This window comes from Paraburkholderia nodosa (assembly GCF_001718195.1).
Classification (GTDB): domain Bacteria; phylum Pseudomonadota; class Gammaproteobacteria; order Burkholderiales; family Burkholderiaceae; genus Paraburkholderia; species Paraburkholderia nodosa_A.
The window spans coordinates 56,251-170,875 of the sequence record NZ_MCNV01000002.1 but is presented as its reverse complement, the minus strand read 5'-3'; the positions used below and the strand labels follow the sequence as shown (position 1 = coordinate 170,875).

Annotated in this window: 100 protein-coding genes and 4 pseudogenes (2 of these 104 running past the window's edge); 57 read left to right on the top strand and 47 right to left on the bottom strand. The window is 65.1% G+C overall.

Annotation, left to right across the window (positions count from 1 at the left end):
* The 3 genes from BFD71_RS04095 to BFD71_RS04085 all read left to right on the top strand — a co-directional run.
* A protein-coding gene (locus BFD71_RS04095) for a LysR family transcriptional regulator (protein WP_218108646.1) crosses the window boundary here: on the top strand, nt 1-640 show its 3' portion. It extends 362 nt beyond the left edge of the window; 640 of the gene's 1,002 nt are visible here — the last part of the coding sequence; its start codon lies beyond the left edge, outside the window; its stop codon occupies nt 638-640.
* Nucleotides 618-2,033 carry an aspartate ammonia-lyase gene (locus tag BFD71_RS04090; protein ID WP_069262021.1) on the top strand — a complete coding sequence of 472 codons (1,416 nt, stop codon included), beginning with the start codon at nt 618-620 and terminating at the stop codon, nt 2,031-2,033. Before BFD71_RS04095 ends, BFD71_RS04090 begins: the two co-directional genes overlap by 23 nt.
* Nucleotides 2,034-2,223: 190 nt before the next feature.
* A complete protein-coding gene (locus tag BFD71_RS04085) occupies nt 2,224-3,009 on the top strand; it encodes a DUF899 domain-containing protein (RefSeq protein WP_069262020.1) in 786 nt (261 codons plus the stop codon).
* Nucleotides 3,010-3,046: 37 nt separating this feature from the next.
* On the opposite strand, the gene BFD71_RS04080 is transcribed toward BFD71_RS04085, so the two are convergent.
* Nucleotides 3,047-6,361, bottom strand: coding sequence for an adenylate/guanylate cyclase domain-containing protein (locus tag BFD71_RS04080; RefSeq protein ID WP_069262019.1), 3,315 nt, complete (start codon nt 6,359-6,361; stop codon nt 3,047-3,049).
* A 187-nt stretch (nt 6,362-6,548) separates the two neighbouring features.
* Between BFD71_RS04080 and BFD71_RS04075 the strand changes: the two genes are divergently transcribed.
* The gene (locus tag BFD71_RS04075) at nt 6,549-8,777 is read left to right on the top strand and encodes a SulP family inorganic anion transporter (protein ID WP_069262018.1); all 2,229 of its coding nucleotides are present in this window, start codon (nt 6,549-6,551) and stop codon (nt 8,775-8,777) included.
* 17 nt (nt 8,778-8,794) lie between these two features.
* Here the strand turns inward: BFD71_RS04075 and BFD71_RS04070 are convergent, their stop codons facing one another.
* Nucleotides 8,795-10,156, bottom strand: coding sequence for an MFS transporter (locus BFD71_RS04070; protein WP_069262017.1), 1,362 nt, complete (start codon nt 10,154-10,156; stop codon nt 8,795-8,797).
* A gap of 484 nt (nt 10,157-10,640) precedes the next feature.
* Complete coding sequence (locus BFD71_RS04065) at nt 10,641-11,183, bottom strand: hypothetical protein (RefSeq protein WP_069262016.1); 543 nt, start codon at nt 11,181-11,183, stop codon at nt 10,641-10,643.
* A 327-nt stretch (nt 11,184-11,510) separates the two neighbouring features.
* On the opposite strand from BFD71_RS04065, the gene BFD71_RS04060 reads away from it, so the two are divergent.
* On the top strand, nt 11,511-12,542 hold the full coding sequence (locus tag BFD71_RS04060) for an alpha/beta fold hydrolase (RefSeq protein ID WP_069262015.1): 1,032 nt from the start codon (nt 11,511-11,513) through the stop codon (nt 12,540-12,542).
* Nucleotides 12,543-12,566: 24 nt separating this feature from the next.
* Here the strand turns inward: BFD71_RS04060 and BFD71_RS04055 are convergent, their stop codons facing one another.
* The gene (locus tag BFD71_RS04055; protein ID WP_028203473.1) at nt 12,567-12,755 is read right to left on the bottom strand and encodes a hypothetical protein; all 189 of its coding nucleotides are present in this window, start codon (nt 12,753-12,755) and stop codon (nt 12,567-12,569) included.
* 249 nt (nt 12,756-13,004) lie between these two features.
* On the opposite strand from BFD71_RS04055, the gene BFD71_RS04050 reads away from it, so the two are divergent.
* The 3 genes from BFD71_RS04050 to BFD71_RS41285 all read left to right on the top strand — a co-directional run bounded on the left by BFD71_RS04050 (nt 13,005) and on the right by BFD71_RS41285 (nt 14,341).
* On the top strand, nt 13,005-13,304 hold the full coding sequence (locus tag BFD71_RS04050; protein ID WP_069262014.1) for a hypothetical protein: 300 nt from the start codon (nt 13,005-13,007) through the stop codon (nt 13,302-13,304).
* A gap of 203 nt (nt 13,305-13,507) precedes the next feature.
* Nucleotides 13,508-14,137 carry a glycine zipper 2TM domain-containing protein gene (locus BFD71_RS04045; protein ID WP_141710563.1) on the top strand — a complete coding sequence of 210 codons (630 nt, stop codon included), beginning with the start codon at nt 13,508-13,510 and terminating at the stop codon, nt 14,135-14,137.
* Between the two features lie 36 nt (nt 14,138-14,173).
* Complete coding sequence (locus BFD71_RS41285; RefSeq protein WP_176732821.1) at nt 14,174-14,341, top strand: hypothetical protein; 168 nt, start codon at nt 14,174-14,176, stop codon at nt 14,339-14,341.
* Here the strand turns inward: BFD71_RS41285 and BFD71_RS04040 are convergent.
* Entirely contained in the window at nt 14,323-15,255 is a 933-nt protein-coding gene (locus BFD71_RS04040; RefSeq protein ID WP_069262012.1) for a hypothetical protein, read from the bottom strand. The two genes, BFD71_RS41285 and BFD71_RS04040, sit on opposite strands and share 19 nt — an antisense overlap.
* Before the next feature lie 162 nt (nt 15,256-15,417).
* On the opposite strand from BFD71_RS04040, the gene BFD71_RS04035 reads away from it, so the two are divergent.
* Nucleotides 15,418-16,323: a S1C family serine protease gene (locus BFD71_RS04035; RefSeq protein ID WP_069262397.1), complete on the top strand. Its 906-nt coding sequence runs from the start codon at nt 15,418-15,420 to the stop codon at nt 16,321-16,323.
* Between the two features lie 18 nt (nt 16,324-16,341).
* Nucleotides 16,342-17,010 (top strand): helix-turn-helix transcriptional regulator, encoded by a 669-nt coding sequence (locus BFD71_RS04030; protein ID WP_069262011.1) that lies wholly within the window; start codon nt 16,342-16,344, stop codon nt 17,008-17,010.
* 177 nt (nt 17,011-17,187) lie between these two features.
* Here BFD71_RS04030 and BFD71_RS04025 read toward each other — a convergent pair whose 3' ends face one another.
* Complete coding sequence (locus BFD71_RS04025; protein WP_069262010.1) at nt 17,188-17,433, bottom strand: hypothetical protein; 246 nt, start codon at nt 17,431-17,433, stop codon at nt 17,188-17,190.
* On the opposite strand from BFD71_RS04025, the gene BFD71_RS04020 reads away from it, so the two are divergent.
* Both BFD71_RS04020 and yfcF read left to right on the top strand, forming a co-directional pair.
* The gene (locus BFD71_RS04020) at nt 17,420-17,689 is read left to right on the top strand and encodes a hypothetical protein (RefSeq protein WP_069262009.1); all 270 of its coding nucleotides are present in this window, start codon (nt 17,420-17,422) and stop codon (nt 17,687-17,689) included. The genes BFD71_RS04025 and BFD71_RS04020 overlap by 14 nt on opposite strands.
* Before the next feature lie 92 nt (nt 17,690-17,781).
* Complete coding sequence (yfcF, locus tag BFD71_RS04015; RefSeq protein ID WP_083245041.1) at nt 17,782-18,414, top strand: glutathione transferase; 633 nt, start codon at nt 17,782-17,784, stop codon at nt 18,412-18,414.
* A 56-nt stretch (nt 18,415-18,470) separates the two neighbouring features.
* Here yfcF and BFD71_RS04010 read toward each other — a convergent pair whose 3' ends face one another.
* On the bottom strand, nt 18,471-19,397 hold the full coding sequence (locus BFD71_RS04010; protein ID WP_069262008.1) for a glutaminase: 927 nt from the start codon (nt 19,395-19,397) through the stop codon (nt 18,471-18,473).
* A gap of 107 nt (nt 19,398-19,504) precedes the next feature.
* Nucleotides 19,505-21,073, bottom strand: a complete 1,569-nt coding sequence (locus tag BFD71_RS04005) for a DHA2 family efflux MFS transporter permease subunit (RefSeq protein WP_069262007.1) — start codon at nt 21,071-21,073, stop codon at nt 19,505-19,507.
* Between the two features lie 276 nt (nt 21,074-21,349).
* Here BFD71_RS04005 and BFD71_RS04000 point away from each other — a divergent pair, with 276 nt between their 5' ends.
* From BFD71_RS04000 to BFD71_RS03990, 3 genes are all read left to right on the top strand, one after another.
* Nucleotides 21,350-22,000 carry an alpha/beta hydrolase gene (locus tag BFD71_RS04000; RefSeq protein ID WP_069262006.1) on the top strand — a complete coding sequence of 217 codons (651 nt, stop codon included), beginning with the start codon at nt 21,350-21,352 and terminating at the stop codon, nt 21,998-22,000.
* Between the two features lie 351 nt (nt 22,001-22,351).
* The gene (locus BFD71_RS03995) at nt 22,352-23,407 is read left to right on the top strand and encodes a rod shape-determining protein (protein ID WP_069262005.1); all 1,056 of its coding nucleotides are present in this window, start codon (nt 22,352-22,354) and stop codon (nt 23,405-23,407) included.
* Between the two features lie 236 nt (nt 23,408-23,643).
* Nucleotides 23,644-24,429: an alpha/beta fold hydrolase gene (locus BFD71_RS03990; RefSeq protein ID WP_069262395.1), complete on the top strand. Its 786-nt coding sequence runs from the start codon at nt 23,644-23,646 to the stop codon at nt 24,427-24,429.
* A gap of 98 nt (nt 24,430-24,527) precedes the next feature.
* On the opposite strand, the gene BFD71_RS03985 is transcribed toward BFD71_RS03990, so the two are convergent.
* The gene (locus tag BFD71_RS03985; RefSeq protein WP_028203504.1) at nt 24,528-24,929 is read right to left on the bottom strand and encodes a hypothetical protein; all 402 of its coding nucleotides are present in this window, start codon (nt 24,927-24,929) and stop codon (nt 24,528-24,530) included.
* Nucleotides 24,930-25,301: 372 nt separating this feature from the next.
* Between BFD71_RS03985 and gltA the strand changes: the two genes are divergently transcribed.
* Nucleotides 25,302-26,603: a citrate synthase gene (gltA, locus tag BFD71_RS03980; RefSeq protein ID WP_069262004.1), complete on the top strand. Its 1,302-nt coding sequence runs from the start codon at nt 25,302-25,304 to the stop codon at nt 26,601-26,603.
* 249 nt (nt 26,604-26,852) lie between these two features.
* Nucleotides 26,853-29,132, top strand: a complete 2,280-nt coding sequence (locus BFD71_RS03975; RefSeq protein WP_069262003.1) for an amylo-alpha-1,6-glucosidase — start codon at nt 26,853-26,855, stop codon at nt 29,130-29,132.
* A gap of 45 nt (nt 29,133-29,177) precedes the next feature.
* Here the strand turns inward: BFD71_RS03975 and BFD71_RS03970 are convergent, their stop codons facing one another.
* From BFD71_RS03970 to BFD71_RS03955, 4 genes are all read right to left on the bottom strand, one after another.
* Nucleotides 29,178-30,257, bottom strand: a complete 1,080-nt coding sequence (locus tag BFD71_RS03970) for an asparaginase (RefSeq protein ID WP_069262002.1) — start codon at nt 30,255-30,257, stop codon at nt 29,178-29,180.
* A gap of 72 nt (nt 30,258-30,329) precedes the next feature.
* Nucleotides 30,330-31,238, bottom strand: a complete 909-nt coding sequence (gene lhpI / locus BFD71_RS03965; protein WP_069262001.1) for a bifunctional Delta(1)-pyrroline-2-carboxylate/Delta(1)-piperideine-2-carboxylate reductase — start codon at nt 31,236-31,238, stop codon at nt 30,330-30,332.
* A 60-nt stretch (nt 31,239-31,298) separates the two neighbouring features.
* Nucleotides 31,299-32,540 (bottom strand): NAD(P)/FAD-dependent oxidoreductase, encoded by a 1,242-nt coding sequence (locus BFD71_RS03960; RefSeq protein WP_069262000.1) that lies wholly within the window; start codon nt 32,538-32,540, stop codon nt 31,299-31,301.
* Between the two features lie 102 nt (nt 32,541-32,642).
* On the bottom strand, nt 32,643-33,554 hold the full coding sequence (locus tag BFD71_RS03955; protein WP_069261999.1) for a LysR family transcriptional regulator: 912 nt from the start codon (nt 33,552-33,554) through the stop codon (nt 32,643-32,645).
* A gap of 155 nt (nt 33,555-33,709) precedes the next feature.
* Between BFD71_RS03955 and BFD71_RS03950 the strand changes: the two genes are divergently transcribed.
* The gene (locus BFD71_RS03950) at nt 33,710-34,735 is read left to right on the top strand and encodes a DUF1338 domain-containing protein (RefSeq protein WP_069261998.1); all 1,026 of its coding nucleotides are present in this window, start codon (nt 33,710-33,712) and stop codon (nt 34,733-34,735) included.
* 10 nt (nt 34,736-34,745) lie between these two features.
* Here BFD71_RS03950 and BFD71_RS03945 read toward each other — a convergent pair whose 3' ends face one another.
* Nucleotides 34,746-35,369 (bottom strand): helix-turn-helix domain-containing protein, encoded by a 624-nt coding sequence (locus tag BFD71_RS03945; RefSeq protein ID WP_069261997.1) that lies wholly within the window; start codon nt 35,367-35,369, stop codon nt 34,746-34,748.
* A gap of 484 nt (nt 35,370-35,853) precedes the next feature.
* On the opposite strand from BFD71_RS03945, the gene BFD71_RS03940 reads away from it, so the two are divergent.
* The 6 genes from BFD71_RS03940 to BFD71_RS03915 all read left to right on the top strand — a co-directional run bounded on the left by BFD71_RS03940 (nt 35,854) and on the right by BFD71_RS03915 (nt 43,104).
* Nucleotides 35,854-37,005: a branched-chain amino acid ABC transporter substrate-binding protein gene (locus BFD71_RS03940; protein WP_069261996.1), complete on the top strand. Its 1,152-nt coding sequence runs from the start codon at nt 35,854-35,856 to the stop codon at nt 37,003-37,005.
* A 251-nt stretch (nt 37,006-37,256) separates the two neighbouring features.
* A complete protein-coding gene (gene amaB, locus BFD71_RS03935) occupies nt 37,257-38,756 on the top strand; it encodes an L-piperidine-6-carboxylate dehydrogenase (protein WP_069261995.1) in 1,500 nt (499 codons plus the stop codon).
* 106 nt (nt 38,757-38,862) lie between these two features.
* Nucleotides 38,863-40,035, top strand: a complete 1,173-nt coding sequence (locus BFD71_RS03930; protein ID WP_069262394.1) for an NAD(P)/FAD-dependent oxidoreductase — start codon at nt 38,863-38,865, stop codon at nt 40,033-40,035.
* Between the two features lie 192 nt (nt 40,036-40,227).
* Nucleotides 40,228-41,448, top strand: coding sequence for an aminotransferase-like domain-containing protein (locus tag BFD71_RS03925; RefSeq protein ID WP_069262393.1), 1,221 nt, complete (start codon nt 40,228-40,230; stop codon nt 41,446-41,448).
* A gap of 281 nt (nt 41,449-41,729) precedes the next feature.
* Complete coding sequence (locus BFD71_RS03920) at nt 41,730-42,455, top strand: haloacid dehalogenase type II (RefSeq protein ID WP_069261994.1); 726 nt, start codon at nt 41,730-41,732, stop codon at nt 42,453-42,455.
* A gap of 10 nt (nt 42,456-42,465) precedes the next feature.
* Nucleotides 42,466-43,104 (top strand): NUDIX hydrolase, encoded by a 639-nt coding sequence (locus tag BFD71_RS03915; RefSeq protein ID WP_069261993.1) that lies wholly within the window; start codon nt 42,466-42,468, stop codon nt 43,102-43,104.
* A gap of 43 nt (nt 43,105-43,147) precedes the next feature.
* Here the strand turns inward: BFD71_RS03915 and BFD71_RS03910 are convergent, their stop codons facing one another.
* From BFD71_RS03910 to lhpH, 4 genes are all read right to left on the bottom strand, one after another.
* Nucleotides 43,148-43,561, bottom strand: coding sequence for an H-NS family nucleoid-associated regulatory protein (locus BFD71_RS03910; protein WP_370684246.1), 414 nt, complete (start codon nt 43,559-43,561; stop codon nt 43,148-43,150).
* A gap of 56 nt (nt 43,562-43,617) precedes the next feature.
* Complete coding sequence (locus tag BFD71_RS38850) at nt 43,618-43,869, bottom strand: hypothetical protein (RefSeq protein ID WP_083245087.1); 252 nt, start codon at nt 43,867-43,869, stop codon at nt 43,618-43,620.
* 38 nt (nt 43,870-43,907) lie between these two features.
* Nucleotides 43,908-44,213 (bottom strand): hypothetical protein, encoded by a 306-nt coding sequence (locus BFD71_RS03905; protein WP_069261991.1) that lies wholly within the window; start codon nt 44,211-44,213, stop codon nt 43,908-43,910.
* Nucleotides 44,214-44,406: 193 nt separating this feature from the next.
* Complete coding sequence (lhpH, locus tag BFD71_RS03900; protein WP_069261990.1) at nt 44,407-45,414, bottom strand: trans-3-hydroxy-L-proline dehydratase; 1,008 nt, start codon at nt 45,412-45,414, stop codon at nt 44,407-44,409.
* 262 nt (nt 45,415-45,676) lie between these two features.
* Here lhpH and BFD71_RS03895 point away from each other — a divergent pair.
* Nucleotides 45,677-45,883: pseudogene (locus BFD71_RS03895) on the top strand (GntR family transcriptional regulator); the annotation flags it as partial.
* Between the two features lie 123 nt (nt 45,884-46,006).
* Complete coding sequence (locus tag BFD71_RS03890; protein WP_069261988.1) at nt 46,007-47,782, top strand: phospholipase D-like domain-containing protein; 1,776 nt, start codon at nt 46,007-46,009, stop codon at nt 47,780-47,782.
* A gap of 69 nt (nt 47,783-47,851) precedes the next feature.
* Here BFD71_RS03890 and dinB read toward each other — a convergent pair whose 3' ends face one another.
* The gene (gene dinB, locus BFD71_RS03885; RefSeq protein WP_069261987.1) at nt 47,852-48,997 is read right to left on the bottom strand and encodes a DNA polymerase IV; all 1,146 of its coding nucleotides are present in this window, start codon (nt 48,995-48,997) and stop codon (nt 47,852-47,854) included.
* Between the two features lie 642 nt (nt 48,998-49,639).
* On the opposite strand from dinB, the gene BFD71_RS03880 reads away from it, so the two are divergent.
* Complete coding sequence (locus BFD71_RS03880; RefSeq protein WP_069261986.1) at nt 49,640-50,416, top strand: enoyl-CoA hydratase-related protein; 777 nt, start codon at nt 49,640-49,642, stop codon at nt 50,414-50,416.
* A 31-nt stretch (nt 50,417-50,447) separates the two neighbouring features.
* On the opposite strand, the gene BFD71_RS03875 is transcribed toward BFD71_RS03880, so the two are convergent.
* From BFD71_RS03875 to BFD71_RS03865, 4 genes and pseudogenes are all read right to left on the bottom strand, one after another.
* The gene (locus BFD71_RS03875) at nt 50,448-50,882 is read right to left on the bottom strand and encodes a MarR family winged helix-turn-helix transcriptional regulator (protein ID WP_069261985.1); all 435 of its coding nucleotides are present in this window, start codon (nt 50,880-50,882) and stop codon (nt 50,448-50,450) included.
* 98 nt (nt 50,883-50,980) lie between these two features.
* Nucleotides 50,981-51,103: pseudogene (locus BFD71_RS38845) on the bottom strand (AraC family transcriptional regulator); the annotation flags it as partial.
* A 268-nt stretch (nt 51,104-51,371) separates the two neighbouring features.
* A complete protein-coding gene (locus tag BFD71_RS03870) occupies nt 51,372-52,538 on the bottom strand; it encodes a porin (RefSeq protein WP_069261984.1) in 1,167 nt (388 codons plus the stop codon).
* Nucleotides 52,539-53,078: 540 nt separating this feature from the next.
* Nucleotides 53,079-55,691 carry an MMPL family transporter gene (locus BFD71_RS03865; protein ID WP_069261983.1) on the bottom strand — a complete coding sequence of 871 codons (2,613 nt, stop codon included), beginning with the start codon at nt 55,689-55,691 and terminating at the stop codon, nt 53,079-53,081.
* Nucleotides 55,692-56,131: 440 nt separating this feature from the next.
* Here BFD71_RS03865 and BFD71_RS03860 point away from each other — a divergent pair, with 440 nt between their 5' ends.
* Nucleotides 56,132-56,884, top strand: coding sequence for an H-NS family nucleoid-associated regulatory protein (locus BFD71_RS03860; RefSeq protein ID WP_069261982.1), 753 nt, complete (start codon nt 56,132-56,134; stop codon nt 56,882-56,884).
* A gap of 71 nt (nt 56,885-56,955) precedes the next feature.
* Nucleotides 56,956-57,600, top strand: a complete 645-nt coding sequence (locus tag BFD71_RS03855) for a DUF429 domain-containing protein (RefSeq protein WP_069261981.1) — start codon at nt 56,956-56,958, stop codon at nt 57,598-57,600.
* Between the two features lie 498 nt (nt 57,601-58,098).
* Here the strand turns inward: BFD71_RS03855 and BFD71_RS03850 are convergent, their stop codons facing one another.
* Entirely contained in the window at nt 58,099-58,884 is a 786-nt protein-coding gene (locus tag BFD71_RS03850; protein ID WP_069261980.1) for an IclR family transcriptional regulator, read from the bottom strand.
* 128 nt (nt 58,885-59,012) lie between these two features.
* Between BFD71_RS03850 and BFD71_RS03845 the strand changes: the two genes are divergently transcribed.
* From BFD71_RS03845 to BFD71_RS03820, 6 genes are all read left to right on the top strand, one after another.
* Entirely contained in the window at nt 59,013-60,356 is a 1,344-nt protein-coding gene (locus tag BFD71_RS03845) for an MFS transporter (RefSeq protein ID WP_370684245.1), read from the top strand.
* A gap of 4 nt (nt 60,357-60,360) precedes the next feature.
* On the top strand, nt 60,361-60,807 hold the full coding sequence (locus tag BFD71_RS03840) for a type II 3-dehydroquinate dehydratase (RefSeq protein WP_069261978.1): 447 nt from the start codon (nt 60,361-60,363) through the stop codon (nt 60,805-60,807).
* Nucleotides 60,808-60,951: 144 nt separating this feature from the next.
* Entirely contained in the window at nt 60,952-61,812 is an 861-nt protein-coding gene (locus BFD71_RS03835) for a MurR/RpiR family transcriptional regulator (protein ID WP_069261977.1), read from the top strand.
* Nucleotides 61,813-62,016: 204 nt separating this feature from the next.
* Nucleotides 62,017-63,081: a C45 family autoproteolytic acyltransferase/hydolase gene (locus BFD71_RS03830; protein ID WP_069261976.1), complete on the top strand. Its 1,065-nt coding sequence runs from the start codon at nt 62,017-62,019 to the stop codon at nt 63,079-63,081.
* 28 nt (nt 63,082-63,109) lie between these two features.
* Nucleotides 63,110-64,456, top strand: coding sequence for an aspartate aminotransferase family protein (locus BFD71_RS03825; RefSeq protein ID WP_069261975.1), 1,347 nt, complete (start codon nt 63,110-63,112; stop codon nt 64,454-64,456).
* A gap of 114 nt (nt 64,457-64,570) precedes the next feature.
* On the top strand, nt 64,571-65,137 hold the full coding sequence (locus BFD71_RS03820) for a carboxymuconolactone decarboxylase family protein (protein WP_069261974.1): 567 nt from the start codon (nt 64,571-64,573) through the stop codon (nt 65,135-65,137).
* A 180-nt stretch (nt 65,138-65,317) separates the two neighbouring features.
* On the opposite strand, the gene BFD71_RS40285 is transcribed toward BFD71_RS03820, so the two are convergent.
* Nucleotides 65,318-65,617, bottom strand: a complete 300-nt coding sequence (locus tag BFD71_RS40285; RefSeq protein WP_141710562.1) for a hypothetical protein — start codon at nt 65,615-65,617, stop codon at nt 65,318-65,320.
* Nucleotides 65,618-65,751: 134 nt separating this feature from the next.
* Here BFD71_RS40285 and BFD71_RS03815 point away from each other — a divergent pair, with 134 nt between their 5' ends.
* Complete coding sequence (locus tag BFD71_RS03815; protein WP_069261973.1) at nt 65,752-66,039, top strand: YodC family protein; 288 nt, start codon at nt 65,752-65,754, stop codon at nt 66,037-66,039.
* 89 nt (nt 66,040-66,128) lie between these two features.
* Here BFD71_RS03815 and BFD71_RS03810 read toward each other — a convergent pair whose 3' ends face one another.
* Nucleotides 66,129-66,761, bottom strand: coding sequence for a LysE family translocator (locus BFD71_RS03810; protein WP_069261972.1), 633 nt, complete (start codon nt 66,759-66,761; stop codon nt 66,129-66,131).
* A gap of 219 nt (nt 66,762-66,980) precedes the next feature.
* Entirely contained in the window at nt 66,981-67,301 is a 321-nt protein-coding gene (locus tag BFD71_RS03805) for a superinfection immunity protein (protein WP_069261971.1), read from the bottom strand.
* A 172-nt stretch (nt 67,302-67,473) separates the two neighbouring features.
* On the opposite strand from BFD71_RS03805, the gene BFD71_RS03800 reads away from it, so the two are divergent.
* The gene (locus tag BFD71_RS03800; RefSeq protein WP_069261970.1) at nt 67,474-68,934 is read left to right on the top strand and encodes a M20 family metallopeptidase; all 1,461 of its coding nucleotides are present in this window, start codon (nt 67,474-67,476) and stop codon (nt 68,932-68,934) included.
* A gap of 15 nt (nt 68,935-68,949) precedes the next feature.
* Here the strand turns inward: BFD71_RS03800 and BFD71_RS03795 are convergent, their stop codons facing one another.
* Nucleotides 68,950-69,435 (bottom strand): Cd(II)/Pb(II)-responsive transcriptional regulator, encoded by a 486-nt coding sequence (locus BFD71_RS03795; protein ID WP_069261969.1) that lies wholly within the window; start codon nt 69,433-69,435, stop codon nt 68,950-68,952.
* Nucleotides 69,436-69,472: 37 nt separating this feature from the next.
* On the bottom strand, nt 69,473-69,835 hold the full coding sequence (locus BFD71_RS42775; protein ID WP_370684243.1) for a hypothetical protein: 363 nt from the start codon (nt 69,833-69,835) through the stop codon (nt 69,473-69,475).
* Between the two features lie 93 nt (nt 69,836-69,928).
* Between BFD71_RS42775 and BFD71_RS03785 the strand changes: the two genes are divergently transcribed.
* Entirely contained in the window at nt 69,929-72,130 is a 2,202-nt protein-coding gene (locus tag BFD71_RS03785) for a heavy metal translocating P-type ATPase (RefSeq protein ID WP_370684242.1), read from the top strand.
* Between the two features lie 33 nt (nt 72,131-72,163).
* On the opposite strand, the gene BFD71_RS03780 is transcribed toward BFD71_RS03785, so the two are convergent.
* The gene (locus BFD71_RS03780) at nt 72,164-76,762 is read right to left on the bottom strand and encodes a DEAD/DEAH box helicase (protein ID WP_141710561.1); all 4,599 of its coding nucleotides are present in this window, start codon (nt 76,760-76,762) and stop codon (nt 72,164-72,166) included.
* 242 nt (nt 76,763-77,004) lie between these two features.
* On the opposite strand from BFD71_RS03780, the gene BFD71_RS03775 reads away from it, so the two are divergent.
* On the top strand, nt 77,005-78,057 hold the full coding sequence (locus tag BFD71_RS03775) for an aldo/keto reductase (RefSeq protein ID WP_069261967.1): 1,053 nt from the start codon (nt 77,005-77,007) through the stop codon (nt 78,055-78,057).
* 106 nt (nt 78,058-78,163) lie between these two features.
* Here the strand turns inward: BFD71_RS03775 and BFD71_RS03770 are convergent, their stop codons facing one another.
* On the bottom strand, nt 78,164-78,511 hold the full coding sequence (locus BFD71_RS03770) for a BON domain-containing protein (RefSeq protein WP_069261966.1): 348 nt from the start codon (nt 78,509-78,511) through the stop codon (nt 78,164-78,166).
* 336 nt (nt 78,512-78,847) lie between these two features.
* Here BFD71_RS03770 and BFD71_RS03765 point away from each other — a divergent pair, with 336 nt between their 5' ends.
* Complete coding sequence (locus BFD71_RS03765) at nt 78,848-80,380, top strand: RNA polymerase factor sigma-54 (RefSeq protein ID WP_069261965.1); 1,533 nt, start codon at nt 78,848-78,850, stop codon at nt 80,378-80,380.
* Between the two features lie 159 nt (nt 80,381-80,539).
* Here the strand turns inward: BFD71_RS03765 and BFD71_RS03760 are convergent, their stop codons facing one another.
* Both BFD71_RS03760 and BFD71_RS03755 read right to left on the bottom strand, forming a co-directional pair.
* The gene (locus BFD71_RS03760; protein ID WP_069261964.1) at nt 80,540-81,826 is read right to left on the bottom strand and encodes a cation:proton antiporter; all 1,287 of its coding nucleotides are present in this window, start codon (nt 81,824-81,826) and stop codon (nt 80,540-80,542) included.
* 177 nt (nt 81,827-82,003) lie between these two features.
* A complete protein-coding gene (locus BFD71_RS03755) occupies nt 82,004-82,831 on the bottom strand; it encodes a DUF72 domain-containing protein (protein ID WP_069262391.1) in 828 nt (275 codons plus the stop codon).
* Nucleotides 82,832-83,014: 183 nt separating this feature from the next.
* Between BFD71_RS03755 and BFD71_RS03750 the strand changes: the two genes are divergently transcribed.
* A complete protein-coding gene (locus tag BFD71_RS03750; RefSeq protein ID WP_083245038.1) occupies nt 83,015-83,419 on the top strand; it encodes a transposase in 405 nt (134 codons plus the stop codon).
* Nucleotides 83,420-83,468: 49 nt separating this feature from the next.
* Here BFD71_RS03750 and BFD71_RS03745 read toward each other — a convergent pair whose 3' ends face one another.
* Nucleotides 83,469-85,142 carry a bifunctional aminoglycoside phosphotransferase/ATP-binding protein gene (locus BFD71_RS03745; RefSeq protein WP_256094479.1) on the bottom strand — a complete coding sequence of 558 codons (1,674 nt, stop codon included), beginning with the start codon at nt 85,140-85,142 and terminating at the stop codon, nt 83,469-83,471.
* Between the two features lie 205 nt (nt 85,143-85,347).
* On the opposite strand from BFD71_RS03745, the gene BFD71_RS03740 reads away from it, so the two are divergent.
* Complete coding sequence (locus BFD71_RS03740) at nt 85,348-86,325, top strand: acetyltransferase (protein ID WP_069261961.1); 978 nt, start codon at nt 85,348-85,350, stop codon at nt 86,323-86,325.
* 16 nt (nt 86,326-86,341) lie between these two features.
* Here the strand turns inward: BFD71_RS03740 and BFD71_RS03735 are convergent, their stop codons facing one another.
* Nucleotides 86,342-88,777: a phosphoketolase family protein gene (locus BFD71_RS03735; RefSeq protein WP_069261960.1), complete on the bottom strand. Its 2,436-nt coding sequence runs from the start codon at nt 88,775-88,777 to the stop codon at nt 86,342-86,344.
* A gap of 327 nt (nt 88,778-89,104) precedes the next feature.
* Here BFD71_RS03735 and BFD71_RS03730 point away from each other — a divergent pair, with 327 nt between their 5' ends.
* The 8 genes from BFD71_RS03730 to BFD71_RS03700 all read left to right on the top strand — a co-directional run bounded on the left by BFD71_RS03730 (nt 89,105) and on the right by BFD71_RS03700 (nt 95,069).
* Nucleotides 89,105-90,091 (top strand): zinc-dependent alcohol dehydrogenase family protein, encoded by a 987-nt coding sequence (locus BFD71_RS03730; RefSeq protein ID WP_069261959.1) that lies wholly within the window; start codon nt 89,105-89,107, stop codon nt 90,089-90,091.
* Nucleotides 90,092-90,244: 153 nt separating this feature from the next.
* Nucleotides 90,245-90,706, top strand: coding sequence for a universal stress protein (locus BFD71_RS03725; RefSeq protein WP_069261958.1), 462 nt, complete (start codon nt 90,245-90,247; stop codon nt 90,704-90,706).
* Between the two features lie 389 nt (nt 90,707-91,095).
* Nucleotides 91,096-91,647, top strand: coding sequence for a hypothetical protein (locus tag BFD71_RS03720; RefSeq protein WP_069261957.1), 552 nt, complete (start codon nt 91,096-91,098; stop codon nt 91,645-91,647).
* Nucleotides 91,637-92,383 (top strand): beta-ketoacyl-ACP reductase, encoded by a 747-nt coding sequence (locus tag BFD71_RS03715; protein ID WP_069261956.1) that lies wholly within the window; start codon nt 91,637-91,639, stop codon nt 92,381-92,383. Before BFD71_RS03720 ends, BFD71_RS03715 begins: the two co-directional genes overlap by 11 nt.
* A 252-nt stretch (nt 92,384-92,635) precedes the next feature.
* Nucleotides 92,636-93,067, top strand: coding sequence for an Hsp20/alpha crystallin family protein (locus tag BFD71_RS03710; protein ID WP_069261955.1), 432 nt, complete (start codon nt 92,636-92,638; stop codon nt 93,065-93,067).
* 236 nt (nt 93,068-93,303) lie between these two features.
* Entirely contained in the window at nt 93,304-93,516 is a 213-nt protein-coding gene (locus tag BFD71_RS03705; protein ID WP_069261954.1) for a hypothetical protein, read from the top strand.
* 158 nt (nt 93,517-93,674) lie between these two features.
* The gene (locus tag BFD71_RS41280; protein WP_176732820.1) at nt 93,675-93,836 is read left to right on the top strand and encodes a hypothetical protein; all 162 of its coding nucleotides are present in this window, start codon (nt 93,675-93,677) and stop codon (nt 93,834-93,836) included.
* A 243-nt stretch (nt 93,837-94,079) separates the two neighbouring features.
* Entirely contained in the window at nt 94,080-95,069 is a 990-nt protein-coding gene (locus BFD71_RS03700) for a hypothetical protein (protein ID WP_069261953.1), read from the top strand.
* A gap of 68 nt (nt 95,070-95,137) precedes the next feature.
* Here the strand turns inward: BFD71_RS03700 and BFD71_RS38840 are convergent, their stop codons facing one another.
* Nucleotides 95,138-95,989, bottom strand: a complete 852-nt coding sequence (locus BFD71_RS38840; RefSeq protein WP_141710560.1) for an SH3 domain-containing protein — start codon at nt 95,987-95,989, stop codon at nt 95,138-95,140.
* 280 nt (nt 95,990-96,269) lie between these two features.
* On the opposite strand from BFD71_RS38840, the gene BFD71_RS03690 reads away from it, so the two are divergent.
* Nucleotides 96,270-97,592 (top strand): TIGR00366 family protein, encoded by a 1,323-nt coding sequence (locus BFD71_RS03690; protein ID WP_069262390.1) that lies wholly within the window; start codon nt 96,270-96,272, stop codon nt 97,590-97,592.
* 33 nt (nt 97,593-97,625) lie between these two features.
* Here the strand turns inward: BFD71_RS03690 and BFD71_RS41975 are convergent, their stop codons facing one another.
* Both BFD71_RS41975 and BFD71_RS41970 read right to left on the bottom strand, forming a co-directional pair.
* Entirely contained in the window at nt 97,626-97,994 is a 369-nt protein-coding gene (locus BFD71_RS41975) for a DUF488 domain-containing protein (RefSeq protein ID WP_256094507.1), read from the bottom strand.
* A 42-nt stretch (nt 97,995-98,036) separates the two neighbouring features.
* A pseudogene (locus tag BFD71_RS41970) lies at nt 98,037-98,654 on the bottom strand (uracil-DNA glycosylase family protein); the annotation flags it as partial.
* Between the two features lie 193 nt (nt 98,655-98,847).
* On the opposite strand from BFD71_RS41970, the gene BFD71_RS03680 reads away from it, so the two are divergent.
* The 4 genes and pseudogenes from BFD71_RS03680 to BFD71_RS38830 all read left to right on the top strand — a co-directional run.
* Nucleotides 98,848-99,906, top strand: coding sequence for a patatin-like phospholipase family protein (locus BFD71_RS03680; protein WP_176732819.1), 1,059 nt, complete (start codon nt 98,848-98,850; stop codon nt 99,904-99,906).
* Nucleotides 99,903-101,390: a GntP family permease gene (locus BFD71_RS03675; RefSeq protein WP_069261951.1), complete on the top strand. Its 1,488-nt coding sequence runs from the start codon at nt 99,903-99,905 to the stop codon at nt 101,388-101,390. Before BFD71_RS03680 ends, BFD71_RS03675 begins: the two co-directional genes overlap by 4 nt.
* A gap of 91 nt (nt 101,391-101,481) precedes the next feature.
* Complete coding sequence (gene hpnR, locus BFD71_RS03670; RefSeq protein ID WP_069261950.1) at nt 101,482-103,026, top strand: hopanoid C-3 methylase HpnR; 1,545 nt, start codon at nt 101,482-101,484, stop codon at nt 103,024-103,026.
* Nucleotides 103,027-103,087: 61 nt separating this feature from the next.
* A pseudogene (locus tag BFD71_RS38830) lies at nt 103,088-103,273 on the top strand (hypothetical protein); the annotation flags it as partial.
* Between the two features lie 78 nt (nt 103,274-103,351).
* On the opposite strand, the gene BFD71_RS03665 reads toward BFD71_RS38830, so the two are convergent.
* The 5 genes from BFD71_RS03665 to BFD71_RS03645 all read right to left on the bottom strand — a co-directional run bounded on the left by BFD71_RS03665 (nt 103,352) and on the right by BFD71_RS03645 (nt 107,821).
* A complete protein-coding gene (locus tag BFD71_RS03665) occupies nt 103,352-104,119 on the bottom strand; it encodes a DUF4410 domain-containing protein (protein ID WP_069261949.1) in 768 nt (255 codons plus the stop codon).
* Between the two features lie 189 nt (nt 104,120-104,308).
* Nucleotides 104,309-105,706 (bottom strand): ATP-binding protein, encoded by a 1,398-nt coding sequence (locus BFD71_RS03660; RefSeq protein ID WP_069261948.1) that lies wholly within the window; start codon nt 105,704-105,706, stop codon nt 104,309-104,311.
* Nucleotides 105,706-106,419, bottom strand: coding sequence for a response regulator (locus BFD71_RS03655; RefSeq protein ID WP_069261947.1), 714 nt, complete (start codon nt 106,417-106,419; stop codon nt 105,706-105,708). Before BFD71_RS03655 ends, BFD71_RS03660 begins: the two co-directional genes overlap by 1 nt.
* A gap of 16 nt (nt 106,420-106,435) precedes the next feature.
* Nucleotides 106,436-106,741 carry a hypothetical protein gene (locus BFD71_RS03650; protein WP_069262388.1) on the bottom strand — a complete coding sequence of 102 codons (306 nt, stop codon included), beginning with the start codon at nt 106,739-106,741 and terminating at the stop codon, nt 106,436-106,438.
* A 102-nt stretch (nt 106,742-106,843) separates the two neighbouring features.
* The gene (locus tag BFD71_RS03645) at nt 106,844-107,821 is read right to left on the bottom strand and encodes a hypothetical protein (RefSeq protein ID WP_069261946.1); all 978 of its coding nucleotides are present in this window, start codon (nt 107,819-107,821) and stop codon (nt 106,844-106,846) included.
* 332 nt (nt 107,822-108,153) lie between these two features.
* Between BFD71_RS03645 and BFD71_RS03640 the strand changes: the two genes are divergently transcribed.
* Nucleotides 108,154-109,095: a sterol desaturase family protein gene (locus BFD71_RS03640; protein WP_069261945.1), complete on the top strand. Its 942-nt coding sequence runs from the start codon at nt 108,154-108,156 to the stop codon at nt 109,093-109,095.
* A gap of 90 nt (nt 109,096-109,185) precedes the next feature.
* Entirely contained in the window at nt 109,186-109,896 is a 711-nt protein-coding gene (locus BFD71_RS03635) for an SDR family NAD(P)-dependent oxidoreductase (RefSeq protein WP_069261944.1), read from the top strand.
* Between the two features lie 76 nt (nt 109,897-109,972).
* Here the strand turns inward: BFD71_RS03635 and BFD71_RS41275 are convergent, their stop codons facing one another.
* The 4 genes from BFD71_RS41275 to BFD71_RS03615 form a co-directional block, all read right to left on the bottom strand.
* Nucleotides 109,973-110,329, bottom strand: coding sequence for a hypothetical protein (locus tag BFD71_RS41275; protein ID WP_069261943.1), 357 nt, complete (start codon nt 110,327-110,329; stop codon nt 109,973-109,975).
* A gap of 117 nt (nt 110,330-110,446) precedes the next feature.
* Entirely contained in the window at nt 110,447-111,949 is a 1,503-nt protein-coding gene (locus tag BFD71_RS03625) for a PepSY-associated TM helix domain-containing protein (RefSeq protein ID WP_069261942.1), read from the bottom strand.
* Between the two features lie 64 nt (nt 111,950-112,013).
* On the bottom strand, nt 112,014-114,410 hold the full coding sequence (locus BFD71_RS03620; protein WP_069261941.1) for a TonB-dependent receptor: 2,397 nt from the start codon (nt 114,408-114,410) through the stop codon (nt 112,014-112,016).
* Nucleotides 114,411-114,511: 101 nt separating this feature from the next.
* A protein-coding gene (locus tag BFD71_RS03615; protein WP_069261940.1) for a DUF2946 domain-containing protein crosses the window boundary here: on the bottom strand, nt 114,512-114,625 show its final stretch. The gene runs 258 nt beyond the window's last position; 114 of the gene's 372 nt are visible here — the last part of the coding sequence; its start codon lies beyond the right edge, outside the window; its stop codon occupies nt 114,512-114,514.

Below are 114,625 nucleotides of genomic sequence, written 5' to 3'. Positions count from 1 at the left end.
GAAGGTATCGCAACTGTCGATCCGTACGGGATTGAGCCCGCAGCAAGGCGAGGCGCTGCTGCGGCGCGACCTGGACCTCATCGTCACGAGCGACGCGTTGATCGACGCCAATGACGTAGTTCGCTTCCGGCTCCTCTCCGAGAAGTACTTTGTCATCACGCCGCGGGATTTCCGCAAGTCGGTCCGCACCGTGGAGGACATCCGGGCCCTGGCGGACGCATTGCCCATCGTGCGCTTTAACCGCAAATCGCAGGTCGGCATGCAGATCGAGCGCTATCTGCGTCGAATTGAAGTGCGTACGCCGACGAGGCTCGAGCTCGACAACGCCGACGCGCTGACATCGATGGTGGCCGAAGGCATCGGCTGGGCCGTGACCTCGCCGATGTGTCTGCTTCAGGGCGCGGCTTACGCGGATGGAGTGACTCGCCACGTTGTCGACAGACTCGGCCTCGAACGGTCGCTGTATCTGGTAGCGCGGCGCGACGAATACAGCGCGTTTTTCGAAGATGCATGCGACACGGCGTCCGAAGTGATCAAAACATCGTTCCTCCCGCGAGTGAAAAAGGCTCTCGGTCAGGAAATTGAACAACTGATTGATATTGGAAACAGGAACTCAAATGAACAGTCAAGCCAAAGCTGAAACGCGTACCGAACGCGATTACGTTGGTGAAGTCGAAATTCCGGTCGAGAAATTGTATGGCGTCAACTCGGTGAGGGGCGTCGACAATCTGACGGTTTCTCCTCTCAGCATTGCTCACTACCCGGCGTTCGCGGTGGCTTTCGCGCAGTGCAAATGGGCGGCCGCGCTCGCGAACCGGGACACCGATGTCACCACGCCGGAACAATGCGACGCAATCAGCCGCGCGTGTCAGGAAATCATCGAAGGCAAGTTTCGTGACTCACTGATCGTCGATCTGCTCGAGGGCTCGGGTGGAACGTCGACGAACATGAACTTCAACGAGGTGATCGCCAATCGGGCGCAGCAGCTTTTGGGTCACGCTCCGGGCTCGTACGACGTGATCCATCCCAACGATCATGTCAACCGCTCGCAGTCCACGAACGACGTGTATCCCGCTGCGCTGAAGATTGCGACCTACGCAATGCTCGGACCGCTCATTGCGGAAGTGGAAAAACTGGCTGCGCAGTTCGATCGGAAGGCTATCGAGTTTGCCGACGTCCTTCACCTCGGCCGTACCTGTCTGCAGGATGCGCAGCCGATGCGTCTCGGTCAGCTTTTCGGCGGTTACGCGTCGCTCACACGACGTCTCGCGGAAGAACTGATGGCGGTTCGCGACAAGCTGCGTACGCTGCCGCTCGGTGGTACGGCTATCGGTACGGGATTTGGTGCACCGGCCGGGTATCGAACTGCGGTCTACCGGCACCTCGCGGATATCGCAAGCGTCGACTATGTCGCGCCGGCAAACTCGTTCGACGCGATGCAGAACATGGACGTGTTCTCGCGCGTTTCGGGTGAGCTTCGCACCTGTGCGGCGTCCATTGCGAAAATTGCATCGGACCTGACGGTGCTCTCCTCCGGTCCCGTGGGCGGAATTGGGGAGTTGCGCTTGCCGGAGGCGCAGGCCGGCTCGTCGATCATGCCGGGCAAGGTGAATCCTGTGCTGCCGATGGCGATGATCCAGTTGAGCTTTGCCGTTATCGGCAATGATGTCGCAGTGGCTCAGGCGGTTCAGTATGGAGAACTGGAAATCAATCACTTCGAGCCCGTAGTGGCCTCCCGTGTGTTCGACAGCATCATGCTGCTGACCAACGGCATCGAGAGGTTCACGCAGAAGTGTATCGCCGGCATCACCGCCGACGGTGCATGCAATGAGCGACACCTGATGGACTCGATGGCTGTGGCCACAGCGCTCGTGCCGAAGCTTGGATATGCTCGTGTCAGCAAGCTGGCGCGACAGTCGGTTGCGCAAGGTCGGCCACTCGTTCAGATTCTCGACGAATCCGGGCTGCTTTCGCGCGACGATACCCTGTCGCTGATCGATACGGCCTCGTACCCGGTATTCGAGCCGAGGTAATCGACCCTGGATTGAGGCAACCTGGACCCGGCCCGGCGACCGCACTCAGCACGCCCTCGAAATACCGCCACACTTGTTACTCCCAACTTCCGATTCCCGGTAGCAAACTACTCACGTCACCCAATGAGCGACGCGTAGCGGACGCGATCGCGCCGCAGGAATTTGCCCTATTCAGGAGGTCGCAAAAGCCATGAGTTCATCAGCCGAAAACGGAAGGAAAGGCGGCCAGCCCGCCATGGCCACTCCACCGGTCGTCTCATCGCAAGCGTGGGAAGCAGCGCGCCAGCAGTTGTTAGTAAAGGAAAAGGCGCTGACCCGGGCTCGAGACGCCCTGGCCGCCGAGCGCCGGCGAATGCCCTGGATGGCGGTGGAGAAGGCCTACGCATTCGAAGGTCCCGCGGGCAAGCTCAGTCTGCTGGATCTGTTCGACGGCCGGCGTCAACTGATCGTCTACCGCGCTTTCTTCGAACCGGGCGTGTTCGGGTGGCCCGAGCATGCCTGCCGGGGCTGCTCGATGGTGGCGGATCAGGTCGCCCACGTCGCTCACCTGAACGCCCGCGACACGACGCTCGTCTTCGTCTCGCGTGCGCCTCAGGCCGACATCGCGCGACTGAAGGCGCACATGGGCTGGCAGATGCCATGGTTCACCATTACGGACAGCTTCGACGCCGACTTCGGTGTCGACGAGTGGCACGGCACGAACGTGTTCTACCGCGATGGCGAGCGCGTATTCCGTACGTACTTCATCAACAATCGCGGCGACGAACAGATGGGGGGCACCTGGAACTACCTCGACATGACGCCGCTGGGTCGCCAGGAGCTCTGGGAGGACTCGCCCGAGGGCTATCCCCAGACCCCAACCTACAAGTGGTGGAACTGGCACGACAGCTACGCCGCAGACGCGCCGCCCGACAAGAAGTGGGTCGAGGTATCGGATGCAGGCGAGGCTGCGTTCCGCAAAGAGCACAAGGAATGAACGCCCTGGGCGAAGCGTGTTCGGCCGGATGCATGCCTCAAGCAGCAAGCGCTGCATCGACGGCAGCCAGGTATTGCTGGAAGCCGGTCTGCAGCAGCACGGTGCGCACGCGCGCGAGCTCGCCTCGCGCGCCATCGTCGGCGGGTGCCTGCAGGACGCGCGCTAGCGCGCGTGCGCGTGCCGCGAACAGCTCGGCCCAGGGCAGCGGTTCGTGCCGCGTGTAGTCCTCCAATGCGCTCGCGTAGCGCAGCACGCCGGCCGGATCGCGGGCCGCCAGCATCGCCTCGATCGCGTCGCGGTAGAACCAGAGATGGTTGTGGCCGACCGTGCCGAGGCGCAGCAGGTCCGCGCCTTCTGCGAGCAGGCGCGTGCGCTCGTCATGCTCGTCGACCGCGCGGGCGAGGGCGCTCAGATTCTTCGGCGCGGAGAATTGCGTGCCGACCTCGCGCGAGATCGCAAGCGCCTCGCGCAGCGCATCGACGGCTTCGCCGCGGCGTCCATCGGCGAGCCAGACACGTCCCTGCATTTCCAGGTTCTGCGCTTCGAACCGGCGCGCGCCCAATTGCCGGATCACGCGCTTTTCCTGCTCCAGATGGACCTGCGTAGCCGGCATATCGCCTAGCTCGTAGCAGGCGAACACGCCGAGCGTCTCGCCCAGCAATTGCGCGCGCGGCTGCCCGATCAACGCGGCGGCGCGCACGGCGGCAACGGCGTCTTCGCGCGCCTGCCGCGGCTCGTTCAGGTAGATGCGGCTGAAGCCCTGCATCGACAGATTGGCGACTTCGATCCGGCCGCACCCGTGCTCGCGGCTCAACGCCACGCAATCGCTGAAATGGCGGTGCGCGGTCCGCATCCGCCCCTGCGCGTAGGCGGCATCGGCGAGGCCGCCGAGCGCGCGGGCCTCGGCCTCCGGCAGGCCGAGGCGCCGCGCATAGTCGAGCCCGCGTTCGTGTTCGGTGCTGCAGGCATCGATCTTGCCGAGCGGGAAGTAGATGTTGCCGCGCAGATAGTGAAGGCTCGCGAGTTCGGCCACCCGGTCATCGCGCTCCGCGATCCGCTGCGCAGCCTCGATCAGGTCCAGCGCTTCGTCGAGGCCTTCGCTCACACGCAGGCCTTCGGCGAGTCCTAGCTGGCAGCGGCACAGACTGGCGTCGTCGGGGGCGGCTGCGAGCGCCGCGCGCCAGGTCGCGATCGATCCCGCGATGTCGCCGAGGTCGCGCTGCAGTTCGCCCTTGCAGCAGCTCAGGCTGTGGCGGTCCGTCTCGCTCTGGGCAATCTCGAGGCCCCGCTCGGCGAGGCGCAGCGCGGCCTCGAGCAGGTGCGCCGTGCGCTGCGCGAGCGCGGCGGCCAGGTAGGCTTGCGGCGCGCGTTCGTCCTCGGCGCGGTCGAGATGCTGGGCGTGCAGCGTGGGGTCGCCGTGCGCGAACCAGTCGGCCGCGCAGCGGTGCAACTCGCGTCGGCGCGCACGCAGCAGCGTCGAATAGGCGCTCTCCTGGATCAGCGCGTGGGCGAACAGAAACTCTTCGCCCTCCGGCAGCACGAGCGCATTGGCGAGCAGGCCGTCGCAGACGTAGCCGGGGTCGTCGATGAGCCGTCGCAACAACGCGATGCCGAACCGCTGCCCGATCACGGCAGCCGCCTGGAACGCCAGACGGTCGCGCGGCGCGAGCCGGTCCATCCGCGCGAGCACGAGGCTGCGGATCGAACCTGGCACGGCGTTGCCGCTGCCTTCCTCGGCGTTGCGCAAGAGCTGCTCGAGGAACAGCGGGTTGCCGCCCGCGCGCTCGATGCAGGCGAGCGCGACCCGTTGCGTCGCGTCGATGAAGTTGCCTGCGAGGCTCAGTGCCTCGTCCTGGCGCAAGGGCCCGAGGTCGATCGTCGCGAACGGGATGTCGCGGCAGCGCGCGCGCCACGCCGCATCGATCGGGTCGCCTTCCACGCGCGAGGTCGTCACGAGCAGGCCCGGGCCGTTCGCGATGCCCGAGGCGAAGGCCGAGAGATAGTCGAGCATTTCGGGCTCGGCCCAATGGAGGTCTTCTACGACGATCAGCGTGGCGGCCCGCCTGCAGGCGTCGCCGGTCAGTCTCGCGGCGAGCGCCTGCTTGCCGCGCTTGCGCGCGCCGTGGTCCATGGCGTCGTAGACGGTTCGCCATTCGTCCGCGAGCGGCAGGTCGAGAAGGTCGTGGAGGAACGCATGCTGCCCGGCCTCGAGGCTGCCTTCAGCGGCGAACCGCGCGGCGGCGGCGCGCCGCGCGTCGCTCGATGCGCCGGCCGGCAGACCGAACAGACTGCCGGCGATCGTGTGCACGGGATCCTGCCCCTTGCCCACGCCGAAATCGAGCACGAGGCCCCGATGGATCTCGAAGCCCTGCGACTGCGCATGGCGGCGCATCTCGTCGACGAGACGCGTCTTGCCGATGCCCGCTTCGCCGCGCACATGGACGATGTGGCCGGCCCGCCTCGCGACGCACGCGCGGACGATACCGTGAAACTGCTCGAGCTCGGCCTCGCGTCCGACGAAAAGGCTCTGACCCGTCTTCGCCGATTCGCTCGCCGGGTCGCTCGAAATCGCGCGCAGCCGCCATGCGCGCACCGGCGTGTCGATGCCCTTGAAGCACTGCTCGCCGAGCGCGTCGCAGACGGCGGCGTCGCCGAGCGCGCGCGCCACGTCATCGGAGAGCCAGGTCTCGCCGGCCGCCGCCGCGACCTGCAGGCGCGCGGCCAGGTTCACCGGACTGCCGGTGACGGTGTAGTCGCGCGCGTCGACGCAGCCGAGCGCGCCGGCGACGACTTCGCCGCTCGCGATGCCGATATGGGCCTGCAACGTGCGTGCCGCCTGCAGGCTCAATGGCGTCAGCGCCTCATGGATCTCGAGCGCCGCGCGCGCGGCGCGCAGCGTGTCCGTCTCGTGCGCGCGCGGCGCGCCGAACAGTGCCATCACCGCGTCGCCGATATGCCTGTCCGTCGTCCCGCCCCAGGCGAGCACGATGCCGTCGACGAGCGCCGTGAAGCGGCCGATCAGCGCGCGCACCTCCTCGGGATCGAGCGTACGCGAAAGCGCGGTGAAGCCGCAGAGATCGGCAAACAGGACGGTGACCTGCCGGCGTTCGTCCGCGGGGATCTCCAGCGCGTGGGGGGCGACCGCCGTTTGCGCCACGGGCAAAGCCGCGGCTGGCGGGTTCGGCGCGGCGGCAGCGAGGATGCGCTTGCGGTGGCCGAGCGACTGCACGCCGAGTTCCCGCAGATCCGCGTCGGTCAGCTGCGCGAGCAGCGAGAGATCGATGTCGTTAGCCGCGAACGCTTGCGCGTACTGCTCGAGTCCCAGGGCGTGCAGCCATTGCTCAATATCCATGTTCGCCGCCTGGATGCGATGCCGGTTGCCTGATGCGAACCGCCCCGAGCCCGTCGGGGGATCGTGCCGGTGAATTTCCAGTGTAGGCGCGCGCCACGGGCCGCGTACGGCGTTTGACAGGCTTTCCGGCGCGGACGGATACTGGATCGCTCCCCATCGCGCCTCGCGCATTCCACCGGGAATTCACGTGAAGCCGGGCAAGACCGTTACTGTCGCCGACGTCCCGCCGCGCTCGCGCATCGCGGCGCTGCCCGGCGATCTGGCGGCCGGCGCGGTATCGGCGCTCGTCATGCTGTGCTACGCGATGAGCCTCGGCACGCTGATCTTCAGCGCCGATCTCGCCCGCTACGCCATGCTCGGCGTGCCCACCGCGCTCGTCAGCTGTGTCGTCACCGCGCTCGTGATCGCCTTGACGAGTTCGATGCGCCTGAACATCGGCGGCCCCGACAGCAATGCGGCGGCGTTTCTTGCGGGCGTGGCGGCAGGCGTCGCGAGCAGCGTGCGGGCGGATGGCGGTTCGCCGCAAACGCTGCTGCTCACTGTGCTGATCGCCATCGCGCTTTGCTCGCTCGTGACCGGCGTCGTGCTCTACGCAATCGGGTCGTCGAAGCGCAGCCGCTCGCTGCAGTTCCTGCCTTACCCGGTCCTCGGCGGTTTCCTCGCCGGCACGGGCTATCTGCTGCTCGCCGGCGCGTTTCGCGTCATGACGGGCGAGCCGCTGCAATGGCGCACGCTCGCGTTGCTGACGCATCTCCACTGGCTCGCATGGTTGCCCGCGCTCGTCGTCGGCGTGCTGGCCACGATCCTGATGCGCAACTGGAAGCACGTTGCCGCGCTGCCGCTCACGCTGGCCTTCGGCATTGTGCTCTTCTACGTTTTGCTGCGTGCCGCGGGCCTGTCGATCGACGACGCGCGCGCCATGGGCCTGCTGCTGCCGCGCGCTGCGCTGCGGCTCACCGGGCTACCGGAGCTGCACCTGCGCGCGCAGCTCGGGCAGGGCGGCATCGACTGGACGGCGATCGCCGCACACCTTCCGGAGAGCCTCGTGGTCACCTCGGTTTCGGCCGTCACGATCCTGATGAATTCGACGGCGATCGGCGCGGCGACGGGCGAGGAAGTCGACCTCAATCGCGAGCTGCGGGCCGCGGGCCTCGCCAATCTCGCGAGCGGTCTGTTGGGCGGCATGGTCGGTTATCAGTCGTTCAATCGCTCGATGCTCAACGCGCGCGTGGGCGCGACGAGCCGGCTGGCGGGCGTGTTCGCCTCGCTCGCATGCCTCGTCGTGCTGGCCGCGTCGCCCGGTTTTGTCGCGCTCTTTCCCGTGCCGGTGCTCGTCGGCCTCCAGCTTTTCATGGGGCTGCGCCTCATCGTGCAGTGGGTGGTCGGCGCCTGGGCGAAGCTCGCCTGGTACGAGTATCTGCTCGTGCCCGTCATTCTCTGCACGATCGCGGGCTGGGGCGTGCTCATCGGCGTGGGCGCGGGCGTGATTGCCGCGTGCGTGATGTTCACGCTGCTCTACGGCCGCGTGAGCTGCATTCGCATGGCGTTCGACCTGCGCACCCGGACCTCGAATGTCGAGCGCAACATCGAGGAGACCGAAGCGTTGCGCGGGCTCGGCGCGCAGGTGTGCGGCATGTGCCTGCAAGGGTTTCTCTTTTTCGGCACGGCCAATTCGATCCTCCAGCGCATACGGGAGCGCCTCGCCGCGCGCACTCCGGTGCGGGTTCGATTCGTTGTACTTGATTTCGCGGCGACCCAGGGCATCGACGCGTCGGTGTCGATCAGCTTCGTCAAGCTGCGGCAGCTCTGCGCGGCGACGGACGCGGACCTGATCCTGACCGCGCTGCCGTCGCGCTCGCGCGATCTGCTGACGAAAACCGGCACGCTCAATCTGCGTATTCGCGAATTCGACACGCTCGATGCGGGCCTGGAATGGGTCGAAGACCAGCTGCTCGCGTCGAGCGCGCTCGCGCCGAAACCCGGTGACGACCTCAATTCACTGCTCGCGCCGCATTTCACGGCCAGCGCGCTGAACACGCTCTCCACGCGGCTCGAAGTGCAGGATCTGCAGGCGGGCCAGGCGCTGTTTCTTCGCGGGGACCCGGGCGACGCGCTGTACCTCATCGAGCGCGGGCGGCTCGCCGTTTCGCTGCCGCTCGGCAACGGGCGGTCGGTGCGGGTGCGCGCCTGCCTGCCGGGCACGGTCATCGGGGAAATGGCCGTATACACGCAGCAGCCGCGCAGCGCGGACGTGTTCGCCGAGGCGCCGACGCGGGTGCGCAGGTTGTCGCTGGCGGCGCTCGTTGCGCTCGAGCGGGACGACCCCGTGGCCGCCCAGCAGTTTCATCGCTTTCTGGTGAAGGTCATTGCGTCGCGCCTTGCCTTGGCCACGGAGGCCCTGCGTGCGGCCTACTGAGCAGCGGAGGGTTCACGTCAGACTGAATTGTGCGGTGCGTCTTGCAGACCTCGCGCCGCAACGCGTTCCGGTACACCTTCATGCGGGGGATCGTCGAGCGAAATCCGCGACGTTTCCGGCAAGGACAACCCGCCAACCAGTGCCAGCAGCGAGACGGCGATGAGGTAGTAAGCGGGCGAGATGCTGTTACCCGTCGACTCGATCAGCCAGGTGGCGACAAGCGGCGCCGTGCCGCCAAAGATCGTGTAGGCCAGGTTGTAGGTGATCGCCGAAGCGGTGTAACGGGTGCGGGTCGGAAAGATTTCGGAGAGCAGTGCTGCCGTGACCACACCCGACAGGACCGCGCCGAGCGCAAGCATGCATGCGCCAGCAATCGCGGAACGAAAATCCCCTGAGCCTCCCAGTGAAAAAGAGGGGTACACCGCCGCGATCAGGATGGCGCATGCCGTGAAGACCGTTTTTCGTCTTCCCACGGCATCGGAGTAGAGGCCGGCGAGCGGGCAGATGGCCGCGGCGAAGACGAGTGCGAAGACCGTGACCAATAACGCGTTGGCCCGGCTCAGATGACCGACGACCTGCAGATACGTCGCGAAATAGGTCGTGAACGTATAGAAGGAGAGCGCAGTCACGGACACGAAGGCACCCAGGCGCACGATCGCGCCTGCCTGCGTCCTGAGCGTTTCGCGCAGCGGGGCATGAGCGAGGTCGTGATCGTGTTCGACTGCGGCAAACGATGGCGTTTCACCAAGGCGCGTGCGCAGATACAGTCCGACCAGACCGATAGGCGCCGCGGCGATGAACGGGATTCTCCAGCCCCAATTGCTCATCGCCTCTGGCGACAGCACGGCGTCCAGTCCCGACGCCACGACTGCGGCGCTCGCGAACGACAGGAACGTGGAGACCGGAAGAAAGCTCCCGTATCGCGCGCGCTGGTGCTTAGGCGCATGTTCCATCAGATACGCGCAGGCGCCGGCGTATTCGCCGCCGGCGGAAAAACCTTGCACGCAGCGCACGATTGCGAGCAGCAAGGGGGCGAGCATGCCGACCGATGCGTAGGTCGGCAGGAAGCCGATGACCGTTGTTGCCCCTGCCATGATCAAGATGGTCAGGGCGAGCGTTTTCTTGCGGCCCACCCGGTCTCCCACCACGCCGAAGAAGACCCCGCCGAGCGGTCTGAATGCAAAGGCGACGGCGAACACCGCGAAGGTCTTCATCAACGCGATCGCCGGGTCGCCATTCGGAAAGAACTGGCGAGTCAGCAGGGTCGCCAGAAATCCATAAACGGCAAAGTCGAACCATTCGACGAAATTGCCAACCGCAGCGGCAACGATCACCTTGCGAAGCGTCTTTGGGTCCACTTTGGGCTGATACGCTTTCATGATCTGGCCGTCCCTTGTGCGTTGAATAAAACGTGCGTATCACCCCGAATGGTGAAGCCATGGGAGGCGAGCGGTTTTAACGCTGAAGTCGCACGGTAATGATTTGCACAGTTAATGCGACCAGAAATGTCGCTCCTAGAACGAAGCCGACAGGGTGACGCGCTGGAAGCGACATCGGACTGGTGCTGTCGCGGGAGGGCAAGACAACGTCGTTTTTCGAATGGTTTGGTTCTTCGGCGGCGGAAAAGTCAGATTTCATTCACCAACCGGTCTCGCCATTGTCGCCGCATCAGTTCGGCGTGAATCTCACTTATCGCGAACTGGACGGGTACTCCGCGCGCCTTGAAAGGCGATCCTGTCGCCGAAGCGCGCGACGGCCTGTTCCAGCAGGGCTGCCATCGAGGGGTAGTCGTCGAGGTCGACGTCGGCCGCAACGCCAGCAGGATATTGCGAAAGCCAGGGCAAGTTTGACATTGGGATATGGCTATTCGACGGGAGCCGGCTGAACGTTGATTTCCAGCGGTTCGCCAGGCATTTGCGACGCGGGCGCGGCGTCTTCTTCGGGCGTCGGCTGGGCGGTCTGAACGGCGGGCGGCGGGACGCCCTTGCCAACAACGGGCGCGTCGGAAACCGGCACGGGCGCTCGGGGCTCCGCGCTATGGGCCGCGGTCATGCCCGTGCCGACGTTCGAGCCCGTGCTGTTGGCGCCCTTGAGAAGACCGTGCGAATCGAACAGAAACACGGCCGCCGACGAGTGTGTGTCGGCGCCGGCGACCAGCGAGCCGATGAAGGGGATATAGCTTTCCGGGTGCGGACGCGACGTCACGTATGTGTAGACGAGCAGCGTCGAGCCGTCGTCCAACGCGGTCTCGACCGACGCCGGGCCGAGCGCGACGATCACGTCCTGCAGCGTCGTCACACCGTGCCTGAAGTTCGCCATCTGTTCGGGCCTGACCTCGACGCCGGCCGTCACGCAGCCGGCGAGTAGTGCGCCGCACAGCAGGCCAGTGACCACTTCGCGCTTCATGTCGCCTCCCCCCTGAAAGGAATTCTAGGACGAAGAAGACTGGCCGGTTGACGTAAAGAGCGTCTGCGTTTCGCCGCCGTACGGCCCCCGGAGGTCGTCGACATGACCGGTGCGCTAATCGACGCCTGCACGTCGATTTCGTGCGGTGCGTCGACATGGACACGCCGGTTACCTGAGCGTCATTGCGTGGGGGGAGGGCCGCACGGCACGCGTCGATCCTTGATATCCGGCTCACGCTCAAAACGACTGATGTGGTTGAAGCATTGCGGTACTGCATTCACAATGACCGCCAGGCGCTTTCCCACCGCGTGAGACGAGGTCGACTCCATGATGAAAGGTTTCCAGGAGAAGTTCGCGTACGTCAACGGCATCCGCATGCACTACGTCGAAAGAGGCACGGGCCCGCTCGTGCTGCTTTGCCACGGCTGGCCGGAGTCCTGGTACGTGTGGCGCTGGCAGATCGATGCGCTGGCGGCTGCGGGCTATCGCGCGGTTGCGCCGGACCAGCGCGGATATGGGCTCACCGACGCCCCGGAAGCGATCGAAGCTTACGACATTCTGAACCTGGTCGGCGACCTCGTTGGCCTCGTCAAGGCGCTCGGTGAAGAGCAGGCGATTCTGATCGGACATGACTGGGGCGCCGCTGTCGCTGCTTACGCAGCGTTGCTGCGCCCCGACCTGTTTCCCGTTCTCGGCCTGCTGAGCGTGCCTTACATGCCTCGACGTCCGGTGCGCCCATCGGTGCGCTTTGCGCAGATCACGCAGGAGTGTCACTTCTATCAGGACTATTTTCAGTTGCCGGGACGCATCGAGCGTGAACTGGAAGAAGATGTCCGTCGCTCGATGCTTGGCATTCTCTACTCGGCGTCGGGAGACCCGGTGGTGAAAGGACAGCCGGCCAACTTCGCGATCTTTCCCAAATCGACTCGACTCGTGGACAACCTCACGTTGCCCGATGAGCTTCCGCGATGGTTGACCGAAGCGGATCTGCAATATTTCGTCGCTCAGTTCGAGCGCAGCGGGTTTCGCGGGCCAATCAACTGGTATCGGAATATCGACCGGAACTGGGCGCTCACCAGCTTTCTCGACGGCGCCCGGATCATGCAACCGACGCTCTTTCTCGCGGGAGAGCTGGACGGCGTCGTGAAAATGGCCGCGAAGGACTACGACGCGCTGGAGAGCAACGTTCCCAACCTATGGAAGAAGCATCTCATCGCGAAGGCGGGTCACTGGGTGCAACAAGAGCGTCCCGACGAGGTGAACGAATTCATCCTGAACTTCCTCGCCGGATCGGTTCACGCGCTGGCCGGCGGCGCAGCCGAAAGCCAGCCGAAAGCACCGGCTGGCAAGTTCCGGTAAGGCGAGGCGGAGCCGCCTTGCGCGTCAGTGTGTGGCAACGCTGACGGCGACGATTTCGTATCCGGGGTCGGCGTGCTCGGACGCCGCCTTTTCGGCTTCCTCGTATGAGACGAAGGACTTGGCCCCGCCAATCTCCGGCGCCATGCCGATATCGCCGTCCTCTGCGCAGCAGAGGTACTGCTCGCCAGTCTTTACCACGTAGACAGTCGTCATGATTCCCTCCATGGTTCGCGGGGGAACTTCCAGTCTAGCAGGTCGAAACCGCGCCCGAAGCCGGGTCGATTGCCTTTACGCTATCGGCTGGAACCTTCGATTCTATTCGCTTCACGGTGGACGGCAACCCTTCCGTTGTTTCGAACCCAACATCGGCCGTCGTCGCCGGCAGATTTGTTCCGGATGTGCAACGATAGACGTGCAACTCGCAGCTGTCTGTTGAGCTGGACAATCCAACGGGGAGGGTAGATGAGAGAGAACGCCGAGACGCTATTCGTCGCTTCCGAAGACATTGCAACCGCGTTGAACCTGCTGGAGAGCATAGAGGTCGAGGTTGGCTTCGACAGCGACGATCCGGAGAGTATCGAGCAGGCGATTCTCGCCGTCGAGGAGGCGATCGATACTCGCCTGAAGGGCCATCGCGGCGACGCACGGGTCGAATCCGCGATCCTTCGCGTCAAGTTCGATTTCCGCTGCGCGATCATCGAACAGGCCGCGTCCGAAGATGCGGGTGCCGACACCATCGGCAGCGTCCAAACCCTGCATTGAAACTTTCGGGGAATCCGGCGCCAGCTTGATTCCAACGGATGAATGGCACCGCGCTCGGCGCGCCGCCATTCATCCGGCAACGAACTTTACACGTTGTTACCCGCGCGCAGCGGACGTCCGGGCGGGCTTTGCTTATACTGCCGCGCAATCGCCACTCCTCCTCATGCTTGTCGTGCCCGCAGCGGCGGCAATGCGAACCCACCGTGACGTCCATGCTCTCTACCAAGTCCGCCCTCACCGCCGCGCTTGTCGCTGCAGCCAGTCTTTCGTTGTCCGCATGCGTTGCTCCGGGCTACTCGCAGTACGGCGCGCAGCAAGGCTACCAGGGCCAATATGCAGCACCGGCGGCGTCTGCGTACGGCCAGCCCGCTTACGCACAACCGGGCACCGTGCAGCAACCCGCCTACGCACCGCCGCCTGCGCCGCAACAGCCGTATGACTCGCAAAGCAACGGTCAGTACGGTGCGCAGTACAACCCGCAATACGGCAACCAATACGGTACGCAGTACGGCACGATCTCGAGCATCCGGCCGTTGAGCAACGCCACGGGTGCTTCGGGCATCGCCGGAACCGTGGTCGGCGCGCTGGTTGGCGGCGTGCTCGGCAATCAGGTCGGCGGTGGCCACGGCCGCGACGCGGCGACCGTCATCGGCGCGCTCGGGGGAGCCTATGCAGGCAACCGGATCGGCCAGCAGATGGGCCAGCCCGCAGGATTCCAGATCGACGTGCAGTTGAGCGACGGCTCGACCCGCGCGTTCAACGTGCCGACACCCGGCGACCTGCGCCCAGGCGATCGCGTACAGGTCAACGGCAGCCAGCTCGCGCGCTACTGATTCCGGCGGCTGTTTCATCCGACGTCACGGAGGCGTTTGCCGCCACGCAAGATCGACGAAGCGACGCAGCAAAACGCGGCGCTCGTGGAGCAGGCGTCGGCGGCCTTCGTCCAACGGGCGAGCGCAGCGGGAGTGTGGAAAATCTGCGCCGTAACGCCCGTGCGCCGCACGGGCTCATACGCGCACTACTGCGCGATCTGCTGACGCTGATATTCGTTGTGCTTCATTTGCATGTAGTCGGCGCGGCTGACCTCGTGCAATTGGCGCGGATACTGCTCGGTGGCATCGAACCACTTGGTGAGGCGTTTGTCGAGGCGGCCATTGGGCGGGCTGGAAAGCGCATCGAGATACGCTTCGATGGCGAGGTAATAGCGCATGGTGTTGCGTTCGACCAGACCGCGTACGCCGCCGATGTATCGCGTTTCGTTCGTCGACGGATCGCGGGTCGTGGAAAAGCCGACTTTGTCGCTGCCTATCGTTGCCAGATAGGCTTTCAGGGCAAGCCGGCCGGCCGTGCCGTAACCGTAGGCGTAAGTCAGATGAATAAAGGTCCGATCGTCGCCCACGGGTATGGCCTCCACCACGATCCGGTAGTCTTTCGTACTCAGCGGACCCGTGGCGGCGGAAAGCTCCACGCGAAAATAATCAGGGCTGCTCACTGCCTGGTTCCAGGCGAATTGCACGCGGTAGGATGAGGTAAGCGATTCCTCGGTTTTCTTGCCGATATTCACCGCGAGCACCGTACCGCTCGCGCCGGTCGAGGCATGGCAGTACTTGATGTTCAAGTGCAGGATCAGCACATCGCACCAGTTGGCCGGCCCTTGAGTCGGATGGTTGAGCGTGTCGCTGACCGTCGCGAAAGGGAAGTTGACCACACCGTAAATGTCCCCTTTGAGTGCCGAAGGCAACTCCTGCGATTCGAGGTATAGCGGGCGCTGGAACTGGTTTTGCGCGAGTTGCTGCGTGAGACTCTGGTACTTTTCGCGCAGGCTCGTCGCCCTGACGTCCGCTTGCGCGAAAGCGCCCTGGCCCAGCAAACAGAGCGCCGCGGTCATCGCGGCCATCCACCACAGGCGCGTGCACCGGACGCCCGATGTGAATCTGGCAAGCGTACTCATGGCCTTCCTCCCACGTTGACTCCGTGTGATCTGCATCGCTACGACTACCCATTTGGGTGGTGCGCGCCGCCCGTCGTTCTGTCATTGTGAACCCACGAATGGTGAACCCACACTGGCAGGAGACGTGAAATGGAAACGACATCTTCGGGCGCAAATCCTTTGATGGCTCTCTCGGACGGTCTGGCCGACATTGTCGCGCGAGTCGGGCAGAGCGTCGTGGCAATCCATGGCCGGCATCGCATGCCGTCGAGTGGCGTAATCTGGCGCCATGGCGTCGTCGTGACGGCTGCCCATACGATCCGGCGCGAGGAGGGGATCGAAATCACCTTGAGCGACGGTCGTACGGTTGCCGCGGTCCTCGCAGGCCAGGATCCGGGCACGGACCTCGCCGTGCTGAAGCTGGACGGCGTGGACCTGGGCCCGGTCGAGTCCGGCGATGCCGGCTCACTGAAGCCGGGTCATCTGGCGCTCGCCGTCGCGCGTGCCGACGAACTCGGCGTCAGCGCGGATTTTGGCGTGATCGGCAGCACGGGTGGTGCCTGGCGCACGTGGCGAGGCGGCCAGCTCGACGCATTCGTGCGGCTGGACGGCGGTCTGCGCCCGGGGTTCTCGGGCGCGGCGCTCGCCGATATGCGCGGTCAGGTCGTGGGCATCTGCACGTCGGGACTGATGCGCGGCGCCGGCATGGTGATTCCCGCGATGACGGTGGAGCGTGTCGCCGACGAACTGCTGGCCAAGGGACGTGTCTCGCGGGGCTACCTTGGCGTCGGCACACAGCAGGTCAGCCTGCCGAACGCATGGGCGGAGAAAATGAACCTGTCGTTCAATAGCGGATTGCTGATCAGCTCGCTTGCGCCGGGCGGTCCTGCGGAACAGGCAGGCGTGCTCATCGGCGATGTGCTGATCGAACTGGACGGCCAACCTTGCCGCGACATCGGTGACCTGCACGCCGCGCTGGGCTCGACGGGCATCGGGCAGCCGTTGCCAGTCACGTTGATCCGGGGCGGCGAGCGCCACGCGTGCACGGTCACCGTGGGCGAACGGCCCCAACGGCATGCATGCAGGTGAGGTCCGGGACACGGCGATATGTCGGATGGCACGATGGAACCCATGGGGCCGGTGCGGGTCGCGGTAATCGCGGCATCGCCGGAGGTGCGCGCGAGCCTCGAGGCGATCGTCGATGCGCAGCCGCCGCTCGCGTTCCTGGGTAGCGCCGCCGACGCCGAAGCGCTTGCCGCTTACCTCGCCGGTTCGGTGCCGGACGTCGTCGTGGCCGACATCGAGCCTCTGGCGAGCGACGCGCTCAGGACGCTGTTCGAACCTGGCCGCGTGCCGCCGGCGCGAGTCCTGTTGCTCGACGACCCGGACAGCGACGGCCTCCTCGACGACCTGCCTGCGGATGCGACGGCAATCCTGTCGCGCGACGTGACGCCCGCCGAGATCGTCGCGGCCATCGAAGCGGCGGCCGCCGGCCTGTGCGTGCTGTCGCCCGACATCCTCGCAAGGCTGCTCGCTGGACGAAAACCGTTGCGCCAGTCGGCAACCGGCGGACCGTTCGAAGCCTTGTCGCTACGGGAGATCGAAGTGCTGGCGATGCTCGCCGACGGACTCGGCAACAAGGAGATCGCCCGGCAACTCGACATCTCGGACAACACGGTGAAATCGCACCTCTCGTCCATCTTCGGCAAACTCGGCGCGACCAATCGCACCGAAGCGGTGATGCTCGGCATGCGGCACGGATACATCATGGTGTAAGCAGGCCACGACCGCCCCGCGATAAAAGCGGCACGGACAGCGCTCAAGAAACCGTCAAGCTTGCCGATAACACGCGGATAGGGCGTTATTCGGCAGCGCTGCGCAGCCCCTGACTTACGGCGAGAAAGATTCCATGCAGATTCAACCCATTACCGCGACGACGACCACGACGACCGCCTACGGCGGCGGCACGCAGGCTTCGACGAGCGGCGCAGGCAACGGCGCTTCCTCGGGCGCGGCATCGTCGAACTCGAATGACAGCAGCACGACGAGTTCCTCGACGAGCACACCCAGCAGCGGCACCACGTCGACTTCGACGCAGAGCACTTCGGCGTCTTCGAAGTCGGGCGGCGGCGGTGGAGGCGCAGCGGCATCCTCCAGCAGTTCGTCTTCGAGCGAAGTCGACGAATTGAACGCGCTCATCGCGTCGCTTCAGGCGCAACTCGCACAGGTGTCGTCGCAGACATCCAGCGCCGCGGCGCAAGGCTCGAACTCGGGCGAGGTCAGCCAGATCAAGGCGCAGATCCAGAATGCGCAGAGCGCGTTGAGCTCGGCGTCGCAATCGGACGCGAGCCAGGTCAGCCAGATCGCGTCGCAACTGGCGAGCGTGCAGACTTCGCTGGCGCAGCTGATGGTCGCGAGCGGCAAGACCACGGGGCTGGTCTCGGCGACGGCTTAAGCGGGGCAGGCTGAGTCGATCAGCCTGCCGGTGGCCGAGCGCAACGGCGGCTGGGCTTGCTACTATCGTCGGCGCCAACAACGGAGCCGACTGTGACCAACCCCGCTCTCCACCTCTACGCCGACGCCCAGTACGCCAGTCCCTACGCGATGTCCGTCTTCGTCGCGCTGCACGAAAAGGCGCTCGCGTTCGAGCTTTCGACGGTCGATCTCGCGAAGAGCGAAAACCAGCAGCCGGAATTCGCGGCGAAGTCGCTCACGCGGCGCGTGCCGACCCTGATCCACGACGGCTTCGCGCTCTCGGAGTCCTCGGCGATCACGGAGTATCTCGAAGAAACCTTCCCCGGCGTGGCGCTTTATCCGGCAGACCGGCAACAGCGCGCCCGCGCGCGCCAGGTTCAGGCGTGGCTGCGCAGCGATCTCATGCCGATCCGCCAGGAGCGCTCGACCGAGGTCGTGTTTTACGGCCCGACCACGGCGCCCCTTTCCGGCGCGGCGCAACTCGCGGCGGAGAAACTCTTCGCGATGGCCGACGCGCTGATCGCACAAGGCGAAAAGCATCTTTTCGGCGAGTGGTCGATCGCCGACGTGGACCTCGCGTTGATGCTGAACCGTCTGGTGCTGAACGGCGATCCGGTGCCGCATCGGCTGGCGCAATACGCCCTGGCTCAGTGGCAGAGGCCCTCCGTGCAGCGCTGGCTCACGCTCGAGCGGCCGCCGCTCTAAGGCTGTGTCGTCACGCAGGGCTTGCGGATGCTGACCGGATGACGTTTACCCCAGCCTCAGAAAATCGAGCGCCCGGTGCGCGTCGTCAACCACTCCAGCGCCAGCGAGCCGACCAGCGAATTCCCCGTCGCGTCGAGGCCCGGCGACCACACGCACACCGCGAATTCGCCGGGCAGCACCGCGATGATCCCGCCGCCCACACCGCTCTTCGCGGGCAAACCGACGCGGTACACGAAGTCGCCGGCCGCGTCGTAGGTGCCGCAGGTCAGCATCAGCGCGGAAAGGCGCTTGGCCGAACTTGCGTCGAGCACGGGTTCGCCGCTCGCGGGCGAGACGCCGCCGTTGGCCAGAAAGAGTGCCGCGCGCGCCAGTTCCACGCAGCTCATCGAGATCGCGCACTGGCGGCAATACGCGTCGATCACGGTATCGGCGGGCATCTCCAGGTTGCCGAAGCTTGCGATGAAATGCGCCATCGCGCGATTGCGTTCGGCGTGCGCGAGTTCCGACTGCGCGACGCGCAGGTCGTAGCCGATGCCGGGCTCGCCCGAGAGGCGCCGCATGAAATCGACGAGCGCGGTTTCCGCCTGCACGAAGCGGCGGCACAGCACGTCGGTCACGACGAGCGCGCCCGCGTTGATGAACGGGTTGCGCGGCTTGCCCGCCTCGAATTCGAGCTGCACGAGCGAGTTGAATGCCGTGCCCGAAGGCTCGCGGCCCACGCGCTGCCAGAGCACGTCGCCGAGCAGCTGGAACGCGAGCGTGCAGGCGAACAGCTTCGAAATGCTCTGGATGGAAAAGCGCACATCGGCGTCGCCGGTGCGGTACACCTGGCCGTCCACCGTGACGATGGCCATGCCGAAGTGATCGGCGCGCACCGTGGCGAGTTCGGGAATGTAGTCGGCAACGCGGCCCGTGCCGATATACGGCTGCAGGTCGCGATGGATGGCGTCGAGGATGGGCGTGTAGTCGAACGTGTGATTCATGGAGGGAGCCAGGCAATCGCGGCAGAGCGCCCGCCGCGGTCCCGCGATTGTAGCGGCTCGCGCTTACCGCCACGGCTTCATTGCGCGCCCTGACTCGACCTTTCGGGTCAATGCGCCCCTGCTGCGCCGCCGCCTGCGCCGCCCTTCGTCGACTTCGTGATCCAGATGAGCGGAATGATCACGAGAAAGATGATCGCCGAGATATGGAAAATGTCGTTCAGGCCCATCATGGCGGCCTGCGTGGTGAGCTGGAAGTCGAACAGCGCGCGTGCGGAGGGCTCGCTCATATTCAGCACCTTCTGGGTCTGGTCCATCGCCTGCACGAAAGTCGGGTTGTTGACCGAGGCTTGTTCCGTGAGTCGCGCGTGATGCAGGATCGTGCGGTTGTTCCAGGCGTTGGTCGCGATCGAGGTGCCCACTGCGCCGCAGAACACGCGCACGAAGTTCGAGAGGCCAGCCGCCGCCGGCACGCGGCTCGGCGGCTGGCCCGCGAGAATGATCGCGGTGAGCGGCACGAAGAAGAGCGCCATGGGGATGCCTTGCAGCAGCGTGGGCAGCACGAGATGGAAGGTATCGATTTCGATCACGTACTGCGAACGCATGTAGAACACCCCCGCGAACATCACGAACGCGATCGTCGCGATGATGCGCGCGTCGGAGCGCGGCAACAGGCGCCCCACGACCGGAGACAGGATCACCGCGAACACGCCGAGCGGCGCGGTCACGAGGCCTGCGTCCACCGAGCGATAGTTGAGGTACTCCTGCATCCATTGCGGCAGCAGCACCAGATTGCCGAAGAACACCGCGTACGCCACTGAAATCGCAATCGTGCCGCCGAGGAAGTTACGTTGTCCGAACAAACGCAAATCGACGATCGGGTGCTCCTCGGTCAGCTCCCACACGAGGAAAAACGCAAAACTGATGAGCGCGAGGATGCCGAGCGTCACGATCACCGGCGAGTTGAACCAGTCGAGGTCCTTGCCCTTGTCGAGCATGATCTGCAGCGAAGCAACCCAGGTGATGAGCAGACCGAGGCCCACGATGTCGATAGGCGGCTTGCGCGTGGGTGACTCGCGGTTGCGATAGATCGTCCACGTGACGAAGCCCGCGAAGAGGCCCACTGGAATGTTGATGTAAAAGATCCACGACCAGTTGTAGCTATCGGTGATCCAGCCGCCGAGCGCCGGTCCCGCGATCGGGCCGACGGTCGTGGTCATCGCCCAGAAGGCGAGCGCGGTGGACGATTTGTCTTTCGGCCAGGATCCGAGCAGCACGGCCTGGGAAAGCGGAATGAGCGGGCCGGCCACGGCGCCTTGCAGCACGCGCGCGACGAGCAGAAACGGCAGGGTCGGCGCGATGCCGCACAGCCACGACGCCAGCACGAACGAGAGGATCGAGGTGACGAACAGGCGCACCTGGCCGAAACGCTGCGTGAGCCAGCCGGTCAGCGGAATGGAAACGGCGTTGGCCGCCGCGAACACGGTGATGACCCATGTGCCTTCGTCGACGGAAACGCCCATGTCGCCGGAGATGGTCGGAATGGCGACGTTGGCGATCGACGTGTCGAGCACGTTCATGAAGGTCGCGAGCGAGACCGCGATAGTGCCGAGGACCAGACTGCCTCCCTGGAGCGGCGGCGGCGCGGGCGGCGCCGATGATGCGGCGGGCTGATTCAAGCGTGTTCTCCGCGTATTCGGTTTGCGGCACAGGATACCTGTAATCGCCTTTTGTCATCGCCAGCCGCGGAGCATCCCCATGCGGCGCAGGGTCATGGGGCTTGCGAATGGCTTTCGCGCGCGATCGGGCTGCCGTTGCGGCTTTATGTAACGCCGGGAAATGGAGTCTTTCGTACACGCGTAGCGCGGCGAGCGTATCCTTGCGCCTGCCGCGCGCCGCGCAAAATGCGTGCGCTGGACACACAATACGATCGTCAGTACAGGGGAGGTCCGACCATGAGCTGGGAAGCATTCGAAGGGGGCTGGCGTCTGGCGCCGGCCGATGGCGCCGCGCACGCGCTCGTCGTGCTGCTGCACGGGGTAGGCAGCAACGCACAGGACCTCACGCCGCTCGCCGACGTGTGGCGCGACGCGCTGCCGGGCGTCGCGTTCTCGTCGCTCGACGGCAGCGAGCCGTTCGACGGCGGCTTCGGCGGACGCCAGTGGTTCAGCCTGCGCGACATCAGCGAGACCAATCGCGAGGCGCGCGTCGTTGCCGCCTCGCAGGTGTTCGAGCGGCGGCTCGCCGCCGAACTCGCCCATTGGGGGCTCGGTCACGACGCGCTCGCGCTGGTGGGCTTCTCGCAAGGCTCGATCATGTCGCTGTACCACGTGGCCACACAGGCGGCGGGCGCGGCGGCCGTGGTCGCGTATGCGGGCCGGCTCGTTACGCCCGTGGTCGCGAAAAGCCGCACGGTGCTCACGCTCGTGCACGGCGAGGACGACGAAGTGATTCCGGCGAGCGAACTGGAGCGCGCCGCCGCCGCGTTCAGCGACGCGGGCTTCGCGGTCACCGCTTTCGCGCTGCCGGGCGTCGGCCACACGATCACGCCGCAGGGCGTCATGCTTGGGCGCGACGCCCTGGTGCGCGCGCTCGCGCGCGGCTAATCGCGAGACCGATCCGGTCGCTGGCGGGGACGAGGTCGGTCCCCGTTAATCAGCATGTATCGGCCGGCATCGGCGGGCCAAATCGGTACGAATTGGCAGTGGCATAAGCCCGTAGTGTCGTATTTCGGCCATATTTTCCGCATAACCTAGGCAGTTGTTTTTGGACCGGCTAAAGTTCGCGCCGGTCGCGGCCGTTAATACGGGGAGTCGCCGCGACCTTATGGGCCGCGTAGGCCCGTTCCGCCCGGCGCGCGGCTGGTTCGCGCTGCCTGGACGAGGCCGCCATCGGGAATGCCATCCGGCGGCGCGTCGTCTGCCGGGTCGCCAAAAAGAACCGAACTTCAGACCAATATGGCCCGAGCCAAGCCGCAATCCATTTTTTCCAAAAGGCTGTTCCGCCAGGACGTGGCGCTCGATCTCGGTACGGCCAACACGCTCATCTACACCGCCGACAAGGGCATCGTGCTGAACCAGCCCTCCGTGGTCTGCTTCGAACGGCGCGCGGGGGCGAGCGAGACGACGGTGGCCGCGGTGGGCCGCGAGGCGAAGGATCTGCTTGGCCGCGCCCCGGCCAATATGGAGACGGTTCGGCCGCTCTCGCACGGCGTGATCGCCAATTTCTCCGCTGCCGAACACATGATGCGCCGCTTCGTGGCGATGGCGCAGCCGCGCCGTCTGCTCGGCCGCCGTGCGGCATTCACGGTGTGCGTGCCGGCGGGCGCGACGCGCGTCGAGCGCCGCGCGATTCGCGAGGCGGCCTTCGCGGCAGGCGCGGCGAGCGTGAACCTGATCGGCGAGTCGCTGGCTTCGGCGCTCGGTGCGGGTTTGCCGGTGCACGCGGCGACGGGCTCGATGGTCGTCGATATCGGCGGCGGCACGACGGAAGTGGGCATCGTCGCGCTGGGCGGCGTGGCGTGCAGCGGTTCGGTGCGCGTGGGCGGCGACCAGTTCGACCGCGCCATCGTCGATCATGTGCGCACGCTTTATGGCGTCGTGCTGGGCGACCAGACCGCGGAACACGTGAAAAAGACGATTGGCTGCGCGCTCTACGGCGAGCCCATCGAGCGCATCCGCGCGACCGGACGCAGCATGGAAGACGGTCTGCCGCGCACGGTCGAGATCACGAGCCACGACGTGGTGGACGCGCTGGCCGCGCCGCTGCGCGTGGTGATCAACACGGTGCGGCAGGTGCTGGAGACGGCGCCCGCCGAACTCGTCACCGATATCGCCGATAGCGGCATCGTGCTCACGGGCGGCGGTTCGCTGCTCGGCAGGCTCGACCAGTGCCTGGCCGCCGAACTTGGCGTGACGGTGCGCGTGGCCGACGAGCCGCTCACCTGCGCGGTGCGCGGCGCGGGCGCGGCGGCCTCGCTCATGAGCGAGCACGCTTTCGAAATGGTCGAATAACGGCCCAAGCCGGCGCACGAGGCAAGGCCGCTTCGCGAGGGCGCCGGCTTGACCGCTGTTGGCGCCGCGGGCATGGGACAATACGCCACTTTGCCGGCGTGCGCCGCGATGGACTGCCCGTAGGCCGTTGTCCGTTGCAATGCGCCGCTGTCCCGTTGTCTCCACATCGTCCAGCCGTGAATCCAGCCGCCTTTCCGGCCCCCGGTACGTTCATCGAACTGCCCGGCGGCCTGCCCATGCCCTATGTCGAACGAGGCGCGGGCGAACTTCTTCTCTTCGTGCACGGCTCGCTTTGCGACTACCGCTACTGGCAGCCGCAGCTGGCCGGCCTCGCGCAGCAGTATCGCTGTGTCTCGGTGAGTCTCACGCACTACTGGCCCGCCGCGGAGGCGGCACGCGGCCTGCCGTTCAGCTGGCGGCAGCATGCGGATGAGCTTGCGGCGTTCGTCGATGCCCTGGGCGCCGGCCCGGCGCATGTGATCGGGCATTCGCGCGGCGGCCTCGTGTCGTTCCAGTTCGCGCGGCGCCATCCGCAGCACGTGCGCACGCTCACGCTCGCCGATCCTGGCGGGCCGGTCCAGCAGCCGGGCCAGACGCTCGCCACGCTGCCCGAGAACGTCAATGCGCTGCGCGCCCGCGCCGTGGCGCTGATCGAGTCGGGCCAGGTGGACGCGGGGCTGGAGTTGTTCGTCGATTCGGTGAGCCGGCCCGGCTTCTGGGCGAAGAGCACACATGGGTTTCGCCGCATGGCCACCGACAACGCGCACACGCTTGGGCCGCAGTTTCAGGATCCGCTGCCTGGGTATTCGCGCGAGCAAGCCGCCGAGGTGCAATGCCCCGTGCTGTTGATCGACGGCGAACTGAGCCCGGAAGTGTTTCATCGGGCCGTGGCCGCGCTCGACGCCTGGCTGCCCGATGCGCGCCGCGCGAGTGTGGCGGGCGCATCGCATGGGATGAATCTGGCGCGGCCCGCGGCGTTCAACGAGTTGATCGACCGCTTCGTGAGCGGCCACGGGCGCTGACGCGCGCTGATTCACGCGATGCGAAAAAGGGGCGGCCACGCGATGCGGCCGCCCCTTTTCGTTGCTGCGAGAAATACCGTAGCCCGAAGGACTCTCGCCTAGTCGCGACCGTGCGCGTGGGCGTCGAGCTTGTGCTCGGCCGCCTCGCCGACGAGGCCCGCGTAGTAGAGGTGCACGCCGATCGCGAGCGAATCGTTGCGGATTTCGTGAAAGGCCTTCCATGCCTTCACCGGATCCTTGAACACGAGATAGTGCGCTTCCTGCGAAACGAGGCGGGCGACCTGGTGCAGGCCGTGGCCGTTGAGCGCGTCCACGAGGTGATCGAGGCTGCGGTGCGTGCGCGCGTCGGTGCGCGGATACAGCATGTGCAGCACGGCCACGCGTTCGCTGGCGAGCGCGGCCGACAGTGCGACCACGATGTCCTGGTGATTGAGTGCCGTGACAACGGCGCCCTCTGCTTGTTCGTCTTCTGCGAACAGGGTGTCGACCGAGATGTTCATCTGTTGCTTCCTTACGTTTTGCTTTAAGCGCGTGTGGCGGTGAAAACGGCCGCCCGTGAGATCAGGCTGGATTACAAAATGCAAGTAATGGAAAACCCTTGCATGTCAAGCAGTATCGCAAAGATGGGGTGCGACATGTTGCGCTGCAAGAGCAAAATATTGTTGCAGGAATCGGCGTTAAGGAAGCCGCAAGCTTCGCAGTGTTGCGGCGTTGAAGAGGGATTGTTGCTGGCTGCGCTATCAATCGATGCTGCACCGCGCCGTAGAATGCGGCAAGCGGTCGCAGCGATGCCGGCCATTCCGGCGGCTGCGTCCTGTTGCGCGAGGTTATGCGCGAAGTATTGCGATGTGACAGCAATTCAAGGACACACAATGATCGATTCGAAGACACACGCCACGCTCACGATCCCCGGCCACGCTGAAGGCGTGCAGTTGCCGGTCTACAAGGGCACCCAGGGCCCGGACGTGATCGACATCCGCAAGCTGTACGGCCAGACCGGCATGTTCACGTATGACCCGGGCTTCATGTCCACGGCGTCGTGCAACTCGGCGATCACCTATATCGACGGCGACAAGGGCGAGCTGCTCTACCGCGGCTACCCGATCGACAACCTCGCGCAAAACGCCGACTTCCTCGAAAGCTGCTACCTCCTGCTCAAGGGCGAGCTGCCCACGCAGCAGCAGAAGGACGAATTCGTGGCCTCGGTGACGAACCACACGATGGTTCACGAGCAGATGCACTTCTTTTTCCGGGGGTTCCGCCGTGACGCACATCCGATGGCGATTCTGGTGGCGGCGGTCGGCGCGCTGTCCGCGTTCTATCACGACTCGCTCGACATCAACAACGCGGAGCATCGTGAGGTGTCGGCGATCCGTATGATCGCGAAGCTGCCGACGCTCGTCGCCATGGCGTACAAGTACTCGATCGGCCAGCCGTTCGTGTATCCGCAGAACGACCTGTCGTACAGCGCGAACTTCATGCGCATGATGTTCTCCGCGCCGAGCGAGGAGTACAAGGTCAACGATGTGCTCGTGCGCGCGCTCGACCGCATTCTCATCCTTCACGCCGACCACGAGCAGAACGCTTCGACGTCTACTGTGCGTCTGGCCGGTTCGTCGGGTGCGAATCCGTTCGCGTGTATCGCCGCGGGCATCGCTTGCCTGTGGGGCCCGGCGCACGGCGGTGCGAACGAAGCCGCGCTGAATATGCTCGAAGAAATCGGCTCGGTCGATAACATCCCGAAGTTCATCGAGCAGGTGAAGGACAAGAACTCGGGCGTGAAGCTGATGGGCTTCGGCCACCGCGTGTACAAGAACTACGACCCGCGTGCGAAGCTCATGCGCGAAACGTGCTACGAAGTGCTGAACGAACTCGGCCTGCACGACGATCCGCTCTTCAAGCTCGCCATGCAGCTCGAAAAGATCGCGCTGGAAGACGAATACTTCGTGTCGCGCAAGCTGTACCCGAACGTCGACTTCTACTCGGGCATCGTGCAGCGCGCGCTGGGCATCCCGACCTCGATGTTCACCTGCATCTTCGCGATGGCGCGCACGGTGGGCTGGATCGCGCAGTGGAACGAAATGATCGCCGACCCCGAGCAGAAAATCGGCCGTCCGCGTCAGCTGTTCATCGGCGAAACGCCGCGCGTCGCGAAGCCGATTTCGCAACGCTGATCCTCACGGCGCGCGCCGCTTCCGGCGCGCGAGCGCATTGCCTACACGGGCGCCCGCACGTTACGTCGTGCCGGCGCCCGCAATTTTTTCCGCGCACGTTCCTTGCTCCGCACTGCGATTTGCCACTCATTTCGCGCGTATCTTTCGGCCGTTCTTTGCGCATTCGCCCAACGCGTGCGCCGAAGCCACTACAATCAACCGCAAGCGAACCGTACCGTAACCCTTTGCATGGCACCCAGGAGGCACGCAATGCAGGATCCTGAAACACTCGGCGGCGTCACGCGCTCAAGCGGCGTGGATCATCCCGACCAGGACACGCGGGAAACCGACAGCGCGTTCATCGCGCCCGAAACGCCGGAGGTCGCGAGCGCCGACCAGCATGTGCTGAAGTCGGGCGGCACCTTCATCGTCAACGATCCGCTCGGCGACATCACCGGCATCGACGACGGCCTGTTCGTCAACGACACGCGTGTGCTCTCGTCGCTGCGCCTCACTTTCGGCGGACGCGTGCCCTCACTGCTCTCGGGCAGCGTGAGCAGCGACAACGCCGTGTTCACGGCCCACCTGACCAATCGTCCGCTGCCGCCGCTCGGCGGCAGTACCACGCCCGAAGGCGTGATTCACGTGCAGCGCGAGCGCGTGCTCTCCGGCACGATGATGACCGAGGCCATCGAGCTCACAAACTACGGCACGGAAGACGCCGTGGTGCCGCTTTCCATCTCGTTCGCGAGCGACTTCCGCGACATGTTCGAAGTACGCGGCCTGAAGCGCGAAAAACGCGGCACGCTCATGCCGCCGCGAGTCGAAGACGGCGAGGTCCGGCTCGAATACGTCGGCCTCGACAAGGTTGCGCGGCGCGTGCGTATCGAGTTCTCGCCCACGCCGAACAAACTCCTCGCCGATCGCGCCGACTTCACGGTCGATCTGCCCGCGCAGGCCTGCGTCTCGATCTATCTCACGGTGGCGATCGAAGTCGAGGCCATGCCCGGCGCCGCGCCCGGCACACAGAGCGCGGGCATCTTCCAGCCGCCGCATTGCCTCGCGGACTCGCAGGAGCAGCGCGTGGGCCGCGCCGCTCAGCGCGCCGCGCTGGTGGATTCGCATATCGTGATGCGCGAACGCCGCCGGGCGGCGGCGCACTTGCGTTCGAGCAATCCGCTCTTCAATGCGTGGATCAACCGCTCGATCGCCGACCTCGGTCTGCTCACCACCGACCTGCCGACCGGCCCGTATCCGTATGCGGGCATTCCATGGTTTTCCACGCCGTTCGGCCGCGACGCGGTCATCACCTCGCTGCAGACGCTGTGGCTCACGCCCGCGCTCGCGCAGGGCGTGCTGCGTTTTCTCGCGGAACATCAGGCGCGCGAGGATTCGGCGTTCCGCGACGCGGCGGTCGGCAAGATCATGCACGAAATGCGCAAGAGCGAGATGGCCGCCACAGGCGAAGTGCCGTTTGCGCTCTACTACGGCGGGGTGGACACCACGCCGCTCTTCGTCGTGCTGGCGGGCGCTTATGTCGAACGCACGGGCGACGTTTCGCTGATCGACGAGTTATGGCCGGCGCTGGAGCGTGCGGCGGCCTGGGTCGCAGGTGTATGCGACCGCAATAAACTCGGTCTGCTCGACTACCGGCGCGAATCGGAGGGCGGGCTCGCGAACCAGGGCTGGAAGGACAGCCATGACTCTGTATTCCACGCGGACGGCCGTTTCCCCGATGGCCCGATTGCGCTCGTCGAAGTGCAGGCATATGCGAGCGCTGCATTCGAAACGATGTCGCGCTTCGCCACGCATCGCGGCCAGATCGAAGACGCAGCGCGCTACGCCGCACGCGCCGCCAAAATCCGCCTCTGCGTAGAGGAGAAGTTCTGGATGCCGGAGTCGGACTTCTACGGCATTGCGCTCGATGGCCACGGCGATCTGTGCCGCGTGCTCGCGTCGAACGCCGGACATCTGCTCGCCTTCGGGCTGCCCGAGGAGGAGCGCGGCCGCGCCGTGGCGGAAGTGCTCGAATCGGCGCTGTTTCACACGGGCTGGGGCGTGCGTACGCTCGCGGCGGGCCAGGCGCGTTTCAATCCCATGGCGTACCACAATGGCTCGGTCTGGCCGCACGACAACGCGCTTTGCGCACGCGGTCTCGCGCGCTATGGCCGCAAGGCGGCAGCAGTGCGCCTCTTGCAGGCGCTGTTCGAGGCTGCGGTGACCTTCGACATGCGTCTGCCCGAACTGTTCTGCGGGTTCCCGCGCCGGCGCGGCGAGCCGCCCACCGCGTATCCGGTGGCCTGCCTGCCGCAAGCCTGGGCCGCGGGCTCGCCGTTCATGATGCTCGAAGCGTGTCTTGGCGTGACGATCGACGCGGCGCGCAACGAGGTGCGTGTCGAGCAGCCCATGCTGCCCGAAGGCATCGACTGGCTGGAAGTGGACGATCTGCGTGTGGGCAAGAATACGGTGACGCTCATGTTCCGCCGTGTGGACGGCAAGGTGGTGGCATCGGCCGATCGCAGCGACGTGAAAGTCGTGGCGTTGCTGTGAGTCTTGGCGCGGGCTTGCAAAGCCCGCGCCCTCATTTTGTGCTGGCTACGAAGCGACGCGCTCGAGTGAGAACTGCGGCGCGACGCAACCCGTCTCGACGCCCATCGTGTTGACGATGCGCGGGGCTTCGAATTTGCTTAGTTGTGCCAGCTGTTGTGGCGTGCCAATGCCCAGTTGTCTGAGCACTTCCACGACGGTGGCATGGAGCGCGGTCAAATCGCCGTCCTCGATCTTCACCGCGATACCCAATGCCGGGCCGCCCGTATGCGTTGCGGTCGCCGCGCTTGCGCGCACGCCAATCGCATAACTGCCCGCCGCGCCGAGTTTGCCGACGAGCGCGCCTTCGAACGCGCTCATGAGCGTCGTGCAGAAGCGGCCTTCGCCCGCCACGAGTTCCGGATACGACGTCATGGCGCGATAGATGTGGGCGAGCGCCTGCGAGCGCGCATCGGCCGCGGCCGAGCCCGGCAAGGCCGCGTGGTCCTGCGCATCGGCGAGCTTCACGAACAGGCGGGCGAGCCGGTCGAGCGGGAAGGCGGGCGTGGGCAGATTGCAGCCGTCGATGCCCCACTCGACGCCCGTCTCGGGAAGATCGCAAACCTCGGCCACGACCCGCTTCACGTGTTGCTGCAAGGGGTGTGAAGGCAGATGGTAATCGGCCAGCACCGCGCCGATGGCGCGGGCGCCGGCCAGCATGCCCGCGTGCTTGCCCGAGCAATTGCTGCACACCGCGCCCGGCGTGAAGTCGCGTTTGATCCACGCCTTGTAGACGGCGTCGGAGATCGGCACATGGCCGCCGCAGCGCAGGTCCGATTCCGAAGCAGACACCTTGGCGAGCATCGCGCGCGTCCGCTCGATATGGCGGTCCTCGCTGCTATGCGAGGCGCACATGAGCGCGAGATCGGCGTCGTCGAAGCCAAAGCGCTCGAGCGCGCCGGTTTCGACCACGGCGAGCGCCTGCGCGGGCTTGGCCGCCGAGCGCACGAGCGTCATGCGATGCGGGTCGCCGAGCGCGTAGAGCAGGCGGCCCTGAGCGTCGACCACGGCAATGTGGGCGATATGCGTGGTTTCGATGACATCGCCGCGCAGGACTTTCACGGCGGGTTGGGGAGCGCTCGTCGTCATGGTGCCGTTTGCCTTGGGTCTCGGATGGGATCGTGCTGCGCGGTCGATGCGATTCTAATCCGCGTGTTCGGGTCAGCGCATTTGCCGGGCCACGCGGCACGCGGCGAGATCCCAGGCGCCGCTGCCGACGGTCTTCAGCAGCACCGGACCGCCGTCATGTGCCGCGCCGTCCGTTACAGCGGAGCCGATCGTGCGCACGTTCGCCCAGTCGACGCCTGCCTGCAGCAGGTCGCCGGCTTCTTCGCGCGCGGCTGCGAAATCGTCGACGAACACGCAGCTCGCACGCACCGTCTCCTGGGCGATTTCCGCCGCGTCCGGCGTGAAGGCGCCCACGCCGATCACGAGCCGGTCCTTGCGTGCCGCTTCGTCGTACACGGGCGTCTTGCTCGTTGTCGCGGCGATGACGACGTCGACTTCTTTCGGAGCCGCACCGTGCGCGGGCGTCACGTCCACGCCAGCCTGCGCGAAGTGGGCGCGGAACGCCTGTTCGGACGCTTCGGTCCGGCCTTTCACGTAGAGCGTCGCCGACGGATACAGCTGGCCGATCGCCTGGGCATGAAATCGCGCCTGCTGTCCGGTGCCGATGACCAGGAATGCACGCGGCGCGCCCGGGTGAAAGAGGCGCACGCCCAGCATGGACAGCGCCGCGGTGCGGCGCCCGGTGACGGTCGGGCCGTCGAGGATGAACTCCGGCTGACCCGTCGCGCCGTTGCACACCGTCACCGCGCCGAAGATGGTCGGCATGCCGAGCGCCGTGTTGGCCGGGCACACGCTCACGAGCTTGTGGATGGCAATATCGTCGGCGCTGGCGGGCATCGAAAGCATGACGCCGTTGCCCTTGAGCGGCACGCCCGTGCGCACGGGCGCGTGAATGCGGCCCGCGTCGTGATCCTGCGCGGCCGTGGCGAGGGCGTCGAGCAACACGCCGAAGTCGAGCAGTCGCGCCGTGGCGGTTGCGTCGTAAATCGCGATGGGCTCCATCGAATCTTCTCTCCTGATGAATGATGCGTGGGTGTGGCGGCGTGAGTACTGCCGCCGGCCTCAAAAGCGGTCGATGCGAAACGGCGCGAGATCGACGGCGGGCGTCTCGCGCGCCATCAATTGTGCGACGAGTTCGCCGCTGAGCGGCCCGAGCGTGAGGCCCAGATGCTGATGGCCGGTCGCGACGAACACGTTCCGTGCGCCGCGCATCTCGCCGATCATCGGCAGATAGTCGGGCAGCGTGGGGCGCTCGCCGTACCAGCGGCTTGCGACCTGCGCCGCGCGTGCGCCGGGAAAGAGCGTCTGGAATTGCGTGGCGAGCATGTCGGCGCGGCGCCAGTCGGGTGCGCCGCGCGCGCCGAGTTCGACGGTGCCGGCAAGCCGGATGCCTTGCGCCATCGGGTTACAGGTGAAGCCGCGCTCGACGAAGCTCACGGGCACGCGCAGCGTGTCTTGCGAGGGCGCGCCGAGCTGCACGTGATAGCCGCGCTCGTTGGTCAGCGCAATCCTGGCGCCCAGTTGCTCTGCAAGTTCGGCGCTGCGCGAGCCGGCTGCGATCAGCACCTTGGCGGCTGGGTGCGTCGCGCCGCTCAGCGTGACGCCGATATGGCCATCGGGGAGGGCGCGCAACGCATCGACGGCTGCGCGCGTGAATCTCGCGCCCGCTGCGAGCGCCGCCTCGAAAATGCGCTCGACGACCTGCTGCGGATTCGTGACCGAGGCCATGCCGGGAAAGTAGCGGGCATGGCTGATATGCGGCGTGAGCGACGGTAGATAGTCGCGCCGTACCTGCTCCGCTGTGAGATTCACGTAGCGCACGCCGTGCCGGTCGAGCAGATCGAGTTGCGCGCGTTCCGTTGCGTGCGCAACGGGTTGCTCGAACACGTAGAGCGAGCCGATGTCGCGAAAGAGGTCGGCGGCGATGTGCTGATCGAGCAGACGACGCCAGGCCTGTGCCGCACCGGTCACGAGACTCGCGAGCGCACGCGTGTTGCGCCGAAAGCGCGGGCGCTGCGCCTGCGCGGCGAACTCCAGCACCCACGGCGCCATGCGCGGCAGGCTGCGTTTGTGCAGGCGCAGCGGGCTGTCGCGGCGCAGCAGCATGCGGGGCAGACCGGCCATCGTCTCGGGGCTCGCGAGCGGCGCGACGTGATCGACCGCGATCAGGCCCGCGTTGCCGAACGAGCAGCCCGAACCGGGCGGCGCGCTGTCGACGATATGCACGCGCATGCCACGCTGCGCCAGATTGAGCGCGGCGCAGACCCCGATGATGCCTGCACCGATGACGACGACATCTTCCATGTCAGTCTCGCGACGAAGAAGTGATTTGGTCCGATGCTAACTCAACTATTTCCTATAGGAAACTTTTTTCTGATCGTATATCACGCGTACTCGACCCGCCGATCAGCGTTGCTCTTGCGAAGCGTTGTAGGCGCTCGCCTGCTCGAGCAGCCACGCGCGGAACATCTCGAGTGGCTTGCCGTGGCTGAGTTCGGTGGGATAGACGAAGTAGTAGCCGCCATCGGCAATAGCAGGGGCTTCGAACGGAATGACGACGCCGAACCGCTCGAGCTGGCCTTCAACGAAGAACTTCGGCACGAGCGCCACGCCGAGGCCGGCGGCGGCCGCGGCGATCAGCATCGTGTGCAGTTCGTAGCGCACGCCGTGCATGGTGGCGTTGTCTTCCACGCCGAGGTCGGAGAACCACCGCGTCCAGGCGTCGGGGCGCGTGGTGGAGTGCAGCAGCGGGTAGGCGAGCAGTTCGTGCGCCTTCTTGACGGGGCGCGCAAGCAGTGACGGAGAACAGATGGGCACCACTTCCTCGCCGAACAGAAAGTCGGAGGACGTGCCGGGCCAGGTCGGCTTGCCGTAGTGGATCGCGGCTTCGAAATGCGACTCCTCGAACGAAAACGTCTCGGTGCGCACGCCCATGTTCACGCGCACGTCGGGCGTGCGATCGTAGAAGTCCTTGAGGCGCGGAAGCAGCCATTCGGACGCGAAGGTCGGCAGCACGGCGAGCTCCAGATAACCGCCGCCGCTGCCGTGCGCGATGATGGAGAGCGTGTCGCGATCGAGGTTTTCGAGCGCACGCCGCACCTGGGTGCTATAGAGCCGGCCCGCGCGCGTGAGCACGACCCGCTGTTTGGCGCGCACGAACAGGCGCACGCCGAGATTCGATTCGAGCGTGGCGATCTGGCGCGAGACCGCGCTTTCGGTGAGGAACAGCTCCTTGGCGGCGTGAGTGAAGCTCTCGTGCCGCGCCGCGGCTTCGAAGGCCGTCAGCGCGCCGATATTCGGGATCTTGAACTTGCGCATGGTGATTCCAGAAACTCATCAAGTGACAATTTAAACTCGCTTTACGCGGTGCGCAACCATTTGAATAATGCGTTTTACGTATAGCTGGCCGAAACCGATGGCCAGAGGCCCCTTTGATGACTGCCGCCAGGCGGTCGTTTCCTGTGAGATTGGTGATGCGCAATTCGAACGTAGAACGCTTGTTGTCCGCGCTGCTGGGCCGCGAGAAAACTGAAACCCTGTTTGCAACGCTGAACTTTCCGTCGATGCTCGGCGACTGGGAAAGCGGCACCGTCACGCGTGCCGAACTCGCCCAGGCGATGAACATGGCGCTGTTCGAAGACCTGCTGGAACGCTCTCCCAACGGCCGCACGTACACGAACGACACGGTGGCGCAGGGCGGTGCGGTGTACTTCGACCATGGCGCGTTGCGCACGGTGCGCTGGGCACAGAACGGCGCGCTGCCGCCCGGCGAAGCGGCGTTCACGCGCATTCTGCGGCCGCTCGGCTTTCGCCTGAATGGCCGCTATCCGCTGGACAAGCTCGGCATGACGGGGCGCGCCTACGCCCACGAAGACGCACCCGACGAGATCGCGCAGTTCTTCGTGAGCGAGCTGCACCCCGAGCGCTTTTCGGCGGCGTTCCAGCAAGCCGTGACGAACGTGGTGGGCGCATCGAAAGATCCGCTTACGCCGCTGGCCGTGGCGCAGCTCTCCGAACTGGAACGCGACGGCTCGCTGCCGCTCGACGCGGCGCTGCAACTGCTGCCCGTGATCGTCGGTGCATTCGCACGACAGCACGACGTGCCATCTATTTCGGACTACGAGACATTGCTGCAGGAATCGGCGGAAATGGCATGGATCGCGACGGAAGGCAACGCCTTCAATCACGCGACCGACCGCGTGGAAGACGTATTTCAGCTTTCGGACGACGAGAAGGCCAAGGGGCGCCCGATGAAGCCCAGCGTCGAGACTTCGCGCTCGGGCCGCGTGTTTCAGACGGCCTATCGAGCCGACACCGTGACGCGCGAGTTTCGCGCGGCGGACGGCCAACGTGTGACGCGCGAGGTGCCGGGCTCGTTCTACGAGTTCATCACGCGCAAGCGCACGTTCGATCAGGTCACGCGGCGCTGGCAGACCGATCTGCGCTTCGATGCGGGTAACGCCACGGGAATCTTCAAGATGACCGCGAACGCCGCGTAAGCATGAAGGATCAAACGCCCGGCGCGCCGTCCTGCGTGTCCGGGTGCGGTTCGTTGATGAGCCAGAGGACTTCGGCGTCCTCTTCGCTCGTGGAGACGGCCGCATGCCCCGTGCGGCTGTCGAAATAGAGACTGTCGCCGGTTTCGAGATGTGTCGGTGCGTAAAGCTCGGAGTAGAGACACACCGAGCCGCTCAATATGAAGAGAAATTCCTCGCCTTCATGCCGGCCCCATTCCGTGAACTCGTCGAGCGAGTGCGCCGTCACGCGAATGCGAAACGGGTGCATCGCCTTGTGGGCGAGTTCCGTCGCCAGCAACTCCATCTGATAACAGCCTGCTGAATGCTGTTGCCCATCGCCCTTGCGGGTGAGCGCGCGGCGTCCGCTCGCGCGCGGCCTGGGCGCAGAGCCGAACAGTTCGCCGAGGTCGATCTTCAGACCGTGAACGATCTTCTGCAGCACGTCGAACGTCGGCGACATGACGCCGTTTTCCACCTTCGAGAGCGTGGAGCGCGACACGCCGCACACGCGGCTGGCGGCCTCGAGCGTGTAATCGTGCTTCAGCCGGGCCGCCTTGACGCGCTTGCCCAGCTCCGCCGAAGCATTCTCGGCGGCCTTGAGGGACGGGGTTTCCATTCGGGAACTCGGGGTGTTCGCTGGTGGTTCGCTGATGGTTCGTATCGTACTCTATGTTTCCGATAATAACATTTGCGTATCGCGCGACGTTTGGCGCGCCATCCAGCAATTAACAAGCATGGCTAAGTAAATCGATCGCCCCGAAGTTGATGATTTCTGACGCAAACCCAGACGGCGCAAGGGCTGGCGTGTGCCCGATCCGGGCCCGCATGACATCCACGCAGAGGGGGCATATCGGCGTTATCGGGTATTTCCCAATGCCAGCGGGGCCGCGTCACGCCTTGCCGTATTCCCCGCGTGGACGGGCTTGATGAGAAAAGCGCATTACGTGGTGATTAGATTTCGTTTGATGCCGCCTGCACGGCTGCCGACAATCCGCTTACGTCCCGCCGCTCGGCATCGCGGGACGAATCCAGTGCGCCGAAGGTCCGCGCGACCATTCGAACGCATCACGTGCCGGCTCCAGATACCGAAGGAATATCGCATGTCTCCTCGTTTCCTCGCTTCTCGTCGTGGCTGCGCGATCGCAGCGTCGTTGATGTTGGTTGCCGGCGCGGTGAGCGCGCAGGAAATGGTCGTGAAGATCGGCGTGGCCAGCCCGCTTACGGGCGGCGGGGCAGCGTATGGCAAGGACATCGAGAACGGCGTGCGTCTGGCCGTGGACGAAGCCAACGCCGCGCATCCCACCATCGGCGGCAAGCCGGTCAAGTTCGTGATCGACTCGCAGGATGACCAGAGCGATCCGCGCATCGGCGTGCAGGTCGCGCAGCAACTCGTGGATGACAACGTGGCCGTCGTGATCGGCCACTTCAATTCGGGCACGACGCTGCCGGCCTCGAAGATCTATGCGAAGGCGGGCATTCCGATGATCACGCCGGCCGCCACCAACCCGGCCATCACGCAAAGCGGCGCGCCGACCATCTACCGCGTGATCGCCACCGACTCGCAAAACGCAGGCAACGCGGGCAACTATGCGGCGACAGTGACGAAGGCGAAACGCATTGCCATCATCGACGACCGCACGGCCTTCGGCCAGGGTGAAGCCGACGAGTTCGAGAAGGCCGTGAAGGCAAGCGGCGGCACGATCGTCGCGCGCGAGTTCACGAACGACAAGGCGGTGGATTTCAGCGCCCAGCTCACGAGCATCAAGCGCACGAATCCGGATCTCGTGTTCTTCGGCGGCCTCGACGCGCAGGCCGCCATGATCGTCAAGCGCATGCGCCAGCTTGGCCTGAAAGCGCAATTCCTCGCGGGCGGCGGCGTCATGGACGCGAACTTCATCAAGCTCGCCGGCGATTCCGCCGATGGCGCTTCGGTGTGGGAATACGGCCAGCCGCTCGGCACGCTGCCCAAGGGTAGGGGCTTCGAGGCGAAGTTCAAGCAGAAGTACGGCATCGACATGCTCGCCTACGCGCCGTTCGCCTACGACGCGGCGTGGGTCGCGATCACGGCGATGGAGAAGGCCGGCTCGGCGACGCCCGCGCAGTTCAACGCCGCGCTCAAGGCCACGAACTACGACGGCATTACGGGCAAGATCGCTTTCAACGCCCAGGGCGACCTGAAGAGCCCGAGTTCGACGCTGTATCAGGTCAAGAACGTGGCGTGGGTGCCGGTCACGACGCGAACCGCGGACTGAGATCACACGCCTCTGCTACCTTGAAGGGCGCCGGCACTGCCGGCGCCCAATGCATTGTTTCCAATAGGAAAACAAAGGTGTGCCCGCAGTGCGGGCACATGCCATTTTCATGGCGCAAAGCCGGGCGGAAGCGGTACACGCGGCATGGCGAAATTCCCGTCGATTTTCGTGTTGTCGCCGCAAAATTGCGCGTGTATAGTTTCCTAAAGTAGCAATGTTTCGTATCGGAAATTTTTTAAGGGATTCTACCTATGAAAGCCTCCTCCATCCTCTCGGATCTCGGTATCTCCCAGCTCGCGGAAGCGGGCGACATCGCCGTGCATTCGCCGATCAACGGCGAACTGATCGGCCGCGTCGCGAGCCAGTCGGCGGCCGACGTCGACGCTGTGCTCGCGAAGGCGCAGGAGGCGTTCAAGACCTGGCGCAATGTGCCCGCGCCGCGCCGCGGCGAACTCGTGCGCCTGCTGGGCAACAAGCTGCGCGAACAAAAGCGCGCGCTCGGCAGCCTCGTCTCGCTGGAAACCGGCAAGATCTTCCAGGAAGGCTTGGGCGAAGTGCAGGAAATGATCGACATCTGCGACTTTGCGGTCGGCCTCTCGCGTCAGCTTTACGGTCTGACCATTGCTTCGGAGCGTCCCGGCCACCGCATGGCCGAATCGTGGCATCCGATGGGCGTGTGTACCGTGATTTCCGCGTTCAATTTCCCGGTCGCCGTGTGGTCGTGGAACGCCGCGCTCGCGCTCGTGTGCGGCAACGCTGTGGTCTGGAAGCCTTCGGAAAAAACGCCGCTCACCGCGGTTGCCGTCAACAAGATCATGCAGGACGTGTTGAAGGAATTCGGCGATGCGCCCGAAGGCCTCACGAGCCTCGTGGTCGGCGGCCGTGAAGTGGGCGCGAAGCTCGTGGCGGACCCGCGCTCGAACATCGTCAGCGCAACGGGCAGCACCGAAATGGGCCGCACCGTCGGCGTCGAGGTCGCGCGCCGCTTCGGCCGCTCGCTGCTCGAACTGGGCGGCAACAACGCAGGCATTGTCTCCCCGACAGCGGATCTCGAACTCGCGCTGCGCGGCATCCTGTTCTCGGCGGTCGGCACGGCCGGCCAGCGCTGCACGTCGCTGCGCCGCCTCTTCGTGCACGAGAGCGTGTACGACAAGGCAGTCGAGCGCCTGAAAGCGCTCTACGGCAAGGTCGTGATCGGCAATCCGCTGGAGCAGGGCACGCTGATGGGGCCGCTCATCGACGAGCAGTCGTTCGCCCGCATGCAGTCGGCACTCGAGCAGGCGAAGCGCGAAGGCGGCAAGGTGTTCGGCGGCGAGCGTCACACGGTGGCGGGCAACGAGAAGGGCTTCTACGTTCGCCCGGCTATTGTCGAGATGCCGTCGCAAACGGAAGTTGTCCTGAAGGAAACCTTCGCACCGATTCTTTACGTCCTCAAGTACAGCGACTTCGGCGACGCCATCGATGCTAACAACGCCGCCCACCATGGCCTGTCGTCGTGCGTATTCACGACGGACCTGCGCGAGAGCGAGCGCTTCACGTCGGCCGCGGGCAGCGATTGCGGCATCGCGAACGTGAATATCGGCCCGAGCGGCGCGGAGATCGGCGGCGCGTTCGGCGGCGAAAAGGAAACGGGCGGCGGGCGCGAATCGGGATCCGACTCGTGGAAGGCTTACATGCGTCGTGCGACCAACACGGTCAACTATTCGTCGGCGCTGCCGCTCGCACAGGGCATCGATTTCAACGTCGAATAAGCGCGTTTGAGGTACGTGACCGGGTGCATCGTGCGCCCGGTCGATGGATCGATTCGCGCAAACCCAATCCATGCGCGCTGTAGTTTTCCGCTATCTGGAGCAAGTCGTGAGTTCTCAAGTCGTTATCGTTGGCGGCGGGGTAATCGGTAGTTCTATTGCTTACTTTCTGCGCGCAGCCGACCCAACGGTTTCCGTGACCGTGTTCGAGCGCGACCCGAGTTATGCGCGCTCGTCGTCGGCGCTTTCGGCCGCGTCGATCCGGCAGCAGTTTTCCACGCCGTTGTCGATCCAGATGTCGCTGTTCGGCATCGAGTTTCTGCGCGGCATTGGCGAGCGGCTCGAAGTGAACGGCAACCGCCCGTCGATCGATCTGCACGAGGGCGGTTATCTCTTCCTCGCCACCGAAGCCGGCGATGCGACGCTGCGCGAGAATCACGCGCTGCAAACGCGCCTTGGTGCCGACATCGAACTCATGTCGCGCGATGCGCTGCACGCGAAGTTTCCCTGGCTCAACGTCGAGGATCTCGCGAGCGGTGCGTATGGACGCAGCGGCGAGGGGTGGTTCGACGGCTACGGCCTCGTGCAGGCGCTGCGCAAGAAGGCGCAGTCGCTCGGCGCGCGCTATGTGCCGGCGGATGTGACCGGCGTCGTGCGCAGTGGCCGCAAGGTCACGCACGTGATCGCGAGCGACGGCGAACGCCATGCGTGCGACACGCTCGTGAACGCAGCCGGCGCGTGGGCGCGCAAGCTCGCGGAAATGATGGACATCGACATTCCGGTTTATGCGCGCCGCCGCAGCATTTTCAACGTGTCATCGCCGGCGCGGCTTACCACCTGCCCGTTGCTGATCGATCCGTCCGGCGTGTATTTCCGCCCCGAGGGCAACACGTACATCACGGGAACGTCGCCGAGCGCGGAGAACGACCCCAACGATCTGCCGCTCGACGAAGTCGATCACGCCATCTTCGACGACGTGATCTGGCCCACGCTTGCGCACCGCGTGCCGGGCTTCGAGGCGCTGCGTGTGGAGAACTGCTGGTCCGGTTATTACGAGTACAACGTGCTCGACCAGAACGCCATCATTGGTTACCACCCGGCTATCGACAATTGCGTGTTTGCCAATGGTTTCAGCGGGCACGGTCTTCAGCAGGGACCGGCAACCGGGCGCGGCGTGAGCGAGCTGATCCTCAACGGCCGGTATACGACGCTGGATCTGTCTTCGCTCGACTGGTCGCGCGTGCTGGAAAACCGGCCGATCGTCGAAAAGAACGTCGTGTGACGGTGGCGCAGGCAGGCCGCACAACGCACAAAGTAGCGCCCGCGATTTCAGCGGGCTTTTTTATTGCGCGACGGCTTGATGAGCAAACCGCATGACGTGGTGATTAGATTTCGTTTGATGTGCCCGTGAGGGCTGACCACAATCGAAGCTTGTCCGTTGCCGCGCTTAACCGCCATCGACTCCATGTCCGCCATGTACGAATTCACCGCACCCTTTCAGCATCCCGCTGGTTCGCCCATTCGCGAGCTTTTCAAGTACCTGGGAGAACCAGGCATGATTTCCTTCGCTGGGGGCTACCCGGCCAGCGACCTGTTCGATGCCGATGGACTGCAGGCGGCAGCGGCCCAGGCATGGCAGGCTTCCACGCGCTGTCTGCAATATGGCCCGACCGACGGTTTGCCCGAATTGAAGACGCAACTGCTCGCGCTGATGGCGCGCCGCGGTGTGACCTGCGCTCCTGAGGAGATGCTCGTCACCACGGGGTCACAGCAAGGCCTCGACCTCTTGTTGCGCGTGCTGCTCAATCCGGGCGACACGGCCTTGACCGAGCAGCCCGCCTATCCGGCCACGCTGCAGGCGCTCAGGCTCCAGCAGGCGCATGTCGTGACGGTGCCTGTCGACGGCGACGGTCTCGACGTGGACGTACTCGCCGCGCAGCTTGCTTCGGGCGCGATCGTCCGGCCCAAGTTGCTGTACACGGTGCCGACCTTCGCGAATCCCACCGGGGCCACGCTCACACGCGAGCGGCGCGTTGCGCTCCTGCGTCTCGCCGTTCAGTACCGCTTTGTGATCGTCGAAGACGATCCGTACGGCGATCTGCGTTTCGCTGGCAACGCGGTGCCGTCGATGCTGGCGCTGGCAAGCGAGGTGCAGGGAGCACGCGATTGGCTCGTGCACTTCTCGAGTCTTTCGAAAGTCGTCGCGCCTGGCTTGCGCGTAGGCTGGACTATTGCGCCCGCTGAAATCGCGCGGCGCTGCGTGATCGCCAAGCAGACCGTCGACCTGTGCAGTACGCCGTGGACTCAGGCTATCGCCGCGCACTACCTGGCGGCGGGCTCGCTCGAACGGCACCTTCCGCACATCACGCAGGCGTATCAACGCAAGTGCGAAGCGCTTTGCGATGGCTTGCGCGCGCAATTCGGCGACGAGATCGCGTTTCATCAGCCCGAAGGCGGCATGTTCGTGTGGGCGCGCATTCCGGGTGTGGCGATCGATGCGCTCTTGCCGAATGCGATTGCCAACAAGGTGATTTTCGTTCCCGGCAAGGCGTTCTTCGCTGACGAGCCCGACACCGCGTCGCTGCGCCTTTCGTTTGCGGCGCCGAACGTCGATGAGATTCGCGAAGGCGTGACGCGTTTGAAGCGGGCCACGCACGCCACGCGAACGGCGGACGTCACGTCGGCACCTGTCTGAATTTCGCGCGGTTCATGAGGCGCCGCGCGTGTCCCGTTACGCGAGCGCCTGTGCAAGCTCGACGAAGCGCTCCACGTAAGGGCAACCGCCTGGTTGACAGCCCAAAGGAAGCGGCCGACAGTGAGGTGCCGAGTTATTGACCAGCGGAACAAGGGAGATCATCGTCGCGGTTGCGCGTAAGGACACCGATCTGGCCGAGAAGCTTACGCGCGAACAGTCGATGCTTTCCAGAAACGCTTCCTCGAGGCAATCGCCGCCATGCACTTCCGAAAGGAGTAACCGTGGAATTGACCGACTTCGACACACTGACTTTCGACTGCTACGGCACGTTGATCGATTGGGAAAGCGGCATCTTCGCTGGCCTTAAGCCCCTGATCGAACGGGCCAGGGTGCCGCTGTCGAGAGACCAGGTTCTGGAGGCCCATGCGCGACACGAGTCGTCGCAGCAGAAGTACACGCCGGCCAAGCGATACCAGGAGCTGCTGCCCATCGTCTACAAGCGGCTGGCCGAGGAATGGGGACTGCCCTTCACGCACGAGGAGTGCATGGCGTACGGGCGGTCGGTGCGGAACTGGCCGGTATTCGAGGACACCGTAGCCGCGTTGCAGTACCTGAAGCAGCACTACAAGCTGGTCATACTCTCCAACGTCGACAACGAAACTTTCAGCTACAGCAATGCAAGGTTGCAAGTAGCGTTCGACGCCATTTTCACGGCGGAAGATATCGGTTCGTACAAGCCATCGCCGCGAAACTTCGAATACATGCTCGAGAAGCTGGGTGAGCGTGGCATCAAGAAGGAAAAGATCCTTCACACAGCCGAAAGTCTTTTCCACGACCACAAGCCAGCCAGTGAATTTGGTCCGGCGTCGTGCTGGATTTACCGCCGTCATTCGCAGCCGGGCTTTGGCGCGACCATGAATTCCGGATGGCTGCCGAACGTCGCTTTCCGCTTCAACAGCATGGCGGACTTTGCGAAGGCGCATCAGGAAGCCGCGGCGCAAAAGTGAGGCGCGATTGATGCCCACGCCCGCCGAACACGAATCGCTGAGAGCACGCCTCGCGCGGGCGCGCCGGCTACTGGCACTTGCGCAAACGGGGTTGCACTACGCCACGAGCCCATTCGACACGGAACGGTACACGGAAATCGCCAGCATCGCGCATCAGCAACTCGCGGAAATGGCGTCCATGCAAACGAGCGATCTCGCCGCGCTGTTTGCTCTCGAAACGGGATACGCGAATCCTAAACTCGATGTCAGATGCGCCGTATTCAACCAGTCCGGTCAAATCCTTCTCGTGCGAGAATCCGTGGACGGCTTGTGGTCTCTGCCCGGCGGTTGGGCCGACGTGGGCGTTTCGCCCGCCGAGAACGCGGCAAAAGAGGCACGTGAAGAAAGCGGCTACACGGTGAACGTCGTTCGCCTATTGGCCGTGTGGGACATGCTCAAGCACGGGCATCCGCCTTCTGTGTTTCACATCTGGAAACTGGTTTTCCTTGGGGAAATCGTGCGCGCGGGGGAAATAGCCGGAGCCGAAACCGACGCCGTTCAGTTCTTTGATATCGATAACCTGCCAGCCTTGTCCCAAGGCCGGATTCTGCCGGAACAAATTCGACGACTGGATGCACTGCGCAATAACAGTGACGTCGAATTCGACTGAAGTTTTGCTTTAACGCCGGGGCGGCGCTTAACCCGTCATGCTTTCAGGCGGCGCCGGAGTGCTCTGTTCTGACTTTTGCCAGGCGGCTGCCGGCAAATGGGTCCTGTCGCCAGTCCACGCTTGGGGCTTTCACTGATTGCTGTTCAGGTTCAGCCGCCTCGCCGACTGCAAAATGCTCGAGCGACTGCCCCGCGCTTGTCGCCTGCACCACCCACCGCGGGGCGTCGCCCTTGCCGTCCCACGTGTGGCCAGCCGCATCCCGGTAACGGGCGGCGCGCATTTGCGCGGCGTCTGCTGCCATTGACGCAGCAACATCTTCGGGTTCAATACCATATTCGGCCATCCGACGCCGCAGATAGGCCACGATGCTTTCGCGTTTTCGTTCGTCCATTTCTAGTTGTGCTTCGCTCTGAATGCAACTCTTGAGCAGAATATAGCGCAAGTCGCGTGCCGCCACGATATCACAGCTTGAATAGGCGTCCCCGGCGGCTGTCGCGAAAGGTCCGGCGGGAATCAGGTGTTGAGCTTCTGGGCGCGCTCGGCTTGATGTTCCGCGGCCCGTTCCTCCGCATGCTTTTTCGCAACGTGATGCCCCACGATGCAGCCGCCAACGGCGCCAGCAACGGCGTGGTGGCCCGCATAATGTCCGGCTACACCACCCACGACAGCGCCTTTGAGGCAGCCGGCGGCATGTGCGCTGCTGGCTGCCGCGAGGCCTAAAGTTGCCGCCGCGGCAAGCACCCTGATTCGATTATCGACGTTCATGATAAACACTTGTGTGAAATATTAGCTTTGGAACCGGCTCAATAGCCCCAGCGGCCATTATCGTGCCACTCGCGCTCACGCCATTGGTGTTCGCGACGCTCGTGCTCCCGCCATTCGTGTTCCCGCCACTGACGCGCGCGCCAGTCGTCGTCGCCGCGCCAGGCCACCGCGACCGGAGGAGGCGCATAGGCGGCAGGCGGCGGAGCAACGTACACGGGCTGAGCCGGAGCGTAGGCGGCGCCAGGCAGTGCGACGCCCACGGCCAGATCGACGTGCGCAAACGCTGCGCTCGAAGCAGCCAGTGCGGCCGCGCCCAGTACCACGCCGAGAATCGTCCTTTTCATTTCACTACTCCTTCGCACCTGTCGTGCGTTTCTGGTGAGCACGGTTCGGAGTGTAGGCGGCGAGCCCGGACACAGGTGCAACGGCCGTGCGATTTTCGTAACGGCGCGTTATTTCGCATGTTCCGATATGTAAAAAAAGCGCGGACGCTCATTCACAGCGTTCCGGGCTGCCAGGTACCAAGAGGAAGAGGGGCTAGCGGACAAGGAATCCGTAAGTCAGCGGATCGCGCTCGTCTACGATCCAGGTCGCGAAGCCGCACACGAACGCGTTGCCTTCGACTTCGGGAATCACTGCCTCGAAGTCGCCGACGGTCGTTTCGCCGAGCACGCGTCCCTTGAAAACCGTGCCGATAATGGACTCGTTCACGAGGGTCTCGTCTTTGCCGAGTTCGCCACGCAGGTACAACTGGGCGACGCGTCCACCCGTGCCGGAACCGGTCGGTGAGCGGTCCACTTCGCGGTCCGCGAACACGCAGCAGTTGGCTTGCGTCGAGCCTTCGTGCCGCGGTGCATTGGCGATGATGGTCCCGTAAATGTGGTTGATTTCGGGAATCTCGGGATGCTCGACAGGGTAGGCCTTGTTCGCGGCTTCCTTCACCTCTGCGCCGAAGCGGATGAGTTCCTCGACCGACGACTCGCGCACGGCGAGCTCATGTGGCTGGCCGTCAGTATAGAAATAAAACGCGCCGCCGAAAGCAATGTCGCCCTTCACCGTACCGAAGGACGGCGTCTCGACAGTCACATCGCGCTTCCAGATGAACGAGGGGACGTTCACGAATCGCACGTTGCCCGCGTGTTCGCCATCCCATTGAACGAAGGCTTCGATAAAGCCACAGGGAGCGTCGATGCCGACACGCGTTTCCGGAACACTGCGCTGCACCCAGCCAAGCTCGACCGCTGCGGTGGACAGCGCGATCACGCCGTGTCCGCAGTGGTCGCTATAGCCCTCGTTGTGAAGGAAGATGATGCCGAAGTCGGCGCTCGGACTGACCGGTTCGGTCAGATAGCCGCCGTACATATCGGCGTGACCGCGCGGCTCGAACATCAACGCGGTGCGGATTTCGTCGGCGTTTTCCTTGAGCCACGCACGACGCTTCACGATCGTGTCGCCGGGCAGGCGAGGCAATCCGCTGGTGACGATACGGAACGCTTCGCCGCCGGTATGCACTTCGACGGTCGTTATCGTGCGAGTAGTCTTCATGATGTTTTTACGCTATTGACTCACTGGCCGTACGGAACCGGCAGGCCGTCCATTTCTCGGGCGCAATGTGGAACCAATCTATACCACTTGTGGTGGATAGCACGAAATGTGTCAATGTGGACTTAAACTAGACCAAAAAGTCTCGTCAGGTCCGGAAAATTGGTTTCTTCGCATGAACATGCCGCCAAGGCCAGCAGGGAGTGGTCGCGAAAGTGGTATGTTTGAGAACAACTCAAGGCGCACCGAGAACTCACGATGACCGCTCGCGGAAGAAATTGCATCGACCATGGGCCAGTCGCTGTGCAAGCGACTCAAGGACGATGGGATTGACGACCCGGCTCGCATTCGGCTGTACGTTGCCGAGCATCGTCTGACTTACGAAGCCATTGTCTGCGGAGACGCCGATGCGGCGGCGTTCTATGTCGAGCAGCATATTCATCGGGTGCAGAGAGATATCACGCCGCAGTAAGTGACTTTATTGCGGCTCCCGGCAGCGTCATCGAAACGACATCCAGGCAACATGCTTCGTTCACCGTTTCAACAAACTGATGGTTGAAACTGGGGCCTTTGGCTAATACAGCAGAGGTGAACGATGTCGACGAAGGTCCGCAGCTATCTCTCCCCGACGCTGGTTTTACTCGCGCTCGACTGGCCGGACGGTGCGACACGTGCCGACTTCCTCGGTTTCGCTATTGAACGCGCCCCGGGCTTCACTAGCCCGGACGGTAAATCCCATGAGACGAGCAGCTGGCTCCCTAATCGAATCACGTTCAAGGGGCCCGTGCCGGACGGCAAACCCGATGCGCCTTCGAATATCGCGCCGATTCAAAAATTCATGTGGTGGGACGCGCGCATCGAGGAAGCCGACAGAGGCAAGCAATTCAGGTACACCATCTACCCGGTAGTCGGTACGCCGGACAATCTGAATCTGCTGAACGCAGAGGCGAGTTCGTGTGAGGTCACGTTACCGGCGCATATCGAAGACGGCGTGGGTACCTGGTTCAACCGCGCGGTGGTGAGCTCGCAGGCTTTCGCACGACAAGTGAAGGCGATGGGAATCGATCCGCATACCGCGCCGCCGGCCGCACAGGCGTTTGAACTTCGTACGTGGCTCGCCAACGATATGCAGCTCGTGTTCAAGGAAATATTCCAGGACGCGTCGCGCGCTGCAGCAGCCGTCTATCACCTGACCGACCCGCTTTGGGCGATCCCGGCGTTCAAGGAGTTCGGAACCGCTCACGGCAAAGCCAATGTCGCCGTCGTATACGACTCGCATCGGGTTCGCGAAAAAGGCAAAGCGCCCGCTGCATCGCCCAATCAACCCACGGTCGATGAACTGGGCAACGTCGTGACGTTCTGCCCGCGTGACAAGACGCACATCATGCACGACAAGCTCATCGTGACGGATAGGGGCGATCGGCAAGGCAACCCGGCATTCGTGGTTGCGGGTTCTGCGAATTTTACGACAGAGGGCATCACGGAGCAGGCCAACGTACTTCACCTGTTCGAATCGGCAGACCTCGCGAAACTGTACGACGACAGAACGAAAGCCATCGCCGGCAATCCGCCGATCAACCAGACCGCCGAACTCACGAATGGCTGGTCCGATTCCGTGACGGTGGGAAGCGCAGCCGTGCGCGTTTGCTTCTCTCCGGAAACGAAAACCAGACGTACCCAGATCGATACCATCGTCGAAGCGATAGGAAAGGCGCAGCACTCCGTTTTGTTCTGCCTCTTCATGCCGACAGACGAACCGCTTCGCGACGCCTGCTTTGCCGCCGGCGACAAGGGGCTCATGATGTTCGGCCTCGTCAACAATATCAGCGGAAAGTCCGCTGAGAATGCGCAAGAGGCGCAAAAAGCGGGAGAGGCAGTGAGTACGACTGCGCTGGCAAACCTCGCGCTCTATCATCGAAGCAGGGAAAACCGCGACGTCATCGATGCATCGCACTTTTCCCCGGCGACCGTGCCTGAAGGTTTCGAACCCGAGCTCCGCCTCTTTCCCGGCGAAGTCGCGCCCAGTTACGCGCCGGTCATCATCCACCATAAGTTCATCGTCATCGACGCCGAAGGAGACAATCCAATTGTCTACACGGGCTCAGCCAACATGAGCAACAACTCCGAGCATTTCAACGACGAGAATCTGCTCGAAATACAAGACAAGCGAATCGCCGCCATTTACCTAGCGGAATTCATGCGGTTGTACGAGCACTATCGTGCGCGCGCCGTTGGCATCGAGGAGCAGCAGCATAGAACCGTGCAACGGCTGTTGCTGCAGCCCGACCGCAAGTGGGCCGACAAGTATTACAAGGCGAATAGTCCGGAGGAGAAGGCGCGGATTGCGTTGGCATCGGAGCCGGCCAGTTGATGCATTCGCTTCTGTGTTTGCGAAGTCACCGCGCACGCCTCGCACGACGAGGCGGCTGCGCGTTGCCGGCTAAAAATCCAGCGTGAACTGAGGCGACTCGTTACTGGAAGCTTCTCCGGTGTGTTGGAGGTTGCCGGCCTTCACCCCTAGCAGCCTGATGGATTTAACGAGTTCGACTCTTTTCAGGCACTCAGTCGCCGCGCGCCGCAATGCTTTCGCGTCATCAATAGGCTCAGGAAGCGTGACGTCACGCGTGACAGTCTTGAAGTCATTAAAGCGCAGCTTGATGCCGATCTTCCTGGCCAGATAGCCTTTTCGCTGGAGGTCGAGCGCCACCTGTTCGCATAGGCGGGTAAACGCTGCGCCCAGTTCCTGTCGATGCCGCACCGCGTGCAGATCGCGCTCGAATGTGGTTTCGCGACTCATCGAGACGGGCTCGCTATACGTCACCACCGGCCTGTCATCTAGTCCGTGTGAAACTCTGCGAAGCCACGCCCCGTAGCTTCGTCCGAAGTTTTCGATGAGCCAGTGCTCGTCGCGCGCAGCGATCTCACCGATGGTCGTGATTCCAAAAGACGCAAGCTTGGCGGCCGCCTTGGGGCCGACGCCGTTGATCTTGTTTGCGGCCATTGGCCAAATCCTGGATTGCACGTCCTCAGGCGTCAGGATTGTGATTCCGTCCGGCTTTTGCATATCGGAGCACAGCTTGGCGAGCAGCTTGTTTGGCGCGATACCGACGGAGCATGTGAGATTGGTTGCTTCGAAGACGGCGGATTTCAACTTGCGCGCGATTGCCTCCGAATCGCCATTCGTGAGTGAAACGTCTGCGTAGACCTCGTCGATTCCAACGTCTTCCATGTTCGAACTGATTGACCGCACGGCATCCTTGAACAGTCGCGAGTACGTTCGATAGAGGTCGAAATTCACTGGAAGGAGAATCGCATCTGGCGCTAACCGGGCGGCTTTCATGGCGGGCATTCCGGAATGAACGCCGAGCGCGCGAGCCTCGTAGGTCGCGGTCGTCAGGACACCTCTGCCCACATAGTCGCGCAGGCGCGAGAATTCGCGAGTGCCGTCCGGCTTCGTTCGGGGCGTATCCGAGCGACGGCCAGCAACCACCATGGCTTGGCCTCGTAGCTCCGGATACTGCGAAAGTTCACACGACGCAAAGAATGCGTCCATGTCGATGTGGGCTATGCGCCGATCATCTGGCATGCCTTGGTACTCAAAAATAGCTCTCGATGGCTCCGCGCGACCGGCGCGCTACTCATCATCGGGTATGGCGGCAGGAGCAGCGGGACGACGGCACCGTGCGTCCTGTGGAAAATTGAATGGAACTGTACATTTATACAGTCACTTTGTCAGGATACTGGAGCTGATTCGGAGATATTTTTTTGAGTGCGAAGATGTTCGCAAACGGCTCTTCCGCGGACGCCGCCGCTCTGACTGTGGAATCCAGGAAAAAGCCCGCCAATGCGGCGGGCTGTTGCGAACAGGCTGGTGGAGCAGCCTGTCATGTTTCAGTCCTGGCGCGGGTGCAAACGCCGGTAGACGCTCCAGATCGCCACGGCGGCGATCACGACGACAGCGGTGAGAATAAGCATGTTCAGTCCTCCGGTTGCTTGTCTGTTTGGTAATGCTTCAATGCTACGGAGCTTGGGTGCGCGCGAGGAGTGGCGCGACGTCGCGAATGGAATACCTGGTCGAATTCTGGTCCGCTACGGATTCCGCCTTCAAACGTCTTCAGGAGCGAGGGTTCGCGAGCAGGCCCCGAATTACATGGCATCGACCGTCCGGTTTACTTTGCATGCGAACTACCTGCATACTTCGCATGCAAACTAAATTTCAGGAGAGCACATGAGCGCGGAGATTCACGTCGAACAAGCCGACGGCATTCTGACGATTACGCTGGCCCGACCGGACAAGAAGAATGCATTGACGAACGAGATGTATGGCGCACTGGCAGACATCATCGAGAATGCGGAGCACGACAGCGATGTCCGCGTATTGCTGCTGCAAGGGGACGGAGACATGTTCACCGCGGGCAACGATGTGGGCGAGTTCGCAGCCATTGCATCGGGGAAGGGGCCCAGTGAGCGACACGTGCATCGCTTTTTGCACGCCCTGGCGAAGTCGAGCGTGCCCATCATCGCGGCGGTTCAGGGCAAGGCGGTCGGTATTGGCACGACGCTTCTACTGCACTGCGACTACGTCCTGCTCGCGCCAGACGCAGAACTGATCACGCCGTTCGTCAATCTCGCGCTCGTCCCCGAGGCGGCGTCCAGCTACCTGCTTCCGCTGCGCGTCGGCCACGTGCGGGCGTTCGAGATGTTTGCGCTGGGCGAGCCGCTCGACGCGCAAACCGCTGTCGCGTGGGGTCTCGCCAACAAGGTCTGCGCAAAGGATCAACTACGCGACGACGCACGCAGGATGGCGGAAAGAATCGCCGCCAAGCCGGCCGGTTCACTGAGCGCCATGAAAAAGCTGATGCGCGAAGCCGAAACCCTGGTTGCGCAAATGGACAGCGAGAGCGCGAAGTTTCAGGAGCGGCTGACGAGCGCCGAGGCAAGAGAGGCATTCGCGGCCTTTGCCGAGAAGCGCAAGCCGGACTTCGCGAAGGTTGCCCGGCACTAGCCAGTGCCTTGCTGGCCGGCCACGGTCGAGGTTACGCGTCGCCGTCTTCGGCGAGCGGAAACCTGGTCTGCAGGCTGGTCAGCCACCGCGCTACGACGTCGATCTCCGCTTCCGTAAATCCTTCGGTCAATCGGGCGTTCAAGTCTTTCATGCGAAGCTTCGACTTTTGGCGCGCGGTACGTCCTGCTTGCGTCAACCACAGGCGCGACACCCGGCCATCGGTCTCGTCAGCCCGACGTTCGATCAACCCTGCCTTTTCTGTCCGGTCAGCGAGACCGCTCATGCCTGGTGCGCCCAGATCCAGCGCAGCAGCGGCTTCGCTCATGAGTGCGCCGTTGCGATCACCCAAAAAAAACAGCAGCCCGGCCTGGGCCGCTGTGACGCCGCCTCCGGCCGCGCGTGTTTGCGACCACCGTTGCAGCCGGCGCTGTCCGACGTTCAATAGATAGACGAGGCGATGTTTCATTTCCGCGCAGATAACATTGTGCGATTTAGTTCGCGTGCGAATTATATCATGCGGTGATCGACCCTTTCGAAAGGGCGCGAAGACGTTCAATGGCTTTCGGCCGTCGCGACAATCCCACTGGCCACGAACGGCTGATTGAGCACGGGTACACCCGCCTCTTGGACCCACGGCGTAGTGGTGAGGTCCGTGCATGCGGGAACGCCTTGCAGCAGGCCAACACGAAAGGGCGACCGCGGCGCGATACCTGGGCCGCCGGGGCCTGGAAGCCAGCGCCGATACCACGCTGTGGGTGAGCGGCGCGCAGCATGGACTGGCGACGGCGGCTATTGAACGGCGCGCGGGATGACGAAATGCGTCTGGCAGGGCCGATCATGAATGAAAAAACACCCCAAAGATTGGATCGACGTCCAACTCTTGGGGTGCAATTCACTAGCCAGGATTTCTTTGTCGGGGCAATGCGTACACGCCCCCGAGCTTCTGAACCTGCTATTAGAACCGGTGGTACATGCCAATGTTGGCTTGAACCTGGTTGCCGCCCGACGCCGTGTTGCCGAAGTCAGCAGCCGAAGCCTGAGCGCCCTGAGCATGAACGTAGGCACCCATGACGTATACCGACGTGAGCTTCGACAGCGCGTACGTAGCACCCAGCGAGGCCTGGTTGATCGAAGCCATCGTGCGGCCCTCAGCGGCTTGCGCAGGCGTGGCTGCCGAACCGTAGACGTACGTGTACCCAGCAGCCAGCGACAGCGCCGGGGTTGCCTGGTACTGCAGAAGGGCGCCCACTACGTTGAAGTGGATCGACGCCTGGCCGTCGTTGCCCTCGTATTGAGCGTTCGAGTACCGAAGGCCAGCCGTGTACCGGCCAAACTCGTATTGGCCAGCGATTTGAGCGATGCCCGCGCTCTTGAACGCGTTGCCACCGTAGTAGCCCGAGCTCGGATAGCCCAGCGCACCACCGAACGACGGTTGTGCCGTTGCGTTCTGCCAGCCGTTCTCACCCTGGTTTGCAGCATGGAAGTAGCCGCCAGCGACCGTCAGACCACCTTGAGCGTAGTCCGCAGCCACCGACCACGATTGACCCGAACCCATCGCACCGGCAACGCCGCCGAACGAGTACGCGCCTTCAGCCTGGAAGCCATGGAAAATCGGCGAAATGTACTTGACGGCGTTGTTCTGGTTCGTCGTATTGTCGTTGTTGTCCACGTCGCCCGGGGTCGAGAATGTCGACGCCGAAACGGCGTCGCCGGTCAGGCCCTGAACCATTTCCGTCACGGCGTCGATCTGGCGACCCATACGCAGGGTACCGTACTGGTCCGACGTGAGGCCTACATAGGCCTGGCGGTTGAACAGCGAACGCGAGGAACCGATGGGGCCCTGGCCGCCGATGCCACCGCTGGCAATGTTGAAACCGTTTTCGAGCTTGAAGACCGCCTTGAGGCCGCCGCCGAGGTCTTCCTGACCCTGGAGGCCCCACTTGTTCGAACCCGAGGCGCCGCCAACGAGGCCGACCAGCGAGTGGCCACCGACGTTCGAGGTGTAGCTGATACCTGCGTCCAGCATGCCGTACAGGGTGACCGACGACTGTGCCATTGCTGCCGAGGATGCGGCGAAAGCGGCAACAGCGGTAACCGTTGCCTTGATGGTGATGTTCTTCATCTGTAATTCAGTGTCCCTGAGTATCTTTTGGATTGGTTTATTCGTTACTGCGCGCCGGAGGATACGGCACGTCCTGCAAACTCACGAAACGAAAAAAAAAGACTGTCGCGAAAACGTAACAAAAGGCCCAATGCCTTGTGCGGCGGGCGATCGATGGACTTCGTGCCAGATCGGCAACAGCGGATGGTGGGCGCTTTCCGGAGGCGACAGGGTTCGACGTCCGGCCGAAACATTCTGTGACCCTATCTTGTACGAGAATCAGCGGTCCCTGGAGATCAAACATCGCGCAGTACGCTGACGAACGGAGTCTTCCTCCTGACAGTTTGACTGCTGCGTTCAGCGGCCGTAACGACGAGCGCATTCAGAGCGACTTCGTGAGTGGCATACGGAGGGGGTGCGTGGGACACCCACGCTGTTTATCAACGGCCATCTCTACGGCGGAGAGCACGACGCCCGAAGCTTGCTCGAAGCGTTGCAGGGTGCAGGGAAACGCTAGCGATCGTAACGATGCCAGGTTTCAAGTTCCGCACAGGCGCGGTATCAGTCTGCTGACGCCAGCGTTTTGAACTGTGCGGCGCGAGGCCGTCCCATCAGCACGGGCTGAAATACCACCGCGCCAATCAGTGTAGACACCAGCGACAACGCGAGCAGAGCACCCAGACTCGATGTCCCGGGATGATGTGAGAACCACAAGCTACCGAACGCTGCGCCCGTTGTCGCTGCGCTGAACACAACCGCATAAGTCAGGCTGGATTCCAGCAGCCGTGTTGCGCCACCTCGCCAGGCGATCACATAGTAGATCTTGAATGCGACGCCTACGCCAAGCATGAGGGGCAACGCGATGATGTTCGCGAAGTTCAACTGCAGATCGAGCGCTACAGACAATTCGAGTGTCAAAAGCGCGGAAACGAGCAACGGCACAACGGTTCGAAGGATGTCGTCGACCCGGCGCAGCGCGATCCACAAGATGACGACGATCGCTACCAGGGCGTATCCGCTCGCCTGAAGGAATGCCTTGATGACGAGGTTAGCCGAGTACAGGATCGAGATCGGACCGCCGATCGCATTCGGTTCCGCAGAACTCACTGCGTTGGCGAAGCTTCTCAACATCGCGTCATCATTGGGGTCGATACCGCTCGGGACGCGGGGAGAGATTTCCACGATTGCCTTGCCGTCGGCGGCGACCCAGTCTCTTACGATCCCGGGCGGTAAATTGGTGCGGGTGATCTCGGCAGGATCGAGAAGCGCAACCAATCGCGCGAGCGCGATCTTCAACGGTGCCGTCATCGCATGGTCGGCGCGATCGCGTGTCGTGCTCGGCGCGTCGGCCATACGGGTCAGCACGTGTGACAGTCGCGTCGCCTCGTCGGCGCCGGGCCCGGGGTGATCCTCTGCGGCAAGCGAGAGCTGGTTCGCCGCACGACGCAAGGCGTCGACGCGAACGGCGTCGCTTGCCGGCGGCGCGGGCGTCTGCGCCAGGACGGGGTTCAATACACGGGCAGCGTCTGCAATTGCGGCGAGTTTCTCTGCCTGGTCAGTCGGAATGAAAGTGGTGAGCGTGACCGTTCTGCCCACCTGCGGCAGCGTTGACATGCGGGCGGCGATCGCATCGGCTTCGCTCAAGGAATTCGCCATGACGCGCACATTGTTGATGCCAATTTCGGGCGAGTCTTTCAGTGCGAGCAGGGTTGCCATCGATTCCGTGCGTGGATCCTTGAGATGCAGTGGATTGAAATCGAAGCGCAGGTGCAGCAGCAAGGGCGACGCGCCGAGAATGGCAACGGCCGCCACGGCCAACATGGCTTTGCGATGCCTGTCGAGGAAGTCGTCGGTTCCGGCGAGCCGCTTGAAGCCCGGCGACACTTTTTCGTTTCCTGGCCGCAGCACGCTGATAAGCGCGGGCAAGAGCGCCACACTGGTGAAATAGGCGACGATCATTCCCACTCCGGCGATCTTGCCCAGTTCCGACACGCCGCGATAAGCAGTAGGAATAAACGAAAAGAAGCTAACGGCGACGGCAATCGCGGCGAGGGACAGGCGGCTGCCTAGCGTATTTGCCGTACTCATCAATGAGACGGGGATACGACTGTCCTTGTAGTGCTCTTCCCGATATCTCACGGTGAATTGCACACCGAAGTCGACGCCCAGGCCGACGAATAGCACCATGAACGCGACTGAGATCATGTTGAAGGCGTGCACCATCACCAGTCCCAAAGCTGCAGTGATGAGCAACCCGACGACGAGGCAGATAAAAACGGCCAGTACCAGTTTGGCGGACCGAAGCGCCACCCAGAGAATGCCGAGTACGACGAGAAGCGTTACGGCGCCGTTCAATGCCGCACCGTCCTGCACCGATGCGAATTCGTCATCGGCGAGCGGTTGCTCGCCGGTAAGGCGCACGCGTGCGCCAAATCTCGCATCGAGATGCAGCGAGGCCGCCGTGTCGCGTATCAATGCCGATGCGTTGCCGCCTGCCCTCAGCGATGCGTAATCGAGCACGGGCTGCAAGAGTACGAATGCGCGCGCAGGTGACGTCGCGTGGGAATCCATCAGCGACCGCCACGAAAAAGCGGTGGCCTGGTTCGCTAGCACGCGGTCCATGACGTCCGCGCTTTGATCGAGAAGCGGAGCCATCTGCTCCAGCTTGACCCGCCCGATTTGCAGCGGCAAAAGCAGGGTCGTCGTCAGCAAGTTGGCGAGACCGGTCAGACTGGGGTCATGCGAGAGCGCGTTGAGCAACGAGCGCGCTTGCGTCAACTGCGATGTCGTCGACTGCACGTCGCGCGACGACAGAAAAAGCAACCCATTGTGTTCGAAGAAGGGACCGGCACCCGGCTGCGTCACCGCAACGAACCGGTGCGTGTCCTTGCGCAATGCAGTGGCAAGCTCGCTGGCGGCGGTGTCGGCGAATTCCGGCGCACTCGATTCCACCACGACTAGAATGGAGCCCCCTCGTTGCGGAAAGGCGCGATCCAGCGACCTGGACAAGCTGTCCCACCGCTTGTCGACAGTCAGTAGCCGGTCCGTAGCCGTGTTGATCTTGAAGTGATGGGAGACGTAGTGACCGCTCAGCAGCGCGAGGACGAGCGATAGCGCAATCACGCTGATCCGGTGACGGATGGACCATGAAACAAGACGGGCAACCGACGACATGATGGCGAAGGTTCGGGCGCGACGGACATCCCAGTCTAGCGTAATTATCCGGAACGTGTCCGCACGTGGTCGAAGCGGTGCCGATCCGTCGATATCGCAATTGAACGGCTTGCGTACACGCACGAGTCGCGGCACGGATCAGCCGAATTGAATTAACGTTGACTGAGGAAATCGGGCTGGCGAACGCCCAGACGAGTTGCATTCGATGATGGCGGTTCCGCTCATCGTGCGTGAGTCTTGCGGCAGCGCAATCAGTCAGGCGTAGCCGCTGACATGGCTTTTACCCGCGTTTCCTGACTGGAAGTCAGACGACTTACCGATTTTGAAATAGAAAGTAATGTTTCTCAGTGCCTCGCGCAAACTAATTCGACACCAAATGTTGTATTCGTCGTTCGATGTGGCATAGTGGAAAAAACTAACTTATCAAAGGAAATCCACGAATGGCTACGCTCCAATCGATTCAGGCAAGAATCGCAAAGCTGCAGGCTCAGGCAGAATCGCTGGTAACGACGAAATCGTCGGCGGTACTCGAGAAGATTCGCGGCCTGATGGAAAGGCATGCCGTGACCGTTGCCGACATCGAGGCATTTGTCGGCAAGCGGCGCGGCCGCAAGCCGGGAAAGGCCGTTGCCGCGAAGCAGGGCTCGTCGGCAGCGAAATATCGCGATCCCAAAACTGGCGCGACCTGGACTGGCCATGGTCGTGCTCCCGCGTGGATTGCAAACGCCAAGGACCGAAGCAAGTTCCTGATTGCAGGCGCGGCGCCGAAACCGGCTGCTGCAGTGAAGGCGCCTAAGGCAGGTAACTACGTGCGCGGGCCGCAACCGCCGAAATATCGCGACCCGAAAACCGGTGCGACGTGGTCCGGTCGTGGCATCGCACCGGCATGGCTCGCTGGCGCGAAGGACCGGTCGAAGTTTTTGATTGAAAAGGCCGAGCCTGTAGTGAAGACAGCCAAGGCGCCGGCAGCGAGGAAGGCCGCCGCAAAAAAGAACGCTGCATCGAAAAAGGCTGCTGTCAAGAAGGTATCTTCGCCGGCACGCAAAGCTGCGCCGAAGAACGGCGCAGCGGCGAAATCGCCGGCCGTCCGCAAGGCCCGTGCGCCGAAGCTTGTGGTGAAATCAACGGCGCCCGTCGAAGTTGCCGCGCCTGCGGCGGGCACTGAAGCTGTGAGCACGGCCGCTGCGGCCTGAGTTGCGCACACCGGGCTCCGGAAGCCTGCTTCCGGCCCGGTTCAGCGCTTGTTACTCGTGGCGGGGACCGCTTGGACACACGGACGGTTGCTGGCATCGACGTGGGCGGTGACAAGAAGGGCTGCCATCTGGTCATTCTGGAGGGCAGTCGAGCTTTCCGGCCTGCCGATACCAAAACCCCGCAGGAGATGCTGCGAGCCTGCCTCGAGTACGGCGTGCAGGCCGTCGGGATCGATGCTCCATGCCAATGGGGTATCGAACGTAAAGGGCGGCGTGCGGAACGGGAACTTGCGCGGCAACGCATCTTTTCCTTCGCCACGCCAACCCGACAGCGGGCCGATGAGAATCCTGGGCGCTTCTACCGGTGGATGTTCAAGGGAGAAGCCATTTACAAAGTCTTTTCTTCCGACTATCCGCTACTGTCATCTCGCGATTTCCAGGGCGGGCGTGTTAGCTTCGAAACATTTCCCCATGCCGTGACTTGCGCTCTCCGCGGCAAGGAGGGGACGTCTGCGAAGGAGAAGCGCCGGCAGCGGCCCGAAGTACTGAAAAGCGCTATGATCGACGCCTCTGGCTTGAAATCGATTGACGACTTCGATGCCGCGCTGTGTGCGCTGACCGCGAGATACCTGGTCGAAGGGCGCACATATGCTTACGGCGACGTGAAAGGTGGTTACATTCATGTTCCGATTCCACTGGCCTTGAACACGTATTGACGCTGAAGCCGTGCCGCCGTGCGGGAACGCGTTGCAGTTGGCTTGCCGTGCGTTATGTGCCACTGCAGTTGTCACAAGGGCAATTACAGCTATGGACTCGAGCAGCGAATTTACTTATTTCGCGTACGGCTCCAACATGTCGGTACGACGCCTCGTCGCGAGGCTGCCGTCAGCGAGTGTTGTCACCACGGGGTTCGTGACTGGCTACAAACTCGTGTTCGACAAATTGAGCAAGAAGGACGGCTCGGGGAAATGCGATTGAGTGTCCGGGTTGAAACCGCGACTGGCGGAGTGTATGCACTGACCTACGTCGCTACGAAAAAGCAGCCAGGCCTTCAGCCCTACCTTCGTATAGGAATCCATGATGTCGTTGAACACCTGGCTTCCGCTCCTGATACTATTGCTCACTCCCTAAGCAAACTCACTCAGCGACACCCGATCATCCCCGGACGTGTTGCGTTTCAGTGCGATTTTAAATATTGACTGGATTCTGCACCCTCATCCCTTTCCGAGCGGCGGCCGACGTGAGAATCCCGCCATATTGCTCAACTGGGCCAGTTCATTGGCCGCCTCGCGTAGCAGTCCAGAGTACTCGTGAATCTTCCCGGTCGTTAGCCGTACCCGGGGACCGGCAACACTGATGACGCCGACGCAGCGCGAACCGTTCACCACGGGCGCCGCCACTGCCGACATACGCGGGGCAAACACCTCGTCGATCATCGCGTAGCCACGCACGCGCGCAGCATGCACGAAACCCAACAGCGCTTTTAGTGTCGTCGGCGCATTGGGTCCGAACTCATTCGGCTGTCCGAAGCCTTGCTTCAAGACCAGCGAGGCCGCCTGTTCATCGGTCATCGTCATGAGCCATGCATGTCCGGTCGACGTGCATGAAAGTCGTGCCGCCTGGCCCATGTCGGGATCGTAGCGGAAGCCGGTGCGCTGTCCGTCCGCCTTCCCGACCCAGATGATCGCTTCGCCATCCACCAGCGACAGTCGCGCGAGTTCGCCTGTCTGGGCAGCGACGCGTTCGATGATCGGCTGGGCGATGTCCGCGATGCCCGTGAGGCTCAGGAATTCGAGTCCGTTCGACGTCATGCGCATGGTAAGGATGTAGCGGCTGTGATCGACCCGCTGCCTGACATACCCGCTTTCGATGAGTTCGGCGAGCAGGCGGTGGCAGGTGCTGCGCGGCAGAGACAAGGCATCGGCAATAGCCGCGAGGCCTGCACCTTCGCCTTGCGACGCCAGCAGATCGAGAATTCTCAGGCCGTTTCTAAGCGACATTTTTCGCCAACTTCCATATTATGAAATGGAGTTCCGGTGCGGAACACCCCGCCTGTCCAGCGCAAACAATAGCACCTGTTCGTCGCCAGAAACGAACGCTTCGCCATATCGAGAATCCAGGAGACAACATGTCATTTTTTGCTGATTCGGACCTCGCCGGGGAAGGGCGGTCCGCGCAAGCTCACTTGATGGCGCGTCGGGCGGTAGCGGGGGCAACCGTCGGTACAGCGCTCGAATGGTTCGACTTTGCGCTGTATGGCGTCGTCGCGGCCACGATCTTTCCCAAGCTGTTTTTTCCGTCGCTCGACCCGACTGCTGCGCTGCTCGCGTCGCTGGCGAGCTTCTGGGCTGGATTGGCGGCCCGCCCGCTCGGCGCGGTGATCTGCGGGATGCTCGGTGACCGTTGGGGACGCCGCAAACTGATGCTGATCACCGTATCGGTGATGGGCGCGTCGTCGTTCCTGATGGGCTTGCTGCCCACTTACCACCAGGTTGGCATCCTCGCGCCGACACTGCTGGTGTCGCTGCGCATCATTCAAGGTTTCGCGCTTGGCGGCGAATCGACGGGCGCGCAATTGATGGCGGTGGAGCATGCCTCTGCCAACCGACGCGGCTGGTATTCAGGTCTGCTTGGCATTTGTTCGCCACTCAGCCAGATTCTCGCCAACTTTTCGCTCTTTACGCTGGCCGCGTTGCTTTCATCGGACGACTTCGATACCTGGGGCTGGCGAGTGCCGTTTCTCGCGAGCTTCGTTCTGGTGCTGCTCGGCATCTACATCCGCAGGAAGGTGAGCGAGACACCGGCGTTCGAGGTGCTCAAGAGGACTGGCGCATCCACACGCGCCGCCAATCCGCTCGGCACGGTCTTCAAAAAACACTGGCGCACCGCGCTGCGCCTGACGCTGTTCTTCTGCGGCCCGGCCGCGCTGTTTTATCTGATCGTGGTCTTCTCGCTCAGCTACCTGACGAAACACCTCGGCGTACCTAAGCAGACCGGTTTCATGCTGTTGATGGTGGCGAATGTCTGCGCCATCGTGGGCGCGCTGGCGGGCGGCTATCTGAGCGATCGGATCGGACGCAAACGTGCGCTGATGATCGGTTCGGCCTGCACGCTGATCTGCTGCCTGATTTACTTTCCAATCCTCAACCACAACTCGATCGCGATGACGATGGCAGTCATGGGCGCGTTCCTCGGCTTTACACAGTTCCAGAGCGGCATCCAGCCAGTCTGGTTCGCCGAGTCATTCCCGACCGAGGCGCGCTACACAGGGTCCGCACTGTCGTATTCGGGAGCCAACCTGCTCACCGGCGGCCCGATGCCTATCGTCGCCGTGGCGCTGCTCAATGCCTTTCACGGTTCCCCGTGGGCCATCGTAGCGGTCTGCGGCTCGCTGAATCTGATCTCCTTCCTGGCGATCGCAATGTCCCGGGAAACCAAGGACACGGTCCTCGAACGCTCTTCTACACACTGACACCATGACGCGCAAACTCTACATCCTCAATGGTTCCAACCTGAACATGCTGGGCGCGAGGGAGCCTCATCTTTATGGCAGCACTACGCTGAAGGACATCGAACAGAATTGCCTCACGCTGGCCGACGCGCTCAAGTTCGACTGCGTATTTCGTCAAACGAACAGCGAAAGCGAGTTGATCGACTGGATTCAGGAAGCATTCCTGCAGGACGCCGCGCTGATCATCAATCCGGCCGGCTTTTCATTCGGTCGGATTCCGGTGCTCGACGCAGTCAAGCTCATCCGCCGGCCAGTCGTGGAATTGCATATCACCAATATTCACCAACGCTCGGAAGAATATCGTCACTCGACGATTTCGGTGGCGGCCACCGCGGTAATTTGCGGGGCAGGAGCGAACGGATACTTGCTCGCGATCCGTGCGATTGACGATCTGTGGGGCAAACAGGCTTGAACCGACTCTTCGATGTATGAAGCACGCGGGCGCCTGGATGGAGCCCGCGTCCGTCGGCATGCGCGACATCGTCATCTGTCCCGACTTGCAACATCCGGCAACACCGGTGGTAACATTTGTTGTCACCCACTGCCAGAGCGACGCATGCCAGACAGTTTCGACCAGCTCGCCGCGCTGATCCGCGCGCGTTTCTCCGATTTGAGCCCGCAGTTCCAGACCGGCGCTGCCTTCCTGCTCGACCATCCCGACGAAGTGGCCGTTTCGTCGATGCGCAAAGTGGCCGAGCGCGCCCGCGTGCAGCCTGCTTCGCTCGTGCGGCTTTCCCAGCAACTGGGCTTTCCGGGCTGGAACGAGCTGCGGGACCTGTTCGTCGCGCGCGTGCGCACGCGGCCGGAGCCGCTTTCCTCGCGGGCCCGCTCGCTCGTGGCGGGCAATGCGAAGGACGGCCTCGCGCGCGACCTGCTCGTGGCACAACAGCACAATCTGGAGGCGAGCGCCGCGCACAATACCCGCTCGATGGTCGAGGCGGCGCGCGTGTTGCGTCGCGCGAAGCATGTGCACGTGGCGGGCTTTCGCTCGTGCTATGCAGTGGCGTTCGGGCTCGTCTACGGATACCGCCTGTTCCGGCCTTCGGTTTCCTTGCTGGGCGGCGAGGCGGGGACGCTGGAGATGCAGTTGCTCGGCATCGAGCGCGACAGCGCAACGATTGTTGTCAGCTTCGCACCGTATTCGGTCGAGGCGGTGCGCGTGGCCGAGGCCGCGCTCGCCAAAGGCAGCCGCCTGATCGCGATTACCGACAGCGCCGTCTCGCCCATTGCGCTGAACGCCGACAAGGCGCTGATCTTCACGCACGAAAGCCCATCGTTTTTCCCTTCGCTCGTCGCTGCGACGGCCCTGGCCGAGTCGCTCGTCGCCCATCTGCTGGCGCTCGAAGGCTCGGGCGCGATCGCGCAGCTCGAACAGGCCGAGCGTTCCTTGAACGCACGCGGCGCTTACGTGCCCTGAGCGCCACCCCCGGCATTTCCGCGCCATTTCGCGCCTGTTTTCCCGCAGCCGGATGTCGTTGTGAGCAGGCATCCGGCTTTGCTTTGCTCGTTTCCATCGCATTTGTTGTGATCGATTTTTAATTTGACAACATATGTTGCGGTGACGTATAAAGCGCACTATAGGAAGAGGTAGACCCATACCGGTAGCAAAAGCGAGAAACAGATGCAGGAACTCAAGACTATCCGCGTGGCCGGTTCGCCTGAGGCGATCGGCCGGCAGCTCGGCGCACACGTGAAGCCGATCTTTGCGGATTACATGGCGCAAAGCAGCGCCTGGCGGGCGGTGAGCCGCTGGCGCGGCAGTGCGTTTGCGCAGCAGTTGCGCGCCGCAGCCGCACAGTATTTTCCGACCTATGTCGCGGAAATCGACGCAATGGCGCAGGCGCTGGACTGGTCCGCGGAAGACCTGTTCCTCTGGAATTGCCGCGGTGAACTGATCCACCACGCACCGGACGGCTGCACGACGCTCGCGGTGCGCACGCCGGGTGTGGGCCTGATCGCGCACAACGAAGACGGTGACCCCTGGCTGCATGGCCACTGCAGCGTGGTCGAGGTCGAACCCGACGGAAAGCCCGGTTTCCTCAGCTTCTACTATCCGGGCTCGCTGCCGGGGCATACCTTCGCAGCTACGCGTGCGGGACTTGCGCAAGCGATCAACAACGTGCGCATCCGCGAGCCGCGCGTGGGTGTGCCGCGCATGATCCTGGCGCGCGCCGTGCTCGATTGCGCGACGCTGGAAGAAGCCATCGCGCTGCTGCGCGACACGCCGCGCGCGAGCGGCTTCCACCACACGATCGGCGGGACCGACGGGGCGGGCGAGGTGCGTGTGGTTAGCGTCGAAGCCACTGCGCAGCGCGCTTCGGCGCGCGAAGTGAGCGCGCCCTCGGGACACGCGAATCACCTCATTCACTCGGGCTGCGAGCGTGAGGCGCAGATCGTCACCGACTCGTCGCGCGATCGCCAGACCCGTCTCGCCGAGCTGTTGCCCGCGCTTGGCGCGCAGCCCGACGGCGCGGCTTTCGTGCAGGTGCTGCAGGATCGCGCGGGCGCCGGCCTGCCGATCTTCCGCGACGATCCGCACGACCCCGACGACGAGAACACGCTCGCCACCGCCTGCATGCGCGTCGAGCCGCGCGGCGTGGCGTTCGACGTCTGGCAGGGCGGCGAGCGCGTGCTTGGCCGCTTTATCGATTCGAACGCGCGCCATGCAGACGGCGCGAACCGCTAAATATTCACGGACTTCATCGAGGACACATATGACCAAGGTGTTTCACCGGATGCCGAAGCAAAGCTTGCCCGTCGCGGTGGCAGGCGAAGGCATCGAAATCATCGATTCCACCGGCAAGCGCTACATCGACGCAAGCGGCGGCGCCGCGGTTTCATGCCTCGGCCACAGCAACCAGCGCGTGATCGACGCGATCAAGCGTCAGGCGCAGCAACTGCCGTACGCGCACACCTCCTTCTTCACGACCGAGGTCTCGGAGCAACTCGCCGATCACCTCATCGCCGCGGCGCCCAAGGGGCTCGACCATGTGTACTTCGTGTCGGGCGGTTCGGAGGCGATCGAGGCCGCGCTCAAACTCGCGCGCCAGTACTTCGTGGAGAAGGGCGAGCTTGCGCGCCGCCACTTCATCGCGCGCCGGCAGAGCTATCACGGCAACACGCTCGGGGCGCTCGCGATCGGCGGCAATGCGTGGCGCCGCGAGCCGTTCCTGCCCATCCTGATCGAATCGCATCACGTGAGCCCTTGCTTTGCGTACCGAGAGCGCCACGAAGGCGAGACCGACGAGGCCTATGCGCAGCGCCTCGCCGATGAACTCGAGCAGAAGATTCTCGAACTCGGTTCCGAAACGGTTGCGGCCTTCGTCGCGGAAACCGTGGTGGGCGCAACGGCCGGCGCGGTGCCGCCCGTGCGCGACTACTTCCGCAAGATCCGCGCGGTGTGCGACCGCTACGGCGTGCTGCTGATCCTCGACGAGATCATGTCGGGTATGGGCCGCACCGGCCATCTGTTCGCCTGCGAAGAGGACGGCGTTGCGCCGGACCTGCTGACGATCGCGAAGGGCCTGGGCGCAGGCTACCAGCCGATCGGCGCGACGCTCGTGAGCCAGCGCATCTACGAGACGATCGTGGGCGGCAGCGGCTACTTCCAGCACGGCCACACGTATATCGGCCACGCCACGGCCTGCGCGGCGGCGCTCGAAGTGCAGCGCGTGATCGCCGAGGAGAAGTTGCTCGCCAACGTGCTCGCCCGCGGCGAACAATTGCGTGCGCGTCTGCGCGAGCGTTATGCGGACCATCCGTACGTGGGCGATGTGCGCGGCCGCGGCCTGTTCGTCGGTGTCGAGCTGGTGAAGGACCGCGCCACGAAGGCCACCTTCGACCCGGCGCTCAAGCTGCACGCGGCGATCAAGCGCGAGGCGTTCGCGCGCGGCCTGATGGTCTATCCGATGGGCGGCACCGTGGACGGCCGCAACGGCGATCATGTGCTGCTCGCGCCGCCTTTCATCTGCACGGAGCAGAACATCGACTCGATCGTCGAGCGGCTTGCCGCGGCCGTCGACGGTGCGCTCGACGTAACGGGCGTGGCGCGCCCGGCGTAAGCTTCGCTGTATGGAGTTGAAGTGCAACTAACTGTCCGCCGCTAGCGGCGGCCGAGATCGCGGCGACCGCAATCGGTCGCGCGCGCCGGTCATAACCTCCAACGGAGTCCATTGATGACGCAAAACCCGACCTCGCGGCTTCCCGCTTTCGACGCTGCCCAAGCGACGCCGGAGCAGAAGGCGGTGCTGGACGAGATCCTTTCCGGTCCGCGCGGCAACCTCAACGGTCCGTTCCTCGGCTGGATCCACAGCCCGGAACTGGCGCAGCATGCGCAGCGCCTTGGGGCGTTCTGTCGTTACCAGACAGGCCTGTCGCTGCGCCTCTCAGAACTGGCGATTCTCGTCACGGCCGCGCGCTGGCAGGCGCAGGCCGAGTGGTACATCCATTATCCCATCGCCCTGAAGGCGGGCGTGCCCGAGGTGCTGGCCGAGCAGATCCGCACGGGCGTCGCGCCCCGGTTCGACGAGCCCGACGACGCGCTGATCTACGCGTTCACGACCGAGCTGTACGACGCGAAGCGTGTGTCCGACGCGACCTACGCGCGTGCCGTCGAGCGCTTTGGCTACGAAACCACGATCAACCTGGTCGGGCTGCTTGGCTACTACGCGCTCGTCGCAATGACGCTCAATGTCTTCGCCATGCGCGCGGAAGGCCAGACGACCTTGCCGTTTGCCGAATAAGCGGACTGACCGCGTCCTGCGCGCGCAGCCCCATCCGGTTTTGCCGGATGGGGCATTTTTTTGCACCGCACTGCAATTCCATTTAAGTGACAACCGTATTTCAACCGCAGAATTTTGAGGGCATCGGTAAAACATGAGGATTTCCCCCTAGGAGAACAGTTCAAGTGCGGCGTGGGCGAATTAATCGAACGGACGGTTTATCCGCGTAGAAATCGTTTCCATTCGCTCTGGCAGGGCTTCCGGTTTTTGGACGAAATCGTTAATGCAGTTGCCGTGTGCCATGTTTATTGCCGCTGCATTGCGGGATTTTCTGGTTGTGGATTCGAAATAATATGACTGTTTCGGGGGAAACCTTGCCCGGTAGCTTTTTCCAGCCATGTACGGCTTTCCGCGTAAATTGTGCGGGAAGGGATTAAACGGGGGTTTCGGCGTGCGTCGAATAACAGGGTTTTCAGCAGGTTTATTGGAAACCACTTGCACGCATTAATTCGAGTTGTTAGTCTTGCCAAACTTATTAATGACCGTCCCATTCTGATTATCGAAAGGGCGGGCGGGCGCCAGGGGCTAACCCGCCCGGGTTTTTTCTCTGTGCGACTTTTTTAACGGGGCACATCATGCTTGATACGACCATCGACGTAGCCGAAAAGCCGCTCGCTGCCATGGCCGGAATTGGCGACGTTGTCACCCTGAAATCGGGCGGTCCGCGCATGACCGTCATGTATGCCGGTCCGGTTGGCTTTGCCAGCGGTCACTGGCTGATCTGCCAGTGGTTCGACGAGCAAGGCGAACTGCGCCAGGACATGTTCGCTCAGGACATGGTGCAGATCGAACCGCGCTCGATTCCCGCGGCGTTCGTCAAGATGCGCAGTCCGGCTGGCGGAAGGGCTATCGGCAGGGTCTGAGGCGTAGACCCACGCAGACTGCACACGCGCCACAGGCGCGTCAAATACGATGAAGTAGCGGCCGGGCCGGATGCGCCCGGCCGTTTGCTTTAGCGCTGGCCTTCGGCGGCGATACGCACGGCGAGGCCGGCCAGCACCGTACCCATGAGCCAGCGTTGAAGCTTGAGCCAGCCCGGCCGGTCGCCGAGAAACGCTGCAATCGTGCCCGCCGTCATCGCCACGGCGGCATTCACGCTGATCGAAAGCGCGATCTGCACGCTGCCGAGCACGATGGACTGCGCGAGCACGCTCCCGTGATGCGGGTCGATGAACTGCGGCAGCAGCGACAAATACAGAATGGCAATTTTCGGATTCAGCAGGTTCGTGACGAACCCCATCAGAAAGAGCTTGCGCGGGCGGTCGGCGGGCAACTCGCGCACCTGGAACGGCGAGCGGCCGCCGGGCTTGAGCGCCTGCCACGCGAGCCAGAACAGATAGAGCGCGCCGCCCAGGCGCAGCGCGTCGTAGGCGAACGGCACGGCCATGAGCAACGCGGTAATGCCGAAGGCGGCGCACAGCATGTAGAACACGAAGCCGAGCGCGACCCCGCCCAGGGAGATCAGGCCCGCCTTGCGCCCCTGGCAGATCGAGCGCGAGATCAGGTAGATCATGTTGGGTCCGGGCGTGAGCGCCATGCCGAGTGCGACGGCGGCAAAGGCGAGCAGCGGGGCGGCGTGTGGCATGACGAGGCTCCGTGTTGATGTTTGCTTGGGTTGCTGATGGGTGTGAAGGCGACTCGAGCGATGAGCACAACGCTGAGCGCTTCAGCCAGATATAGGGCGATCAAAACGATCAAAACGGCGCGGCCAACGCAGGTTGATTCCCGGTGATTATTTCATGCGACGGCAGCGCTTGCGCGCCATGGCCTGAAACGTTGGCCAAACGGATAAGCCGCGACGGCCTCAATGCGGCGAGCGCTTGCTCTCAGTGGCGCGGGTTTCGCGCGCCTGGACCCGGTCGTCGAGCCGGCGCGAGAAGAGCAGCATCCCCAGCCGGCGGCTGCGAATCCTGGTCTGGCCGCCGAGATCCTTCGGCGGATTCGGTTGCAGCGCCCAGAAGAGCGCCAGCAGCCAGCCGAGCAGTGTCCAGCCGAGCACGGCATTGAAGACTGCGATGACCAGCAGGTCGTGACGCTGACGCCTGTCGGCGATCAGCGCTGGGAGAAAGTAGAGCGCGACCACCGCTGCGAGAACGATGATCTCGAAGACGGAACGGCTCACCATATTTCCATTCTCCAGAAAAAAGGGCGGAATATGCCCGAACGATCATTGTCGCGCGGATTGGCCCTGAGCGCACGCCATGCCTTGGCCGGACGGCCATCACCGGGCGCGAGGGGTGTCGGCCGGTGGGGGTTCGGGTCTATCATCGGGTTTTTCATCGCTGGGAACCCACACCATGATCTCCGACCCGTCCGAGGCCACCCGTCAACTCGACCACGACGAACTGCGCGCCTTCGTCGAACGCAAATGGCATGACGAGATCGTGCCCGCGTTGACCGACTACATCGCGGTGCCGGCCAAGAGCCCGGCATTCGATCCGCAGTGGGCCCAGCACGGCTATCTCGAGCGCGTCGTGCAGGAGGCCGCGAAGTGGGCGGAACAGCAGCCGGTGCGCGGCCTGAAGCTGGAGATCGTGCGCCTGCCCAATCGCACGCCGGTGATTTTCTTCGAGGTACCCGCCACGCGCTCGGGTAGCAGCGAGACGGTCGTGCTCTACGGCCACCTCGACAAGCAGCCGGAATTCGCGGGCTGGCGCAACGACCTGGGCCCCTGGACGCCGAAGCTCGAAGACGGCCGCCTCTACGGGCGCGGCGGCGCTGACGACGGCTACGCGATCTACGCGAGCGTCACGGCGCTCGCCGCGCTCGACGCGCAGGGCATCGAGCGTCCGCGTTGCGTGGGTCTCATCGAAACCTGCGAGGAGTCGGGCAGCTACGACCTGCTGCCTTATGTCGACGCGCTGCGCGAGCGGCTCGGTAACGTCGGTCTCGTCGTGTGTCTCGATTCGGGCGCGGGCAACTATGACCAGCTCTGGCTCACCACGTCGCTGCGCGGTCTCGTGGCGGGCGACCTCGAAGTCGAAGTGCTCGAGGAGGGCATTCACTCGGGCTCTTACGGCGGCATTGCGCCGTCCAGTTTCCGCGTGATGCGGCAGCTCTTCGAGCGTCTCGAAGACGCCGCGAGCGGCACGCTGCTGCCCAAGGGTTTCCATTGCGCGATCCCCTCGCAGCGCTTGAGCGAAGCCGAGGCCACGGCGAAGATCCTTGGTGAAAGCGTCTGGAAGACCATGCCTTGGGCGTGCGGCCAGGACGGCCGGCGCGTGCTGCCCACCACCACGGACCCGCAGCAGGCGCTGCTCGACTCCACGTGGCGGCCTTCGCTTTCGGTCACGGGAGCGGCGGGCCTGCCCGTACTCGCCGACGCCGGCAACGTGCTGCGGCCGCGGACGGCGTTCAAGCTCTCGCTGCGCCTGCCGCCGCTAGTCGAGGCTTCGAAGGCCGTAGCCGAACTGAAGGCGCTGCTCGAACTCGATCCGCCGTATAACGCCAAGGTCACCTTCAGGCCGGACGCGGGCGCGGCCAACGGCTGGAGCGCGCCGGAACTCGCTCCGTGGCTCTCGGAAGCGCTCAACGCCGCCTCGCGCACGCATTTCGGCGCGGACTGCGCGTATCTCGGCCAGGGCGGCACGATCCCGCTCATGAACGTGCTGCAGGCAGGGTTTCCCAAGTCGCAGTTCATGGTGTGCGGCGTGCTCGGCCCGAAGTCCAACGCGCACGGGCCGAACGAGTTCCTCCATGTGCCCTACGCGAAGAAGCTCACGGCCACGGTGGCCGAAGTGATCGCCGCCGCGCCTTGAATTGCCCTTGAGCGGCTAGTGGCGGTGAGGGGAAGGCGCGCCGTCTGCAGGCGGCGCGTCCTGTGCAGCGTGCCCGTCACCATGGCATGAGCAGCTTTCGTCGTCGACGGGCTGTTCGAGACTCTTCATGATCCCGCACTCCGCGCTGCTGCTCTGATTGGCATGGCAGCTCTCGCGCAGCGTGCGTAATTGCTGCTCGAGTACGCGCATCGCTTCGATCTGCTGATGGATGCGCTCGATCTGGCTGTCGATCAATTCGTTGACTTCGTCGCAGGGTTGGCTCGGGTCGGCCTGGAAGCGGCGCAGCATGCGAATGTCCGTGAGCCCGATGCCGAGTGACCTGCAATGACGGATAAAGTTGAGCTGCGCGGCGTGCACGGCCGTGTAGCTGCGGTAACCGTTGGTTTCGCGCGCGGGCTCGTCCAGCAGGCCTTCGCGCTCGTAAAAGCGCACCGTTTCGACGTCGCAGTGCGCGCAGCGCGCCAGTTCACCAATTCGCATGGTCGCGGCTCTCCCAAATCACTTGACCCTGTAGTGGCTACAGGCTGTTCAATGATTGTGTCACTTTTGGGAGAAACCGGCTATGAACCAGAGCTACGTGTCGCGGCTCGGCATTGCGCAGCGCCTTCGCGCGCGTGATGAGGAACGGACGGTGGGCGGCGCTCACGGGTCTGGCGGCGTGGGCGGCGCGTGCGGCGGCCACGGGCATAGGCGCGACCAGGATCAAGGACAAGACCATGATCGTGCCCATGGTCACGAGCACGCCCACGACCAAGGCCATGCGCACGGCCACGACAACGAGCACGGCCGCGGTCACGGCCACAACCATGACCACGACAACGAGCACGGTCACGGACAAACCGAGCCGAACAGCCACGCGCACGCCCATAGCTGCTGTCACGGCGACACTGCGCACAGCACGCCGCCGCAAAGTCAGCGCAACACGGCTCCGGCGCCCGAAGGCACGCGCCGCGCTCGCTGGCGCATCCAAAACATGGATTGCCCGACCGAAGAGCGCCTGATCCGCAACCGGCTCGAACCCATGCCGGGCGTCGTGCGCCTCGATTTCGACCTGCTCGCGCGCGAGCTGACTGTCCATCATCGGCTCGACGATACACAACCGGTCGTCGCCGCGCTGCGCGCACTCGACATGGCGCCGCGTGAGTTGGATGAAAGCGCGTCCGCGCAAGACGCCCCGCCTGCGCCGGTCGGTCTCGTACTGCGCCAGAAGCTGCTGCTGGCGGTGAGCGGCGTGGCAGCCGCAGGCGCCGAGGTGCTCGCCTGGCGCACCGGCCGGGAAACCAGCCTGCTCGTACTCGCTTGCGCAGCCATCTCGATCGTGTGCGCGGGTCTGCCCACGCTGCGCAAGGGCTGGATCGCGCTGCGCAACTTCACGATCAACATTTATTTCCTGATGTCGCTGGCGTTGATCGGCGCCATTGCAATCGGCAAGTGGCCGGAAGCGGCGATGGTGGTGTTCCTGTTCGCCCTTGCGGAGGAAATCGAGGCGCTGTCGCTCGAACGCGCCCGTCAGGCCATCCGTGCGCTGACCGTGCTCGCGCCTGAGACCGCCGAAGTCTGGCAACCCAGCGAGGGCGCATCCGGGCAAGGCGAATGGTGCGAGTGCGCGGTGGGCGATGTGGCTGTCGGCAGCCGTGTTCGTGTACGTACAGGCCAGCGCGTGCCGCTCGACGCGCGCGTGATCGCCGGCCGAGCTGCGCTCGATCAGGCGCCGATCACGGGCGAAAGCCTGCCTGTCGACAAGGAAACCGGCGCGGTGCTTTACGCGGGCAGCATCGTCGTCGATGGCGTGGTCGAAGCGCTCGTCACCGCGCCCGCGAAGGACAGCACGCTCGCTCGCATCGCCGCGGCGGTGCAGGAGGCGCAGGCGCAGCGCGCGCCCACGCAGCGCTTCGTCGACCAGTTCGCGCGCTACTACACGCCGGCCGTGGTCGTGCTTGCCGTGGTGCTGGCGCTGGCCGGGCCGCTCGTCTTCGGCGGCGCGTGGAGTGCATGGCTCTACAAGGCGCTCGTTCTGCTCGTGATCGCCTGCCCGTGCGCGCTCGTCGTGTCGACGCCGGTGACGGTCGTGAGCGGCCTGGCCGCCGCCGCGCGCCACGGCATGCTCGTGAAGGGCGGCGTGTGGCTCGAACGCGGCCGGCTGCTCAAGGCCGTCGCGCTCGACAAGACCGGCACGCTCACACGCGGCGAACCTGTCCTGACCGATGTGCTCAAGGCGCCGATTCGGGCGCTGGTCGGCGCTGGGGCGTCCAGCGAACCGCCGCTTTCGACAGAACAAGCACTGCGCATTGCCGCGAGCCTGGACGATGCGAGTACGCACCCCGTCGCCCGCGCGGTGGTCGAAGGCTGGCGGGCGCGACAGCCGGAGGCACGCCTGCTCGCCGTCGATCAGTTCGCGGTGCTGAACGGTCGCGGCGTGCAAGGCCGCGTCGACGGCACGCTCTGGCGCCTCGGCAATCACCGTCTGGTGGAGGAGCTCGGTTTGTGCTCGCCCGAACTCGAAGCGCAGCTGGCCGCGCTGGAACTAGCGGGCAAGACGGCGATCGTGCTGTGCGCGCCGCAGGAGGCCGTCGCCGTGTTCGCCGTGGCCGACGCGCTGCGTACGGAAAGCGCACCGGCCGTGCGCGCCTTGCGCGCGCTCGGCGTGACGCCCGTCATGCTGACCGGCGACAACGCGTCGACCGCGCGGGCGATCGCCGATCAACTCGGCATCGACGACGCGCGCGGCAATCTGCTGCCGCAGGACAAGCAGGACGCGATCGCCGCGCTCTCGAAGCAGTACGGGATGGCGGCAATGGTCGGCGATGGCGTGAACGACGCGCCCGCGCTCGCACGCGCCGACATCGGCTTCGCGATGGGCGCGGCGGGCACCGCGACCGCACTCGAAACCGCCGACGTCGCGATCATGGACGACGATCCGCGCAAAATCGCCGCGTTCATCGGCCTCTCGCGCAAGACCGCGAGCGTGCTCAAGCAAAACATCGCGCTTGCGCTCGGCATCAAGGCCGTGTTTCTCGTGCTCGCGATGGCGGCCGAGGCCACGCTCTGGATGGCCGTGTTCGCCGACGTGGGCGCGAGTCTGCTCGTCGTGGCGAACGGTCTGCGCGTGCGCCGGCATTTCGACGGCACGCGCAACGTGTTGAAGCCTTCCGCGCAGGCAGAGCAACGCAACTAACAACCAGTCCCGCCCGCGTGCGCCCAGCGCGCCTCACCAGGGCTTCGCGAGGCGGGCGCGGAGTTCGGCGCGGGTGCTTTCGTCGAACTCGCCGAGAAAGCCGAAGCGGCCGGCAATCAGGGTGGCGGCCGGCACGCCGTCGCGGAACACGATGCGGTTGCCGGCGAGCGCGGGCACTTTCTCGCCGGGCAGCAGCGTGCCGACGAGATTGAGCGGATCGGCGGCGCTCACGCAAACGAGCGCGCCGCCTTCGCCTTGTGCCGCAGCGCGCCGCCGCACGTCGCGCAGCAGCGCCACGGCTTCGGGCAGCGCGAACTGCTCGCCCGAAATCCCGGTGACGAAGCGCCCGCCTCGCACCTCGCCGCGCGCCTCCATGCGATGCAGCACGCGCAGCAGGTCGCGCCACGGTGGCAGCCACGCGGCCTCGCGTCCGAGCAGATGCCAACTGACCACGCCATAACGGCGCAGCAGCACGTTGGCGACGTGCTCCAGCAGATCCGGGTCGGCGGGCGGCCGGCGCGCGGCGCTGGCGGTCGTTTGCCTGGCACGTGCAAGCGCCTCCGAGCGTGAGGCCGCTGCTACGCCCGAATTCGATACAGCCGGTTCTGTCCCGACGAACGCGGTTTCATCGTTCAGTTCCGCAAGAGGAGTGATCGACGCATCGGCCAATCCCTTGGCCAACGCAACACGCCGCAGCGTCGCCCAGCGCCCCGCGTCGGCCATGCCGCCGGCGAGCGGCCCGAAGCCGCGCGGCCGGCGTCTGCCGTGATGCGCGCTGCGCTGCGCCGCCGGCTTCACGAGCGCGCGCAGCCCGGCAAAGCTGTCTGCGTTGACGAGGCCTGCCGCCACCAGTTCGCCGAGCGCGTTCTCCAGCTCGACGCCGAGCAGGTGCGCGTCGGCAGCGAGTTCGTCGAAGAACATCGCGCCGTGCCGCAGCAGCGCCTCGTACACGCGCTGCGCGCGCGCTGACAGGCCGCCCGTGTCGATCGTTTCGACGAGCGCCATCCAGCGCGCCAGCTCGCGGCGCGCGAGCAGCACGACCGGCGTGCTGCGTACCGTCGAAGCGGCTGCCGCACGCGCGGGCAGCCGCGCCCAGGCAAGCCGCCCCGAGCGGCACAGCTCGTCGAGCAGCATGGGCGTGTAATCGTCGATACGCGCCGGCAGGATTTCGTCCTCCCATGCGAGCGCCGAGGCTTCCCACCCTTCGAGCTGGTCGAGCACGGCCGCCAGCGCATCGCGGCCCGAGCCGCGCATGCCGGGGGCCAACCGTTGCCATTCGAACAGGAAGCGCATGAAGTCGTGACGCTCGACCGGCTCGATTTCGCGCCGCAGCTTGCGCACCGTGTAGCGGTGGATACGCGCGAGCAGGTGGCGTTCGCACCATTCCTCCTGGCCGCCGCCCATCGCTTGCGGCGTGAAGCGTCCGCGCATCACGGTGCCTTCGGTTTCGAGGCGCGTGAGCGCGAGCGCCGCCACGCTCGCCTCCAGCGCGAGCGGCCGCGCCACCTGCGCGATCGTGAGCGGTCCGAAGCCCGACAGTCGGGCGCGAATGATCTCGACGAGCGCCGCGTCCTCGGTCCACGTATCCGCGTATTCAGGCGGCGGCGTGAGCGGCGGCTCGCACTGCGCCTGGGGATAGATGGCCTGAACACACGCAAGCCGCTCGATGCCCACCCACAGCGCGTCGTGATCCGAGACCGGTAGCCGCGTTGCGCGGCCCGCCGCCGCCAGATCGGCGAGCCATGCGAGCCACTGCGGCGCCTGCTGCGCCTCGCTTTCGGCGAGAACGCCGAGGCTCGTGAGGGCGTCGTGCATTTCGTCGGCGTCTCGCACTTGCGGCCAGGCTTCTTCGCGCACGCTCGCAATCGCTTCGGGGTCGAGCGCGCCGAGATCGTCGGTGGATTCTGGGTCGCTCCACCGGCGCGACAGCACGGCCTGAGTACGCCGCTCTTCGATCGGGGCGTCGTCGAGGAACGCATAGGGGCGCGCGGTGAGGATTTCGGCCGCGAGCGCAGAGGGCGCGGGCAGTTCGCGCACTACGAGCTTCAGGTCGCCTGCCTCGATGCGCCGCAGCAGCGCGATCCATGCTTCGGTATCCATAGCCTCATGGAGGCAGTCGTCGAGCGTCTGGTCGACGAGCGGATGGCGCGGTACTTCACGCTCGCCCGCGATGTTTTCGACGCACGCCACCTGGTCGGGAAATACGGCCGCGAGCAAGTCTTCGCTGCGCATGCGCTGGATCTGCGGCGGCGTCTTGCGTCCGCTGGTCTGACGCGGCAGCGCGAGCGACGTGGTCGCATTCCAGCGCCAGCGCACGCCGAACAGCGGCGCCTCGAGCAGCGCCTGCACGAGCAGATGTTCTGCGGAATTCGAATGGAGATAGCGCCATACCTCGTCCAGCGCGAAGCTGTGCGCACCGGTGAGCGAGAGGATGATGGCGTCCTCGGTCGCGGCGGCCTGCAGCTCGAAGTTGAACTGGCGGCAAAAACGCTTGCGCAGCGCGAGACCCCACGCGCGGTTCAGGCGGCTGCCGAACGGGGTATGAATCACGAGCTGCGTGCCGCCCGCCTCGTCGAAGAAGCGCTCCATGACGAGCGTGTCCTGGGTGGGCAACACCGTGAGCGCGGCGCGGGCGCGCGCGAGATATTCGACGATCTGGCGCGCGGCGGCATCGTCGATCTCGAGCGATGTGGCGAGCGCCGCCGTGGCGCGATCGACCACGGCGGGCGACGCGGCGTCGTCCGTCGCGCCAGCGCTCGCGCTCGCATCGATCAGCGCGACTTCCACCTGCTTGCGCAGCCGCGAAATCGCGAACGAAAGCTCGTCGCTGCGACCTGGCGCCTCGCCTAGCCAGAACGGAATGCTGGGCGGCTGCCCCTGGGCGTCTTCCACGCGCACGCGGCCCGCCTCGATGCGCAGGATCCGGTACGACGCGTTGCCGAGCTGGAACACGTCGCCCGCGAGGCTTTCGACGGCGAAGTCCTCGTTGACGGTGCCGATCTGCACGCCCTGCGGTTCGAGCAGCACCGAGTAGTCGGCGTTGTCGGGAATCGTGCCGCCCGACGTGAGCGCGACGAGCCGCGCACCGCGCCGCGCACGCAGTGTGTGGCTCACCACGTCGCGATGCAGATAGGCGGCGCGCGGCCCGTGGCGGCTCGTGTAACCTTCGGCGAGCATGCGCAGCACGGCGTCGAACTGCGCGCGCTCGAGCGCCGCCCATGGCGTGGCGCGCCGCACGAGCGCATAGAGTGCGTCTTCTTCCCAGGCCTCGCAGGCCACTTCGGCGACGATCTGCTGCGCGAGCACATCGAGCGGCGCTTGCGGCAGCGCGAGGCGGTCGAGTTCGCCGCGCCTCACGCTATCCAGCAGCGCCGCACATTCGATCAGGTCGTCGCGCGACGTGGGGAAGATCCGTCCCTTCGGCACGCCGCCGACCTGGTGGCCCGAGCGCCCGACGCGCTGCAGGAAGCCCGCGATCGAGCGCGGCGAGCCGATCTGGCACACGAGATCGACGTCGCCGATATCGATGCCCAGTTCGAGCGACGCCGTCGCCACAAGCACGCGCAGATCGCCGCTCTTGAGTCGCTGCTCGGCGAGAAACCGATGCTCGCGCGCGAGGCTGCCGTGGTGCGCTGCCACGGCTTCGGCGCCCAGACGGTCGGTGAGATGGCGCGCCACGCGCTCGGCCATGCGGCGCGTGTTGACGAACACGAGCGTCGTGCGGTGCATGGCGACGAGTTCGGCCATGCGGTCGTACACGCGCTCCCACACGTCGTTTGCCATCACGGCTTCGAGCGGCACGGGTGGCATTTCTATCGCAAGATCGCGTTTGCGCGTATGGCCCACATCGACGATCTCGCACGCGGGCGGGTTTGCATTCGGATCTTGCGCCGCGTCGCCCATGCCCACCAGAAAGCGCGCGACGGTTTCGATCGGCTTTTGCGTGGCCGACAGCCCGATGCGCAGCAGACGCGCGCCGCACAACGCATCGAGCCGCTCGAGGCTCAGCGCGAGATGGCAGCCGCGCTTGTTGCCCGCGAGCGCGTGAATCTCGTCGACGATCACGCTGCGCGTGCTCGCCAGCATGCGGCGGCCCGATTCGGAGCCGAGCAGCACGTAGAGCGATTCGGGCGTCGTGACGAGGATGTGCGGCGCGCGTTTGCGCAGCGCCGCACGCTCGGGCTGCGGCGTATCGCCGGTGCGTACCGCGGTACGGATGTCGACCGGGGGCAAGCCAAGCCGCGCGAGTTCCTCGCCGATACCTTCGAGCGGCCGTTCCAGATTGAGCCGGATGTCGTTGGAGAGCGCCTTGAGCGGCGAGACGTAAACGACAAGCGTCGTGTCGGGCAGTGCGCCACCGTTCGCGAGGCCATCGCGCACGAGTTCGTCGAGCGCGGCGAGAAAGGCGGTGAGCGTCTTGCCCGAGCCGGTCGGGGCGGCCACCAGCGTCGCGCGCCGGCTCGCAATTAACGGCCATGCGGCGCGTTGCGCGGCAGTGGGCGCGTCGAAGCTGCGCCGGAACCAGCCGGCCACAGCCGGATGAAAGCGCGCGAGCACGTCGCTTTGCTCGCCGTCTTGACTGGCGGCGGCTGCCGGGGCGTGCGGATCGGATACGGGCGAAGGCGTTGTCATGCGGGCGATGTGCGGCAAGAAAAGCGGCAGAGGCGGCGGCATTGCACGTCTCCCAGTCTCGCAGCTTTCGTGCGCGCCTGCCTGGCGCGGGGCGATGCGGCTGCTGGCGTTGCAGGGTGCAGGCAGGAATGTACGGCCGCCTTGCTGCGTTTCAAGCCGTGACGGCCATCCGGCAGGCGCGGCCCGAACGCAGTATCCTCGCCGCGTTGGACTTTCCCTCGAACCCACGACGGAGTCACACCATGCGTTACAACCCCTTGGGCCGCACCGGCCTGTTCGTTTCGGAACTCTGCCTCGGCACGATGACCTTCGGCGGCGGCACCGGCATCTGGAACCAGATCGGCGATCTCCAGCAGTCCGACGCCGAACGGCTCGTTGGCCGCGCGCTGGACGCGGGCGTCAATTTCATCGATACCGCCGACGTCTACTCGCAAGGCGTTTCCGAGCAGATCACCGGCCAGGCGCTCAAGAACCTCAAGATCCCGCGCGAGCAGGTGGTGATCGCGACCAAGGTGTTCGGCGAAATGGGCTCGTCGCCGAACGAGCGCGGCGCCACGCGCTATCACATCATGGACGGCGTGAAGGCGAGCCTGAAGCGACTGCAGCTCGACCACATCGACCTGTATCAGATTCACGCCTTCGACCCCGTCACCCCGATCGAGGAAACGGTGCGCGCGCTCGATACGCTCGTGCAGCAGGGGCACGTGCGCTACGCCGGCGTTTCGAACTGGGCCGCCTGGCAGATCGTGAAGGCGCTGGGCATTGCGCAGCGCGAAGGGCTCGCGCGCTTCGAGTCGCTGCAGGCTTACTACACGATCGCAGGGCGCGATCTCGAACGCGAGCTCGTGCCGATGCTGGAGAGCGAGGGGCTCGGACTGATGGTCTGGAGTCCGCTCGCGGGCGGGCTCCTGAGCGGCAAGTATGGGCGCGACCAGCAAGGCGAGGCGGGCAGCCGCCGCACGACCTTCGATTTTCCGCCGGTGAACCGCGAGCGCGCATGGGACTGCGTGGACGCGATGCGGCCTATCGCGCAGGCCAAAGGCGTGTCGGTCGCGCAGATCGCGCTTGCGTGGCTGCTGCATCAGAAGGCGGTGACATCGGTGATCATCGGCGCGAAACGCGTGGATCAGCTCGACGACAACATCGCGGCCACGAAAGTGAAGCTCAGTGTCGAGGAGCTAGGCGTGCTGGGCGAGGCGAGCGGACTGCCCGCCGAGTATCCGGGCTGGATGCTCGCGCGTCAGGGCGAGCAGCGGCGCGCGCAGCTGCGGCAATCGCGGCAGGAAGAGGAATGACGCGGGAATGACGCGGGAACGAAGCTGGAATGAAAAGCGCCGGCGGTGGAAGCCGCCGGCGCGGTCTGGCCTGAAACTGGGTCGATCCGGTTGCCCGGCCGATCGGTCAGCTCGCCGCCGAGACCTTCAGATGGTTCTTCACCGAGGTCACGCCCGAGACGCCTTCCACGACCTGCCGGGCGTTGTCGCGGTCCTCGGCGCTCGGCACGGTGCCGGTGAGCGAGACCACACCCTTACGCGTCTTCACGTGGATGTGTTCGGACTTCACGTTCTTCGCGCCGAGCAGTTCGGCCTTGACCTTGGTCGTGATGGTTGCGTCGTCGACGTGCTGGCCCATGGACTCCGAACTGGCCGCGGGCGCGGAGCTGTTCGTCGTGGTCTGCGCACCGGCGAGAAGTGCGAACGTCATGCAAGCGGCGCCAGCCGCGGTCTTGAGGATCAGGATGCGCTTCATGGCTACTCCCTTTCTGGTTGTGGTCGCAGCTTCCCTCCGCAAGGTGCGTGCCTCGCCGCGCCGGTGCTCGCTGCGCACGCCGTTGAAAGCCTGCTGGAAGCCGTCTGCGCAGCCCACTATGCGGGATTGCGGCCGATTCACGCGACCCGGTTTCCCCGACCGGCGCGCGCACAAATTTTTCCGCACCGTTGTAAAAATCTCCACGGTGGGGTCGGAAAAAGGCTCGCGTCGTAGGCGTTGCAAGTGCCGATCCCGTTTCAAAACAGTGCGTTGTAAAAACTGGCATGGCTGTTGCATGAGCGGTGTTACCACTCAATTCAACAAAACGGGATTGCCATGCCTTCCATCGCGTTACACGCGCGCCAGCATCTGGCGCTCACGCCGCGTCTTCAGCAGGCGGTGAGGCTGCTGCAACTGTCATCGCTCGAATTCCAGCAGGAGCTGCGCGAGGCGCTCGACACCAATCCGTTCCTCGAATATGTCCCGCCCGCCTCGGAGACCGGCGAGGCTGCCGAAGCGGCCGACGGCGCAGCGGGCATCGGCTCCGCGGCGGCGCCCGCGGCCGAAGTTCCCGCCATGGCGACCGAAGGCGCCGGCGAGTCCGGCCTCGATGCCGGCATGGCGCAGGAAGCGTCCCCCTACGCCGAGACCTCGTACGCCGAGGCCAGCTACAGCGACGAAGGCTCGGGCTACACCGCCGAGATGCCAACGCCCGGCGCGTTGCGCACGTCGAGCTATCGCGGCGGCGAGGATGGCGATTCCGAGGCCTCCGACTGGGTGCGCGTGCCGGTTACGCTGCGCGAGCAGTTGCACGAGGCGCTGCGCCTCTCGCCGCTCGACGACCTTGACCGGATCGCAACGCAGATCGTGATCGAGGCACTCGACGACGACGGCTACCTGCGTCAGGACCTCGCCGATCTCGCCGATGTGGAGGGCGCGGGCGACGCGCTCGACGAGGACCGTCTGCGCGTGGCGCTGCGGGTGGTGCAGACGCTCGATCGCCCCGGGATCGGTGCGCGCTCGCTCTCCGAATGCCTCGTGCTTCAGCTCGAGGCGATGCCGCATGACACCCCGCATCGCGAACTGGCCTTGCAGATCGTCTCGCAGCATCTCGAACGCCTCGCGCGCCGCGAGCACGGGGAGCTACAGCGCCAGCTCGGCTGCGACGCCGCCTCGCTGCAGGCCGCGAGTGCGCTCGTGCGCCGCCTCGATCCGAAACCGGGCAACCACTATGGCCGCGCGGACGGCGGCTACGTCATTCCTGACGTGATCGTGCGCCAGGTGCGCGGCAAGTGGGTGGTGAGCGTGAACCCGGCCATCGAGCCGCGCGCGCGCATCCACAAGCTCTATGCGGAAATGTTCGCGCGCTCGGATCAGACGAGCCGCTCGCCGCTCGCTCAGCAGCTGCAGGAAGCGCGCTGGCTGATCCGCAACGCGCACAAGCGCTGCGAGACGATCCTGCGCGTGGGCGAGTGCATCGTCGCGCGTCAGAAGGCGTTCTTCCAGTACGGCGAAATCGCGCTGCGGCCTATGCTGCTGCGCGACGTCGCCGACGAATTAGGTCTGCACGAGTCGACCGTCTCGCGCGCCACGGGCAACAAGTACATGGCCACGCCGCGCGGCATCTTCGAGTTCAAGCGCTTCTTCCCGCGCGAGCTGGAGACGCGCACGGGTGGCACGTGCTCGGCGGCTGCGGTGCGCGCGCTCATCAAGGAAATGATCGACGCCGAAGATCCGCGCGACCCGCTTTCCGACGTCATCCTCACGCAGGAACTCGAAAAGCAGGGCGTGCAGGTGGCGCGCCGCACGGTCACGAAGTATCGGCAGATGATGAAGCTGCCAGCGGCTGAGATGCGCCGGCAGATTTGAGGCATGCGGTTTCTTCCGCGTGCCGGAAGACGGGGGGAGGTCAGCGGCGCGTGACCGGCGTAACGACACGTGTGGTAGCGCGTGGACCGCACGTGACGTTACGCGCGCCGCGATCGGCTATTTGTGGCGCACCCAGCGCAGGGCGAAGCGCCGCGCGCGTCAGCCGGAAGTGCCTGGCGCAATGCCGAGCCATCGCGCCACACGTCCTAGCGTGAGGCCGTTGCAGAGCAGATTCAGCAGGACGAAGGCAGCGGCCATCGCGGCCGCGAACGCGCGCGTGTCGGGCGAAAGCGCGTCGTTGCGCGCGACGCAAATCGCGAGCGTGAGCGTGACGGGCCCGCGCACGCCGCCCCATGCGATCAGCCATTGATGCGCGCGCGGCAACGGCTTGCAGATGCCAAAGCGGCTCAGCAGCGGCACGAAGATCGTGAGGATGCCGAATCGGCTCAGGGTGGCGGCCACCAGCGCCAGCCCGAGCGGGAGGGCGTCGCGCAGATGCAGCGTGTGCACCAGACCGGGCACGTGCGCTGACGCGAGCAGAAAGACAGCGGCGGAGGCGATGCCAGCCTGGTACGCCCAAAGCTGGCGAAACAGCCCCTGGCTCGCGGCGCGCGGGCGTGTCCGCATGAGCTGGCTGGCCGTGAGACCCGCACACACCACTGCGGCCACGCCGGAAACGTGAAGCCCGTGTTCCGCGGTCGGATAGAGCAGCGTGGGCAGCGCGAGCGACAGCGCGTACTCGGAAAAAGGCAGGCGGCGCAGCGCGCTCGACGTCGCCACGAAAAGCGCTCCCGCGAGCGCCCCAAACGTGCAGCCGCCGACGAGCGAAACGAGGAACGATGCGAGTGGATAGCCGTGGTTGTGCGCAGCGGTCGGCGCCAGAACCAGTGCACTCGTGAGGAGCGTGGAGATGGTGATAGCGGCGGCATCGTTGAGCAGGCTTTCGCCCTCGATCAGCCGGATCAGGCGTTCGGGCGCGCCGCTATTGCGAAAGAGCGCGATCACGGTGGAAGGATCCGTCGTGCTGACGATTGCGCCGAGCAGCAGGCAGACGATCAGGCTCTCGCCGCTGCTGATCCACGTGGCGAGGCCAACGCCTGCCGCAGCGGCCACCACCGCGCCGATCGCGAGCAGAAGGATGGGCGCGAGATCGGCGAAAAGACCGCGCGTATCGACCTGCAACGCCGCTTCGAAGAGGATGGGCGGCAGAAATATCCAGAGATACGCCTCGGGCGGAAGCGATGTCGTGAGCAAGGGTACGACAGTCGAAGCGGTGAAGTCTGGGGCGAACTGTTGCAAGGCGAGGTAGCCCGCGCCGAGCAGCACGCCGGCGCTGGTCAGGCCGAACGAATCGGAGAGACGAAAACGCTGTGCAGCGGCGTGGCAGAGCGCAATGATGAGTAGCAGGATACCGGCGCGGATGGTGAATTCGATTGCAGTTTGCAAAGGCAGGACACTCCGTGGTGCGGTTGGGCGCCGGGAGCGGCAGTGCCCGCAACGCATCGATTCAGTATCTCGCTGCGTTGCAACTTTGCATGTTGACCCATATCAACTCGCTGCTGACCAGGTCATGACGGCGGCATTACGGTCTTTTACGTGTCAGATGAGATTCGCCGTGCGCGGCTAGCTCGCACCGACGCGCTCGATCAGCGCCACCGCTGCCGCCGGGTTGCGCTCCTTGAAGCCGCTGATGACGTATAGATACACGTCGCGGCCGGCCTTCGCGGCGAGCGGCTTCGCGTAGGTGGCGAGGTCGTCGGGTGTTTCGCCGCGCGACCAGGCGAGCGCGCGCTTCGCCCAGAGGTCGAGATCGGCGGGAGCATAGCCCTGCGGGTGATTCTGCGCGGTTCCCATGATGCGGGCATAGACGAACGGCGCGCTCGTATCGCCGATCAGCGGATAGTCCGAATCGCCGCTGATGACGATCGCCGCCTTGTGCTTGCGCGCGAGTGCGACGAATTCCGGCGTGCAAAAACTCTCGTCGCGCACTTCGAGCGCGTGGCGCAGCGGGCGGCCTTCGGCCTCGTCCGGCAGCAGTTCGAGAAATCGTGCGTAGTCCTCGGGATCGAAGCGCTTGCCCGGCGTGATCTGCCAGTTGATCGGCCCGAGTTTGTCGCGCAGGTTCAGCACGCCGCCGCTCAGGAAGCGCTCGATCGTGGCCCCGGCTTCGGCCAGCACACGGCGATTCATCGCGAAGCGCGGGGCTTTCAGCGAGAACACGAAGTCTTCCGGGGTTTCATCGTGCCAGCGCGTGAAGCTTTCGGGGCGCTGCGCGCCGTAATACGTGCTGTTGATTTCCAGCGTCGAGAGATGACGGCTCGCATATTCCAGCTCGCGGCGCTGCGCAAGGCCGTCGGGATAGAACGTGCCACGCCACTGGGCATAGATCCAGCCGCCCACGCCGACGCGAATCCGGCCGTGCCGGGCTTTTGAAGTGGATGAAGGCGCCATTGGAAATCCGTCAGCGAAGCCGGGATGGCGCAGTGTAGCGCAGCACTGGCCGCGGCCGCTGGTCAGCGTGCCGATCTGAACCGCCGAGTTCATCCCGATTTTTAGGCATAGTCCGATATTTTCCTGTCCGCTGTGAGGCTACTTTAGTCCAGTTGTGTCAGATAACTTCACAGGGGCCATCAGATGTCTTCCCGTATATCTCCGGAACTTACCGATGTGCAGTGGCGCAGCATCGCGCCCATGTTTCACGAAATCCGTGTTGAAGGTCGCCGCCGCGGGCGCCCGGCGCACAATCCTCGTCGCGTTTTCGCGGGCATCCTTTGGGTACTGGCGACCGGCTCGGTCTGGTCGAAGCTGCCCGAGCAGTATCCCGATTTCCGCACCTGCCATCGCCGCTTCAAGCTGTGGTTCGACGCCGGTCTCGTGCATCACGCCATGGAGCGTCTGCACGGCGAGGAAGGCCTCGCCCTGTGCGCGGCCATGGCCGCACGCATGCAGCCGTGGCGCTCGCCGGCCGGCCGCAAGCCGCGCTTTCCGGTGGCGTCCTCGCTGCGCTGGCCGCTCTCGCGGCCTTTCGTGGAGCGATGAGCGGGCAGCGCGCAGGTATTCTGCGGCGGATCGTCGGTCCGCCGCAGCATCAAATTCCCCCATCCTCCGCTCGCATGCGTGCGAACAGCGGCGCCCACCAGGGCTCGCGCGAGAATGCCGCGATTTCCACGTCGGTATTGAGATCAACGGTGCGCTGCCGTTCGCGCGCATCGAGTGGGTCCGCTTGCGCCAATTGTGCGGCGAGCACCTCGGCGCCGGCGTCGGAAGCGTCGCGCGGCCCATGCGCGCGAGCGTTCACACGCTCGGCGAGCCGCGCTTGCGGCGCGTGGAAGTTCAGGATCAGCATTGGCCGGTTCAGCTCACGCGCGAGCGCTGCAAAACGTGCGCGATGCGTTGCCTTGAGAAACGTCGCATCGACTAGCGCCGTGTAGCCCGCGTTGAGCACGTCGCGTACATGGGCGACGAGGCGTTCGTAAAGCGCATCGAGCGCGGCATGTGTGTAGGCGCTTGCCGGCAGCGCCTCGAGCGAGGGCGGGGCGAAGGGTTCGAGCCGCTTGCGTTCGAGATCGCTCGACACGCGGATCGCCCCGCTCAATTCGGCGAGCGCGCGGCTCGCGACCGACTTTCCCGACCCCGAAAAGCCGTGGCAGAGCAGAAGCCAGGGTGCGGGCTCGCGCATGGCGCGCGCTTCGCTGGCCGCGAGCGCGAGGTAGCGCGAGGCGACGCCTGCGCGCGCTTGCGCATCGGACCGCGCGGGCGATCCCGCCTTGAGCATCGCTACCAATGCCCGTACCAGCGCGCGATAAACGATATGGAGCCGCAACGCCGCGAGCCCCGCGAAATCGCCTGTCGCTTCGAGGTAGCGATTGAGCAGACGGTGGGCATAGGCGGAGCGGCCATGCGCGCGCAGATCCATCAGCAGGAACGCAAGATCGCAGGTCACGTCGATCCAGCGCAGTTCGTCGCTGAACTCGATGCAATCGAACATCAGCGCGTGCCGCCCGTACCGCACGATGTTGTCGAGATGCAGATCGCCGTGGCAGGCGCGCACGAATCCATTCGTGCGGCGGCCGTCCAGGTGCTGCGCGAGACGTGCGAGTTCGCTTTCGCACGTCTCGCGCAACCCGGCGCGTGTCACTGCATGCGCGGTGCGCGGATCCGCTTCGAGGGGCGCGAGCGCCGCGAGCACCTGTTCGCGCAGCAGTGCTGCCGAGCCGAGGCGCGCTGCGGGCGCCATCGGCCCGCGTCCGGCCCGGTGCGCATGCCGATGGCTCGCGGCGAGGCTGGTTGCGGCTGCATCGATATCGTCCGTGCCCAGTTCACCGTGCGCGAGCAGGTTCGAAAACAGCAGGCGCTGATCGAAGCGGCGCATACGTACCGCATAGTCGATGATCTTTACGTTGCCGCGCCCGCCGCGTCTGGACCTGAGCCTGCAACGCCGACCGTCAAAAAATAGCTCGCCTGTGTCGCGATAAATCGGTCCGGCGAAGGGCGCATTCAGACGAATCTCAGCTTCGCAGCAGCGGAGCCGGGCATCGAGCCGCACAAAATTGACGAAGCCGAAATCGACGGGCTTCATGATCTTGTACGCGTACCGCCCGGCGAGATACACCACGGAAATATGCGTTTCGATGCGCACGATGCGCCCGGCCGGGTGCGCATACGTGGAGGCGCGCGAGAGCGCGGCGTCCACGAGGCGGCTGTGGCGCCGCGCTACGCGCTGGCGATTGGGGACATGGCGTGAGATAGGCGTGTCGGACATCGGCGTGGCTGTCGTGGGAAAAGAGGGCAACGGGGCGACAAGCGTCAGAACCAGCATAGTGCGAGCCAGCTCGGGAAGGCCGTTGCGCGGCATGTCAATGCCTTGGTCGAAACGGTCTGCATGGGCATCGGCGTCTTGTACCTTTTGTGCAATCGGGGGAGGCTGCGCGATACTGTCTAGTTCAACCCAACGGAATTCCGGATACATGGCGCATTTCGACGTATTCAACGGCGACGCAGACGGCATCTGCGCGCTGCATCAACTGCGGCTCGCAAGGCCGCGCGAGGCGACGCTCATCACCGGCGCGAAGCGCGACATCGCACTCGTCGAGCGCGTGCCCGCCAAGCCGGGCGACTCGCTAACGGTTCTCGACATTTCGTTCGATGTGAATCGCAAGGCGCTCACCGCGCTACTTGCGAAAGACGTCGTGATCGAATATTTCGATCATCACCACGCGGGCGACCTGCCTGTGAACAGGAATCTCGTCGCGCATATCGACACGACGGCGCAGGTCTGCACGAGCGTGCTCGTGGACCGCCATCTCGCCGGCCGCTACCGGCCGTGGGCGATCGCGGCGGCCTGGGGCGACAACCTGCCCGACACGGCGCAGGCGCTTGCCCAGCAGGCCGGGCTCGATGCCGGGCAGGCCGTGCAGCTGCGCGAGCTTGGCGAGTCGATCAACTACAACGCTTACGGCGACTGCGTCGAAGATCTCATGATCGCGCCGCTCGATCTGTACGCGGCGCTGAAGCCTTATGCCGATCCGTTCGATTTCATCGCCTCGGAGCCCATCGTCGGACAGCTCGCCCGTTGCCGTCACGGCGATCTCGAACTGGCCCAGGCCATCGCGCCGCTCGTCGCGCTCCAGTACGGCAGCGTTTGCGTGTTGCCCGACGAGCCGTGGGCGCGCCGCGTGCGCGGCCTGTTCGCCAACGTGCTCGCGAACGAGGAGCCCTCGCGCGCGCACGCGGTGCTGAGCGTGAACGCGGACGGCAACTATGCGGTGAGCGTGCGCGCGCCGCTCACGGAACCGCGCGGCGCGGATGAACTCTGCCGCGCGTTCCCCGGCGGAAACGGCCGGGTCGGCGCGGCGGGCATCGATTGTCTCGAATCGAACCGGCTCGACGCCTTTGTCACCGCGTTCGCGCGCGTGTTCGGGCGCACGAAGCCGGCTTCGGCCTGAGCAGCGCAAGGCGCAACTAAGCCGTGTCACCTGAGCCCTGCGCGGCGCGCGCCGCCGGCCAGCGCCAGTCGCGGATTTCGGGCATGTCGTCGCCGTACTCGTCCACGTAGCGGCGGTGCGCGGCCAGCTTGTCATGCAGGGTCTGGCGCAGATGCGCCGCGCGTTGCGCGAGGCCGTCCACGCGGTCGATCACGGCTTCGCACAGGTGGTAGCGGTCGAGCCGGTTGAGCACCGTCATGTCGAACGGCGTGGTCGTCGTGCCTTCCTCGATGAAGCCGTGCACGTGAATGTTAGCGTGATTGGCGCGCCGGTACGTGAGCTTGTGGATCAGCGTCGGATAGCTATGGTGCGCGAAGATCACGGGCTTGTCGGTCGTGAACAGCGCGTTGAAATCGGCGTCGGGCAGACCGTGCGGGTGACGGTCGGCGGGTTGGAGCGTCATCAGGTCCACCACGTTCACCACGCGGATCTTCAGGTCGGGCAGGCAGGTGCGCAGCAGATCCACGGCGGCTAGCGTCTCCATGGTCGGCACGTCGCCGGCGCAGGCCATCACGACGTCGGGCTCGCCGTCGTCGTCGTTGCTCGCCCATTGCCAGATGCCAATGCCGTCCGCGCAGTGGCGAATGGCTGCGTCCATGTCGAGCCATTGCGCCTGCGGCTGCTTGCCCGCCACGATGATATTGATACGGTTCCAGGTGCGCAGCACATGGTCCGTCACGGCGAGCAGCGTATTGGCGTCGGGCGGCAGATACACGCGCACCGTGTCCGCCTTCTTGTTCACCGCATAATCGATGAAGCCCGGGTCCTGATGGCTGAATCCGTTATGGTCCTGGCGCCACACGTGCGAGGTGAGCAGATAGTTGAGCGAGGGCAGTGGCCGCCGCCACGGAATCTCGCGGATCACCTGCAGCCACTTCGCATGCTGGTTGAACATCGAATCGATGATGTGGATGAACGCCTCGTAGCACGACATGAAACCGTGGCGGCCCGTGAGCAGATAGCCTTCCAGCCAGCCCTGGCAGGTGTGCTCGGAGAGGATTTCCATCACGCGGCCGTTGGTGGCGAGCTGGACGTCGTCGGGCGTGACCTCCGCGAGCCAGGTGCGCGACGTCACGTCAAATACGTCGCCCCAGCGGTTCGACGCAGTTTCGTCGGGCCCGAAGATGCGGAAGTTGCGCGTGGCGTCGTTCACGCGCATCACTTCGCGCAGGAACGCGCCCATCACGCGCGTGGCTTCGGCGTCCACCTGGCCCGGTGCGGGCACAGCCACGGCGTGGTGCTCGAAGGGTGGCACGCGCAGTTCGCGCACGCGGCCGCCGCCGTTCGAACGCGGGTTCGCGCTCATGCGCTTTTCGCCTTGCGGCGCGAGCGCGGCGATGTCGGGCACGAGGCGGCCTTGCGCGTCGAACAGTTCCTCGGGCTTGTAGCTGCGCATCCAGCCTTCCAGCAGCGCGAGGTGCCCCGGCTTCGAAATGTTGGCGAGCGGTACCTGGTGCGAGCGCCACGAGCCTTCGGTTTTCTGGCCATCCACGGTCTTCGGGCCCGTCCAGCCTTTGGGCGTGCGCATGACGATCATCGGCCAGCGCGGGCGCACATAGCCGGACGGCAGGTTGCCGTGTTCGTCCGCGAGTTCGCGCGCAGTCTTCTGGATGCGGGCGATTTCGTCGAATGCCGTGTCGAGCGCGGCGGCCATCAAGCGATGCGCCACGTCCGGTTCCTCGGCCTCCACGAAGATCGGCTCGTGGCCATAACCCTTCATCAGCGAGGCGAGTTCGTCGTCGCCTATGCGCGCGAGCACGGTCGGTCCCGCGATCTTGTAGCCGTTCAGATGGAGGATGGGCAGCACCGCGCCGTCGGTGGCGGGATTGAGAAACTTGTTCGAGTGCCAGGCGGTGGCGAGCGGGCCCGTTTCGGCTTCGCCGTCGCCCACCACGCAGGCGACGACCAGATCCGGGTTGTCGAACACCGCGCCGTAGGCGTGCGAGAGCGCGTAGCCGAGTTCGCCGCCTTCGTGGATCGATCCCGGCGTTTGCGGCGCGACATGGCTCGGAATGCCGCCCGGAAAACTGAACTGCTTGAAGAGCACGGCCATGCCTTCGACATCCAGCGGCACGTTCGGCCAGGTCTCGCTGTAGGTGCCTTCGAGCCAGGTGTTCGCGACGACGGCGGGGCCGCCGTGGCCCGGCCCCGCGAGAAACAGCACGTCGAGATCGCGCGCGTTGATGATGCGATTCAGGTGCGTGTAGAGGAAGTTCAGGCCCGGCGTCGTGCCCCAGTGGCCGAGCAGGCGCGGCTTCACGTGCGCGAGTTGCAGCGGCTCGCGCAAGAGCGGATTGGCGAGCAGATAGATCTGGCCAACCGAGAGGTAGTTGGCCGCGCGCCACCAGGCGTCCATGCGGCGCAGCAGGTCGTCGGAGAGCGGCGGGTAGGCAGGGGTGTCGGTGGCGTTCATGCGGGGCTCCGGTTGCGCGGCGGCGGAAGGCGGACCGAGGCGGACTGCGTGCGCGGCGCGGCGGCGTGCGTGGCGCGAGCCGGTGGCCCGCACGGCGGACGGACTCCGCGCGCCAGGCCGGGCTGCGGCCCTCGTGGTCCTGTGGGATTCGTCTTATGGTGCCACGATCGCGCGGCGCGCCACGCGTGGATGTCCTGTGGCGGCGAGTCGCATCGGGGTAGCTGCGCCGCAGCGCGCAATGCACGACAGCGCGCGGTCCGATTGCATAACATGGTTTTATGGTGATCGATGCGGCGCGTCTGCCGCGTTCTGGCGAGGAGGATAGCGATGCGGGCAATGCTGTTCGACGGCGAGAATCCGCGGCTGCGCGAAGCCGATCTACCCGACCCGGCACCGGGCGCGGGCGAACTGCTGATCGACGTGCGTGCGTGCGGCGTATGCCGCACCGACCTGCACGTCGTGGACGGCGATCTCGCTCACCCGAAAAGACCGCTCATTCCCGGTCACGAGATCGTCGGCACGGTCGCGGCGCTCGGGGCCGGCGTGACGGGTTTCGCGCCCGGCGACCGCGTGGGCGTGCCGTGGCTCGGCCGCACCTGCGGCCATTGCCGTTTCTGCGCCGACGGGCGCGAGAACCTCTGCGACGCACCCGGCTTCACCGGCTACACGATCGACGGCGGCTACGCCACGCGCACCGTCGCCGACGCCCGCTATAGCTTTCATCTGCCGCGCCAGTACAGCGACCTCGAGGCCGCGCCGCTCCTCTGCGCGGGACTCATCGGCTATCGCTCGCTCGCGATGGCGGGCGATGCACGGCGCATCGGCATCTACGGCTTCGGCGCCGCGGCGCATATCGTCGCGCAGGTCGCGCGCCACCAGGGGCGCACCGTCTACGCGTTCACGCGTCCGGGCGATGTCGCGGCGCAGCAGTTCGCGCGGCGCCTCGGAGCGACGTGGGCCGGCGGCAGCGACGAGCGCGCGCCCGAGGAACTCGACGCGGCACTGCTGTTCGCGCCGGTCGGCGCGCTCGTGCCCGCTGCGCTGCGGGCGCTGACGAAGGGCGGCACGGTCGTGTGCGGCGGCATCCACATGAGCGACATTCCCTCGTTTCCTTACGCATGGCTGTGGGAAGAGCGGCGCATCGTTTCGGTGGCGAATCTCACGCGCGAGGACGGGGCGACGTTCATGGCGATCGCTGCGCGGCACAAGCTCGAAATCGAAACCACGCCGTACCCGCTCGCGCGCGCGAACGAGGCGCTGGCCGATTTGCGCGAGGGACGGCTCACGGGCGCGGCGGTGTTGACGATGCGCTGAGCCGGTCAGGTGGATCACGATGGTGACGCAGTAGAGACAACGGGTCGCACTGGCCGGGGCGCGCATCCGTACCTGAATGCGCTACAACGATCTTTATCTGGATAGCGCGCCGGGAGCCGGTGCGCAACATGGGCGACGCCCGGGAGGTCCATGATGTACAAGCAGATTCTGGTAGCGGTCGATGGCAGCCGCAGCGGCCGGCGCGCGCTCGAGGAGGCCGTGAAGGTCGCGAAAGCGACTGGCGGCGCCGTTCAGGCGCTGTATGTCGTGCGGCATCCGGCGCGGCTCGTGGACGTCAGTACGGGCTTCGCCGAGGAACAGGCGCGCCACTCGGCGGAAAACGACGCGGCAACGGCGGCGCTCGAAGAGGCGAAACTGGTGTTCGCGCAGGCTCAGGTGCCGGGCTCCACGCGCGCGGCCGACGCAAGCGGCGAGGAGATCGCCGCAGTGATCTCGCGCATCGCCGCCGAGGACGGCGCGGACCTCGTCGTGATGGGTACGCGTGGCTTGTCGGGCATGAAGCGCCTGTTGCTCGGCAGCGTGGCCGAGTCGTTCCTGCGCATGGCGGACCGGCCGGTGATGCTGGTGCGCGACGAAGAGCTGCCGGCCAACTGACCGGTGTGCCCGGTTCCACCGGCCGGTTCGGGTCGAGGGCGCGATCGGCCGGGCAGCGTTCCCGCCCTTACAGTCCGTCGCGAAATACCCGCGATGACAAGCCTGGTGTTGACTCGCTGCGCATCAGGTATCTCGAAATGTGACGTCGATCAAGCGACAAATCGCCCATTCGTCGCGCGGGACGCCGTCTTCCTGCCTATGATGTTGGCTTGAGTCGGCCGTCTTGCGAACATACGGCACTCCGAAGCATCCCGTTCCCCATCGTCGCGCGTGAAGCGCTTTCATTTCGCTCGCCGCAGCCCGCGTCCCGTCGCGGTCCACCGCGGTCTCTTTGGCAGCAAACGCATCCGGCCGCGCCGGGCGAAAGCTACATAAGGAGGAGATTGACCATGGCAACCGCTTCCCATCCCTCATTCGACGCCGCCTCGCCCGGCAACGCGATGGGCGCCTCATTCGACACGTACCGTGCCAACACGTCGGCCGCGTTGCGCCTGCTCGTCGGGCAGCAGCAATGGCGCGAGCAGTTGCTGAAGCTGGAGCAGCGCCGCATCGCGCGCGACCGCGAGGCGGTCGAGGGCCTGCTCGAATCGCTGCGCATCGCGCGCGACTGGACCGATTTCGCGGTCGCCACGCAATCGGTCTGGCGCGACTATCTCGGCGCGAGCACCACGCTCTGGCAAGAGGGCGTCGCGGCGGCGATGCAGAGCGCGAGCACGTGGTCCGACAGTGCGCGCGACTTCACGCAGCAGTGGCAGGAGGCCTGTGCGGGCGCGCAAGCCAGCGCAGCCAAGGTGCCGGGTGCGCTGCCGATGCGCGAGTGGATGAACGCCTTCGAGCGCGCAATGAGCAGCGCCGCCAATGGTGCAGTGCATCCGGGCAAGGCGGCGGGCGCAGGCCGTGCGCAGGGCGCCAGCGCGGGCGGAGGCCAGCATGGCCACTAAGCGCGTTGCTTTCGTCACGGGCGGCATGGGCGGACTCGGCGAGGCGATCAGCCGGCGCCTGCACGATGCGGGCATGACCGTCGCCGTCTCTTGCTCGGCGGCGAACACGCGCGCCGATGCCTGGGTTGCCGCCGAACGCGCGGCGGGCCGTGAATTCGGCTGCCACCAGATGAACGTCGCCGACTACGAGGCCTGCGAGCGCGCGGCGCAGCAAGCGCTCGACGATCTCGGCCAGGTGGACGTGCTCATCAACAATGCGGGCATTACGTGCGACCGCAGCTTCGTGAAGATGTCGAAATCCGATTGGGACTCCGTGCTGCGCACCGATCTCGACGCGCTCTTCAACGTGACGAAGCCGTTCCTGCCCGGCATGATCGAGCGCGGCTTCGGGCGCATCATCAATATCGGCTCGGTCAACGGCTCGCGCGGCGCTTTCGGGCAGACCAACTATTCGGCGGCGAAAGCGGGCATGCATGGCTTCACGAAGGCGCTCGCACTGGAAGTGGCGAAGAAAGGCGTGACGGTGAACACCGTGTCGCCGGGCTACCTCGCCACGCAAATGGTGGAAGCCGTACCGAAAGATGTGCTGGATGCGCGCATCCTCCCGCAGATTCCAGTAGGCCGTCTCGGGCAACCGAACGAGGTCGCGGCACTCGTGGCGTTCCTCTGTTCGGACGATGCGGCGTTCATCACCGGCGCCGATATCGCGATCAACGGCGGGATGCACATGCAATGACGCGCCGCGCGGCGACACAAAAATTTCGCGCGCGGCAAAAAACGGGTCTTGCAAACGCGCGAGGCGCCTTCATGTTGGAACGGTAAGCGGCAGCGACCGCGCCGCGCGAGCGGCGCGCTTCGTTGCAGGCGATTCCCGGACGTCGGCCGCAGAGGTGTCATGCGCCTGTGCGAGTTGATGGGGGAACTTAGGAATCCGACGCAACGCCGTCGTTGTGTGGACACGAAAAACGTTCTGCCCATGGAGGCATCAATGAGCACTATCTCGCGTTACGATCCGTTTTCGATGGAAGGTGTGCCCGATCTGTTTCACGGGCTGTTCCGGCCGTTGCGTGCTACGAGCGGCGCGGAAGGGCAAGCGGCCAGTATCCGGATCGACGTGACGGAAGACGAGGCCGGTTTCACGGTGAAGGCTGAAATGCCCGGCGTCGACCGGAAAGACATCGACGTGAAGATCGATGGCAATCTCGTTTCGATTGCCGCGAAAGTCGAGCGCGGCAGCGAACTGAAGGAAGGTGAGCGCGTGGTGCGTCGCGAGCGCTATGCGGGCAGCGTGAGCCGCGCGTTCACGCTCGCCGCGGAAATCGACGATGCAAAGGCGGGCGCGCAATACAAGGATGGCGTGCTGACGCTGACGCTACCGAAGCGGGCCGCAAGCGCCAGTAAGCGCCTCGAAATCAACTAAGGGCGAGAGGCTGTAAGCGGGCGGCGCGCAGACTGCATATCGTGCAGCTGCGCGCCGCTTTCTTGCTTCGGACACCGGCGCGTAACACAGCGAAACATGGCTGTAGCGAAACTGTACGATTGACTCGCTATGCTGGGGTGACTCAAGCCCACGGCCCTTCGGCCGATTGCTTTTTCGGGCATGTGGCTGGAATCGGCGTTTGCGCCTCGACTCCGGCCAACAACTGGAGAGACCTGATGCTCAGTCACCACGAACTAGCGACCCTGCTGCTGATCCGTGATGCGGACGCGCCGATTCAAATGATCGATTCCGATTTCCTTGCGCTGCAGCGCTATCGTCTCGTCGAAATGGACGAGGCGGGCGGCGACCCCACGCTGCGCCTCACCACCCGCGGTCGCGAACTGCTGCGGCGACTCACCCACGACGAGGGCGGCGAGCCCACTATTTGAGCGGCCGCCGCGAGCCGCTCTTGCGTAGCAAGGCGTGTCAAGAGCGTTTCATCGAGCGCTACGCCCGTTACAACCGTGTAATACGTCGCAGAACGCTCTGGGATACAGTGCTGGCTTTTGATTCCCACCACGCTGTTTTCATACGCAAGAGCCGAGTCATGAACGCCGTTACCAAGCCCGCTGTCCGCCTGTTTGCCCTGATTTCCTGCGCCGCGCTTTTCGCGCCGCTCGCTGCTGTCGCCCAACCGTATCACCACGAGGTGTGTCACGTCGAGCACGTCCACCATCACGCTGAGCGCGTCTGTCATCACGTGCGCTGATATTGCACCGCTTGCAAAGCTGAATGCAGGAAGACGCCGCACTTTTTGTGCGGCGTTTCTTTTTTATTCATGTAATTAGGATGGCAAAATAAATATCAGAAATTTGTGCTACGTCATGTCGTAATTAATTGAAAGAGTGGGTTTGCACAAAAAATGTCGCGTCACGGTATGCTCCGCGTTCCGTTGCATACGTTTTCCTTGCAGCGAGTCACGTTATCCCAACCGCAAGGCCAAACGCACGCAATGAAAAACATCACGTCGCTAGCCGCAGCCGGTGTTGTCGGCAGCGCGCTCGCCTTGGCTTCGGGGTCAGTTTGCGCGCAGGAATTCACGCTCTACACAGGGCCGCTCAAAAGCGGCGCCGATCATACCTATTCGTGGCAAATGGATTACACGGAGGGTTTCGGCCAGTATTTTGCCGGCAGCATTGCCTGGCTCAACGAAGGCCATATTCCGGATCATCACCGCGACGGCCAGGCCATCCAGGCGTGGGCGCGTTTGCCGCTCGCGCAGCGCCGCTTCGTATTCGCACTGGGTGTCGGGCCGTATCGCTATTTCGATACCGAGGCCGCGTCACAGGGTCAGGGCTGGTCCGATACGCACGGCTGGGGCGTGCTCTACAGTGCGCGCGCCACGTGGTACTCCACGCATCGCTGGACAGCGAACCTGCAGCTCAACCGCGTGCAAGTGTCGCGCGGGCCATCGACGACATCGCTCATGCTGGGCGTGGGCTATCAGCTCGACGCGCCCGGCACACCAGGGCCGCGCGATTTCGCGCTGCCGCGCACGCAGAAAGTGACGAACAACGAGATCACGCTGATGGCGGGCGAGACGATCCTCAACAGCCTCGAATCGCAGACATCGGCGGCCGAGGCAATCGAGTACCGGCGCGGCATCAATTCCTTTCTCGACGCCACGGTGGGATATCTGCACGAGGGCAATGGCATCTCGGCGCGGCGCGACGGCGCGACGGCGCAAATCTGGCTCACGCGCGCGTTCTTCGACGAGCGTCTCACGCTCGGGTTCGGCGCTGGCCTCTACGCGGCGATCCATCACGGCGAGCATCCCGACGAGCGTGATACCGGCGACGGGATTCTCTCGGGGCTCATCTCCGTTTCGGCTTCCTATCGCTTGACGCAGCACTGGGCGGCGCGCGTCACCTGGAACCGCGTGGTCACGCGCTATAGCCGCGATACGGACGTGATCCTGGGCGGTATCGGCTACCGGTTCTGAGCGATGGTGAAGTAGCCAGCGCGGGCACGCCTTGCGTCGGCATGGACTTTTGCCCGCTAGTCGCGACGTTAGCTACCCTGAGGCGGACGGCCACCGCCGCCGCCAGGCCCGCCACCGCCGCTAGGTCCGCCACCGCCTCCCGGTCCGCCACCACCACCGCCGCCGCCGCCAGGCCCGCCACCACCGCCACCTCCCTGCGGTCGATTATTCCCGCCGCCGGACGGCCGCCCACCGCCTTGCCCCTGAGGCCGGCCGCCGCCCTGGCCGGGCGGACGGGCATTCCCTTGACCAGGCGGACGGGCATTTCCTTGTCCCGGCGGCCGCGCGTGCCCTTGTCCGGGCGGCCGCGCGTTGTTATTGCCGGGGCCCGCGCCGGGTGGCCGGTTTCCCTGTCCCGCGTTGTTGTTGGGCGGCCGATTCCCGCCGCCCTGGTTGGGCGGCCGTGTGCCGCCCGGCGGACGACCGACGGGCGGACGCGGCCGCACGGGCGGCGGCGGCAGAGGTCGTGGCCCTGGATGGCGCGCCCAGCGCGATTGATTGGAGTACCACGGCCGGTCGCGGTAGTGCATGCCCCAGTACGCGCCGAGCGAGAACGTCACGATAGGCAGACCGATGCGCGGGCCATAGTTCATCACCGGCACGCGTTGTCCTTGCCACGGATAGCTGATGAAGGTGCCGTAGACCCAGCCTCGCAGGCCCGGAAAACCGATGTCGCACCAGCTAAAGCCCGCGACGCAGCCCCATACCGTCACTGCCACGCCACCCGGAATCTGCGCGACGATAGGAAAGTCGGCTGCGGGTCCTGCGTAGATGTTGACGGTCTGATTCGTGAATGCCTGCGACTGGGCGTGCGCGGGCGGAGTAGCCACGAATATGCCGGCTAGCGTGGCGAGCACGACACCGAGAAACTGCTTGCGCATTGCTGCCTCCCGCTGGGTGGAATCACCCGGACATTTATTGAGATAGCAACCATAACGGTAGCAGATAAGGCTTTTAGGGCGCGCCGAGGCATGTAACGGCTTATTTCGTGCGGGTGCGCGCGCACCGGTCAGGCGCAGCGTTCAGAGCGTTCAGCACGCATTCGGCCAATTGTCGGCGTGGCGCACGCAGTATGCCGCGCTGTGCAAAAATCGCGGCCTCGGTTCGCAAAGAAGAAAACAGGCGGCCGATTCCGTATCAGCAGACGAGGAGCAGACCACCGTGATTCAGCGTATTTCCCACTTCTTTACCGGCGTAGTGCATCGGATCCTGCCGGACCCGCTCATCTTCGCCATTCTCCTCACCGTCGTGACCTTCGTGCTGGCGTTCGCGCTCACGCCGCAGCCGCCTGAAGCGCTCGTCTTGATGTGGGGTTCGGGCTTCTGGAACCTGCTCGCGTTCGCGATGCAGATGGTCCTGATTCTCGTCACCGGCCACGCGCTTGCCAGCTCCGGCCCGGTCAAGCGCATGCTGGTCGCGCTGGCGAGTTGCGCGCGCACGCCGGGCCAGGGCGTGATGCTGGTTGCATTCGTGGGCGCGATTGCCTGCGCGATCAACTGGGGCTTCGGGCTCGTGCTCGGCGCGATGTTCTCGCGCGAAGTGGCCCGGCGAGTGCGCGGCGCGGACTACCGGCTGCTCGTCGCCGCCGCGTACATGGGCTTTCTCACGTGGCACGGCGGCCTTTCCGGCTCGGTGCCGCTCGTCGCGGCCACGAAGGGCAATCCGATGGAAAAGGCCGTCGGCCTGATTCCGGTCTCGCAGACCATCTTCACGGGCTATAACGCGTTCATCACGCTCGGACTGATCGTGCTGCTGCCGATTCTCGTGCGTCTCATGATGCCGAAGCCCGAAGATGTCGTCTCGGTCGACCCCGCGCTGCTCGAAGACCCGCCGAGCGTCGAGCGCAAGCTCGGCCCGGATGCGACCTTCGCCGAGCGCATCGAGGAAAGCCGCGCGCTCGCGCTGCTGGTGGCGGCACTCTGCTTCGTGTTCCTCGGCTTCCGCTTTCACACGAAGGGCTTCGCGCTCGACATCGACACCGTGAACCTCGTGTTTCTCGCGGCGGGCCTCGTGCTGCACAAAACGCCGATGGCCTACGCGCGCGCCGTGGCCGGCGCCGCGAAGGGCGCCTCGGGGATCATGATCCAGTTCCCGTTCTACGCGGGCATTCAGGCGCTCATGGACCACTCGGGTCTCGCGGGCGTCATTACGAAGTGGTTCGTCGATATCGCGAACGTGCACACGTTTCCGCTGCTCGTGTTTCTCAGCTCGGCGGTGATCAACTTCGCGGTGCCTTCGGGCGGCGGCCACTGGGTCGTGCAGGGGCCGTTCGTGATGCCGGCGGCGCAGGCGCTGGGCGCGGACCTCGGCAAGTCGGCGATGGCGATCGCTTACGGCGAGGCATGGACCAACATGGCGCAGCCTTTCTGGGCGCTGCCCGCGCTCGCGATCGCCGGCCTCGGCGTGCGTGACATCATGGGTTACTGCGTGACCACGTTGCTGTTCTCGGGCGTCGTATTCGTCGCGGGGATGTATCTCTTCTGAGCGTGAAACGGGCGGGGCGCGAGCACCGTCCGGTCATTTGTGCTTCACGTGCTTCGCCAGATAGTCGCGCAGCACGATTGCGTGATTGCGCTGCGTGTCGTGGGAGCCATAGAGCAGGGTGATGTGCCCGTTCCCGGCCGCTTCGGCGAGCGGCCGCCAGGCGTCCGGATTGGCGTTCAGCTCTGCCAGATAGCGCTTCCTGAATTCGGTCCACTGCTCCGGGTCCTGATGGAACCATTGGCGCAGTTCGGTGCTCGGCGCCACCTCCTTCAGCCATTCCACGTTCGCGAGCTTTTCCTTGCTCAGGCCGCGCGGCCACAGCCGATCCACCAGATAGCAGTGGTGTCCCTGCTCGGGCAGCGGTTCGTAGACACGCTGGATATCGATTGCCGGGTTCGTCATCGTCGGCTCCTTTTTAGTGGTGTGCGCGTGGCGGCCTTCAGGTGCCAGCAATGCTTTTACGCGCGCCTGCAGCGCGGGCAGGACGTCGAGTTCGAACCACGGGTGGCGCTTGAACCACGCCTGATTGCGTGGCGACGGATGCGGCAGCGGCACGAAATTGGGTGCATAGTCGCGCCAGGCCGCCACCGTCTCGGTGAGCGAGCCACGGCGCTCGCTGCCGAGAAAATAGCGCTGGGCATACTGGCCGACGAGCAGAGTCAGGCGCACGCCGCGCAACTGCTCGATGAGCCGCGCGTGCCACAGTGGGGCGCATTCCGGGCGCGGCGGGTTGTCTCCGCCCCCGCCGCGGCCGGGGTAGCAAAAGCCCATCGGCACGAGCGCGACCTGAGCGGCGTCGTAGAACGTTTCGCTGTCGATGCCTAGCCACGCGCGCAGCCGTTTACCGCTCGCGTCGTCCCACGGCACGCCCGAGGCGTGGACCTTCGCGCCCGGCGCCTGGCCGACGATCAGCAGGCTTGCCGTATCGCTTGCCTGCAGCACAGGGCGCGGCCCGAGCGGCAGCGCGTCGGCGCAGGCATGGCAGGCGCGGATTTCGGCGAGCAACGCGGGAAGCGGGCCCGATAGCGAATCCGGCCCGCGAAGCGGATGGACATTCGACACGGCAAGGCAGGAAGGCGTGGCGGGAGATCCAGTCTACCAAACGCCCTGGTGCGCCGCTGCGACCGGCCCGCCGCGCGCTGATCGCAGCGCGACTCCAGCGCGTTCGAGCCAGATTGCGCGCTGCGTCATTCTCGTGCGGCCATTTACGCTTTTCCTGTAATCTCGCCCGTGGTCTGTCTGGAACGGAGCCGCAATGCCTGCCGAAGCCGAGACGTCAACCCGCACGACCCGCACCGAGCCCTTGCTCGTCGATCTCGCACTGCAAGGCGGCGGCTCCCATGGCGCATACACATGGGGTGTGCTGGACCGCCTGCTCGAAGAGTCGTGGCTGCAGATCGAAGGCATTTCGGGCACCTCGGCGGGCGCGATGAACGCCGCCGTGCTCGCGAGCGGCCATGCGTTGGGCGGCGCGGCCGGCGCGCGCGAGGCGCTCGAACGCTTTTGGCGCCGCGTGGCCGACGCCGCGCGCTTCAGCCCGTTCCGGCGCGGCCCCGTCGACATCCTGCTCGGGCGCTGGACGCTCGATCATTCACCCGTGTTCGTCGCGCTCGACATGATGGCGCGTGTCGTCTCTCCGTACGACCTGAATCCGGGGCGCGTGAACCCGTTGCGCACGATCCTCGCCGACACCATCGACTTCGACGCGTTGCGCCGCTCGCGCATCAAGCTCTTCGTCACGGCCACGCGCGTTTCCAACGGGCAGGCGCGCGTGTTCCGCAATGCCGATGTCACGCCCGACGCGCTGCTCGCCTCGGCCTGTCTGCCCACGCTCTTTCAGGCCGTCGAGATAGACGGTGAGGCCTACTGGGACGGCGGTTACGCGGGCAATCCGACGATTACGCCGCTGATTCGCGAGACCGATTCGATCGACACGATCCTCGTGCAGGTGAACCCCGTGGAGCGCGGGGGCACGCCGCGCTCGGCGCGCGACATCATCAACCGCGTGAACGAGATCGCGTTCAACTCGCCGCTAATCAAGGAGCTGCGCATGATGGCGCTGCTGCACAAGGTCGCCGACGCAGGCAGCGAGGAGGGCCGCCGCTGGGCGCATATGCGCCTGCATCGCGTGCATAGCGCGAAGCTCGTCACGCTGGGCGCGTCGTCGAAGCTCAACGCAGAGTGGTCGTTCATCACGATGCTGCGCGACGAAGGCCGCCACACCGCCGATGAATTCCTGGCGCAACACGGTGCGCAGCTCGGCGAGGCATCCACGTTCAATTTCGAAGCGCTGCTCGAAGGGGTGCTGCAATGAGCGCGGGCACGCTCGTTATCGGCCTCGGGGGCATGCTCGCGAGTCTCGCGCTGCTGATCTGGCTCGCGTATCGCGGCTGGAGCGTGCTGCTGCTCGCGCCGCTGTGCGCCATGCTGGCCGCGCTCATTTCCGGCGAGCCGGTGCTCGCGCATTGGACGCAAACATTCATGTCGAGCACGGGCCGTTTTCTCGCCCAGTTCTTTCCGCTCTTCCTGCTCGGCTCGCTGTTCGGCAAGCTGATGGAAGACAGCGGCTCGGTGGACGCCGTGGCGCGCCTCATGATCGACAAGTTAGGCACGCGTCACGCACTCGTGGCCGTGGTGCTGGGCGGCGCGCTCGTCACCTATGGCGGCGTGAGCCTGTTCGTCGCGTTCTTCGTGCTCGCCCCCATGGCGCAGGCGCTGTTTCGCTCCGCCGATATCCCGCGCCGCCTGATGCCCGCTGCGATCATGCTCGGCACGGCGACCTTCACGATGTCGGCGCTGCCCGGCACGCCCGCGCTGCAAAACGCCATTCCGATGCCGTTCTTCGGCACGACGCCGTTCGCGGCGCCGGGCCTTGGCGTGATCGCGAGCCTCGTGATGGCGGGCTTCGGCCTCTGGTGGCTCGGGCGCGCGGCGGCGGCGGCGCGGCGCAACGGCGAGGGCTTTGTCGAGCCCGACAACGGCGGCGCCGATGACGAAGAGCGCGGCAAGTCCTCGCTCGTGCGCGAGCGCGCGAGTCTCGCCCAAGCCTTCGATCCCGCCGAGATCGGCGGCGCGGCTGTACCGGACCATGGGGGGCCGCCGTCGCCCTTCGTCGCGCTCGCGCCGCTCGTGGTCGTCGTGGCGATGAACTTCGTGATGAACGTCGTGGTGTTCCCGCGCATCGACGCGTCGTATCTCGCCGAACCGCGCTGGGGTTCGACCACGCTTTCGGCGGTGGCGGGCGTGTGGGGTGTCTCGGTTGCGCTCGCACTCGGCATCATCGTGCTGGTGGCGCTCAATCGCGGGCGGCTCGGCGCGCTACGCGAGAGCGTCGATGCGGGCGCCAACGCGTCGGTGTTGCCGGTGCTGAGCGTGGGCAGCCTCGTGGGCTACGGCGCCGTGATTGCCGCATTGCCCGCGTTCGAGGCCGTGCGCGACTGGGTGCTCGGCATCGGCGGCGGCCCGCTCGTCTCGCTCGCCGTGGCCACGAACCTGCTCGCCGGGCTCACGGGCTCGGCCTCGGGCGGGTTGACCATCGCGCTCGACGCGCTCGGTGGCACCTACATGGAGCTCGCTGCCCAGCATGGCATCGATCCCGCTTTGCTGCACCGCGTCGCCGTGATGTCGTCGGGCACGCTCGACAGCCTGCCGCACAACGGCGCCGTCGTCACGCTGCTGGCCGTGTGCGGCTCGACGCATCGCGAAAGCTACCGCGACCTCGTGGTGGTGAGCATCGTCGGCGCGCTCATCGCGCTCGCCGTCGTGATCGTGCTCGGTTCTCTGTTCGGCAGTTTCTGACTGGCGTTCCTGCGCGAAACACGCCGCGGGGCAGCGATCCGCCAACGCGCGTAGACTCTCGCGAAGCGGCGGCCCTTCGCAAGGAGGCTTCATGAAATTGCTTGCTGTCCACCCGAGCGGACTGATGTACACGCGCGTGTTCCTGCGGCTCGAGCCGCTGGGTCTCGAATCCGTAGCCGGTACGGCGCGCGATGCGGGCCATGACGTGCGCCTGCTCGATCTGCAGGTCGAGACACACCGTGACCTCATGCGCATGGTGCGTGACTGGCAGCCCGAGGCGCTCTGCTTCTCGGGCAACTATCTGGCCAACATTCCCGAGATCATCGATCTCTCGAAGGCCGTGAAGGCCGCGCTTCCCTCGTGTTTCGTCTTCGTCGGGGGCCACAGCGTGTCGTTCACCGCACACGATCTGCTGCGCCATGCCGAAGGCGCGATCGATTGCGTGCTGCGCGGCGAGGGTGAAGCTTCGGTGAACGAACTGCTCGAAGCGGTGTCGCGCCGCACCGACCTGCTCGCGGTGCCCGGCGTCCTCACGAGCCACGGATCGGGTCCGCCGCCAGGCTTCGTCGAGAATCTCGATCCGGTACGGCCCGCGCGCGACCTGCTACGCCATCGCCGCAAGTATTTCATCGGCACGCTCGATCCCTGCGCCTCCATCGAGTTCGCGCGTGGCTGCCCGTGGGACTGCACGTTCTGCAGCGCATGGACGTTCTACGGACGCAGCTACCGCACGCGCAGCCCCGAAGTCGTCGTGGACGAACTGGCGGCGTTGCGCGAGCCGGGCGTATTCATCGTCGACGACGTGGCGTTCGTGCATGCCGAACACGGCATGGCGATCGGCGAGGCGATCAAGCGGCGCGGCATCGACAAGCGCTACTACCTGGAAACGCGTGGCGACGTGCTTCTGCGCAACAAGGACGTGTTCCGTCTGTGGCAGTCCATTGGCCTGAAGTACATGTTCCTCGGTCTGGAGGCGATCGACGAGGCGGGGCTCAAGGCGTTTCGCAAACGGATCAGCCTTGACAAGAATTTCGAGGCGCTCGAATTCGCGCGTTCGTTGGGGATTACCGTCGCGATCAACCTGATTGCCGATCCGGACTGGGACCGCGAACGCTTCGAGACGATCCGCCAGTGGTGCCTGGAGATTCCCGAGATCGTCAATATCAGCGTGAATACGCCATATCCGGGCACGGAGAACTGGCAGCGCGAGGCGCGGCGCCTCACGAGCCTCGACTATCGCCTTTATGACATCCAGCACGCCGTCGTGCCGACGCAGCTTCCGCTGCCCGAGTTCTACGCGGAACTCGTGAGCACGCAGCAGGTGCTCAATCGCAAGCACATGGGCTGGACCGCGCTGCGCGGCGCGGCGGGTCAGGCCACGCATCTGCTATTGCACGGCCAGACCAATTTCGTGCGCATGCTGTGGCGTTTCAACTCGGTGTTCGATCCGCGCCTGCAAATGGCCGACCACGCGCGCGAAGTCCACTACGAGATGACGCCGCCCCCCGGCACGAGCGGCGCGCCGCAGGTCGATATGAAGACCGTCTACATTCACGGCCCCTCCGGCCGCAAGGGCCGCAAGATCGACGACGCCACGGAGAAGTTCGTCGACGAGACACGCATGGGTCTCGGCTGATTGTTCGGCCGGCGCCGTCTTGACGTACACCGGTTGCGCGCGCGTCCTGCCGTCGAGGTTCGACGCGCGCGGCGCCGAATAGCCCGCTGAGCACAACGTCGGCCGTCTCTACGATGCGAAGCCTGCGCTGAAGTCGTTTTACGAAACGCTCGATCCATGCAACGGCTTCAATCCCGGCATCGGCCATACGTCGAAGTTCGCGCGATATCGTGAGCCGCAGGCGCAGCGCGAACCGCAGGCGCATTAAACAAAAAGACGGCGGCGGTATCGAACCGTCGCCGTAAAGGGCACGTATCCTTGCGCTGCGCAGCGCGCTTCCTCCGTATCAGCTCTTCGTCGTCGTTGCCATCCAGCCGTTCTGCGTGCTGATTTGCGTGATTTCCTTCGCAATCGAGCGGGCCAGCTTGCCGGCATCCGACGAGAGCGTGTCGCGCTTCGCCTCCGAGGCGCCGTGCAGACCGCCGCCCACCACCGCGGCCGTCGCCACATGGCCAGCCGCCGCGCCCACGCCCGCCGTCTCGGCCATGCCAGGCATATGGCCGCTATCCGACTTCGTCTGGAAGCTCAGGAGCGGTTGCGGTTCGCCGCCGTTGGCGGGCTGGAACAGCACCGCGATCGTCGCGCCCACTTCGCTCTTGCCCGCGCCGAGACCAATCAGCATGCGGCGGCGGCTGCTGCCCGCGTCCATCGTGTCGATGCGGCCTTCCACGATCAACGCGTTGTGGCCAGCGGGTGCGGGACCGTCCATGCGCACGGCGGGCAGGCCCATTTTCTGAAGTTCGCTCACGAGCTGATCGGCGAGATGCTCGCGCGTTTGCAGCGCGGCCTGCTGTTGCTGCTGCGCCGACGACTCGCCGCTCGTCATCGTCTTGAGCTTGTGCAGCATGCCGGTGCTGTCGAGCTTCACCTGGTCGGCGGCGGCGTCGAACGTGTAGACGTAGACGACGTCGGCGTGCAGTTGCGGGAGCGGGCCGTTCGTCTGCACGACCGGCGCGGCCGACGCGCAGCCGCTCGCGAACAGCGCGCCGGCGAGGAACGTGGTGCCCGCGATGCGCTTGGCCTTGTTGACGAGGAAGTTGATGATCGTTTGCATGTCGATGTCCTTTTACCTGAAAGAGTGTCTCGTTTCTGCCGATACTCGCAATTTATTCAGGATGGCGAACTATCGACCAGGGTGCTTCGGCGTCTGGGCTTCGGTTTGTTCTGCTCCGTTGCTCAGGCTCAGGCGCAAGTATGGGGGGAAGGGCGCACGAAATCCACGCGCAAATTATGTCGAGTCATGTCATGGGCGCACGGCCGGCGGCGCGCCGTTCCGACTCGACGAGGGACGGTTCAGCGGCAGGCGCACGACGGCTTCGAGGCCGCCGCCTTCGCGGTCGCGGAAGGTGAGCGAGCCGCCGTGCAGCCGCGCGATCCGCTCGACGATGGCAAGCCCGAGGCCCGATCCGCCCGAATGAGTACGGGCGTTCGCGCCGCGGCTGAAGGGCGATTTGAGGCGCTCCAGTTCCTCGGCGCGGATGCCGTTGCCACGGTCGGCAACGATCACGCAGGCGGTGTCGTCGTCGCGCCACGTGCGAATCGTCAGACCTGTGCGGCCATAGTTCACGGCGTTCTGCATGAGATTCATCAGCAGACGCATAACCGCGATGGGCCGGAACGCGAAAACCGGCAATTCACCCTCGTCGAAATCGAATTCGTGCCCGAGCCCCGCGAAGTCGGCAACGAGTTGGCCCGCGAGCGCGTTGAGGTCGCCCGGTTGCGGCGCTTCGCGCTCGCCGCTGCCTGCGTAGTCCATGAACTGCTGGAGGATCGTGTCGATCTGGTCCAGATAGCTCTCGGACGAGGCCACGAGCGCGTCGTTGCTGCCGCGCGGCAGCGCCATCGCAATCGCAAGGCGCAGTTTCGTGAGTGGCGTGCGGATGTCGTGCGAGACGCCGGCCAGCATCAGCGCGCGCGTGGCCTCAGCCTGCTTCAGCGCTTCGGTCATCTGGTTGAAGGCGTGGCTCACCTGGGCGATTTCGGTCGGGCCGTTGGTCGGCAGTGGCGGCGGCGTTTCGCCTGCGCTCACGCGCCGCGCCGCGCGCGCGAGTTTGCGCAGCGGGCGGTTGATGTGGCGCTGCAACAGGTAGCCGGTGAGCGCGGCGAGCAGCGCGAGCGCGGCGGAGAGGATCAACGCCGTAGTGATGCCGCTCGCTCGCGCGTCGGCGGTCACCGGCAGGGCGATCCAGACCGGTTCGCCCGCTGCGTGAAGGCGGATCCACAGGCGCTCCTGGGCGGCTTCGCCAGCCGCGGCGGGTACGGTCTCGTCGTGACTCGCGTCCCAGCGCACCAGCAACTCGGGCGGCAGATGGCTTTGCAGCGCTTCGACGAACACGTCGCGCTGCCAGGTGCGGAAAAAGTCGACGAGACTCGGCTGCGCCTCGCTCGACGCTTGTGGCGGCGCCGCACGGCGCGCATCGAACCGCGCGGCCGCCGCGCGCCCTTCGTCGGGTGGCATGGACGCGAGCGTGGTGTCGAGCAGCTTGACGTAATCGGCGAAGATGATCGAGGCGCGTTCGATGCGTGGGCGCTGCACGAAGTGCAGCAGGACGACGAGCGAGCAGATCTGCGAGAGCGCGACGAGCGCCACCAGCAGCGCGATGTTGCGCGAGAGCAGCGAGCGCGGCAGGCGCAAGCGCATTACGATTCGACGCCGGCCACCAGCATGTAGCCGATGCCCCAGACGGTCTTGATGAAGCGCGGCTTGGCGGGATCGTCCTCGACGATCTGGCGCAGGCGCAGGATCTGCACGTCCACGCTGCGGTCGAGCGCGCTGTGGTCGCGTCCGCGCGCGCGGGCGAGCAGGTTGTCGCGGCTCACAGCGCGATTCGGCGACGAGCCGAGCGCGTGAAGCAGCAGCATCTGCGCCGAGTGGACTTCGATGGGCGTGCCGTCGCGGTAGAGCGTTTGTTTGCCAACGTCGAACTGAAAGTCGCCGAAGCGCAGCATTTGCGAGGTGACCGTGGGCTCGCCCGAGGCCATCTTCTGGCGACGCAACAGGGCGCGAATGCGCGCGACCAGTTCGTCGGGGAGAAACGGCTTGGCGAGATAGTCGTCGGCGCCGGTTTCAAGGCCGATCACCTTGTCGGCGGCATCGCCTTTCGCGGTGAGCATGAGGATCGGCAGCGTCTGGCCTTCGGCGCGCAGGCGTCGGCATACGGTGAGGCCGTCTTCGGGCTCCATCATGAGATCGAGCACGAGGAGGTCGTAGGGCTCACGCTGGAGCAGGCGGTCGAGGCGCTTGCCGTCGGCGACGGCGCGTACCTCGAAACCCTGGCTCGTGAGAAAGCGCTGCAGCATGTTGCGCAGTTCGGCTTCGTCGTCGAGCACGATGATCCTGTTTGCCTGCTCCATGTGACGCCTCCGGCGTTCATCGGGCTGCTGCGCGCGCTCGCATGAAGTCCTCGATCTGCGCGAGGGTGACGAAGCCGGCCTTTTGCGTGTCGATTTCGTCGAAGTGCTGCGCGACCTTCGGCATACCCGCCTGCGCCTGCTCGCGCGTGAGCTTGCCGTCGTGCGTCGTGTTCGCGGCGGCGAAACGCCCTTGCAGCTGCGCCATCATGCGTTCGACGCGCGCGCTGTCGCCTGAGCCGTCCGGCAAGGCCTGAGCCGATGCCGGCACGCAAACCGCTGCTGAAACGATACACAAAACGAGGGCAGCGATCATCTTCTTCATGGTGTTCTCCGTGAGGTGGCCGACGTAGCTCGCCGGCCGGTCGATCAAGCGAATGAGGCGGGCGGCTGCGGGTCATGCGAATCCGCAGCCGCCAGTGATGGTTCAGGCCCAGTGAGCCGGGACCCACACGCGGCCGACCCAGTGGCCGGGAATCCACACGGCGGGGCGCGGGGCGATGTACACGGCGCGCGGCAGCGGCTGGCCAACATAGACGACCTTGGGTGCCGGCGGCGCCACGTAGACGACCTTCGGTGCGGGAGGCGCGACATAGACGGTCTTCGGTGCAGGAGTCGCGACATAAACCGTCTGCGGTGCAGGTGCGGGCGCGACGACGACCGTCTTGGGGGCGGGCGGCGGCGGGGCGACATACACCGTGGTGCTGGGCGGCGGCGGCGTGACGAAGACCGGCGCGGGCACGGGGACCGGGGCGCCGACGACGGCGACCGTCGTGCCCGAGGTCGTTACCGTGCCGGTGGTCACGGTGCCGCCATGGACAACGGTCGTGCCGCCGCCCGTGGTCACCACGCCGGTTCCGACGCCCGTGGCGCTGCCCGAGTGGTAGACGCTGCCGCCCTGCGTGCCGGTGACGGTGCCCGAGCGATTGCACGTGTTGCCCGCGCAGCTCGTGGACGCCGAGTGCCCGTAGGTGTTGCCGTTGCCCGTCGTGACCGTGCCCGTCGACGAGTACTGGCCCGGCGCCGTGCGCGTCACGCTGCCCGCGGTGCTCGCGCTGCGGCCATCCGAGCCGTTGAGCGAGCCAGTGTGCGAGCAGGTGCCGCCCGCGCAGCTCGTATCGCCCGAATGCTGGACCGAGCGGCCGTTCGGACCGTAGGCCGTGCCGCTGTTGCTGAACTGGCCCGGCGCGGTGCGGGTGACGGAGCCGCTGTTGGTGGCGACGCCGCCCCAGGGACCGGCCACGCCGCCCGCATGCGAGCAGGTGCCGCCGCTGCAGGAACCGTAGTGCGCGCCGTTGTACGTGCCGTGCGGCGTGTATGCCGTGCCGTGGCCGGACCAGCCGGCGAAAGCGGGGGCGCTGGCGAAGCCGATGAGCGCGGCGACGACGAGGGGGAGCGTTTTCATCAGAGGTCCTTGCGGTTCGTTTCGGGAGGCACGCTGCGGCGTGTTAGCGGAACGAACTATAGGGCTGGGCCAGGCGCAAGTCGCGTCGTAAACCATGTCACGGTGTTACACGTCGCGGGGCCGCTGGCGCGCCCTCCCCGCGCACGCGGCGCGGCGGGCGTATCGAGGTGTTTCGCGCGCGTGGCGCGTGACATATCCCGACATACTTTGCGCGTGGTTTTTCCCGTTGGGCGCCACTACAGTGCCCTTCATCCGACGCGACGCCGCGACTCCTGCGTGCAACACGCGTCTTTCTTCACCGCGCAAGACGCGCTCAATGCACACGATCCATCATGCTCACTACAGGAAAACTCGCGTTCTATGTCACGCTGTTCGTCGTTGCCGTCTCGCTGATCGAGGCGTGCGTGCTCACGTTCAGGAAGCGCCGCGAAGCGGCGGGAGAGGCCGCATTCGATTGGTCTGAGGTTGGGCTTTCGCTCGCCGACCTCGCGGGCCGCAAGCTCCTCGCGTTCCTGCCGCTTTCTCTCGCCGCGCCGATCCTGGATTTCGCGTGGGAGCATCGGCTCTTCACACTGAATATCGACACGGTTGCGCTCGTGCTGCTGCTCTTCATCGGTCAGGAGTTCTGCTATTACTGGTATCACCGCGCTTCGCACCGCATCCGCTTCTTCTGGGCCACGCATGCCGTGCACCATTCGCCGAACCAGTTGACGCTTTCGTCTGCCTACCGGCTGGGATGGACCGGGAAGCTGACCGGCCCGGCCATGTTCTTCGGGCCGCTCGTGTGGCTCGGCGTGCGGCCCGAAGTCGTGCTCGCCATCCTCTCGCTCAATCTGCTCTATCAGTTCTGGCTGCACAACACGTGGATTCCGAAACTCGGCTGGCTCGAGTACGTGTTCAACACGCCGTCCAACCACCGCGTGCACCACGCTTCGAACGTCGACTATCTCGATGCCAACTATGGCGGAGTCCTGATCATTTTCGACCGCCTGTTCGGTACCTACGTGCCGGAACGTGCCGAAGAGCCTTGCCGCTACGGGCTCGTGACGCCCGTGCGCTCGCGCAATCCGTTCGTCGTCGAACTGGAACACTGGGAGACGCTCGCACGCGACGTCGTGATGGCGAAGGACATCTGGACCGCCGTGCGCTATGTTTTCCTGCCGCCGGGCTGGCGCGCGGACGGCGGCGGCGACACCACGGAGAACCTGCGCAAGCAGCACGCGCTCGCCACGGTACGCGCGGAGGTTTCACGCGGACGCCCGCGCGCCGGTTGATGGAAGGCCGCGGCTCGCGTAACGTGGCGCCAGCGGCGCCCGCATCGATCGCGGGCCGCATCGAATTCAGGTTAGCAAAGGAATAAGAGCATGGAAAATGGTCTGAACGGCAAAGTGGTCGCGGTGACGGGCGGCTTCGGCAGCCTGGGTCTGGCGACGGCGCAATTGCTGGCCGAACGCGGCGCCCGCGTGGCGCTGATCGGCCGCGGCGCGGCCCCCGAAGCGGCGGCGCTGCCCGCCGCGCTCGCGAACGCGCTGCCCATGGGCGGCGTCGATCTCGTCGACGCGAAGGCGGCCCAGACTGCCTTCGGCGCATTGCAGGAGAGACTCGGCGGGCTCGACGCGCTCGTCAACGTGGCGGGCGCGTTCCGGTGGGAGACTATCGGCGACGGCGACGCGCGCACGTGGGATTTGATGTTCGATTTGAACGTGAAGACGGCGCTCAATGCCTCGAAGGCCGCGCTGCCTCATCTCGTGAAGAGCGGCGCGGGGCGTGTGGTCAACATCGGCGCAGGCGCGGGACTCAAGGCGGGGCTCGGCATGGGCGCGTATTCGGCGTCGAAGGCGGGCGTGGCGCGTTTGACGGAAGCGCTCGCGGAAGAGCTGAAGGACAAGGGTGTGACGGTGAACGCGATCTTGCCGAGCATCATCGACACGCCGCAAAACCGCGCCGACATGCCGGACGCCGATTTCACGCGCTGGGTGCAGCCGCGCGAGATCGCTACGGTGATCGCGTTCTTGCTGAGCGAGGACGCGCAGGCGATTACGGGAGCGCTGATTCCGGTGAACGGGCGCGTATAAGCGCGCGCCGCGCTGACACGCACGGTATACGGACCGCTTCAACAGAGTGGTCCCGCTGTGGTCGCGCTGTGACGGGTTAGTGGCCGTGGCCGCCGCCGGCCCCCCTGCCACCGCCGCCGCCTTGCCACGTGCCGCCACCGCCTCCATGCCAGCCGCCGCCGTGTCCACCGCCACCGTGCCAGCCGCCGCCATGGCCACCGCCGTGCCAGCCGTGGTGATAGCAGCATCCGCCGCCACCGCCCCAAATTGCGATGCCGCCATAGCCGCCGCCGAAATAGCCGGGGTAGTAGTCGTAACCGTAGGCGTACGGATAGCCCGCGTCGTACGGGTAGCCGTAGTCATAGCCGTAGTACCCGGGGTAACCGGGATAGGGCGCGACCGCGCAGCCCGCAAGCACCGCGGCCGCGCCGAGCGCTGAAATTCGCCGCAACACGATAATCTCCGCATATCTACGTTTGAAACCATTTGGCGCAGCCAGGTTCAGACGTATTTGTGTCCGCAGATTACCGCAGGGCCGCGGCTGCCGCCGACGCCGGCACGACGGCAGCTTCTAGGCACGTCGGAAGGCTGCGCGGTCGAACAGCCAGACCGCCACGAGCGTCGCGCCCATCAGCGGAAACACGATGCCGAGCAGCACGAGACCGGTCTTCCAGGCGCGCAGCGGGGGCGCGGCGCGCTCGCGTGAGGGCGCCGCCAACATCGATGCGCCCTTCGCGCGGGCGGGGCGGCGTAGCCACCACATCACGAAGCCCGTCACCGCGAGCGCGCCGAGGCCCAGCGAAATCGCCGCGCAGATCAACTGGTTGGCGAGGCCAAAGTAGCGGCCCATGTGCAGCGATGTGCCATATGAAATGGCCTTCGAAACTGCGCCGTAATCGTCATAGCGAATGTCCTTGAGCACGGCGCCGCTGTATTGGTCGATATACACGGTGCGTTCCGCTTTCGGATCGGGCGGAAAATACGAGACCGTGTAGACGCCATCGGCCGTGGCGGGCAGCACGATGTCGTAACCGTCGCGCAAGCCGAGATCGCGCATCTGGGCGACGACCTGGGCGAGCGTCCAGTGTTGCGATGCGCCGGACGCGTCGGGCGAGTGCGGCACGGGAGCCGCGCCGACGGCCCAGGGCACGAGCGGCAGCGGCATGTCGTCCATCACCATGCCTGGCATCGACGCCATGTCGTGCCCCGCGTGCTCTCCGCTGTGTTCTTGTCGATCGGCGTGGCTTGCGGGAGGATTCGCCGCTGCGCCGCTAGCTGCTGCCGGCGCACCCGGCAAGGCCGACTTCAGCGCGAGACCGCCGGCCCACGCGCCGCGCGGCGCGCCGAGGCTCGCGCGCGTGGCGAGCGCCTTGAACTGCTTGCCCCACGAGCCGGTCCACGGCAAGCCGCTCAACACGAACGCGAGCGCGCCCACGGCGAGCCAGATGCCGACGCTCGCGTGCACGCTCTTCCAGAACGGCCGCCCGCGCGCGGCGAAGCGAGGCAGCAGCGCGGCGCGCCACGACGCACCCGCGCGCGGCCACCAGAGCGCAATGCCGGTGGCGATCATCACCAGCGTCCAGCAGGCGGCCAGTTCCATCAGCAGCTCGCCGGGCTTGCCGAGCAAGAGCTTGCGATGCAGCATGCGGTCGACCTGCATGAAGCGGCGATCGACGTCGAGCGTGCCGAGCACTGCGCCATCATAGGGATTCACGTAGACGCTCCCTTTGGTCCCGCCGGGCAGCGCGAAAACGAATTCGGCACTGCGCGCGGGATTCGACTCGATGTGCGCGCGCAGCGCCCGCGCGTCGGGCGGCAGCGCGGCTCGCGCGCGGGCCAGCAGTGTATCCACGGGCAGGCGCGGTGTCGCCGCCGGCGCGACCACCAGCCGATGCGGGTAAAGCAGCGGTTCGATCTGCGGCTGGAAACAGTAGATCGTGCCCGTAATGGCGAGCACGAGCAGCAAGGGCATGACGAAGAGGCCGGCGTAAAAATGCCAGCGCCACAGCGTGCAGTAGCCGGACTGCGCCGCGTGGGCAGGCGGTGCGCTGACCGGGTCGGATATCGTGGACATCGGGGACTCCCTGTCGAGCCGGCACGGCTCGAATGCATGGATGATTCAAACGAAAACGAGCCGCTCAAATGCCGAGCTTCGCTACGAGGTAGTAGGTACGGCCGGGATACGGGTGATAGACGAAGTAGCGCGCGTCGAACAGGTTGTCGATGCCCACGCCTATCTCGCTCTTCTTCGTCGGCCGGAAGGTGTACTTCACGTCGGCGACCGTGTAGGTGCTCGTGCCGCCGAATACGTTCGGGTTCGTGTCCGTGTTCGTGAGCGTGTTGTACTGGCGCCCCGAGTAGCGCGCGGCGAGCGTGAGCGCGGAGCGCGCGTCGAACCGGTAGGTCGCGACGAGATTCGCGCGCCACAGCGGAATGCGATAGAAGTACTTGCCGACGCTCGCCGGATTCTGCGCGTTCTCCAGGATCTTCGACTGCGTATAGGCCACGCTCGCCGCGAGATCGAGCCCGCGCACGATGACGTCTTCTCCCTGATAGCTCGTTTCCACGCCGCGCGAGCGCACCTTGCCGATGTTCTGGAAGTTCGTGACGTTCGGAATGACCGTCGTATCGGTCTGGCTAAAGATCGTGTTCTTTACGTCGTCCTGAAAGAGCGTCAGGCGGAACAGGCCGTTCCAGTGCGCCCATTCGGCGCTCAGTTCCTTCGAGAGATCGTCCTCGGGGCGCAGGTTCGGATTGTTGTTGACGATGGACGAGCCGTTCACCTGCCCCTGGAACAACTCGCTCACAGTCGGGAAGCGGTAGGCGCGCGCAATCGATGCACGCAGCGTGAGGTCGTCGGTCACGTCGAACGAGAGCGAAGCTTTCGGCGAGAAGTGATGGTCGCCCACGTTCGCATAAGGCACGTTCACACTGCCGAGCGCCTGATAGCCGTCGAAGGCGCGCCAATTCTCGTAGCGCACGCCGTACACGAGCTTCCAGCGTGGCAGGAAGCGCCAGGCGTCCTGTGCATAGAGCGCCTGGGTTTCGGTCTTGCCCGCGAAGGCGTTGGCGAAACTGTTCGCACCGCCGTCGCGCCACGCGAGCGTGTTGTACGTGCGGTTGTCGAGCGCGTAATCGTCGTAGTGATAGCCGATGGTGAGCCAGTGGGCGGCGAGTCCGGCGTCGGGTGTGGCCGGCGTCCACGTCGTCTTGAGGTCGAGCGTCTTCCAGCCGGTGCCGCCTCCCAGCGTCATGACGCCGGGACCGTTGCCGGGTCCGCCCGCATTCGCCGTGCGCGCCACGCTGTTGCTTACGTCGTAGTACGAGGCAATGGCTTCAGCGTTCCAGCCGGTCGCCTGATGGGTGCGCAGCGTCGCGCCATACAGCCAGTTTTCGCTCCAGCCGCGGCTCGGTGCGAACGCGGCGGCGGGAATGGTGTACTCGTAGCCGTTGATCGACACCTTGCCGCTGTACACGGGGTTGCCGTTCGCGTCGTAAAGGAAGGTCGAGGTGGCGTTGTTGTAGGTCTGGTGCCAGTAGCCGAGCGTCACGCCGCCTTGCACGGTGGGCGTGAAGTCGTACTGCATGCGCAGCTTGAACTGGTCCTGCACCGTGTGCTGCATGCCTTCGCCGTTCACGCCGAGCACGACCGTGGGCGTGTTCGTCTGGTTGTTGTAGAAGTACGCGCCACGCACGGGCACGTCGCCCGGTTGCGCGGGCTTCGTCGACTGCGCAAGCGTGGCGAACTGCAGCGGCTGGCTCGTGTTCTCCAGGTGGTTCACGCCAAGCAGATACGAGAACTTGCCGATGCGGTCGCCGATCGAAGCGCTCATCTCGCTGCCGTTGAAGTTCTGGTTTACGCCGAAGAGGCTGAAATGCTGGGTGAACGCCTTTACGTCCGCGGTCGCTTCGAACGCCTTCGGCATGCGCGTGGTGATGAGCACAGTGGCGCCGAGCGAGTTGCCGGGATAGAGCGCGGAATACGGCCCGTAGATCACATCCACTTGCTGGATCTGGTCGGGGAACACCATCGACCAGCGTGGCGGAAAACTGTAACTGTTGCCGAGCAGGTTCGAGAGCAGCAGGCCGTCGGCATAGACGAGACCGCGCGCGCTTTGCGTATTGCTCGTGCCGCGCACGGCGATGATCGAGTTCAGATCGCCCACGTAGCGCTTGCGTACGGCGAGATTGGGCAGGTACTTGAGCACGTCCTCCGTGTTGACGACGTTCCAGTTCGCGAATTGCGCGGGCGTGACGGTTTCCACCGTCGCGGGCAGGTTGGGATCGACGGCGGGCGCCGCGGCGCTGCCAGCGGAGGCGCTGACCGTGACGGTGGGCAGCGTGGTGGCCGAGGCGGCATCGGCGGCTTGCGCCTCGGCAGCATGGGCTGCATGAAAGACGACGGGTGCAACGAGAGGCAGCGGCAAGACGCGCGGCAGCATGGCGAGCGCGAGGCGCCCGGCATGCCGCAGCGCGCGCGGCGTTGCGCGTTCGCGCGAGCGAACGCCAGCGCCACGCGTGGTGAGCGTGGACATGAAATGCTTTCCTGGAAACGGGAATCGAGCAGTCGCGCGTGTCGTGCGTGCTCGTTGGGCACGCGATCAGATCGCGGTCGACCGGCTGGTAAAGGCGTAACTCAGGAAAGGACGGGTGGGGCGCGCGGCCTGCCCGAAGGGAAGGCGCCTAAGGGGAGGTCGTGGGTGACGGGCGGCGCGATCGTCTCGCGGGCGAGCACGAGGGCGGCAAGCGG

Coding starts and splice junctions, on each gene's coding strand:
- BFD71_RS04090 (WP_069262021.1), top strand. CDS start 618: ATGAACAGTCAAGCCAAAGCTGAAACGCGTACCGAACGCGATTACGTT.
- BFD71_RS04085 (WP_069262020.1), top strand. CDS start 2,224: ATGAGTTCATCAGCCGAAAACGGAAGGAAAGGCGGCCAGCCCGCCATG.
- BFD71_RS04080 (WP_069262019.1), bottom strand. CDS start 6,361: ATGGATATTGAGCAATGGCTGCACGCCCTGGGACTCGAGCAGTACGCG.
- BFD71_RS04070 (WP_069262017.1), bottom strand. CDS start 10,156: ATGAAAGCGTATCAGCCCAAAGTGGACCCAAAGACGCTTCGCAAGGTG.
- BFD71_RS04065 (WP_069262016.1), bottom strand. CDS start 11,183: ATGAAGCGCGAAGTGGTCACTGGCCTGCTGTGCGGCGCACTACTCGCC.
- BFD71_RS04060 (WP_069262015.1), top strand. CDS start 11,511: ATGATGAAAGGTTTCCAGGAGAAGTTCGCGTACGTCAACGGCATCCGC.
- BFD71_RS04055 (WP_028203473.1), bottom strand. CDS start 12,755: ATGACGACTGTCTACGTGGTAAAGACTGGCGAGCAGTACCTCTGCTGC.
- BFD71_RS04050 (WP_069262014.1), top strand. CDS start 13,005: ATGAGAGAGAACGCCGAGACGCTATTCGTCGCTTCCGAAGACATTGCA.
- BFD71_RS04040 (WP_069262012.1), bottom strand. CDS start 15,255: ATGAGTACGCTTGCCAGATTCACATCGGGCGTCCGGTGCACGCGCCTG.
- BFD71_RS04035 (WP_069262397.1), top strand. CDS start 15,418: ATGGCTCTCTCGGACGGTCTGGCCGACATTGTCGCGCGAGTCGGGCAG.
- BFD71_RS04030 (WP_069262011.1), top strand. CDS start 16,342: ATGTCGGATGGCACGATGGAACCCATGGGGCCGGTGCGGGTCGCGGTA.
- BFD71_RS04025 (WP_069262010.1), bottom strand. CDS start 17,433: ATGAGCGCGTTCAATTCGTCGACTTCGCTCGAAGACGAACTGCTGGAG.
- BFD71_RS04010 (WP_069262008.1), bottom strand. CDS start 19,397: ATGAATCACACGTTCGACTACACGCCCATCCTCGACGCCATCCATCGC.
- BFD71_RS04000 (WP_069262006.1), top strand. CDS start 21,350: ATGAGCTGGGAAGCATTCGAAGGGGGCTGGCGTCTGGCGCCGGCCGAT.
- BFD71_RS03995 (WP_069262005.1), top strand. CDS start 22,352: ATGGCCCGAGCCAAGCCGCAATCCATTTTTTCCAAAAGGCTGTTCCGC.
- BFD71_RS03990 (WP_069262395.1), top strand. CDS start 23,644: ATGCCCTATGTCGAACGAGGCGCGGGCGAACTTCTTCTCTTCGTGCAC.
- BFD71_RS03985 (WP_028203504.1), bottom strand. CDS start 24,929: ATGAACATCTCGGTCGACACCCTGTTCGCAGAAGACGAACAAGCAGAG.
- gltA (WP_069262004.1), top strand. CDS start 25,302: ATGATCGATTCGAAGACACACGCCACGCTCACGATCCCCGGCCACGCT.
- BFD71_RS03975 (WP_069262003.1), top strand. CDS start 26,853: ATGCAGGATCCTGAAACACTCGGCGGCGTCACGCGCTCAAGCGGCGTG.
- BFD71_RS03970 (WP_069262002.1), bottom strand. CDS start 30,257: ATGACGACGAGCGCTCCCCAACCCGCCGTGAAAGTCCTGCGCGGCGAT.
- lhpI (WP_069262001.1), bottom strand. CDS start 31,238: ATGGAGCCCATCGCGATTTACGACGCAACCGCCACGGCGCGACTGCTC.
- BFD71_RS03960 (WP_069262000.1), bottom strand. CDS start 32,540: ATGGAAGATGTCGTCGTCATCGGTGCAGGCATCATCGGGGTCTGCGCC.
- BFD71_RS03955 (WP_069261999.1), bottom strand. CDS start 33,554: ATGCGCAAGTTCAAGATCCCGAATATCGGCGCGCTGACGGCCTTCGAA.
- BFD71_RS03950 (WP_069261998.1), top strand. CDS start 33,710: ATGCGCAATTCGAACGTAGAACGCTTGTTGTCCGCGCTGCTGGGCCGC.
- BFD71_RS03945 (WP_069261997.1), bottom strand. CDS start 35,369: ATGGAAACCCCGTCCCTCAAGGCCGCCGAGAATGCTTCGGCGGAGCTG.
- BFD71_RS03940 (WP_069261996.1), top strand. CDS start 35,854: ATGTCTCCTCGTTTCCTCGCTTCTCGTCGTGGCTGCGCGATCGCAGCG.
- amaB (WP_069261995.1), top strand. CDS start 37,257: ATGAAAGCCTCCTCCATCCTCTCGGATCTCGGTATCTCCCAGCTCGCG.
- BFD71_RS03925 (WP_069262393.1), top strand. CDS start 40,228: ATGTACGAATTCACCGCACCCTTTCAGCATCCCGCTGGTTCGCCCATT.
- BFD71_RS03915 (WP_069261993.1), top strand. CDS start 42,466: ATGCCCACGCCCGCCGAACACGAATCGCTGAGAGCACGCCTCGCGCGG.
- BFD71_RS38850 (WP_083245087.1), bottom strand. CDS start 43,869: ATGAACGTCGATAATCGAATCAGGGTGCTTGCCGCGGCGGCAACTTTA.
- BFD71_RS03905 (WP_069261991.1), bottom strand. CDS start 44,213: ATGAAAAGGACGATTCTCGGCGTGGTACTGGGCGCGGCCGCACTGGCT.
- lhpH (WP_069261990.1), bottom strand. CDS start 45,414: ATGAAGACTACTCGCACGATAACGACCGTCGAAGTGCATACCGGCGGC.
- BFD71_RS03890 (WP_069261988.1), top strand. CDS start 46,007: ATGTCGACGAAGGTCCGCAGCTATCTCTCCCCGACGCTGGTTTTACTC.
- dinB (WP_069261987.1), bottom strand. CDS start 48,997: ATGCCAGATGATCGGCGCATAGCCCACATCGACATGGACGCATTCTTT.
- BFD71_RS03880 (WP_069261986.1), top strand. CDS start 49,640: ATGAGCGCGGAGATTCACGTCGAACAAGCCGACGGCATTCTGACGATT.
- BFD71_RS03875 (WP_069261985.1), bottom strand. CDS start 50,882: ATGAAACATCGCCTCGTCTATCTATTGAACGTCGGACAGCGCCGGCTG.
- BFD71_RS03870 (WP_069261984.1), bottom strand. CDS start 52,538: ATGAAGAACATCACCATCAAGGCAACGGTTACCGCTGTTGCCGCTTTC.
- BFD71_RS03865 (WP_069261983.1), bottom strand. CDS start 55,691: ATGTCGTCGGTTGCCCGTCTTGTTTCATGGTCCATCCGTCACCGGATC.
- BFD71_RS03860 (WP_069261982.1), top strand. CDS start 56,132: ATGGCTACGCTCCAATCGATTCAGGCAAGAATCGCAAAGCTGCAGGCT.
- BFD71_RS03850 (WP_069261980.1), bottom strand. CDS start 58,884: ATGTCGCTTAGAAACGGCCTGAGAATTCTCGATCTGCTGGCGTCGCAA.
- BFD71_RS03845 (WP_370684245.1), top strand. CDS start 59,013: ATGTCATTTTTTGCTGATTCGGACCTCGCCGGGGAAGGGCGGTCCGCG.
- BFD71_RS03840 (WP_069261978.1), top strand. CDS start 60,361: ATGACGCGCAAACTCTACATCCTCAATGGTTCCAACCTGAACATGCTG.
- BFD71_RS03835 (WP_069261977.1), top strand. CDS start 60,952: ATGCCAGACAGTTTCGACCAGCTCGCCGCGCTGATCCGCGCGCGTTTC.
- BFD71_RS03830 (WP_069261976.1), top strand. CDS start 62,017: ATGCAGGAACTCAAGACTATCCGCGTGGCCGGTTCGCCTGAGGCGATC.
- BFD71_RS03825 (WP_069261975.1), top strand. CDS start 63,110: ATGACCAAGGTGTTTCACCGGATGCCGAAGCAAAGCTTGCCCGTCGCG.
- BFD71_RS03820 (WP_069261974.1), top strand. CDS start 64,571: ATGACGCAAAACCCGACCTCGCGGCTTCCCGCTTTCGACGCTGCCCAA.
- BFD71_RS03815 (WP_069261973.1), top strand. CDS start 65,752: ATGCTTGATACGACCATCGACGTAGCCGAAAAGCCGCTCGCTGCCATG.
- BFD71_RS03810 (WP_069261972.1), bottom strand. CDS start 66,761: ATGCCACACGCCGCCCCGCTGCTCGCCTTTGCCGCCGTCGCACTCGGC.
- BFD71_RS03805 (WP_069261971.1), bottom strand. CDS start 67,301: ATGGTGAGCCGTTCCGTCTTCGAGATCATCGTTCTCGCAGCGGTGGTC.
- BFD71_RS03800 (WP_069261970.1), top strand. CDS start 67,474: ATGATCTCCGACCCGTCCGAGGCCACCCGTCAACTCGACCACGACGAA.
- BFD71_RS03795 (WP_069261969.1), bottom strand. CDS start 69,435: ATGCGAATTGGTGAACTGGCGCGCTGCGCGCACTGCGACGTCGAAACG.
- BFD71_RS03785 (WP_370684242.1), top strand. CDS start 69,929: ATGGATTGCCCGACCGAAGAGCGCCTGATCCGCAACCGGCTCGAACCC.
- BFD71_RS03780 (WP_141710561.1), bottom strand. CDS start 76,762: ATGACAACGCCTTCGCCCGTATCCGATCCGCACGCCCCGGCAGCCGCC.
- BFD71_RS03775 (WP_069261967.1), top strand. CDS start 77,005: ATGCGTTACAACCCCTTGGGCCGCACCGGCCTGTTCGTTTCGGAACTC.
- BFD71_RS03770 (WP_069261966.1), bottom strand. CDS start 78,511: ATGAAGCGCATCCTGATCCTCAAGACCGCGGCTGGCGCCGCTTGCATG.
- BFD71_RS03765 (WP_069261965.1), top strand. CDS start 78,848: ATGCCTTCCATCGCGTTACACGCGCGCCAGCATCTGGCGCTCACGCCG.
- BFD71_RS03755 (WP_069262391.1), bottom strand. CDS start 82,831: ATGGCGCCTTCATCCACTTCAAAAGCCCGGCACGGCCGGATTCGCGTC.
- BFD71_RS03750 (WP_083245038.1), top strand. CDS start 83,015: ATGTCTTCCCGTATATCTCCGGAACTTACCGATGTGCAGTGGCGCAGC.
- BFD71_RS03745 (WP_256094479.1), bottom strand. CDS start 85,142: ATGTCCGACACGCCTATCTCACGCCATGTCCCCAATCGCCAGCGCGTA.
- BFD71_RS03740 (WP_069261961.1), top strand. CDS start 85,348: ATGGCGCATTTCGACGTATTCAACGGCGACGCAGACGGCATCTGCGCG.
- BFD71_RS03735 (WP_069261960.1), bottom strand. CDS start 88,777: ATGAACGCCACCGACACCCCTGCCTACCCGCCGCTCTCCGACGACCTG.
- BFD71_RS03730 (WP_069261959.1), top strand. CDS start 89,105: ATGCGGGCAATGCTGTTCGACGGCGAGAATCCGCGGCTGCGCGAAGCC.
- BFD71_RS03725 (WP_069261958.1), top strand. CDS start 90,245: ATGTACAAGCAGATTCTGGTAGCGGTCGATGGCAGCCGCAGCGGCCGG.
- BFD71_RS03720 (WP_069261957.1), top strand. CDS start 91,096: ATGGCAACCGCTTCCCATCCCTCATTCGACGCCGCCTCGCCCGGCAAC.
- BFD71_RS03715 (WP_069261956.1), top strand. CDS start 91,637: ATGGCCACTAAGCGCGTTGCTTTCGTCACGGGCGGCATGGGCGGACTC.
- BFD71_RS03710 (WP_069261955.1), top strand. CDS start 92,636: ATGAGCACTATCTCGCGTTACGATCCGTTTTCGATGGAAGGTGTGCCC.
- BFD71_RS03705 (WP_069261954.1), top strand. CDS start 93,304: ATGCTCAGTCACCACGAACTAGCGACCCTGCTGCTGATCCGTGATGCG.
- BFD71_RS41280 (WP_176732820.1), top strand. CDS start 93,675: ATGAACGCCGTTACCAAGCCCGCTGTCCGCCTGTTTGCCCTGATTTCC.
- BFD71_RS03700 (WP_069261953.1), top strand. CDS start 94,080: ATGAAAAACATCACGTCGCTAGCCGCAGCCGGTGTTGTCGGCAGCGCG.
- BFD71_RS38840 (WP_141710560.1), bottom strand. CDS start 95,989: ATGCGCAAGCAGTTTCTCGGTGTCGTGCTCGCCACGCTAGCCGGCATA.
- BFD71_RS41975 (WP_256094507.1), bottom strand. CDS start 97,994: ATGACGAACCCGGCAATCGATATCCAGCGTGTCTACGAACCGCTGCCC.
- BFD71_RS03680 (WP_176732819.1), top strand. CDS start 98,848: ATGCCTGCCGAAGCCGAGACGTCAACCCGCACGACCCGCACCGAGCCC.
- BFD71_RS03675 (WP_069261951.1), top strand. CDS start 99,903: ATGAGCGCGGGCACGCTCGTTATCGGCCTCGGGGGCATGCTCGCGAGT.
- hpnR (WP_069261950.1), top strand. CDS start 101,482: ATGAAATTGCTTGCTGTCCACCCGAGCGGACTGATGTACACGCGCGTG.
- BFD71_RS03665 (WP_069261949.1), bottom strand. CDS start 104,119: ATGCAAACGATCATCAACTTCCTCGTCAACAAGGCCAAGCGCATCGCG.
- BFD71_RS03660 (WP_069261948.1), bottom strand. CDS start 105,706: ATGCGCTTGCGCCTGCCGCGCTCGCTGCTCTCGCGCAACATCGCGCTG.
- BFD71_RS03655 (WP_069261947.1), bottom strand. CDS start 106,419: ATGGAGCAGGCAAACAGGATCATCGTGCTCGACGACGAAGCCGAACTG.
- BFD71_RS03650 (WP_069262388.1), bottom strand. CDS start 106,741: ATGAAGAAGATGATCGCTGCCCTCGTTTTGTGTATCGTTTCAGCAGCG.
- BFD71_RS03645 (WP_069261946.1), bottom strand. CDS start 107,821: ATGAAAACGCTCCCCCTCGTCGTCGCCGCGCTCATCGGCTTCGCCAGC.
- BFD71_RS03640 (WP_069261945.1), top strand. CDS start 108,154: ATGCTCACTACAGGAAAACTCGCGTTCTATGTCACGCTGTTCGTCGTT.
- BFD71_RS03635 (WP_069261944.1), top strand. CDS start 109,186: ATGGAAAATGGTCTGAACGGCAAAGTGGTCGCGGTGACGGGCGGCTTC.
- BFD71_RS03625 (WP_069261942.1), bottom strand. CDS start 111,949: ATGTCCACGATATCCGACCCGGTCAGCGCACCGCCTGCCCACGCGGCG.
- BFD71_RS03620 (WP_069261941.1), bottom strand. CDS start 114,410: ATGTCCACGCTCACCACGCGTGGCGCTGGCGTTCGCTCGCGCGAACGC.